We start from the raw sequence: 115,343 nt of genomic DNA, 5'->3' as shown, positions 1-115,343 counted from the left end.
CCGGCTGGCACATCGAGTGCGTCGCCATCGCGCTGGACCACCTGGGCATGGGCTTCGACATCCAGGGCGGCGGCTCCGACCTCGCCTTCCCGCACCACGAGATGGGCGCCTCGCACGCCCAGGCGCTGACCGGCGAGCACCCGTTCGCCAAGGCGTACGTCCACGCCGGCATGGTCGGCCTGGACGGCGAGAAGATGTCCAAGTCCCGGGGCAACCTGGTCTTCGTCTCGGCCGTGCGCCGCGACGGCGTGGACCCGGCGGCCATCCGCCTCGCCCTGCTCTCCCACCATTACCGCTCCGACTGGGAGTGGACCGACCAGGTGCTCGCCGACGCCGTCGAGCGTCTCGCACGCTGGCGGGCCGCCGTCTCGCGCCCCGACGGGCCGTCCGCCGACGCGCTCGTCGAGGAGGTCCGCGAGGCGCTCGCGGACGACCTGGACAGCCCCGCCGCACTGGCCGCGGTGGACCGCTGGGCCGCGCTCCAGGGCGCGGAGGGCGGTACCGACGAGGGTGCGCCCGGCCTCGTCTCCCGTACGGTCGACGCCCTCCTCGGAGTCGCGCTCTAAGAGGTTTCCCCGCCCGCGCGATGGCGCGAACCGGCCTCGGACTTCTCTACGAAGTTCGGGGCCGGTTCCTTTTTGTCCATGGTCATGTGCTCGAAGTTGCGCTAAAAGCTCACTATGCAAACATCAACGCGCATGAGAGCGGCAGTAGTTGCTGCGCTGCTCGGACTGTTCGCGGTTCTCTCGGGACCCGGCGGGGCCCACGCCGACGAGGCCCCGCCGGAGAGCACGGAGACCACCACGGTCGGGGACGTGACCGGATTCCGGGCGGACGGGGCGGTGTACCGGCTGACCGCCGGGCAGGCCGAGGCCCGGGTCAGCTTCGTCTCGAAGGAGACCTTCCGGATCGAGCTGGCCCCCGACGGCAAGTTCACCGACCCCACCGGCGACGACATCGTCCTGCCCCAGGGCGATCCGCCCCGCACCCGCTGGAAGGACCGCGGCGACCGCTACGAGCTGTCGACGGACGAGGTCACCCTGCGGGCCTACAAGAAGCCGCTGCGCTTCGCCCTGCACCGGGCCGACGGCAGCCGGATCTGGTCCGAGGCGAAGGGCCTGAGCTGGACCGGCGAGCAGACCGTCCAGACGCTGGCCCGGGGCTCCGCCGAGCAGTTCTACGGGGCCGGGATGCAGAACGGCCGCGGCAACACCTCCCACCGTGACAAGACCGTCGAGGTCGCCGTCGACTACAACTGGGACGACGGCGGCCACCCCAACTCCGTGCCGTTCTACCTCTCATCGGCCGGCTACGGCGTCTTCCGCAACACCTACGCCCCCAACACCTACGCGTTCACCGACCCGGTGACGACCGCTGCGAAAGAACAGCGCTTCGACGCCTACTACTTCGCGGGCACCGGGGCCGACGCCGCCAAGGACGTCATCGGGCAGTACACCGACCTCACCGGAAAGCCGTTCCTGCCGCCCGTCTACGGCATGGAGATCGGCGACGCCGACTGCTACCTCCACAACGCCAACCGGGGCGAGCGCCGCACCCTGGACGCGCTGAAGGTCGCCGACGGTTACGTCGAGAACGACATGCCGAACGGCTGGATGCTCGTCAACGACGGCTACGGCTGCGGCTACGAGGACCTGGAGGAGACCGCCCAGGGCCTGAAGGACCGCAACATGGAGCTCGGCCTGTGGACCGAGGACGGCATCGAGAACCTCGCCGCCCAGGTGAAGGCCGGGCAGCGGGTCGCCAAGCTGGACGTCGCCTGGGTCGGCGAGGGCTACAAGTTCGCCCTCGACGGCTGCAAGGACGCCTATCAGGGCATCGAGGACAACAGCGACGCCCGCGGCTTCACCTGGGCCCCGGAGAGCTGGGCGGGCGCGCAGCGCTGCGGAGTCCAGTGGTCCGGCGACCAGTCCGGCACCTGGGAGTACATCCGCTGGCAGATCCCGACCTACGCGGGCGCCACGATGTCCGGACTCGCCTACACCACCGGTGACGTCGACGGGATCTTCGGCGGCAGCGCCAAGACGTACACCCGCGACCTCCAGTGGAAGATGTTCCTCGGCACCACGATGACCATGGACGGCTGGGCCGCCACGGACAAGCAGCCCTTCCGCCACGGGGAGCCGTACACCTCGATCAACCGCGACTACCTCAAGCTCAAGGAGTCGCTGCTGCCCTACCAGTACTCCTACGCGCACGAGGCGACCAAGACCGGGGTCGGCATGGTCCGTCCGCTGGTCCTCGAATACCCGGACGACCCCAAGGCGTCGACGGAGGCCGCGAAGTACGAGTTCCTCTCCGGCGAGCACTTCCTCGTCGCGCCCGTCTACCAGGACACGACCGAGCGCAAGGACATCTACCTCCCCGAGGGCACCTGGATCGACTACTGGAGCGGCCGCACCTACGAGGGCCCCACCACCATCGACACCTACGGCGCCCCGCTCGACACCCTGCCGCTCTTCGTGAAGGCCGGCGCGGCCGTCCCGATGTGGCCCGGCATCCGCTCCTACCGCGACCGCACCGCCGACTCCCCGCTCGCCTGGGACGTCTACCCGCAGGGCAACACCTCCTTCACCCTGTACGAGGACGACGGCGTCACCCGTGAGCACCGCGACGGGAAGTACGCCACCCAGCGCGCCGACGTCCGGGCCCCGAAGCACGGCGCGGGCGACGTCTCCGTCACGATCAACGAAAGCCGGGGCGGCTTCACCGGCAAACAGACCGCCCGCCCCTACGAGTTCACCGTCCACACCGGCTCCGAGCCCCGCGCGGTGAAGCTGGACCGGACACTGCCCGAGCTGACCTCGAAGTCCGCGTACGACCAGGCCCGGCAGGGCTGGTGGTACGACCGTGACGACCGGGGCGGCGTCGTGCACGTGAAGACCGCGCCCCTGAGCACCGCGAAGAAGTTCACGGTGAAGCTGCTGGGCACCAGCGCGGTCGGCGGCAAGAAGGCCTCGGCGGCCGCCGCCCTCACCGTCCCCGCGGGCCAGGAGGCCGGAGCCGGAACGCCCGGCACGGTCCGGGTCGACGTGACCGTGGGCAGCACCGCCCTCACCGACACCACGGTCACCCTCCAGGCCCCCGACGGCTGGCGGACCGCCACCGCGAAGGTCCCGGGCCGCATCCCGGCGGGCGCCACCCGACGGGTCGAGGTGGCCCTCACCCCGGCGAAGGACGCCCAGGTGCGCGAGACCACGCTGACGGCCCTGGCCCGCTACCGGGCCGCCGGTGACGCCCGCACGAGCCGGCAGCGGCTCGCCGTCTCCGTACTGCCCCCGGCACCCGAGGGCGAGGCCTGGGCGAGCGATCTCGTCTGGCTCTCCGAGACCAACGGCTACGGCCCGGCCGAACGCGACCGCTCCAACGGGGAGTCGGGCGCGAGCGACGGCAGGACGCTGACCCTTGCCGGAAAGACGTACGAGAAGGGGATCGGCACCCACGCCGACTCCGACATCGCGCTCCATCTCGGCGGCCGGTGCACCGCGTTCACCGCCGACGTCGGCATCGACGACGAGATCGACGGCTACGGAGAGGTCGCGTTCTCCGTGGAGGGCGACGGCACGGTGCTGTGGACCTCGCCGAAGCTGACCGGCGCCTCGGCGACCGTGCCGGTGGACGTGAAGCTCGACGGCGTACGGCAGGTGAGACTGAAGGTCACCGACACCAACGGGTCCAAGACCGGGGACCACGGCGACTGGGCGGCGGCCAGGTTCCACTGCGCCTGAGCCGTGGACGCGCATGAACAGGGGCGCCGCACGGGATCATCTCCCGTGCGGCGCCCCGCTGTTCGTCATGCCGCCGTACCGCCGCGCGGTCACTCCTCCTCGGGAGCGCCCCCGGAGCCCTCGCCGGAGCCCTCGTCGGATTCGTTGCCCGACGCCTCGTCAGGACCCTTCTGGCCCTTGTCGTCGGAGGCCTTGCCCCGGCCGGACTCCGGACGCGGCGGCTTCGGCGGGCGGGTGCGGCCGCCGGCCGGGTCGCGCAGATACGGCACGTCCCCGCTCTCCGTCGCATGCCCGCCCGGCCCCTGCCCGGGACCGCCGTCCCGCCGCCGCAGATAGCGCTCGAACTCCCGGGCGATGGCCTCGCCGGACGCCTCGGGCAGCTCCGCGGTGTCCCGCGCCTCCTCCAGCGTCTGCACGTACTCCGCGACCTCGCTGTCCTCCGAGGCCAGCTGGTCCACCCCGAGCTGCCAGGCCCGCGCGTCCTCGGGCAGCTCGCCCAGCGGGATGCGCAGCCCGATCAGGTCCTCCAGGCGGTTCAGCAGGGCCAGCGTCGCCTTCGGGTTCGGCGGCTGCGACACATAGTGCGGGACCGCCGCCCACAGGCTGACCGCGGGCACCCCGGCATGGGTGCACGCCTCCTGGAGGACCCCGACGATGCCCGTGGGGCCCTCGTACCGGGTCTCCTCCAGGTCCATCGTCCGCGCCAGGTCCGCGTCCGAGGTGACCCCGCTCACCGGCACCGGCCGGGTGTGCGGGGTGTCACCGAGCAGCGCGCCCAGGATGACGACCATCTCGACGCCCAACTCATGGGCGAAGCCCAGGATCTCGTTGCAGAACGACCGCCAGCGCATCGACGGTTCGATGCCCCGCACCAGGACCAGGTCCCGGGGCTTCTCCCCGCCGATACGGACCACGGACAGCCGCGTCGTCGGCCAGGTGATCTTCCGCGTCCCGCCGTCCAGCCACACCGTGGGCCGGTTGACCTGGAAGTCGTAGTAGTCCTCGGCGTCCAGCGCCGCGAACACCTCGCCCTTCCACTCCCGGTCCAGATGACCGACCGCGGTGGAGGCGGCGTCCCCGGCGTCGTTCCAGCCTTCGAACGCGGCCACCATGACCGGGTCGATCAGCTCGGGCACCGACTCGAGCTCGATCACCCGGGCCTCCTTCCGATGTCTCCATACGTACGGAGCAACCTTACGGCTTCCGGGGCCCCCGGCCGCAGCCCTCTTGCACGGCCGGGTGAACCCTGCCACCAGGAGTGGATCATCGGCCGGATCAGTGCATCATGGCCCCCGCGTCACGGCGGCCGGCCGGATCCGTGTCATCGCCACAGGGTGGACGGCGCCTCCCGCCGAACCACGGGGGCGATCTCCTCCGCGAACCGCTGGAGCGTCTCCAACTGCTCCGGCCGGCTCAGCCCGAAGCCGTCCACGGTGATCGACTGGAGGTCGTGGCGGTAGACCTCGTGCCAGCCGAGGATCTTGTCGACGATCTGCTGCGGACTGCCGATCAGCTGCGGGCCGCCCTCGATCGCGTCCTCGATCGTGCGGAACGGGGTGTTGTACCCGGCCTTGCCCGCGAGATGCGGTTTGAAGGTCTGCCGCACCTTCGCCTCGTACAGCTCCTTGTACTGCGCGACGGCCGCCTGCGAACTGTCCGCGATGAGCAGCCCGCCGGAGCCCGCCGCCACCTTGGCGTCCGCCGGATCGTGCCCGTACGCCTCGAACCGCTCCCGGTAGTGCGCGATGAGCTTGGCGTACGCCTCACGCGGCTGGATGGCATTGGCCGTGAACAGCGGATCGCCGTGCTTGGCCGCCAGCTCGGGGGAGTTGAGGCTGGTCGCCGAACCGTGCCAGACACGCGGCAGCCCGTCGTACGGACGGGGCACCGTCGTCACGTTCTTCAACGGCGGCCGGAACTCGCCCTCCCAGTCGACGCCTTCCTCGGTCCACAGCCGGCGCAGCAGCTCGTACTTCTCCTTCTGGAGATCCCACTGCCGCTCCTCGTCGAGCCCGAACAGATCGAAGTGGCCCGCCTCCGCGCCCTTTCCGACGACCAGTTCGATACGGCCCCGGGAGATCTGGTCGAGCGTCGCGAAGTCCTCCGCCACCCGGACCGGGTCGAGGATCGCGACGACGGTCACCCCGGTGAGCAGCCGGACGGTGCTCGTACGGGCGGCTATCGCGCCCAGCACCACGCTCGGGCTGGAGGAGAGGAAGGCCCCGGCGTGCCGTTCGCCGACGGAGTACGCGTCGAAGCCGAGCCGCTCCGCCACCGAGGCCGTGTCGATCACCTCTTCGAACCGGTCGGCGGCGGAAGGAAGGTCACCGGTCAGCGGGTGCGCGTCGTGACCGATCAGGGAGAGCACGGAGAATCTCATGAACTCCACTGTGCTCGCGGCACATTGCACGCGTATGGCGGGAGTGTGGCGCGTGTGACGGGCGCCCGCGCACACGGACGGAGGCGGCCTCCGCGAGGAAGCCGCCTCCGTCTCCGTACCCGTGGGGGGTGGTCGCGGTCAGTCCCGGTCGGCCAGCAGCTTCTCGACGCCCTCGCGGACGTCGTCCGTCGCCAGCCCCCGGATCGTCAGCGTGGTCCGGCGGCGCAGCACGTCGTCCGCCGTCTCGGCCCACTCGTGGTCGCGGGCGTAGGCGACCTGCGCCCAGATCTCCGGGGCGTCCGGGTGGACGCGCTCGGCCAGCTCCGGGTTCTCGTTCGCCAGCCGGGCGATGTCGAAGGCGAGCGAACCGTAGTGCGTGGCCAGGTGCCGGGCGGTGTCCGGCGCCATCCGCGGGCCGGGGGCCGGGCCGTCGATCAGCAGCCGGTGCGCGACCGCGTTCGGGTTGGCGATACCGGGCAGCGGCAGCTTCCGCGGCAGCCGGTCCATCGGCTCCATGTCCTCGGCCAGCGGGTGCCCGGGCAGGGCGGCCAGCTTGTTCATGACCGTACGGCCGATGTGGCGGAAGGTCGTCCACTTGCCGCCCGCGACCGACAGCATTCCGCCGCGGCCCTCGGTGACGACCGTCTCGCGCTTGGCCTTGGAGGTGTCACCCGGACCGCCGGGCAGCACCCGCAGACCGGCGAAGGAGTACGTGATCAGATCGCGCGACAGCTGCTGGTCCCTGATCGAGAACGCCGCCTCGTCGAGGATCTGCGCGGTGTCCGCCTCGGTCACCGCGACGTCCGCCGGATCGCCCTCGTACTCCTCGTCCGTCGTGCCGAGGAGCAGCATGTCCTCCCACGGCAGCGCGAACGTGATGCGGTACTTGTCGATCGGGGTGGCCAGCGCCGCCCGCCACGGCCGGGTCCGCTTGAGGACCAGGTGGGCGCCCTTGGAGAGGCGGATGGAGGGGGCCGCGTTCGGGTCCTCCATCTTCCGCAGGTGGTCGACCCAGGGGCCGGTGGCGTTCAGGACGAGACGGGCGTCGACGCCGAACTCGGTGCCGTCGGTGCTGTCCTTCAGTTCGGCGCCGGTGACCCGGCCCCGGGTGAAGCGCAGGCCCGTGACGGCCGCGTGGTTGAGGACGACCGCACCCGCGTCGACGGCGGCGCGGACCGTCATCAGTGCCATGCGGGCGTCGTTCATCTGGTCGTCGCGGTAGACCGCGACGGCCTTCAGATCGTCGGTGCGCAGCTCGGGGACGTCGCGCTGGGCCTTGGCCGGGGAGATGACATGGCCGACGCCGTCGCCGAACGCGGAGAGCGCGGAGTAGGCGAAGACGCCCGCGCCGAGCTTGGCCGCGCCGTGCGGGCCGCCCTTGTAGACCGGCAGGTAGAAGGTGAGCGGGTTGGCCAGGTGCGGGGCCACCTCGCGGGAGACCGCGCGCCGCTCGAAGTGGTTCTCCGCGACCAGCTTGACCGCACCGGTCTGGAGGTAGCGCAGGCCGCCGTGGAGGAGCTTGGAGGAGGCGGAGGAGGTGGCGCCGGCGAAGTCGCCGGCGTCCACCAGAGCCACCCGCAGCCCGGACTGCGCGGCATGCCAGGCGGTGGAGATGCCCAGGATGCCGCCGCCGATGACCAGGAGGTCGTACGTGGCCCGGGACAGCTGGTCCCGGGTCTCGGCGCGGCTCGGCAGCGAGCCGGAGGCCGGGTGCGTTCCGAGGGCGGGAACGCTCTGCAGGGTGGTCATGGTGATGCTCCTCGTCAGCTTTCTTCGTCCTCGATCCAGCCCATGGTCCGTTCGACGGCCTTGAGCCAGCTCTTGTACTCGCGGGCACGGGTGTCCGCGTCCATGCGGGGGGTCCACTCGGCGGCCCGGCGCCAGTTGGCGCGCAGCGCGTCGGTGTCCGGCCAGAAGCCGACGGCGAGACCGGCGGCGTAGGCGGCGCCGAGGCAGGTGGTCTCGGCGACCATGGGGCGCACCACGGGCGCGTCCAGGAAGTCGGCGAGCGTCTGCATCAGCAGGTTGTTGGACGTCATGCCGCCGTCGACCTTCAGCGCGGTCAGCTCGACGCCGGAGTCCTTCGTCATGGCGTCGCTGATCTCGCGGGTCTGCCAGGCGGTGGCCTCCAGGACGGCACGGGCGATGTGCGCCTTGGTGACGTAACGGGTGAGGCCGGCGATGACGCCCCGGGCGTCGGGACGCCAGTAGGGGGCGAACAGACCGGAGAAGGCGGGCACGAAGTACGCGCCGCCGTTGTCCTCGACCGAGGAGGCCAGCGTCTCGATCTCGGCGGCCGACTTGATCAGGCCCATCTGGTCGCGCATCCACTGCACCAGCGAACCGGTGACCGCGATGGAACCCTCCAGCGCGTACACCGGGGGCTTGTCGCCGATCTGGTAGCCGACGGTGGTGAGCAGCCCGTTGTACGAGTTCACCGGGGTGCCACCGGTGTTCATCAGCATGAAGGTGCCGGTGCCGTACGTGGACTTGGCCTCGCCCTCGGCGAAACAGGTCTGGCCGAACAGCGCCGCCTGCTGGTCGCCGAGCGCGGAGGCGACGGGCACGCCGTCGAGGATGCCGCCCTTGGCGTTGCCGTACACCTCGGCGGAGGAGCGGATCTCCGGGAGGACCGCGGCCGGGATGCCGATGGAGGCGAGGATCTTCTCGTCCCAGGCCATCGTGTGCAGGTTCATCAGGAGGGTGCGCGAGGCGTTGGTGACGTCGGTGACGTGGACGCCGCCATCGGTGCCGCCGGTGAGGTTCCAGATGACCCAGGAGTCCATGGTGCCGAAGAGGATGTCGCCGCGCTCGGCGCGCTCGCGCAGCCCCTCGACGTTGTCCAGCAGCCAGCGGACCTTGGGCCCGGCGAAGTACGAGGCGAGCGGCAGCCCGGTCTCACGGCGGAACCGGTCCTGGCCCACGTTGCGGCCGAGCTCCTTGCAGAGCGCGTCGGTGCGGGTGTCCTGCCAGACGAGGGCGTTGTGCACCGGCTCACCGGTGTTCTTGTCCCAGAGCAGGGTGGTCTCGCGCTGGTTGGTGATGCCGATCGCCTTGACGTCGGCGGAGGTGATGCCGGCCTTGACGATGGCCCCGGCGACGACCTCCTGGACGTTCTCCCAGATCTCGGTCGCGTCGTGCTCGACCCAGCCCGGCTTCGGGAAGATCTGCTCGTGCTCCTTCTGGTCGACGGAGACGATCCGGCCGTCCTTGTCGAAGACGATGCAACGGCTGGAGGTGGTGCCCTGGTCGATGGCCGCGATGAACGGCCCGGTGCCGTGGGTGCCGGTGGTGTGTGCGTCGGTCACGGTGTGCTCCCGGAAGTCTGTGAGGTGGTGGAGGGGCGGCTAGGCGAAGGCGAGGTTGTAGAGCCCGCCGGCGAGTGCGCCGCCGACGAGCGGACCCACGATGGGTACCCACGCGTAGCCCCAGTCCGAACCACCCTTGTTGGGCAGCGGCAGCAGGGAGTGCACGATGCGCGGACCGAGGTCGCGGACCGGGTTGATCGCGTAGCCGGTCGGGCCGCCGAGCGAGAGGCCGATGCCGACGACGACCAGGGCGGTGATCAGCGCGCCGAGCACGCCGATGCCGTTGCCCCCGTCGTTGAGGCCCTGGGTCAGGATCGCCAGGACCAGCACGGCCGTCGCGATGATCTCGGTGATGACGTTCTGGACGCCGTTGCGGATCTCCGGACCGGTGGAGAAGATCCCGAGCACCGGGCCGGCCTTCGGGGCGGCGGTCTGGTCGACCATGCCCTCGTCGGTGGACTTGGTCCCGACGATCTCCGGGTCGGTCAGGTGGGCGTGGAACTGCCCGTAGTACACCGCCCAGACCAGCACGGCGCCGATCATCGCGCCGAGCAGCTGCGAGGCGAGGTAGAGGGGCACGTCGCCCCACTCCGTGCCGCCCTCGATGGCCAGGCCGACCGTGACCGCGGGGTTGAGGTGGGCGCCCGATACGCCGCCGGCGAGATAAGCGCCGGTCAGTACGGCGAAGCCCCACCCGAAGGTGATGGCGAGCCAGCCCGCGTTCCGGGCCTTCGAGCTCTTCAGCGTGACGGCGGCACAGACACCGCCGCCGAGCAGGATGAGTACGGCGGTACCTATGGTCTCGCCGATGAAAATGTCGGAGCTGGACACCCGCGACTCCTTTGTCCTTCGTCCAGGGGAGAGCGGATCACCGGTCCCGCCGGTGTTCCGCGCCCCAGATGGGTATCCACGAAGCGTGGGCAGCCCACCTGTAAGGGCTTGACCGGCCCTTGGCACTGTCACACCCTAACGCGTATTGCCGTTAGGTGTTCGACAATGCCGACCGTTGAACGGCAGTGTTTCCCCCGAGTGAAGGAAGCGTCAAGGGTTCTGTGGTGCACGACTCGGTGCGCGACGGGATCGTTACCGGCCGGACCCGGACGTCCCGGGCGCGGCGGTGCTGGGCGCGGGCCTGCCAGGTCTGGGCGCGGGTGTGTCGCCCCCTGCCGGCGTGCGGACCGTGCGGTCGGACGGAAGAGCGGCGCGGCCGGTCAGAAGCGGCCGGCGCCCAGGTCCCGGGAGACCGCACGGGCACAGTCGCGTACGGCCGCGATCAGCTCGGGCCGCAGCGTGCCGCCCGGGGCCACCCGCTCCACCGCCCCGGTCACGGCGACCGCCCCCACCGGCATCCTGCGCCGGTCGTGCACGGGTGCGGCCACGGCGGCCACGCCCTCCCAGGTCTCCTCCGCGTCGGCGGCCCAGCCCTGTGCGCGGATCAGGTCGAGCATCGCCTCGAACTCGTCGGCTGCGGTGACGGTGCGCCCGGTGAAGGAGCGGCGCTCCGCCTCCATGACCTCGCTGTGGGCCACCGGGTCGTACGCGGACAGCACCTTGCCCAGCGCCGTGGAGTGCAGCGGCTGCATGGCCCCGACCTCCAGCACCTGGCGGCTGTCGTCGGGCCGGAAGACGTGGTGGACGATCAGCACGCCGTGCTGGTGCAGCACCCCGAGGTGGACGCTCTCGCCGCTGGAGCGGGCCAGGTCGTCCGTCCAGACCAGGGCGCGCGCCCGCAGCTCGTGGACGTCCAGATAGCTGTTGCCGAGGCGCAGCAGCTCCGCGCCCAGCTGGTAGCGCCCGGACGCCGCGTCCTGCTCGACGAAGCCCTCCAGCTGCAGGGTGCGCAGAATGCCGTGCGCGGTGCCCTTGGCCAGCCCCAGCGAGGAGGCGATGTCGGAGAGCCCGAGCCGGCGCTCGCCGCCCGCCAGCAGACGCAGCATCGCGGCCGCCCGCTCCAGCGACTGGATGTTCTTGGCCATCGCGCCGTACTCCTCCACCTCGGTTCGACAATGCTGAACACTATCGGTCGATGCCGACCTGCGCCGGACTCCGGGGGAAAGTGTCCGCCACCGGACCGCACCCGCCGTACCCCGCACAGCATGCAGTCCGCGTCATGGACGTACTGACAGCGCCGGCCGACGTCGGGCTACGCTGGCGAGGTGCGCCTTCCCCAAGAAGGACGCAAAGCCGACAGCCGTCGCATCCCTGGGAGATCATCCATGGCCTCGTTGCCGACACCCGCCGCCGACAGCCGGACCCGCGCAGACGCCCTCCGAGAGGCACTCGCCACACGTGTGGTGGTGGCCGACGGCGCGATGGGCACCATGCTCCAGGCACAGGACCCCACGCTGGAGGACTTCGAGAATCTCGAAGGCTGCAACGAGATCCTCAACATCACCCGGCCCGACATCGTGCGCTCCGTCCACGAGGAGTACTTCGCGGTCGGCGTCGACTGCGTGGAGACGAACACCTTCGGCGCGAACCACTCCGCCGCCAACGAGTACGAGATCGCCGACCGGATCTACGAGCTGTCGGAGTCCGGCGCCCGGATCGCCCGCGAGGTGGCGGACGAGTTCGGTGCGAAGGACGGCCGCCAGCGCTGGGTCCTCGGCTCGATCGGCCCCGGCACCAAGCTGCCCTCACTCGGCCACATCACGTACGACATCCTGCGCGACGGTTACCAGAAGAACGCGGAGGGGCTGCTCGCCGGTGGCTCCGACGCGCTGATCGTCGAGACCACCCAGGACCTCCTGCAGACGAAGTCGAGCATCATCGGGGCCCGCCGGGCGATGGACGCCCTGGGCCTCCAGGTGCCGCTGATCTGCTCCCTCGCCTTCGAGACCACCGGCGTCATGCTCCTGGGCTCCGAGATCGGCGCGGCCCTGACCGCCCTGGAGCCGCTCGGCATCGACCTGATCGGGTTGAACTGCTCGACGGGTCCGGACGAGATGAGCGAGCACCTGCGCTATCTCGCCCGTCATTCCCGTACGCCGTTGATGTGCATGCCGAACGCCGGCCTGCCGGTCCTCACCAAGGACGGTGCGCACTTCCCGCTCGGCCCTGACGGACTCGCGGACTCCCAGGAGCACTTCGTCCGGGACTACGGCCTTTCGTTGATCGGCGGTTGCTGCGGTACGACGCCGGCGCATCTGAAGGCCGTCGTCGACCGCGCCCGCGAGCTGACGCCGACCGAGCGTGACCCGCGCCCGGAGCCCGGTGCCGCCTCGCTGTACCAGCACATCCCCTTCCGTCAGGACACCGCGTACCTGGCGATCGGGGAGCGGACCAACGCGAACGGTTCGAAGAAGTTCCGTGAGGCGATGTTGGAGGCGCGCTGGGACGACTGTGTGGAGATGGCTCGCGATCAGATCCGTGAGGGCGCGCACATGCTCGACCTCTGCGTCGACTACGTGGGCCGTGACGGCGTCGCCGACATGGCGGAGCTGGCCGGCCGTTTCGCGACCGCCTCCACCCTCCCGATCGTGCTGGACTCCACCGAACTGCCCGTCCTGCGCGCCGGGTTGGAGAAGCTCGGCGGCCGGGCGGTGCTGAACTCGGTGAACTACGAGGATGGTGACGGCCCCGAGTCCCGTTTCGCGCAGGTCAGTGCCCTGGCTGCTGAGCACGGTGCGGCGTTGATCGCGTTGACGATCGATGAGGAGGGGCAGGCCCGCACCGTCGAGCACAAGGTCGCCATCGCCGAGCGGCTGATCGAGGACCTCACCACCAACTGGGGCATCCGCGAGTCCGACATCCTCATCGACACCCTCACCTTCACGATCTGCACCGGGCAGGAGGAGTCCCGGGGCGACGGCATCGCGACGATCGGGGCGATCCGCGAGCTGAAGCAGCGCCACCCGGATGTCCAGACGACGCTGGGCCTCTCGAACATTTCCTTCGGTCTGAACCCGGCGGCCCGGGTGGTGCTGAACTCCGTGTTCCTGGACGAGTGTGTGAAGGCGGGCCTGGATTCCGCGATCGTGCACGCTTCGAAGATTCTGCCGATCGCCCGGCTGGAGGAGGAGCAGGTCAAGGTCGCTCTCGACCTGATCTACGACCGCCGCGCCGAGGGTTACGACCCTCTCCAGCGGCTGATGGAGCTGTTCGAGGGCGTCAACATGAAGTCGATGAAGGCGGGCAAGGCCGAGGAGCTGATGGCCCTCCCGCTGGACGAACGGCTCCAGCGGCGGATCATCGACGGTGAGAAGAACGGCCTGGAAGCCGACCTGGATGAGGCCCTCCAGACCACCCCCGCCCTCGACATCGTGAACAACACCCTCCTGGAGGGCATGAAGGTGGTCGGGGAGCTGTTCGGTTCCGGCCAGATGCAGTTGCCGTTCGTTCTCCAGTCGGCCGAGGTCATGAAGAGTGCGGTGGCTCATCTGGAGCCGCACATGGAGAAGAGCGACGACGAGGGCAAGGGCACGATCGTGCTGGCCACCGTCCGCGGTGACGTCCATGACATCGGCAAGAACCTCGTCGACATCATTCTCTCCAACAACGGCTACAACGTCGTCAACCTCGGCATCAAGCAGCCCGTCTCCGCGATCCTCGAGGCCGCCGAGGAGCACCGGGCCGATGTGATCGGCATGTCGGGTCTCCTGGTCAAGTCGACCGTGATCATGAAGGAGAACCTCCAGGAACTCAACCAGCGCAAGATGGCCGCCGACTTCCCCGTCATCCTCGGCGGCGCCGCCCTCACCCGCGCCTACGTCGAACAGGACCTCCACGAGATCTACGAGGGCGAAGTCCGCTACGCCCGCGACGCTTTCGAGGGCCTGCGGCTGATGGACGCGCTGATCGGCGTCAAGCGCGGCGTTCCGGGCGCGGCCCTGCCCGAGCTGAAACAACGCCGCGTGCCGAAGAAGGATGTCGCTGCGGTGCTGAGGTGCGTTCAAGGGCCGCAGGTTCCGGGCGACGTGCGGAGCGTCGGTCCGGTCGACCACTCCAGTCGCCCGCAGCCGCCGTCGTCTACGGCTACTTCCCCTGCGTGTCCAAGGGCGACGACCTGGTCCTCCTGCACGAGGACGGCTCCGAGCGCACCCGCTTCACCTTCCCGCGCCAGCGCCGTGGCCGCCGGCTGTGCCTCGCGGACTTCTTCCGCCCGGAGGAGTCCGGCGAGACGGACGTCATCGGTCTGCAGATCGTGACTGTCGGGTCGCGGATCGGTGAGGCGACCGCAGAGCTGTTCGCCGCCAACTCCTACCGCGACTACCTGGAACTGCACGGCCTGTCCGTCCAGCTCGCCGAGGCCCTGGCCGAGTACTGGCACGCCCGGGTCCGCAGCGAGCTCGGTTTCGGTGGTGAGGACCCGGCGGACGTCGAGGACATGTTCGCGCTGAAGTACCGCGGCGCACGGTTCTCGCTCGGTTACGGGGCGTGCCCGGATCTGGAGGACCGGGCCAAGATCGCCGACCTCCTCCAGCCGGAACGCATCGGCGTCCACCTCTCCGAAGAGTTCCAGCTCCACCCGGAACAGTCCACCGACGCCATCGTCATCCACCACCCCGAGGCCAAGTACTTCAACGCCCGATAGGGCGGACTTCGCCCCGTGGTCACGCGCCTTTCGCGCACCGCGACGGGACACGTCGTACACTGGTCGGTCCAGTGCAGGCCGGTCGCCCTCCCGCTTTCGGGAATGGCGGCCGGCCTTCTCGTCCCTTACGGAAGGTGTGCCGGATGACCAGTACGGTCCCCGCGTCCTTGACCCGCACGGCCGAAGGCGCCGCCCTGCAGGCGGTCCTTCTCGACATGGACGGAACCCTGGTCGATACCGAGGGCTTCTGGTGGGACGTCGAGAAAGAGGTCTTCGCCGGTCTCGGGCACCGGCTGGACGAGTCCTGGCGGGACGTGGTCGTCGGCGGTCCGATGACCCGCAGTGCCGGCTACCTCATCGACGTCACCGGCGCCGACATCCGGCTGGACGAGCTGACCGTGCTGCTCAACGACGGATTCGAGAGCCGTATCGCGCGCGGTGTGCCCCTGATGCCCGGGGCCGAGCGGCTGCTCGCCGAGCTGGGCGCCTACGAGGTGCCCACCGCGCTCGTCTCGGCCTCGCACCGCCGGATCATCGACCGGGTACTGGACTCGGTGGGCCGCCACCACTTCGCGCTCACGGTCGCCGGGGACGAGGTCGCCCGCACCAAGCCCCACCCCGAGCCGTATCTCACCGCCGCCGCGGGCTTCGGCGCCGACCCCTGGCGCTGCGCCGTCATCGAGGACACCGCCACCGGTGTGGCCGCCGCCGAGGCCGCGGGATGCCGGGTCGTCGCCGTGCCGTCCGTCGCCCCCATCGCGCCCGCGGCCGGACGCGTGGTCGTCGGCTCCCTCGAAGAGGTCGACCTCGCCTTCCTCCGCAAACTCATCACCGGAGCGGGCGGAACGGGCTGACCTAGGGCCTGTCCGGCGGACCAGGCGTCCGTTTGTGAACGAACAGCGGATTTTCTGCTTCCACCCGTGTGCGTTCCGACAACGTTCCATGGATGTGGATCAGTAACGAGGTGCATATGTGAAGAGGGTGAACGCGTGACCTTCCTCACCAGCATGCCTTCCGGGGCCCACCGGGATCGGGTGAGCTGTCCGTAATCGTGTTCGTATGTCGCCCGCCGTGGTCGCCGGGGGAGCGTGAGCCGCCCGCCACGCGGTCGGAGCGGCCACCGGCGGCTACTAACTTTGATTCCTCACCTGCCGGGATGAGGGAGAACGTCCAGATGAACCGCAAGACCCTGGTGCTGCCGGCCGTCGTCGGCCTGCTCGCCCCCGTGCTCGCCGCCTGCGGCAGCGCGGACAGCGGCGCCGGTGGCAACGGAGCCATCGTCGTCGGCACCACGGACCAGGTCGTGGCCTCCAAGGAGAACCCCGCGCCGCTCGACCCGGCCATCGGCTACGAAGCGGGCGTCTGGAACGTCCTGCGGCAGACCGTGCAGACCCTGACCGCAGTGCCCAACGGCGGCGGCGAGCCGGTGCCCGAGGCCGCCCGCAGCTGCACCTTCACCGACACCGCGAACGAGAGCTACCGCTGCACCCTGCGCGCGGGCCTCACCTTCGCCGACGGGACGCCCGTCACCGCCGAGGACGTGAAGCACTCCATCCAGCGCGTCATCGACATCGACGCGGACAGCGGGCCGGTCGGTCTGCTCGCCAACATCGACATGATCGAGACCAAGGGCGACGACCAGGTGATCTTCCACCTGAACACGCCCGACGCGACCTTCCCGTACAAGCTCGCCACCCCCGCCGCAGGCATCGTCCCGAAGGCGCAGTACCCGGCGAAGGAGGCGCGCACCGGATTCCAGGTCGACGGCTCCGGCCCGTACACCATGAAGCCGCAGGTCGAGGACGGCCGGGTGGTCAAGATCTCCTTCACCAAGAACCCCTCGTACAAGGGCGAGCTGAAGGTGCTCAACGACAAGGTCGAGATGGACCTCTTCCCCGACGCCGAGGCCATGGGCAAGGCGCTCGACGAGAAGAAGATCGACATGATGACCCGGGCGATGTCGCCCGAGCAGGCCCACGACATGCTCGTGAAGCCGAAGGAGGGCATCGAGCTCACCGAGATGCCCGGCCTGGCCATCAGCTACCTCGGGTTCAACACCAAGGACCCCGTGGTCAACAAGTCCGTCCGGCAGGCCATGGCGCAGATCATCGACCGGGGCGAGATCGCGGGCAAGGTGTACGGCACCACCGCCGAACCGCTCTACTCGCTGATCCCCTCCAGCATCGCCGGGCACACCAACGCCTTCTTCAACAAGTACGGCGAACCCAGCACCGCCAAGGCCGCGACGATCCTCCGCGACGCCGGGATCAAGACGCCGGTGAAGTTCACCCTGCACTACACCAACGACCACTACGGCTCGGCCACCGCCGAGGAGTTCAAGGCGCTCCAGCAGCAGCTGAACAGCTCCGGCCTCTTCGACGTCTCCGTCAAGGGCGAGGAGTGGTCGAAGTACCGCCCCGAGCAGAAGCGCGGCGACTACGCGGCCTACGGCATGGGCTGGTTCCCCGACTTCCCGGACCCGGACAACTACACCGCGCCCTTCCTGGACGCGAACAACTTCCTCAACTCGCCCTACCGCTCGCGCGAGGCGCAGAAGGTCCTCATCCCGCAGTCCCGCCGCGAGGCCGACCGCACCGCCGCCGCCGTCACCTACGAGAAGCTCCAGGACATCGTCGCCACCGATGTGCCGGTCCTTCCGATCTGGCAGGGCAAGCAGTACGTCGCCTCCCGCGACGGCATCGCCGGGGTGGAGCGCTCCGTCAGCGCCACCTCCGAGCTCCAGCTCTGGGAGCTCAACCGGCCCAGCGTCTGAGACCCGGCCGGAAAGCCGTCCGGCCCGCCCTCCTGGAAACAGGACGGACGGGCCGGACGGCTTCGTCGTACGGGGACTTCGTCGTGGGGGCCGCTACTGCGCGCCGGGGCGCACCAGCCCGCTCTCGTACGCGTACACAGCGGCCTGCACCCGGTCGCGCAGGCCCAGCTTCGTGAGCACATGGCCCACATGCGTCTTGACCGTCGTCTCGCTGACGAACAGATCCGCCGCGATCTCCGCGTTGGACAGCCCTCGCGCCACCAGCTTCAGCACCTCGACCTCACGGTCCGTCAATGTGTGCAGGGCGTCCGGCACCGGGTCCTCGCCGGACGGCAGATGGTCCGCGTACTTGTCGAGCAGCCGGCGCGTGATGCTCGGCGCGAGCATCGCCTCGCCCGCCGCCACCACCCGGATCGCCTGCACCAGCTCGGCCGCCGGAGCGTCCTTCAGCAGGAAGCCGCTCGCCCCCGCACGCAGCGCCTCCACCACGTACTCGTCGAGATCGAAGGTGGTCAGCACCAGCACCTTCGCCGGGCCGTCCTTCCCGGGGCCGGTGATCTGACGGGTCGCCTCCACCCCGTCCATCCGCGGCATCCGGATGTCCATCAGCACCACATCGGGCTGCAGCGCCCGCACCTGATCGATGGCCTGCAGACCGTCACCGGCCTCACCGACCACCGCCAGATCGCCTTCGGCCTCCAGAATCATCCGGAAACCGGTGCGCAGCAGAGGCTGGTCATCGACCAGAAGGACGCGGATCGCCACAGGAACACTCCTTAAGGGCCCTCAAGGGCCACGGCTCGGCCGGCCTCGGCCCGGACCGGTCCCATTCTGCCCTGGCCATCCTCACCCGGGTCCGCCGGGCGGACGGACAGCGGATAGACCGGGGGAGTCCCGCCGAATTCCGGACACACCGCCCGGTGGTCGCACCAGCCGCACAGCTTCGTCGGCCGGGGCCGCCAGTCACCGGTCTCCGTCGCCAGCGCGATCGCGTCCCACAGCGCCAGCAGCTTGCGCTCCACCCGCTCCAGGTCCGCGATCACCGGGTCGTACGTCATGACGTCCCCGCTGCCCAGATAGACCAGCTGGAGCCGGCGCGGCACGACGCCCTTCAGCCGCCAGATCACCAGCGCGTAGAACGTCATCTGGAACAGCGGCCCGTCGGAATACTCCGGCCGAGGCGCCTTGCCCGTCTTGTAGTCGACGATCCGGACCTCACCGCTCGGCGCGACGTCCACCCGGTCGATCACCCCGCGCAGCCGCAGCCCCGACTCCAGCTCCGTCTCCACGAACAGCTCGCGCTCCGCCGGCTCGAGACGCGTCGGGTCCTCCAGCGAGAACCACCGCTCCACCAGCTGCTCCGCCTCGCCCAGCCAGCGCGTCAGCCGCTCGCCCTCGCTGTCCTCCGCGAACAGCTCGCCCAGCTCCGGCCTCGACTCCAGCAGCCGGTCCCACTGGCCGGGGATCAGCGCCCGCGCCCGCGGCGCCGTACGGTCGGCCGCCGGGGCGTCGAAGAGCCGCTCCAGCACCGCATGGACCAGTGTGCCGCGGGTAGCCGCCTCGCTGGGCTTCTCCGGCAGCCTGTCGATGACCCGGAAGCGGTAGAGCAAGGGGCACTGCATGAAATCGCTCGCCCGCGACGGCGACAGGGACGAAGGCGGCCGGGGCGGCCGCGGCACGGAAGTCATGTCTCCAGACCCTACGGCCCGCCACTGACAGTCAGCGGCATACCATCGACGGCAGACCCTCGCACACTGCATGATCGTGGCAAAGGCCACTCACCGAACCGAAGGGACCCCGTGGACGAGAGCGGCGACAGCGGGCGGCCGCAGCCCGGCGCAGGGGGAACGGCCCCCGGCACCGACCCCGACAACGGCAAGCCGAAACGCCCCGCGGAACCCGGCGGCGGCCTGCTCATGGGCCGTCCCTTCGGCGTGCCCGTCTACGTCGCCCCCAGCTGGTTCGTCGTCGCCGCACTGATCACCTGGGTGTTCGGCGGGCAGCTCGACCGCGTGCTGCCCGAGCTCGGCGCCGCCCGCTATCTCGTCGCGCTGTTCTTCGCCATCGCCTTCTACGCCTCCGTACTCGTCCACGAACTGGCCCACACGGTCGCCGCGCTGCGCTACAAGCTCCCGGTCCGTCGCATCCAGCTCCAGTTCTTCGGCGGCGTCTCGGAGATCGAGAAGGAGAGCGAGACACCCGGCCGCGAGTTCGTCCTCGCCTTCGTCGGACCGCTCCTGTCCCTGGTCCTCGGCGGTGTCTTCTACGGCGCGATGCAGTTCGTCGAGCCCGGCACGGTCCCCGGCGTCCTGCTCGCGGGCCTGATGATCTCCAACCTCATCGTGGCCGCGTTCAACCTGCTGCCCGGCCTGCCCCTGGACGGCGGCCGGATGCTCCGCGCCGTCGTCTGGAAGATCACCGGCAAGCCCATGAGCGGCACCATCGCCGCCGCCTGGGTCGGCCGCGGCCTCGCCGTCGTCGTCCTCGTCGGACTGCCGCTGCTCACCCACACCGGAGCGCTCGGCGGCTCCGCCCAGGACATCGGCGGCGTCGAGACCGTCATGGACGCGCTGCTCGCCGCGATCCTCGCCGCCATCATCTGGACCGGCGCCGGGAACAGCCTGCGGATGGCCCGCCTCCGCGAGCACCTGCCCGACCTCCGGGCCCGCACCCTGACCCGCCGCGCCGTCCCCGTCGAGTCCGCCACCCCGCTCTCCGAGGCGCTGCGCCGGGCCAACGAGGCAGGCGCCCGCGCGCTGGTCGTCGTCGACGGACAGGGCAACCCCAAGGGCGTCGTCCGCGAGGCCGCCATCGTCGGTGTCCCCGAACACCGCCGCCCCTGGGTCGCCGTCAGCGGCCTCGCCCAGGACCTCACCGACGGCATGAAGGTCCCCGCGGAACTGGCCGGCGAAGCCCTCCTGGACCGGCTCAAGGCCACCCCCGCCACCGAGTACCTGGTGGTCGAGGAGACCGGCCAGATCTACGGAGTCCTCTCCACCGCCGACGTGGAGCGCGCCTTCGTCAAGGCCATGGCCCGCCCCGAAGCCTGACAGCCCTGTCCCGGCGGGGGAGCAGCGGCAGGAGGGCCCGGAATCACCGGTAGGCTGGTCGCATGTCTGAACCGACCGGTGCCGCCCGCCGACGCGGGCCCTTCAAGGTCGGGGACCAGGTACAGCTCACCGACCCCAAGGGCCGCCACTACACCTTCACGCTCGAAGCCGGAAAGAACTTCCACACCCACAAGGGTTCTTTCCCGCACGACGAGCTGATCGGTGCTCCCGAGGGCAGTGTTGTCCGCACCACGGGAAACGTCGCCTATCTCGCGCTGCGCCCCCTGCTCCCCGACTACGTCCTGTCCATGCCCCGCGGCGCCGCCGTGGTCTACCCCAAGGACGCGGGGCAGATCCTGGCCTTCGCCGACATCTTCCCCGGCGCCCGCGTCGTGGAGGCCGGGGTCGGCTCCGGCTCGCTCAGTACCTTCCTGCTGCGCGCCATCGGTGAGCAGGGCATGCTGCACTCCTACGAGCGCCGCGAGGACTTCGCCGAGATCGCCCAGCAGAACGTCGAGCGCTACTTCGGCTCGCCGCACCCCGCCTGGCAGCTGACCGTCGGCGACCTCCAGGACAACCTCTCCGACACCGACGTCGACCGCGTCGTGCTGGACATGCTCGCCCCCTGGGAGTGCCTGGAGGCCGTCTCCAAGGCCCTGGTGCCCGGCGGCATCCTCTGCGCCTACGTGGCCACCACCACCCAGCTCTCGCGCACCGTCGAGTCCATCCGCGAGATCGGCTGCTTCGCCGAACCGCAGCCCTGGGAGTCGATGATCCGCAACTGGCACGTGGAAGGCCTCGCCGTCCGCCCCGACCACCGGATGATCGGCCACACCGGCTTCCTGGTCACCGCCCGCCGCCTCGCGGACGGCGTCGAGCCGCCGCTGCGCCGCCGCCGCCCGTCCAAGGGCGCCTACGGCGAGGACTACGAGGGACCGGGCAGCCAGAGCCGCGGAGGCTCCGCCGCCGACCGCGGCTGACCCGGACAACGCACCGGCGCCGCCGTGCGGTTCCCCGACCGACCGGGGAACTGCGCGGCGGCGCCTTTTCGTTGAGACCTCATTCGTCGATACCCCGCCGTTCCGCCCGGGTGTGAGGTGTGGCACGATGCTGGCCACCCCTCGGGGGTGTTCCCACCCCCTCACCGGGCTTCCAGGAACCATCAGGAGACATACCGCGTGCAGACCCCCGCGCTCCCGGAGCTCGCCCACACCGCCGCCAAGCCGGTGCACTGGCTCGCCACGGCCGCGGCGATGGCGGGCGTCGTCGCCCTGGCCGGGCTGCTCCAGCCCCGTACGGCCACCGCGACCGCCACGGCCCCCGAGCAGCGGACCACCACGCAGCACGGCGCTCCCGTGCCCGCCCCGGACCCGGCCGGGGTGGACTTCCCGCTGGAGTGCGGCGGCGCCGGGACGACGGTCGCGAAACAGGCCCCCGGGGACCTCGACGGCGACGGGCGGCCGGAAACCGTCGCCGTGGTGCACTGCGCCGCCGGATCGGGCACCCCGCCCGGCGGCATCTACGTCCTGACACAGGCGAGCGGGGCCGCACCCCGGGTCGTGGCGACCCTGGTGGACCCCGCTGACAAGAAGACGGTCGGGGACTTCGCCGTACGGAACGGCGTCGTCTCGGCGACCCTCCTCGGCTACTCCTCGCTGGAGGTGCCCCGCTGCTGCCCCGACCAGGAGGAACAGGCCTCCTGGCGGTGGAAGGGCAACGCGTTCGTCCGCACCTCCGGAGACCTCGCCCGCAGCGTCTGAGCGCCGCCGCGCGGCACGGCTCCCGCCGTCCGGGCGATGGGCCCCGGCCGACTAGTCGGCGTCCGGCCCGTACACCTCGACGCTGTCCTTGACGCGCCGCACGTGGATGCAGTCCCCAGGGCACTCCTTGGCCGAATCCACGACGTCCTGGAGGAGCGGCAGCGGCACCGGAGTGGTCGCCCCGGGGTCCTGCAGCAGCTCGTCGTCGGAGCTCTTCACATACGCCAGGCCGTCGATGTCCAGCTCGAAGACGTCGGGGGCGTACTGCACACAGATGCCGTCGCCCGTACAGAGGTCCTGGTCGATCCAGACCTCCAGGTCCTGCGTGCCACTGTCGCCCGGCGAGTCCTGCTGCACGGTCATGTGTCCTGCCGTTCCTGCGTATCCGAACCAAATGGAGCCAAGCCCTGACGGGTGTTGAACAGTTCGACGATACAACCGGCGGCTTTCCGGTGGCGAAGGGTGGGTATTCCCTTGACGTGAGGGAGAGCGCAAGGGTGAAGATCGGACACACCCCGCAGTCTTTGTGATCTAGGGGTTTCAATCACCACCCACCCAGGTAGGGTCAGGAAGCGTCCAGCTCCCCATGGAGGAGGTGAGGACCGTGGCAGCCCACGACGACGACATCAACCGCGGCATCCGGCCCGCGCGAGGGTCCGAGGACCCAGCCGGCCAGGTTGCCTATCTCGAGCAGGAAATCGCCGTCCTGCGACGTAAGCTCGCCGACTCTCCGCGTCACACGAGGATTCTCGAAGAGCGGATCGTCGAGTTGCAGACGAACCTGGCAGGCGTGTCCGCACAGAACGAGCGGCTCGCCAACACGCTCCGTGAGGCGCGTGACCAGATCGTGGCCCTCAAGGAAGAGGTCGACCGGCTCGCGCAGCCGCCGGCCGGCTTCGGCGTCTTCCTGCAGGCCAACGAGGACGGCACCTGCGACATCTTCACCGGGGGCCGCAAGCTCCGGGTGAACGTCAGCCCCAGTGTCGAGCTCGAGGACCTCCGGCGTGGCCAGGAGGTCATGCTCAACGAAGCGCTCAACGTGGTCGAGGCCATGGAGTTCGAGCGGGCCGGGGACATCGTCACCCTCAAGGAGATTCTCGAGGACGGCGAGCGTGCCCTGGTGGTCGGGCACACCGACGAGGAGCGGGTGGTGCGGCTCGCCGAGCCGCTGCTGGACATCACCATCCGCGCCGGCGACGCCCTGCTCCTGGACTCCAGGTCGGGTTACGTCTACGAGGTGGTGCCCAAGAGCGAGGTCGAGGAACTCGTCCTCGAAGAGGTCCCGGACATCGACTACGACAAGATCGGCGGCCTGGGCGACCAGATCGAGCTGATCCGCGACGCGGTCGAGCTTCCGTATCTGCACCCCGACCTCTTCAAGGAACACGAGCTGCGCCCGCCGAAGGGCATCCTGCTCTACGGACCGCCCGGCTGTGGCAAGACGCTCATCGCCAAGGCCGTCGCCAATTCGCTCGCCAAGAAGGTCGCCGAGGTCACCGGGCAGCCCGCGGGGAAGAGCTACTTCCTCAATATCAAGGGCCCCGAGCTCCTCAACAAGTACGTCGGCGAGACCGAGCGGCACATCCGCCTGGTCTTCCAGCGTGCCCGGGAGAAGGCGAGCGAGGGTACCCCCGTCATCGTCTTCTTCGACGAGATGGAATCCCTCTTCCGCACCCGCGGCAGCGGCGTCAGCTCGGACGTGGAGAACACCATCGTCCCGCAGCTGCTCGCCGAGATCGACGGGGTGGAGGGCCTGGAGAACGTCATCGTCATCGGCGCCTCCAACCGCGAGGACATGATCGACCCCGCCATCCTGCGCCCCGGCCGTCTCGATGTGAAGATCAAGATCGAGCGTCCGGACGCCGAGGCGGCGAAGGACATCTTCGCGAAGTACCTCACCCCGTCGCTCCCGCTGCACGCGGACGACCTCTCCGAGCACACCGGCTCGCGGGAGGCCGCCGCCCACGCCATGATCCAGTCGGTCGTGGAGCGGATGTACACGGAGTCCGAGGAGAACCGCTTCCTCGAGGTGACGTACGCCAACGGCGACAAGGAAGTCCTGTACTTCAAGGACTTCAACTCCGGCGCGATGATTCAGAACATCGTCGACCGGGCAAAGAAAATGGCCATCAAGGCATTCCTGGAACAGGGCCAGAAGGGGCTGCGGGTGGCTCATCTCCTGCAGGCCTGCGTGGACGAGTTCAAGGAGAACGAGGACCTGCCGAACACCACCAACCCGGACGACTGGGCCAGGATTTCCGGTAAGAAGGGTGAGCGGATCGTCTTCATCCGCACACTCGTCACCGGAAAGCAGGGCGCGGACACCGGACGCTCCATCGATACGGTGGCCAATACCGGCCAGTACCTGTAATACACGGACCGGCTGCGGAAGTCCTCAGGGACTCCGCAGCCGGTCGCATTCCCCCGTTCCGGCCATGCCGGAGCAATGTCGTAATGGAGCTCCCCACCGGCGCAGAGGCGCTCTAGGCTCTGCGGTACCGCCGAGTCGCGCAGTGCGGTGACGGGCACCGCACACGCACCGGACTCAGCAGCGGTACTTGAGCGTCGCTCCCGGACGGGACCGACGCCGGGCAAGGAGGGCCGCATGACCGTACGGCGAGTAATGGGCATCGAGACGGAGTACGGGATCTCCGTCCCCGGCCACCCCAACGCCAATGCCATGCTCACCTCGTCCCAGATCGTGAACGCCTACGCGGCGGCGATGCACCGGGCGCGACGCGCCCGCTGGGACTTCGAGGAGGAGAACCCGCTGCGTGACGCGCGAGGCTTCGACCTCGCCCGGGAGACCGCCGACTCCAGCCAGCTCACCGACGAGGACATCGGCCTGGCCAATGTCATCCTCACCAACGGCGCCCGGCTGTACGTCGACCACGCGCACCCCGAATACAGCTCCCCGGAGATCACCAATCCGCGTGACGCGGTGCTCTGGGACAAGGCCGGCGAACGGATCATGGCGGAGGCCGCCGAGCGGGCGGCCGCCATCCCCGGCGCCCAGCCGATCCACCTCTACAAGAACAACACCGACAACAAGGGCGCCTCCTACGGCACGCACGAGAACTACCTCATGCAGCGGGAGACGCCGTTCTCGGACATCGTGCGCCATCTGACGCCGTTCTTCGTCTCACGCCAGGTCGTCACGGGCGCGGGCCGGGTCGGCATCGGCCAGGACGGCCACGAGCACGGCTTCCAGATCAGTCAGCGCGCCGACTACTTCGAGGTCGAGGTCGGTCTGGAGACCACGCTGAAGCGCCCCATCATCAACACCCGGGACGAGCCCCACTCCGACGCGGAGAAGTACCGCCGGCTCCATGTGATCATCGGCGATGCCAACCTCTCGGAGATCTCCACCTATCTCAAGCTCGGCACCACGTCCCTGGTGCTCTCCATGATCGAGGACGCCTTCATCAACGTCGACCTCGCGGTCGACCAGCCCGTACGCACCCTGCACCAGGTCTCCCACGACCCGGATCTGCGGCAGCTGATCACGCTCCGCAGCGGCCGGACACTCACCGCGGTCCAGTTGCAGATGGAGTACTTCGAGCTGGCCCGCAAATACGTCGACGAGCGGTACGGCGCGGACGCCGACGAACAGACCAAGGACATCCTGACCCGCTGGGAGGACACGCTCAACCGGCTGGAGACGGATCCGATGAGCCTGTCGGGCGAGCTGGACTGGATCGCCAAGCGGGAGCTCATGGAGGGCTACCGCCGCCGCGATTCGCTGGACTGGGACGCCCCCCGGCTGCATCTGGTGGACCTCCAGTACGCGGACGTACGGCCCGACAAGGGCCTCTACAACCGTCTGGCGGCCCGCGGGAAGATGAAGCGCCTCCTGGACGAGGACGACGTCACCAGGGCCCGTGCGAAGCCTCCGGAGGACACCAGGGCCTACTTCCGGGGCCGCTGCCTGGAGCAGTACGCCGACGACGTGGCGGCGGCCTCCTGGGACTCGGTGATCTTCGACCTGCCCGACCGCGACTCCCTGCAGCGGGTGCCCACCCTGGAGCCGCTGCGCGGGACGAAGGAACACGTCAAGGACCTGCTGGACCGCTGCCGTACGGCGGAAGAGCTGGTCCGGACGCTGTCGGGCGGCTGAAAGGCCTCCGGGCTGGGAATCAATCACCCGAGGCCCGGACGTTGAACAACTACCGGGCCAAATGTCGGACCCCGTGGGTAGGGTCTGATCAAGAGCTTCGATTGCTTCGAACCGAGCGGGGTGAGCTACATGGCGACCAAGGACACCGGCGGCGGACAGCAGAAGGCGACGCGTTCCACCGAGGAGGTCGAGGAGCAGGCGCAGGACGCGCAGGCGTCCGAGGACCTCGCGGAACGCCAGGAGAAGCTGAGCGACGATGTCGACTCGGTTCTGGACGAGATCGACGACGTCCTCGAAGAGAACGCCGAGGACTTCGTCCGTTCCTTCGTTCAAAAGGGTGGGCAGTAGTTCACCGGTGTGAACGTCGGATAGGGGGCGGGGTGGCGGCGTCCGTCGTCACCCCGCCCGCCGGCCGGGCCTGCTCGGCGGGCCGCCGGATCGGTGCGGATAACCCCCGCCGAACATGTGGATCACTCCCGCCGGGCGGGTAGGGTCCGTGGCGTAGTACTTGCTTCAACGGCAATTCGGCCATCGGCAAGTTGGGGGATGATCCTGACTTTCTTGCGCAGGGCCATCGCATACCTGGAGGGAAACGCGTGGAAGCCAACACTCGTAGCACCGGGCGTCTACCAGCTGCCTTCCTGACGCCGGGTTCGTCCTCGTTCATGGACTTCCTGTCCGACCAGTCGCCCGAGATGCTCCCGGGCAACCGGAGCCTTCCGCCGCTCCAGGGGGCCATCGAGGCGCCGCACGGGACGACCATCGTCTCGGCGTCCTTCCCGGGCGGTGTGGTCCTGGCCGGTGACCGGCGCGCCACCATGGGCAACATGATCGCGCAGCGCGACATCGAGAAGGTCTTCCCGGCCGACGAGTACTCGGCGGTGGGCATCGCCGGCACCGCCGGACTGGCCGTGGAGATGGTCAAGCTGTTCCAGCTGGAGCTGGAGCACTTCGAGAAGGTCGAGGGCGCGCAGCTCTCCCTGGAGGGCAAGGCCAACCGGCTCTCCACCATGATCCGCAGCAACCTCGCCATGGCCATGCAGGGCCTCGCCGTGGTGCCCCTCTTCGCGGGTTACGACGTCGACCGCGACAAGGGCCGCATCTTCTCCTACGACGTCACCGGCGGCCGCTCCGAGGAGACCGGCTACGCCGCCACCGGTTCCGGGTCGATCTTCGCCCGCAACGCCATGAAGAAGCTCTACCGCGAGGACCTGACGCAGGACCAGGCCCTCACCCTGGTCGTACAGGCGCTGTACGACGCGGCGGACGACGACTCGGCGACCGGCGGCCCGGACGTGGCCCGCCGCATCTACCCGATCCTCACCGTCATCACCGACGAGGGTTTCCGGAGGCTGACCGACCAGGAGTCCGGCGAGATCGCGCGCTCCGTCCTGGAACGCCGACTCGAGCAGCCCGACGGCCCGCGCGCCGCGCTGCTCTGATCCGGGCCCCGAGCCTCCCCAGACGCACTCGTCACTGACAGAAAGGGACGGATAACCGGTGTCGACGCCGTTCTATGTCTCACCCCAGCAGGCCATGGCCGACCGGGCGGAATACGCCCGCAAGGGCATCGCCCGTGGTCGCAGCCTCGTCGTGCTGCAGTATGCCGACGGCATTGTGTTCGTCGGCGAGAACCCGTCCCGTGCGCTGCACAAGTTCAGCGAGATCTATGACCGGATCGGCTTCGCGGCCGCCGGCAAGTACAACGAGTACGAGAACCTCCGCATCGGCGGCGTGCGCTACGCCGATCTGCGCGGATACACCTACGACCGCGACGATGTGACGGCCCGTGGGCTGGCCAACGTCTACGCCCAGACGCTCGGCACCATCTTCTCCAGTGCGGCCGAGAAGCCGTACGAGGTGGAGCTGGTGGTCGCCGAGGTCGGCAGCGAGGCCGAGGGCGACCAGATCTACCGGCTGCCGCACGACGGTTCGATCGTGGACGAGCACGGCTCGGTCGCGGTCGGCGGCAACGCCGAGCAGATCAGCAGCTTCCTCGACCAGCGCCACCGCGACGGCATGACCCTCGCCGAGGCGCTCAAGCTGGCCGTCCAGGCGCTCTCGCGGGAGCCGGGCGGCGGCGAGCGGGAGATCCCCGCGGAGCGGCTGGAGGTCGCGGTCCTGGACCGCACCCGCCCCCAGCAGCGCAAGTTCAAGCGGATCGTCGGCCGTCAGCTGGCCCGGCTGCTGGAGACGGAAGCCGCGGCCAGCACGCCCACGGACGCCCCGTCCGACGCCGAGGACGGCGACTCCACCGATAAGGACACCGGCAGCGCGTCCGGCTCCACGGAGGAGACGGAGAAGTAGGCAGCACCTCAGGTGCCCCCGGGTTCCGGCCCGGGGGCACCGTCATGTCCGGTCGGCGGGCGGCGGCGCCGTGGAGCCGCGTACGACGAGGCGGACCGGCAGACCCCCGGGCCGGGCGGGGCGGCCGTCCAGCACGGCGAGCAGCGCCTCCATGCCCCGCTCGCCGACCTGCTCGGCCGGCAGCCGCACCGTGGTCAGCTCCGGTTCCAGCGCGGTGGCCAGCGCCAGATCGTCGAATCCGGTGACCGACAGCTCGTCCGGCACCCGCAGCCCGAGTCTGCGGGCCGCCTTGCAGGCGCCGGCGGCCAGGATGTCGTCGTCGCAGACGATCGCGGTGGGCCGCTCCCCGGTGGCCGCCAGCGCCTGTTCCACCGCCTCGCGCCCCGCCCGTACGTCCAGCGGGGCCCGTACGGTGCGTACCGTCGCGTCCCCCGCCGCGCCCAGCGCGCCCAGCGCGTCCTGCAGCGCCCCGGCGCGCACGGCGAAAGTCCAGGTGTCCACGGCGGACGCCAGATGCAGGAAGCGGCGGTGACCGAGGCCCAGCAGATGGTCCGTCACCTGCCGCATCCCGTCCGCGATGTCGAGGTTCACATGGGCGGCGGGCCCGGTGTCCGACGGGTCGCTGTCCAGCATCACCAGCGGCAGATCCGCCCCGTGCAGCGCGCCCAGCGCTTCGGCGGCCATCGAGGACGCGATGACGCCGTCGAGCGCCGCGCGGGCCGAGGCGAACGGGTCCCGGGCCGGTCCCGTGCCGTCGGGCGAGGGGTAGAGCACCACGCCGAAGTCGTGCTCGGCGGCGAGTGCCGCGGCCCCGGCGTACACCCGGGCGAAGAACTCGTTGGTGAGCGCCGGAACCACCAGCAGCGCCGTCCTGGTGCTGCCGAGCCGCAGACTGCGGGCCGCCAGATTGGGCCGGTAGCCGAGCTCCGCCGCCGCGTCCCGGACCCGCTGGGCGGTGACTTCCGACACCCGGCCGGGCCACTTCCCGCCGAGCACCAGCGAGACCGTCGCCTGGGAGACGCCCGCCGCACGGGCCACGTCACGGCTGGTGGGCCGGGCGGGGACGGGCTGCTGCGCGCTGGTCACTCGTGCCTCCGTGCGGGATGTTCCGTAACGCCGCGAGGTGGACCCGCGAACTGCGCACATGGTACGTATGAGCCTCGACGTTATACGTAACACCTCGGCGGGCCGCGCGGCCCGCCGAGGCGGAGAGGGGCGGGAATGGCCGCGGGATATCTGGACATCCTCCGGGCGCGGCATGCCGCCCGGCTGCTGACGGGCACCCTGGTGGGGCGGCTGCCCAACGGCACCGCGCACATCGCGATCGTGCTGTTCACCCGGGCCGAGGGCGGCAGCTACACCCTGGCCGGCGCGCTCGCCGCCGCGTACGGTCTGGCCACCGCCGTCGGGCAGCCGCTGCTCGGCCGCGCGGTGGACCTGTACGGGCAGCCGCGCGTCCAGCTCCCGGCCGCCGTGCTCTCCGCGCTCGGCATGGCCCTGCTGGCCCTCACCGGCCTCGGCTCGCTCCCGCTGGCCTACCTCGCCGTCATCATCGCCGGAGTCGCCACACCGCCCCTGGAGGGCGGCCTGCGGGCCCTGTGGCCCAGCGTCCTCAAGGGCGAGGGGCAGGTGCACCGGGCCTACGCCATGGACGCCGTCGCGCAGGAGATCATGTTCACCGTCGGACCGCTCCTGGTGACGCTGCTCGTCTCGCTCTGGTCCCCGGCCGCCGCCCTGCTCGTCATCAACGCCATCGGCGTCCTCGGCGCGCTCTCGGTCGTCCTCTCCGAGCCCTCGCGCACCTGGCGCTCCGCACCCCGCGAGGCGCACTGGCTCGGCGCGCTGCGCTCGCCCGGACTCCTCGCCCTGCTCGGCGCGTTCTTCTTCGTCGGACTCGCCCTCGGCTCCATCACGGTGGCCGGAGTGGCCTACGCGGACGACCACGGCCGGGAGTCGGTGTACGGCTGGCTGATGGCCGCGCTCGGCCTCGGTGCGCTGATCGGCGGCCTGGTCTACGGGGCGCGGCAGTGGGCCGGTGCGCCGGAGAAGCGGCTGCGGGTCATCGTCGGGCTGCTGGCGCTGGGCTATCTGCCGCTGACGCTCACCCCTTCCGTGCCCGTCATGACCGCCTTCGCGGCCCTCGCCGGAGTGTTCCTCGCGCCGGCCATCGCCTGCTCCTTCATCGTGGTCGACCGGCACGCCCCGCGGGGCACGGTGACCGAGGCGTTCTCCTGGCTCGTCACCACGTTCGGCGTAGGCGCGGCGGCCGGTACGGCCGTCGCCGGACCGGCCGTCGAACTCGGCTCGACCGCCTGGAGCTTCGCCGTGGCGGGGGCCGGGGGAGTGGCCGCCCTGGTGGTCCTCCTGGCCACCGGGAGGGTACTGGCGGCTCCCGCCCGTACGGCCGCCGTCGTGACGGGATCGGAAAATGATCGAAACGGTGCCGTCGAACCCGGTTTCAGCTCGGGCCATAAGGCGTAATGTTCAGTCATGGACCGCCGCATTTTCGGGCTGGAGAACGAGTACGGCGTCACGTGCACGTTCAGGGGACAGCGCCGACTGTCACCTGACGAAGTGGCGCGCTACCTCTTCCGCCGTGTTGTGTCATGGGGCCGCAGCAGCAACGTCTTTCTGCGGAACGGCGCCCGCCTCTACCTCGACGTGGGATCGCATCCGGAATATGCAACCCCCGAATGCGACAACGTGACCGAACTGGTCACGCACGACAAGGCGGGCGAGCGCATTCTCGAAGGCCTGCTCGTCGACGCCGAACGCCGCCTGCACGAGGAGGGAATCGCGGGCGACGTCTATCTCTTCAAGAACAACACCGACTCGGCGGGAAACTCCTACGGCTGCCACGAGAACTACCTCGTGGCCCGGCACGGAGAATTCTCCCGGCTCGCGGACATCCTCATTCCGTTCCTCGTCACCAGGCAGCTGATCTGCGGCGCGGGCAAGGTGCTCCAGACCCCGCGCGGCGCGGTCTACTGCGTCAGCCAGCGTGCCGAACACATCTGGGAGGGCGTCAGCTCCGCGACCACCCGCTCCCGGCCGATCATCAACACCCGCGACGAACCCCACGCCGACGCCGAGCGGTACCGCCGCCTCCACGTCATCGTCGGTGACTCCAACATGTCCGAGACGACCATGCTGCTCAAGGTCGGCGCCACCGACCTGGTGCTCCGCATGATCGAGGCGGGCACGGTGATGCGCGACCTGACCCTGGAGAACCCGATCCGGGCGATCCGCGAGGTCAGCCACGACCTCACCGGGCAGCGCAAGGTGCGCCTGGCCAGCGGCCGGGAGGCCTCGGCCATCGAGGTGCAGCGGGAGTACTACGAGAAGGCCGTGGACTTCGTCGAGCGCCGGGGCATCCGCACCGGCACCGTCGACCAGGTCCTGGAGCTGTGGGGCCGCACCCTGGACGCGATCGAGGCCGAGGACCTCGACCGGATCGACACCGAGATCGACTGGGTCATGAAGTACAAGCTCATCGAGCGGTACCGGGCCAAGCACAACATGACCATGTCGAACCCGCGGGTCGCCCAGATAGACCTCGCCTACCACGACATCCACCGCCGCCGTGGCCTCTTCTACCTCCTGGAGCGCAAGGGGCAGACCGCCCGCATCTGCAACGACCTCAAGATCTTCGAGGGCAAGTCGGTGCCCCCGCAGACCACCCGGGCACGGCTGCGCGGCGACTTCATCCGCCGGGCCCAGGAGCAGCGGCGGGACTTCACCGTCGACTGGGTCCACCTCAAGCTCAACGACCAGGCGCAGCGCACGGTGCTGTGCAAGGACCCGTTCCGCTCCGTGGACGAGCGGGTGGAGAAGCTGATCGCCGGCATGTGACCAAGGGCGACCCGCATCACGGCCCCGGCCCCCAGGACCCACCGGTCCTGGGGGCCGGGGCCGTCCGTGCGAGGTCCGGCTCCAACCGAATCGGAGGGCCTAGAGTGTTACGGGACCGAATCACCGTGCCCCCTGAGATCTGAGGAACCAGTGCGCCGAATTGCCGGCCTTCTTCTCGCCCCCCTCCTGCTGCTGTCGGCAGTGGCGTGCGGCAGCGACGACAAGGCCTCCGACTCCGCCTCGTCCAAGAACGGCGTCCCCGCGATCACCGCGGGCGCCAAGGTCGGAGAGAAGCCCACCCTCTCCAAGGGCGAGGGCGACCCGCCCAAGGAGCTGAAGACCGAGGTCATCAGCGAGGGCGACGGCGCGAAGCTCAAGAACGGCGACGCGATCCAGGTCAACTACCTCGGCCAGGCCTGGGACTCGACCAAGCCGTTCGACAACAGCTTCGACCGCAAGCAGCCCTTCGACCTGACGCTCGGCGCCGGAATGGTCATCCAGGGCTGGGACAAGGGCCTGGTCGGCCAGAAGGTCGGCAGCCGCGTCGAGCTGGTCATCCCGCCGGAGCTCGGCTACGGCGAGCAGGGCCAGGGCGACATCAAGCCCAACGCCACCCTGGTGTTCGTCGTCGACATCCTGAAGGCCACCCAGATCCCGGCCTCCGCCAAGGGCACCGAAGTGGCCCAGGACAACATCGACCTGCCCAAGGTCGGCGTGAAGACCGACGGCAAGGCTCCGACGGTCACCATCCCCGCGAGCGACCCGCCGAAGAAGCTCGTCTCCAACTACGTCCTGGAGTCCGACGGCGAGGTCGTCAAGGAGTCCGACAGCGTCGTCGTGAACTACGTCGGCATGATCTGGAAGGGCGCCAAGGAGTTCGACAACACGTACACCACGGGCAAGACCCAGACCTTCCCGCTGTCCCAGGTCACCCTCAAGGGCCTGAAGAGCGGTCTGATCGACAAGAAGGTCGGCAGCCGCGTGCTGCTCGTCATCCCGCCGGACCAGGCCTTCGGTGACCAGCAGCAGCAGGCCATCCCGAAGAACTCCACCCTGGTCTTCGCCGTGGACATCCTGGCCAAGGTGTAAGACTGTCCCGGTTGCCCAGTTCATCAGTAAGAGGAGCAGTTCAGTGAGCATCGAGAAGCCCGAGGTCGACTTCCCGGGCGGCGAGCCGCCGGCCGATCTGGAGATCAAGGACATCTGGGAGGGCGACGGCGCGGTGGCCCAGGCCGGCCAGAACGTCTCCGTCCACTACGTGGGCGTGTCCTTCTCCACCGGCGAGGAGTTCGACAGCTCCTGGAACCGCGGCACCCCGCTGCAGTTCCGGCTCGGCGGCGGCCAGGTCATCGCCGGCTGGGACCAGGGCGTGCAGGGCATGAAGGTCGGCGGCCGTCGCCAGCTGACCATCCCCGCGCACCTCGCCTACGGCGACCGCGGCGCCGGCGGCAAGATCGCCCCCGGTGAGACGCTGATCTTCGTCTGCGACCTCGTCGCGGTCTGATCCGTTCCGGTTCCACGCAGGAGGGCCCCCGCCGCACGGCGGGGGCCCTCCTCGCTGTCCGGCGGCGCGTTCCGCCGCTCCGCGGTCCGCGGCCCGGCTTTGGTCCCGACCTCCCGGGGCGGTACGGTCGACGGTCGTAGCGACAAGAGAAAGGGCGTCGATGGCGATTGCCAAGGCCGAGCGGTTGATGAACCTCGCGCTGTGCCTGCTGGGGACCCGGCGCCCGCTCAGCAAGCGCGAACTCCGCGGATCCATCGAGGCCTACCTCGAAGCGGGTTCCGACGACTCCTTCAACCGGATGTTCGAGCGCGACAAGGACGATCTGCGCGAACTCGGCCTCGTCATCGAGACCGTGGAGAACCTCGACGGCGACACCGGCTACCTGGCCCGCCGCGACAGCAACCGGCTGCCCCCCATCACCCTGGACGCCGAGGAGGCCGCCGCCCTCGGTCTCGCCGCCAAGGTCTGGCAGCAGGCCCGCCTCGCCGGAGCCGCCAGCGGCGCCCTGCAGAAGCTGCGCGCCGCCGGAATGCCCGAGGCCGAGGACGACTACGAGGTGCACAGCGCCCTCGAACCCCGCATCCCCGTCCACGAGGCCGCCTTCGAGCCCCTGATGCTCGCCTGCCGCGACCGCCGCCCCGTCACCTTCGACTACCGCAAGGCCAACTCCGCCCGCGCCGAACAGCGCCAGGTCGAACCCTGGACCCTCGAATGCTGGCGCGGCCACTGGTATCTGGCCGGCTGGGACCGTGAGCGCGGCGCCGAACGCGTCTTCCGGCTCTCCCGCATCACCGGCAAGGTCCGCTCCCGTGCCGGAGCCTTCAGCGCCGAGGTGCCCGACGCGGTCACCGTCCGCGAGACCGTCGAGAGCTGGGCCGGCGAGACCGCGACCCGGACCGCCCGGATCAGGCTCCGCGCCGGAGCCGGCTACCCGCTGCGGTCGCGCGCGAGCGCCGTCCGGGAACGCGGCGACGGCTGGGACGAGCTGGAGATCCCGTACGGACACGGCCTCGACGCCTGGCTCGTCGAGTTCGGCCCGGACGTCGTCGTGGAGGAACCCGCCGATCTGCGGGCCGATGTGGTGGACCGGCTCCGCGCCGTGGCCAAGGACTAGGGGCAGGGAAAAAACGATGGCCACGAACGCGATCGACCAGACCCGCCGGATGCTCTCCCTGGTGACGTATCTGCGCGAGCGCCCCGGCGCCCACGTCCAGGACGTGGCCCGGGCCTTCGGGATCACCGAGGACGAGCTGATCTCGGACCTCGACGTCCTGCCGATGTGCGGCACCAGCTTCCGCGGCGGCGACCTCCTCGACATCGACACCGACGGCGACCGCATCTGGTGGCACAACCCGGACGACGTCGCCGAGCCGCTCCGGCTCGCCGCCGACGAGGCCACCGCGCTGCTCGTCGCCGCCCGTGCCGTCGCCACCCTGCCCGGACTGCGCGAGAGCGACCGGGACGCCCTCGTCCGCGCCACCGCCAAGCTGGAGACGGCCGCCGGCGAGTCCGGCGCGGCCAGCTCCCGGCTCTCGGTGACCTTCGAGGCCGAGGGCGGCGTCTTCGCCGACGTCGACCGGGCCATCTCCGAGCGCCGCCGGCTCTGGCTGCGCTACTACTCGCCCGCCCGCGACGAACTCACCGAGCGCGAGGTCGACCCGATCCGGCTCTTCGCCGTCGGCCACACCTACATGGAGGGCTGGTGCCGGCTCTCCGAGGCCCGCCGGACCTTCCGGCTGGACCGGGTCGCCGAGATCCGCCTCCTCGACGCCCCCGCCGCCCCGCCCGAGCTGGAGCTGCGCGACCTCTCCGCCGGGCTGGTCCAGCCCGCCGCCGAGGACCCGGAGGTCGTGATCGAGGTCGGCACCGGCGGGCGCTGGGTCGCCGAGTACTACCCGCACGACTCCGCCGAGGAACTCCCCGACGGCGGCCTGCGGATCACCCTGCGCACCCCCGACCCGGCCTCGCTGCGCCGGCTCGCCCTGCGGCTCGGCGGTGACGGCCGCATCGTCACCCCGCCGGAGCTCGCGGACAGCGCCCGCGCGGCCGCCCGCGAGGCGCTCGCCGCCTACGAGACCGCGGTCTGAGGGCCCGGGAGAGGGAGACGACGATGAACCGGACGACCCTGTTCCCGGCCACCACCGGAGTCCGCCCGGAGGCGCTGTCCGCCACCGGGATACGCCCGGCGCCCCGGCCGGGCACCAGCACCGGTCCCGTACCCGTACCGGTGCCCGCCGCCGTGCGCTTCCGGGCCGCCTGCCCCGACTGCCGCGGGCGCTTCGAGCTGGCCGCCGCCGCACTGCGCCTGGCGATCGGCGCCACCCGCCGCACCACCTTCTACACCTTCACCTGCCCCGAGTGCGGCGCCTCGGTCCGTAAACCGGCCGGGGAGCGCATCATCGAACTGCTCACCGGCGGCGGCGTACGGACCCTGCGTCTGCACACCGCCCTGTAGCTCCCGCCCCCGGGGCCGCCCGACCACGGCGCCCGCGGGAAGCCCGTAGGAAGAGGCACCGCCGTATGTTCTGGCCCATGCTCGCCATCGCCCTCGGATTCCTGGGCATCGCCGTGCTCAGTGTCCTCGGCATCAAGGTCTTCGTCGAGGCCCGGCGTCTCGGCCGCCAGGTCACGGTGACCACCGAGCGGATCAACCGGGCGTCGGAGGACCTGGAACGGGCCGCCACCCGCCTCGCGGCCACCGGTGACGGCCTGCGATAACGGTCCCGGGGGCCTGATGTTCGACCGCACCGGGGGGTACGCTGCATGGGTCGGCCCAGGCAGGGAGGTGCGGGCCGCAAGCCGGAGTACGCACGGGCATTGCCTCGCGTTTACTCCCGCGGGTTACGATCGCTGCCAAGCGCAATGATCGGACGTATGCCCGGTCGAACGGGTAGCGAGCCCACCTCCAGCCGCCTCAGTGAGAAGGAAGTCGCACATGATCGGCAATCTGAAGCCCCTCGAGATCGTTCTGATCATCGCTGTCATCCTGCTGCTCTTCGGTGCCAAGAAGCTTCCCGACATGGCGCGTTCGCTCGGCAAGTCGGCCCGCATCCTCAAGAGCGAGGCCAAGGCCATGAAGAAGGACGACGCGGCGACCGCGACGCCCACCACGGAGACCGTCGACGACACGGTCCCCCCGCAGTCCACCACCGCGCGCACCATCCAGGCCGCCCCGGGAGACGTCACCAGCTCCCGCCCGGTCAACGAGGCCAAGCCCACCACCCAGAGCTGACGCTGACGCGCTCCGCCGACAGCCGCCGCACGAGACGAGGGAAGTGGGTTGCTCAAGTCTGCCCGCAAGCAGGAGAAGGACGACGAAGGGCGGATGCCCCTCCTCGATCACCTGCGTGAGCTGCGTAACCGGCTGCTGAAGGCCGTGCTCGCGATCATCGTGGTGATGATCGTGGCGGCGTTCTACCAGAAGGAGATCTACGAGTTCCTTCTGGCTCCGATCCAGGAGTCCGTCGGCTGCAAGAACGGCGTGGTCACCACCGTCGACGGCAAGTCCTGCGCGCTGCTGAAGACGGACACCCTGATCGGACCGTTCACCAACGCGCTCAAGGTCGCGCTGATGTCCGGTGTGCTGCTGGCGACCCCGGTCTGGCTCTACCAGCTCTGGGCGTTCGTCGCCCCGGGTCTGCACAAGGGCGAGAAGCGTTACGCCTATGCCTTCGCGGTCGTCGGCGCACCGCTCTTCGCCGGCGGCGCCTACCTCGCCTACGCGATCCTGCCGCAGACCGCCGAGATCATGCTCGGGTTCAGCCCCGACGACGTGCAGAACCAGATCGGGCTCGACAGCTATCTGGACCTGCTCGTCCGCATGGTGATCGTCTTCGGGCTCGCCTTCGAGCTGCCCCTGCTGCTCATCGCGCTGAACATGACGGGCATCGTCTCCGGGAAGCGGATGCTCACCTGGTGGCGCGGCATGATCGTCGGCCTCACCGCCTTCGCGGCCATCGCCACCCCCGGCGGCGAGCCCATCTCGATGCTGCTGCTGGCCGGTCCGCTCGCGCTCCTCTACTTCATCGCCGTCGGCTTCTCGCTGCTGAACGACAAGCGCCGCAACCGCAACAACCCCGACGCCGAGCTCAGTGACGACGAGGCCTCGGATCTCGATCTGACGCCCGAGCCCGTCGACGGTGTGGAGCCTGTCGCGGCCCCGCGCCGGGCGCTTCCGGAGCAGGCATCCGGTGAGGCGGACGGACCCGGATCACAGCGGCTCAACGGTTACGACGACATCACCTGACCTTGTAGGGTCCGGAAGGGTGACCAGCGAGATCACCCTCTTCGTCAATCCCACCGCAGGACGCGGCCGGGGCGCGCACGCCGCGCAGCCGGCCGCTTCCGCGTTGCGGGACGCCGGATTCTCCGTCCGTACGGTGCTGGGCGAGGATGCCGACGACGCCCTGCGCCGGGCCCGCGAGGCCGTCGCGGCGGGGACCGGGGCGCTGATAGCCGTGGGCGGGGACGGGCTGATGTCCCTCGCCCTTCAGGCCGTCGCGGGGACGATTACGCCGCTGGGCGTCGTCGCCGTCGGCACCGGCAACGACTTCGCCCGCGCGCTGGGGCTGCCGATCCGCGACCCGGCCGCCGCCGGACGGCTTGCGGCGCGGGCGCTCAAGGAGGGCGGCCACCGCGACATCGACCTCGGCCGGGTCGGGGACCGCTGGTTCGGCTCCGTCCTCGCCTCCGGGTTCGACTCCCGGGTCAACGACCGGGGCAACCGGATGCGCTTCGTCGGCGGACGGTTCAAGTACGACCTCGCGATCCTCGCCGAACTGGCCGCCTTCAGGCCGATCCCGTACCGGATCCGGCTCGACGGGGGAGAGGCCCGCGAGATCGAGGCCACGCTCATCGCGGTGGGCAACGGGACCACGTACGGCGGGGGCATGCGGATCTGCGCCGACGCCGAGATGGACGACGGGCTCTTCGACGTGACCGTGGTGGGGGAGTGCACCCGCACCACGCTGCTCAAGGTCTTCCCGAAGGTCTACCGGGGCACGCATCTGAGCCACCCCGCCGTCACCGTGCACCGGGTCTCCTCGATCGAGCTGGCGGCGGCCGGGGTCACGGCGTACGCGGACGGCGAACCGCTGGGCGCGCTGCCGCTCACCGCCACCTGCGTGCCGGGCGCCGTGCGGGTGCTCACCGGCCGCTGAGCGGGGTGCCGGGCCGGGTGCCGGGCGAGGGGCGGATCCAAGGGCATTTAAAGATCGCGCTGAGTGTCAGAGGTGGCGGGTAGGCTCGTAGCCAAGATGACAGAGGACCTCTCACCAGCTGAGCGATACCAGGCATCCCGGGCCCGCGCGGCCGAGATGGCGACGGCCCTCGGGCCTTTCCGGGAGATGTACGAGTTCGGCCTCGACCCCTTCCAGATCGAGGCCTGTCAGGCCCTTGAGGCGGGCAAGGGGGTGTTGGTCGCGGCCCCGACGGGGTCGGGCAAGACGATCGTCGGCGAGTTCGCCGTGCACCTGGCCCTGGAGCAGGGCCGCAAGTGCTTCTACACCACGCCGATCAAGGCGCTCTCCAACCAGAAGTTCGCCGATCTCGTCAAGCGGTACGGCGCGGACAAGGTCGGTCTGCTGACCGGCGACAACAGCGTCAACTCCGAGGCGCCGGTGGTCGTGATGACCACCGAGGTCCTGCGGAACATGCTGTACGCGGGCTCCCAGTCGCTCTCCGGGCTCGGCTATGTGGTCATGGACGAGGTGCACTACCTCTCCGACCGTTTCCGGGGCGCGGTGTGGGAGGAAGTGATCATCCACCTGCCGGAGTCGGTGACGCTGGTCTCCCTGTCGGCGACCGTCTCCAACGCGGAGGAGTTCGGCGACTGGCTGGACACCGTGCGCGGCGACACCGAGGTGATCGTCTCCGAGCACCGTCCGGTGCCGCTCTGGCAGCACGTGATGGCCGGCCGCAAGATGTACGACCTCTTCGAGGAGGCGACCGACCACGGCGGCCGGGGCGCCGGACGCCGCGAGGTCAACCCGGACCTGGTCCGCCTCGCCCGGCAGGAGAGCCAGAACACCTACAACCCGCGCGACCGCCGCCGGGGCAAGATGGTGCGCGAGGCCGACCGCGAGCGCGAGCGGCGCCAGCGCAGCCGGATCTGGACGCCGGGCCGCCCCGAGGTCATCGACCGGCTGGACAACGAGGGCCTGCTGCCCGCCATCACCTTCATCTTCAGCCGGGCCGGCTGCGAGGCCGCCGTACAGCAGTGCCTGTACGCCGGACTCCGCCTCAACGACGAGGACAAACGCCGGCTGGTCCGCGAGATCGTCGAGGAGCGCACCGCCTCCATCCCCGGCGAGGACCTGCACGTCCTGGGCTACTACGAATGGCTCGAAGGGCTGGAGCGGGGCATCGCCGCGCACCACGCGGGCATGCTCCCGACCTTCAAGGAGGTCGTCGAGGAGCTGTTCGTCAAGGGGCTGGTGAAGGCCGTCTTCGCCACCGAGACCCTTGCGCTCGGCATCAACATGCCCGCGCGCTCCGTGGTGTTGGAGAAGCTCGTCAAGTGGAACGGCGAGCAGCACGCCGACATCACCCCCGGCGAGTACACCCAGCTCACCGGCCGGGCCGGGCGTCGCGGCATCGACGTCGAGGGCCATGCGGTGGTCCTGTGGCAGCGCGGCATGGACCCGACGGCGCTGGCCGGCCTCGCCGGGACGCGTACGTATCCGCTGCGCTCCAGCTTCCGCCCCTCGTACAACATGGCGGTCAACCTGGTGCAGCAGTTCGGGCGGCACCGCTCGCGGGAGCTGCTGGAGACCTCGTTCGCCCAGTTCCAGGCCGACAAGTCGGTCGTCGGGATCTCGCGGCAGGTCCAGCGCAACGAGGAGGGCCTGGAGGGCTACAAGGAGGGCATGACCTGCCACCTCGGCGACTTCGAGGAGTACGCGCGGCTGCGCCGCGACCTCAAGGACCGGGAGACGGAGCTGGCCAAGCAGGGGGCGGCGCAGCGGCGGGCGGCGGCGGCCTCCTCGCTGGAGAAGCTGAAGTCCGGCGACATCATCCATGTGCCGACGGGGAAGTTCGCGGGTCTGGCGCTGGTGCTGGACCCGGGCCTGCCCGCCGGGCGGGCCAACGGGCACCGCGGGTTCGACCACCACGACGGGCCGCGTCCGCTGGTGCTGACCGCCGAGCGGCAGGTCAAGCGGCTGGCCTCGATGGACTTCCCGGTGCCGGTCGAGGCGCTGGACCGGATGCGCGTCCCGAAGTCGTTCAACGCGCGCTCGCCGCAGTCCCGGCGCGATCTGGCCTCCGCGCTGCGGTCCAAGGCCGGGCACATCGTGCCCGACCGGCACCGCAAGGGGCGGGCGCCGGCCGCCGACGACCGGGAGATCGCCCGGCTGCGGACCGAGCTGCGCGCCCACCCGTGCCACGGGTGCGACGAGCGGGAGGACCACGCGCGGTGGGCCGAGCGCTACCACCGGCTGCAGCGGGACACCCGGCAGCTGGAGAAGCGGATCGAGGGGCGGACGAACACGATCGCCCGGACCTTCGACCGGATCGTCGCGCTCCTGACCGAGATGGACTATCTCCGGGGCAACGAGGTCACGGAGAACGGGCGGCGGCTGGCCCGGCTGTACGGGGAGCTGGACCTGCTCGCCAGCGAGTGTCTGCGGGAGGGGGTCTGGGAAGGCCTCAACCCCGCCGAACTGGCGGCCTGTGTCTCGGCGTTGGTGTACGAGGCGCGGCAGGCCGATGACGCGGTGGCTCCGAAGCTGCCGTCCGGGCCGGCCAAGGCCGCCATGGGCGAGATGGTGCGGATCTGGGGGCGGCTGGATGCCCTGGAGGAGGACTTCAAGATCAACCAGACGGAGGGGGTCGGACAGCGCGAGCCCGATCTCGGCTTCGCCTGGGCGGTCTACATGTGGGCCTCCGGCCGGACGCTGGACGAGGTGCTGCGCGAGGCGGAGATGCCGGCGGGGGACTTCGTACGGTGGTGCAAGCAGGTGATCGACGTGCTGGGGCAGGTGGCCGCGGCGGCTCCTCGGGATGCGGGGGCGGGGGCTTCCGGGGTGGCGAGGAATGCGCGTAAGGCGGTGGATGCGGTGTTGCGGGGGGTGGTGGCCTACAGCTCGGTCGGGTGACCGGGGGTGGGGCTGGGCGCCATTGTCCTCAAGCGCCGGACGGGCTGGTTTCGGGGCTCCGCCCCGGACCCCGCTCCTCAAACGCCGGAGGGGCTGACATGCGGGCCCCGCTCCTCAAGCGCCGGAGGGGCTGGAAAGCGGGCCCCGCTCCTCAAACGCCGGAAGGGCTGGAAAGCGGAACCCGCTCCTCAAACGCCGGAAGGGCTGAAATGCGGGCCCCGCTCCTCAAACGCCGGACGGGCTGGATGGGGCCCGGGGCTGGAAGAGGGGCGGGGGTTGTCGGGGTTGGTCGTCGGTGTCGTGGTCAGGTCTTGCGGCTCTTGGCCGCGGCTCCTGCGCAGACCATGCCCAGCAGGACCGCCAGTCCGCCGACGATGATGTTGTTGATCACGACCCCGGCGTCGGGGCTGCTGCCCACCACCCAGGTCGACACGATGATCCACGCGCCGATCGCGCAGAGCGCCCAGCTCAGGCCGGACATGCGCTCGGGCATCACGGTGAAGCCGAGGGCCAGGACCGCGATGGCGATGCCCATCACCAGGTTGTGCGTCACCAGGGCCGGCTGGCTGGCCGTGAAGTGCAGCACCCACGGGGAAACGGCGCAGTAGAGACCGACGAGGAACACCGGCGCGTCCACCAGCGCCACATCACGGCCGCCCATCACGCGGTCGTAGCGCGCACGCATCTCGGAGGCATCGGGGTGGCCCGATATGTCGTGCCTCGCGTGTGAGACGTTGCTCATGAGATTTCGTCTCCTTCGTTCCTGAGGGCCCCACCGCCGTGCGGATGGATGCGGCGGGCACCCTTTCCTCCATAGTGCTCTTATCTTGCGCTTATGTGTACATTTCGGGCGATGTTCTCGGAGGGGATTCCTCAGGTGGTGCGGGGGCCCTCGGCGTCCAGCCGGGCGGCCAGGGTCCGGAGGTCCTCCGTGGTCAGGCGGCGGCCGCCGTAGCCGGGCAGCGGTACGTGCAGGATCTCGGTCCAGCGGTCCGGGACCGAGCCGATGCCGTACACCGCTCCCGCCAGGCCGCCCGTCACGGCCGCCACCGTGTCGGTGTCCCCGCCCACGTCGACGGCGGACGCCAACGCCCGCTCGAAGGTGTCCGTCGTGCGCAGCGCCCAGAGCGCGGTGCCCAGACAGGGCCACACCGCACCGTTGAACTCGGTCGCCAGACCCGGGTGCCAGTCGGGCGCCAGCACCATCGCCCAGCGGGCCCGATGGCCGGGGTGCACCTGGGCCAACGCCCCGGGTACGGCGGCGAACGGGTCGTCGCCCGCCAGGGCCACGCGGACCAGCTCATGCAAGACCGCGGTGCCCTCCCAGGCCGCCCGGTCGCCGTGGGTCAGCGCCGCGATCCGGCGGGCCGCCGCCATCGTCGCCGGACGCCCGGCGTGCGCGAAGTACACCGCCGATGTGGTCGCCCGCATCAGTGAACCGTTGCCGGCGGCCCGCCCGTTGAGCTGGGAGTGCAGCGCCGCCGCCAGATCCCACGGTTCGCCGTTGGTCAGCACGTCCTCGGTCTGCAGGCCGATGTCCTTGGGCTCGCCCGCCGCCCACCGCTGGAATCTGCCGAACATGTCCGGCAGGTCCGGGCCGCCCCGTTCCAGCAGCGATTCCCCGACCAGCACGGCCATCTGCGTGTCGTCCGTCGCCTCGCCCGGATCCCAGCCGCCGCCTCCGCACAGCGTTCCGACGCCGTCCGGGAAGCGGGCGGTGTACACCCCGGCCGGGCCGAATTCGAACGGGGCGCCGAGCGCGTCCCCGGCGGCGGAGCCGATCACGGCTCCGGCCACGCGGTCGCCACGGCCCATGAGCTCACGGTGCGTCATCCGGTCAGGCTACGGTCGGCTCCCACGCACGACGAGGGGCGGGGAGCCGCGGTGTGCGCGGCTTCCCGCCCCTCGTCCGTGGGGGGAGACAGGGGGTTACTTCGGGGGCATCAGGACCGTGTCGACGATGTAGACCGTCGCGTTGGCGGTCGGGACGTTGCCGCAGACGACCTTCGAGGAGTCGTTCACGGTGTACTCGGTGCCCGAGCCGGCCGTGGTCAGCTTGCTCTTCTCCAGTGTGTCGAAGGAGCCCTTCTCCAGCTGCTGCGGCGTCAGCTTCTCGCCCACCACGTGGTACGTGAGCACCTTGGTGAGCTCGGCCTTGTTCGCCAGCAGCGCGTCCAGGTCGGCCTTCGGGATCTTCGCGAAGGCGTCGTTGGTCGGGGCGAACACCGTGATGTTCTCCGCGTTGTTGAGCGTGTCGACCAGGCCCGCCTGCTTCACGGCGGCCACCAGCGTCGACAGCTCCTCGTTGTTCGAGGCGGCCGTGGCGACCGGGTCCTTCGCCATGCCGTCGAACGAGCCCGCGCCTTCCTTGGGCACCGACGAACAGGCCGGGCCGAACGGCTCGTCCATGGTCGCCGAGTCATCGGCCGACGGGCTCGCCGGAGCGGACGCGCTGGGCGTCGAGCCTGCCGCCGAGTCCTTGGAGGAGTCGTCCGACGAGCAGGCCGTCAGCGTCAGCGGCAGCACGGCTGCTGCGGACACGGCTACGGCTGCGCGGCGGAAGAGGAGCGTGTTCATGGCGTTCTCCTGGATCGAAGGTGATGTGCGAAGCGGGGGGTGGTGGAGAGGGCGGGCCGGTCGCGCGGGGGTGCGGGCGGTCAGGCGCCCGGGCGTCTCGCCACGCGCCGAGCGGGACCGCCGGGGCTGGAGTGCCCCGGCCGTCCGCGCATCGTTCCGGTCTGTTCTCACACCAGGGGTTCGGCGCCGGACCGGCGGCGGATTGGTCCCGGGCGCTCATTCACTCGTTCGGAGGAGAGCCGGAGATCGACCAATCCGCGCGGCCACCGGCCACGAATGGAGGGTGAGGAGCGCTCCAGCACCGCTCCGACCAGTGCGGAAGGACCGGAGGGAGCCGGCATGGCAGGGGAACGACGGCGGACGGCCGTGGTGGGGTCCGGAGTGGCGGGACTGACCGCCGCCCACGTTCTCCGCGACGCTCATGAGGTGACGCTGTACGAAGCGGACGACCGCGTCGGAGGCCACGCCCACACCCACGATCTGGGCGCGTCCGACGGCCGGGTGCACCGCGTCGACTCCGGGTTCATCGTGCACAACCGGCGGACGTACCCCCAGCTGCTGAGGCTCTTCGACGAGCTCGGGGTCGCCACGCAGGAGTCCGAGATGTCGATGTCCGTACAGTGCGAGGGGTGCGGCCTGGAGTACGCCGGAGCGCGTGGGCCCGCCGGGCTCTTCGCACAGCCGCGTTCGGCCGTGCGCGGTCCCTATCTGCGGATGCTCGCCGAGGTGCCGCGCTTCCACCGTGCGGCCCGGGCCCTGCTGGCGCTGCCGGAGAGCGGTGCGAGCGCGATGACGCTGGGGGAGTTCGCCCGGCGCGGGCGGTTCTCACCGTACTTCCACGCCCACTTCCTCACCCCGATGGTCTCCGCCGTCTGGTCCTGTGATCCGGTCACCGCTCTGCGCTATCCCGCGCGCTACCTGTTCCGGTTCCTCGATCACCACGGCATGCTCACCGTCGGCGGCTCGCCGGTCTGGCGCACCGTCACCGGCGGCTCGCGCAGTTACGTCGACCGCGTCGTCAAGCAGCTCACCGCCGTGCACACCGCGACCCCGGTGCGCGCCGTCACCCGGCACGCGGACGGCGTCGAGGTCACCACCGAGGACGGCACCACCACCCCGTACGACTCCGTCGTCATCGCCACCCACCCCGACCAGGCGCTGCGGCTGCTCGCCGATCCGACCGACGCAGAGCGCGGCACGCTCGGCGCGTTCCGGTACTCCCGCAACCCGACCCTGCTGCACACGGACACCGCCCTGCTGCCGCGCGCCCGGGGCGCCAGGGCCTCCTGGAACTACCTGATGCCCTCGTGCGCCGCCGACGCCGACCGCGTCACCGTCAGCTACGACATGAACCGGCTCCAGCGGCTCGACGCCCCGGACACCTTCGTGGTCACGCTGAACGGCGCCGACCGGGTCGACCCGGACACCGTGCGCGCCAGCATGGTCTACGAACACCCCGTCTACACCCCGGAGTCGGTCGCCGCCCAGGCCCGGCTGCCCGCCCTGTCCGGTCCCGTCACCGCCTACGCGGGGGCGTACCACGGCTGGGGGTTCCACGAGGACGGCTGCCGTTCGGGCGTCGAGGCCGCGGCGGCCCTGGGGGTGGCCTGGTGAGCGCCCTCTATCCGTGCACCATCACGCACGTACGGACCCGGCCGACGAAGTACGCGTTCCGGCACCGGACCTATCTGTGGCTGATCGACCCCGACCGGCCGCCCGAGCTGCCGCGCGCCCTGCGGCCGCTGGCCCGGTTCGACGCCCGCGACCACTTCGGCGGCACCGCGCCCACCATCCGGGCCGGTCTGGAGCGCTTCCTGCGGGCCCGGGGCGTGGAGCTGGGCGAGGACGGCACGGTCACCATGCTCACCCAGGCCCGGGTCTTCGGATACGTCTTCAACCCGATCACCGTCTACTGGTGCCACCGCGCCGACGGCAGCCCGCTCTGCGTCGTCGCCGAGGTGCACAACACGTACGGCGGACGCCACGGCTATCTGCTGCGTCCCGATGAGGACCACCGCGCGGTGACCGGCAAGGAGTTCTACGTCTCGCCGTTCTTCCCCGTGGACGGCGGCTACCGGATGCGGCTGCCCGAGCCCGGGGCCCGGCTCGACCTGAGCGTCCATCTGGAGCGCGACGGCGGCCGCCCGTTCACCGCGACCGTACGCGGAGAACGCCGCCCGGCGACCCCTGGCCGGCTCCTGCGCCTCGCCCTGCGCCACCCCCTCTCCACCGTCCTCGTCTCCGCCGCGATCCGCCTGCACGGCATCCGGCTGTATCTCCGCGGGCTCCCCGTGCAGCCCCGTCCCCCGCACCGCACTCAGGAAGGCATGCAGTGACCGCTCCCACCTCTGCGCCGCCGGCAGCACACATCCCCGGGACCGACCCGGAACGCTGGCCCGACGTCGTCGCCCTGCCCCGGGTCTCCCGCGCCCGGACGGCCGTCGCCGAACGCATCGTCCGCCGGGCGCTCGCCCGGCTTCCGCTGCGCGCCCGGCTCGCGGGCCGGGGCGACATCGGCCTCGGCGGGCCGCTCATGGACATCCGCGACCCCGACGCCTTCTTCCGGCGGATCGGCGCGAGCGGACTCATCGGCTTCGGCGAGTCGTACATGGCGGGGGAGTGGGACGCGCCGGACCTGGTCGGTGTGCTGACCGTGCTCGCCGACCACGCGGCCGACCTCGTCCCCCGGCCGCTGCAACGCCTGCGCTCCCTCTGGGCGCTGCGCAGGCCCGCCGCGCAGCTGAACACCCCCGAGGGCTCCCGGGACAACATCAGCCACCACTACGACCTGTCCAACGAACTCTTCGCCCTCTTCCTCGACGAGACGCTCTCCTACTCCTCCGCCGTCTTCCGCGGCTTCCCCGCCGAGCACGAGCTGCTGCCCGCCGCCCAGCACCGCAAGATCGACCGGCTGCTCGACGCCGCCGGGGTCACCGAGGGCACCCGCCTCCTGGAGATCGGCACCGGCTGGGGCGAACTGGCCGTCCGCGCGGCCGCCCGCGGCGCCCGGGTCACCACCGTCACCCTCTCCGCCGAACAGCGCGAACTGGCCCGTACCCGCATCCGCGAGGCCGGGTTCGAGGACCGCGTCGAGGTACGGCTGAGCGACTACCGCCAGGTCACCGGCGACTACGACGCCATCGTCAGCGTCGAGATGGTCGAGGCGGTCGGCGAGGAGTTCTGGCCGGTCTACTTCGAGACCCTGGACCGGCTGCTCGCCCCCGGCGGCCGGATCGCCCTCCAGGCCATCACCATGCCCGACGACCGGCTGCGCGCCAGCCGCTCCACCTACACCTGGATCCAGAAGTACATCTTCCCCGGCGGGCTGCTGCCCTCCACCGAGGCCATGGAGCGGATCACCACCGACCGCACGAGCCTGCGCACCACCCAGCGCATCAGGTTCGGCGCGCACTACGCCGAGACGCTCCGGCTGTGGCGCGAGCGGTTCACCGAGCGGGCCGCCGAGGTCGACGCGCTCGGCTTCGACGCCGTCTTCCGCCGGATGTGGACCTTCTATCTCGCCTACTCCGAAGCGGGATTCCGCTCCGGCTATCTCGATGTGCAGCAACTGCTGCTGACCCGCGAGGAGACCGCGTGACCACGACCGCAGCCAAGCCCCCCGCCCGGCGCACCCCGACCGGGGCCGCCCAGCGCGTCGAACCGCTGATCGAGCGGTTCCTCGGCGGTCCGCTGCCGGTCCGGGTACGGATGTGGGACGGCAGCGAGACCGGACCCCGCGACGCCCCCACCGTCCAGGTGCGGACCCGCAGAGCCCTGCGCCGCCTGCTGTGGGAACCGGGCGAACTCGGTCTCGCCGAGGCCTACATCACCGGCGACATCGACCTGGACGCCGACCTCGGCGACGGGCTGCGCGCCATGCGCCGCGCCGCCCGTGAACGCGGCCTCGCCGCACCGGCGCCCGCCCTCGCCGACCGCGTCAGAGCCGCCGGCCTCGCCCTGCGCCTCGGCGCGGTCGGCCCCCGGCCGCCGGTGCCCGCCGCCCGCGCCGGACTGCGCGGGGCCCTGCACAGCAAGGCCCGCGACCGGGCGGCGATCAGCCACCACTACGACCTGTCCAACGCCTTCTACGCCCTGCTCCTCGACGCGACGATGGCGTACTCCTGCGGCTACTGGACCAGCGACGCCCCCGGATACGGCCCGGCCGACGCCCAGCGCGACAAGCTGGAGCTGATCTGCCGCAAGCTCGGACTGCGGCCCGGCGCACGGCTGCTGGACGTCGGCTGCGGCTGGGGTTCGCTGACCCTGTACGCGGCGGAACGCCACGGCGTCCGGGTCACCGCCGTCACCCTCGCCGCCGAACAGGCCGCGTACGTACGGGAGCAGGTCGCGGCCCGCGGGCTCGGCGACCTCGTCGAGGTGCTGAACATCGACTACCGGGACATCGCGGAGCGGCCGGAGACCCGGGGCGCGTACGACGCCGTGTCCACCGTCGAGATGGGCGAGCACGTCGGCGACGCGGAGTACCCGGCGTTCACCCGGATCCTGCACGATGCCCTCCGGCCGCGCGGACGGGCCCTGGTCCAGCAGATGTCCCGGGGCACGACCGCCCCGGGCGGCGGCGCGTTCATCGAGTCCTACATCGCTCCCGACATGCACATGCGGCCGCTCGGCGAGACCGTCGCCCTGCTGGAGGGAGCGGGGCTCGAGGTGCGTGACGTCGAGTCGCTGCGCGAGCACTACGTGTGGACGGTGGAGGCCTGGCGGCGGACGCTGGAGGAGCGCTGGGCGGAGTTCGTCGCCCTGGTCGGGGAGGAGACCGCGCGGGTGTGGCGGCTCTATCTCGTCGGCGGAGCGCTCGCGTTCGAGGAGCGGCGGATGGGCGTCGACCAGATCCTGACCGTACGGCCCGATCCGGTCGGTTCCGCCGCGATGCCGGCCACCCGGCGGGGCTGGTACGCGCAGGAGGACCCGGGGGCGGACCGGTGAGCGGCTTCGCCTGGGCCGCGTTCGCGAACGGGCTCGCGGGCGCGGCCGTCGCCGCCCTCGGCGTCATGCTCGTCACCTTCGCCGTCGCCCTGAACAAGGGCGTGCACCGGATCGTCGACATCGCCTGGGGCCTCGGCTTCGCCGCCGTCGCCCTGGTCTCCTACGCCCTTTCGGCGGGCGTCGGCGACGACGGCCGCCGGCTCCTGGTCACCGCGCTGACGGTGATCTGGGGGGTGCGCCTCGCCGTCCACATCGGGCGGCGCGGGAAGGGCCACGGCGAGGACCCGCGCTACGCGAAGATGCTGGCCAAGGCCCCCGGCAACCCCCAGCTGTACGCCCTGCGCAAGGTGTATCTCCTCCAGGGCGCGCTGGTCTGGCTCGTCTCGCTGCCGGTGCAGGCCGCCCAGTACCTCACCGCGCCGCTCGCGTGGTGGGCCTGGGCCGGGGTGCTGCTGTGGGCGGTCGGGCTGGCCTTCGAGGCGATCGGCGACGCCCAGCTCGCCCGGTTCAAGGCCGACCCCGCCAACCAGGGGAAGATCATGGACCGGGGGCTGTGGTCCTGGACCCGCCATCCGAACTACTTCGGCGACTTCTGCGTCTGGTGGGGCCTCTTCCTCTTCGTCTGCCAGGCCCCGGCCGCCGCTGCCGCCACCGTCGTCGCCCCGCTGGTGATGAGCTTCCTGCTCACCCAGGGCAGCGGCGCGGCCCTGCTGGAGCGCCACATGGCCGGCCGGCCCGGCTTCGACGCGTACGTGGCGCGGACGAGCGGCTTCTTCCCCCGGCCGCCGCGCCGGGTGTGAGAACCCGGAAGGGCCTGTTCCGCAGCCGCGCGGAACAGGCCCTTCTGGTTACGCGTACGGTCAGTCCAGGCCGCGCGCGCGTTCGAAGCGGGCCCGTGCCTCGGCCAGGTCCACCACCGGTTCGGGATAGTCGACGCCCGCCCGGTCCAGGCCCTCCAGCTTCCAGGGCTCGTGGATCGCGGCCCCCTCCAGCTCCGCCAGCTCCGGCACCCAGCGGCGTACGTAGTCGCCGCGCGGATCGAAGCGTTTGCCCTGGATCACCGGGTTGAGCACCCGGTTGGGCCGGGTGTCCGTGCCGGTGCCCGCCACCCACTGCCAGTTGAGCTGGTTGTTCGCCACATCGCCGTCCACCAGCAGGTCCAGGAAGTGCCGGGCGCCCACCCGCCAGTCCACGTACAGCGTCTTGGTGAGGAAGCTCGCGGCCAGCATCCGGCCCCGGTTGTGCATCCAGCCCTCGTGCGCGAGCTGCCGCATCGCCGCGTCCACCAGCGGGTAGCCCGTCCGCCCGGACTTCCAGGCGTCGATCTCGTCCTCGTCGGCGCGCCAGCGGTCGTGGCGCGGCCGGTAGTCGGACCAGGAGGCGTCCGGGCGGGCCGCGAGGACCTGGTGGTGGAAGTCGCGCCAGGCCAGCTGCCGGACGAACGCCTCGCCGCCGGGCCCGCCCTTCTCCCGCGCGCGGTGGACCAGTTCGGCGGCGGAGACCGTACCGAAGTGCAGATGAGGGGAGAGGCGGGACGTCGCGTCGCCGGCCAGATCGTCATGGCCGTCCTCGTAGCCGGCCATCGGCCCGTGCAGCCAGGACGTCACCAGCTTGCGGCCCGCTTCCTCGCCGCCCCGGGCCAGACCGGGGGAGAGGTTCTTGACGGTGTCGCGTTCCGGGAGCGGGTCGCCCGTCACGCCGTCCGGCACCCGGACCGTACGCGGAGCGGTCAGTGTGCCCCGTACTCCCTCCGCCTCCCAACGGCGGAAGTACGGGGTGAACACCGCGAAGTGGTCCTTGCCGCCCGTCGGGACCACCCGGCCCGGAGCGAGCGCGGTGACCACCGCGTCATGGATGCGCAGCTCGCGGCCGGTGCCCGCCAGGGCCTCCCGGATCCGCTCCTCGCGCCCTGCCGCGTACCCGCTGACCCCGGCGGCGATGTGCACGGAGGCCGCCCCGGACTCCTCGGCCACCCGTCTCACCTCGCGGGCCGGCTCGCCCCGGCGGACGACCAGCCGGCCGCCCCGGTGGCGGAGTCCGGCGTCCAGGTCCGCCAGGCAGTCGGCGAGGAACGCCAGCCGGTTGGGCGCGTCGAACCCGGCGCGGTGGACGGCGTCGTCCCGCACGAACAGCGGGACGGCCTCGTCCGCTTCGCGCAGGGCGGCCCGCAGCACCGGGTTGTCGTGCAGACGCAGATCGGAGGTGAACAGCACCACCGCGACACTCATGTGAAGCGTGCTCCTTGCGTTGTTCGTGGCCCGGAGGCCGGGCGTGCCGGGCGGTCACGCGGTCGGGAAGTCCATCAGCGCCACCGGCGACGAGGTCGGTTCGGCGGACCCGCCCGCGGGCTCGACCGTGATGCCCATCCCGGACGCCCGGTCCACCGGTCCGTCCAGCAGCACCGCGTCGTCGCTCGCCCTCGGGTCCATCAGACCGGCCGAACGCATCGTGCCCTCGTCGTTGAACCAGAGCTGGTAGACCTTGCCGCTCGGCGGCCGTTCCATACCCGAGGCCAGGAACACCGCACGGTTCTGGCTCTGCGAGACGACGACGGTGCCGCGCGCCCCGCCGGTCAGCTCGCCCGACGAGGTCTTCGCGTCCGGGGCCGAAAGCACCTGTGCCAGCCGCTCGTTCTGCCGCTGCGCCTGGTTCGCCTCCTGCCGCGCGTCCTGCGCCAGCCGGTTCTGCCAGACCGCGACCCCGCCGAAGGCGGCGGCCGCGGCGACACAGGCGGCGAGCGCGTAGGCGTACCACCGCTTGGCGCGACCGCCGCCACCGGTCCGCTCACGTCTGCCGTGCGTCGCCGGAGTCTCCTGCCGTACGGTCGTGATCTCCCGCAGCACCCTCGCGCGCAGCTCGCGCGGCGGGGTCTCGGCGACGGCGAGGCCGAGCCGGGCGGCGGTGGCCGACAGCTCCCGCACCTCCTGGGCGCACGCCTCGCAGTCCGCCAGATGCCGCTCGAACTCCTGCCGTTCGGAATCCGGCAGCGCGTGCAGGGCATAGGCCCCGGTCAGCGTGTGCAGCTCGGCCGTGCTCATGCGCTCACCCCCAGGCAGTCGCGCAGCCGGATGAGGCCGTCGCGCAGTCGTGTCTTGATGGTGCCGAGCGGAACGGCGAGGAGTTCGGAGACCTCACGGTAGGTCAGGCCCCGGTAGTAGGCCAGGGTCACCGACTCCCGCTGCAGCTCGGACAGGGTGCGCATGCAGCGCCGTACCTGTTCCCGCTCCAGCCGGGTCTCGACCTGTTCGGACACCTCGTCGAAGGCGGGCGTCCGGTCCAGCAGCGCCGCCTTGTGCTCCCGGGCGGCGGCGGACTGGGCCGAGCGGACCCGGTCGACGGCCCGGTGATGGGCCAGCGTCAGCACCCAGTTCATCGCGCTGCCCCGGGAGGCCTGGAAGCGGGGCGCGGTCCGCCACACCTCCACCAGGACCTCCTGGGCCACCTCCTCCGACTGGGCCGGATCGCGGAGCACACTGCGCACCAGGCCGAGCACGGGCCCGCTCACCGCGTCGTACACCGCGGCGAACGCGTCCTGGTCGCCTCGCGCGACCCGCACCAGGAGCTCCTGGAGATCGGGACCGGGCGAGGGCACCCCACTGATGTGTACGGCTTCCTTCACGCGGGTTCCTCCCGGGGCGATCGTCGATTCCGGCAGTGATTCGGAGCCGACGGCCGTACGGATTGGTCGGATGCGCGCGATCTTTCCAGACCGGGCCCCGGGAGGAGGCGCGACTCAGCCGGCGGGCGTCCCGCGCCGCCGCAGCCGGACGGCCCGGACGGCGAGGAAGATCAGCAGCCCGAACGGCGACAGCAGGATCGTCAGGACCAGCAGCGGCCCCATCAGCCACGGCGAGAGCCCCAGCTTCCGGCTCTGGAGATACATCCACTGCCCCAGCAGCAGATCCCAGGCGATCACCTGCGCCCAGATGGCGCCCGCTCCGCCGGCCAGCGCCGTCAGATCGCGGAAGGCGTCGATGTCCGGGCTGCTCACCGCCGTCCAGAGTTCCGGGAACACCGGTACGGCCAGGACGACGTAGACGGCGAGCACCGGCAGCACGGTCAGCGGCGAGGCGACGACGCGGGCGGTGCCGGACCAGGCCGGGGCGAAGATCATCAGCAGCCAGAAGGGTGCGGCCAGATAGAACGTGATCGCGAAGAGTGCGCCGGTCATGCGACGGGCTCCTTGTCGTCGTGGGCGGTGCGGACCGGGAGTTCGCCGGCTGCCGGGCGCAGTGCGGCCCAGGCGCCGCCCGCCACCGCGGCGAGGATCGCTCCGGCGGCGGCCAGTGTGATCCCGTCCGGGTGGATCAGCGGCTGGCCCCGGAGCGCCTGCCAGGTGATGAGCGCGACGAGCCCCGCGTAACCGGCTACGGCGACCCGGACGAGGCGCAGCCGCACCCCGGCGTCGCGCAGCGGGGCGAAGCGGGGCGCGAGCAGGACCAGCGCGATCAGCAGGAGCGGTATCAGCTGGAGGGCGTGCATGCCCACGAAGTGCGGGGCCCGCAGATCGCCGCCGGTCGTCGACCAGCCGGTCAGGGCCATGGCCGGGCCGCCGTCCGGTACGCCCACGGAGTGCGCGCCGATCGCATCGGAGGCGTCGAGATTCCCGACCGCCTGCTGGCTCTCGCTCGGCAGCGTCATCAGAAAACCGAGAGCCGCGCCGGCCAGGGCGATCAGCAGTCCGCCCCGGACGGCCAGGGCCTCCGCACGGTCGGCGATGCGGGTACGCAGCAGCAGGACGGCGATCACCAGGGTGGCCGCCCACAGGACGACGATGGTCATGCCCATCGTGTTCCACAGCGCCGAGTCGAAGGCGGTCGCGGTGTTGAAGTGGCTGCGCTTCCCCCGGACGACCTGCACGGTGATGATCACCATCTCGACCAGGCTCGTCAGCACGACCACGTGCCCCGCCCACCGGCCGATCCGCCGCCCGCGGGTGAGGAGCGTCAGCATCCAGGCCAGCGTCAGGCAGTACGCGACGAAGGACACGCTGAACTTGAACGGCTTCGCCCAGATCGGCGCCCCCACCAGAACCCGGTCGTCGACCACGAGGCCGACGGCGGAGACGACGGCGAGAGCGGCCATCGCGGCGGAGAAGACGACTAATGGGCGATGCCAGGAACGCCATGACGGCATGGGAGACCCCCTGTGGTGATGCGCGGCGGTGATGCGATCAATATGGATAGCCGCGCTGTCCGCTATCCGATAGGTGGACTATCTATGATGGGTGCGGTTTCTGGCAAGGGCGGAAGGACGAACACGCGGTGCGCATCGGTGAATTGAGTCGCAGGTCCGGGGTTCCGGTGCCGACGATCAAGTACTACCTACGGGAAGGCCTGCTGGCCGCAGGGGAGTTGACCAGCCCGAACCAGGCGCATTACGGGCCCGGGCACGAGCGCAGACTGCGGCTGATCCGGGCGCTGCTGGATGTCGGCGGCCTCTCGCTCGCCGCCATCGGCGAGGTCCTGGGAGCCATGGACGACCCCGAGCAGCCGGTGCACAAGGTGCTCGGCGTCGCGGCGGACGGCGTCACACCGACCGGCGGGGAGCAGGCGGGGCCCGAACTGGAGGAGGCGCGCGAGGAGGTGGCCGAGCTGCTGCGGCGGCGCGACTGGCAGGCCGACGAGCAGAGCCCCGCCGCCGAATCGCTGGCGCAGGTGCTGGCCGCGCTGCGCAGGGCCGGGCACGGCGCGTACATCGACCTGCTGGACGTCTACGCGGACGCCGCCGAGCCGGTCGCCCGCGCCGACCTCGACTACGTACAGCGGCGGGTGGCCCGTGAGGACCTGGTCGAGAGCGTCGTCGTGGGGACGGTCCTCGGCGAGGCGATGTTCGGCGCGCTGCGCAGGCTGGCGCACATCGACACGTCGTTCCGGCGCTTCGAGTCCCCGCAGTACCTCTCGGGCGACCGGGCGGCCCGCCCGGAGGGCGACGCTCCGCCGGAGGGCTGACACCCGCGCGCGGAACCCGTACGCGCGGACCCCGCCCGCCGCGGGGTGCGGCGGACGGGGTCCGGTGGTGCTGCTCGCCGGGCGGTCGCTCCGGGTGCGGCCGGCCCGGTGGGGCGGGCGGCCTCAGGCGGCGGTCGTGCCGCTCTCCTGCTCGCGCTCCACCTGCTCGTTCCACTCGCGCTTCACGGCGCGCCAGGCGTCGTCGTTCTGGCCGAGACGCCAGTAGCCCGAGATCGACAGCTGCGACAGCGGGATCTCCCGCTCCACACGCAGATACCGGCGGATCTCCTTCACGAAGCCCGCCTCCCCGTGCACGAAGGCCTGGACCCGGCCCGCGGGGAAGTCCAGCCCCTTCACGGCGGCCGTCAGCAGCTCGCCGACCGGCCGGTCGCCGCGGTGCAGCCAGGTCACGGCCACTCCGTCGGGCGTCACGATCTTCTGCTCCTCCGAGGCGTCCGGCACCTCGACGAAGGTGTGCACCACCGCGCCCGTCGGCATCTGCTCCAGCGCCGCGGCGACGGCTGGCAGCGCGCTCTCGTCGCCGACCAGCAGATGCCAGTCCGCCGAGGCGTCCGGTCCGTAACCGCCGCCGGGGCCGAGGAAGGTCACCTGCTCGCCGACCTGCGCCCGCTGCGCCCATGGCCCCGCGAGGCCCTCGTCACCGTGCACGACGAAGTCGACGGCCATCTCCCGGGCGACCGGGTCCCACGAACGCACCGTGTACGTCCGGGTGGTGGGCCACAGCTCGCGCGGGTACTCCTCGCGGATGGCGGCCATGTCGAACGGGTGCCCGTAGTCCGCGCCCTCGGGTGCGAAGCACAGTTTGATGTAGTGGTCGGTGAAGCCGGAGAGGGTGAAGTCCGCGAGCCCTTCGCCGCCGAGGACCACCCGCACCATGTGCGGGGTGATCTGCTCGGTGCGCACGACCTGCGCCCCCTGGGCCTTGGGTCCCTGCCGGGCCGGCCGCTCTGCCACGAGGTACTCCCTGGTTCGAAGACTTAGGTATACCTAAGCTAACACTTCGTCCGGCGTGTCAGCGCTGAAGGACGGTCAGCAGCCGCTGAAGCGCTCCGCCCAGCCCCCACTGCTCCGCCAGCGCCTCCAGCGCGGCCGGATCGTGCGGCTCGCGCGGCAGCGTCGCGTCGAAGTCCGGCAGCGGTACGTCCCCGGCCACCCGGACCACCTTCGGCGCGACGGCCACATAGGCGCGCGACTCGTCCAGCCGCTTGCGCTGCGACGGGGTCAGCTTCGCCTTCGGGTCGTCCACCGCCGCCATGATCCCGTCGAGGTCGCCGTACGCGTCCAGCAGCTTCGCCGCCGTCTTCTCGCCGATGCCGGGGACGCCCGGGAGCCCGTCGCTCGGGTCGCCGCGGAGCAGCGCCAGGTCGACGTAGCCCGCGCCGTCCACGCCGTACTTCTCGCGCAGCCACGCCTCGTCGGTCACCTGGAGCGTGCCGACGCCCTTGAGCGGGTAGAGCACGCGCACCCGGCGGGCGTCGTCGACCAGCTGATACAGGTCGCGGTCGCCGGTGACGATGTCCACCGGGCCCTTCGCGCGTGCGGTGAGCGTGCCGATGATGTCGTCCGCCTCGTACGGCGTGACGCCGACCCGGGCGATGCCGAGCGCCGCCAGCACGTCCTCGATGATCGGGACCTGCGGGGACAGGGTGTCGGGGACCTCCTCCTCGTCCGTCTGTCCGGCGGGCGTCTCCTCGGCGACCCGGTGCGCCTTGTACGTCGGGATCAGGTCGACCCGCCACTGCGGACGCCAGTCGTTGTCCCAGCAGGCGACCAGCTCGTCCGGCCGGTGGTCGAGCACCAGGCGGCCGATGAAGTCGAGGAGGCCGCGCACGGCGTTCACGGGCGTCCCGTCCGGCGCGCGCACCGAGTCGGGCACGCCGAAGTAGGCGCGAAAGTACAGGGAGGCGGTGTCGAGGAGCATCAGGCGTCGCGTCACAGACCCGATGATGCCCCACCGCGCCCACAGTCGCTCCGAGTAACCGCTTGCTTCCGCTTCGTCGCAGGTCAGTGACGTGGGTCACGGTCGTGTTTGGGTTGTGTAAGTGGGGGCAGGCGCGCCACCGGAGCGGACCACGTCGCATTTTCAACCAATGCATGTGCCACGCGGACAGAACCCGCACTGCTCCACGGTCTGCCGGAGGGGGTGGCAGACCGTTTTTCGGTTCAACGCGTGAGGTGTATGTGTCCAGGCTGCAAGCCGAGCACTTGTACAAAGTCTTCGGCAGACGACCCGATGAAGCCGTGCGGAAGCTCGAGAACGGCTCCGACCGCGACGCGTTGCGCGCCGACGGAACGACCGCCGCGGTGATCGACGCCTCGTTCACCGTGGAACCGGGCCAGATCTTCGTCGTCATGGGGTTGTCCGGCTCGGGCAAGTCCACCCTGCTCCGCATGTTGAACGGACTGCTGGAGCCGACCGCGGGCCGCGTGCTGTTCGACGGCCAGGACCTCACCGCCCTGAGCCCCCGCGACCTGCGGCACGTCCGCTCCACCAAGATCAGCATGGTGTTCCAGCACTTCGCGCTCTTCCCCCACCGGAGCGTCCTGGAGAACGCCGCGTACGGCCTGGAGGTGCAGGGCGTCTCGCGCGAGGAGCGCGAGGTGCGCGCCGCCGAGGCGCTGCGGCTCACCGGCCTCGAAGGCTGGGAGAAGTCCTGGCCCGACGAGCTGTCCGGCGGTATGCAGCAGCGCGTGGGCCTCGCCCGCGCCCTGGCCACCGACGCCGACCTGCTGCTCATGGACGAGTCCTTCAGCGCGCTCGACCCGCTGATCCGCCGTGACATGCAGGACCAGCTCCTGGAGCTCCAGAAGCGGCTGAAGAAGACCATCGTCTTCATCACCCACGACCTCAACGAGGCCATGCGCCTCGGCGACCGGATCGCCGTGATGCGCGACGGGGAGATCGTCCAGCTCGGCACCGCCGAGGACATCCTCGTCACCCCGGCCAACGACTACGTCGCCTCCTTCACCCAGGACGTCGACCGCTCCCGGGTGCTCACCGCGAGCGCGATCATGGCCGAGCCGCACACCGTGATGGGCAGCAAGGCCGCGGACGGCAAGGAACTGCGCACCCCGCAGGACGTGCTCGCCGCCGCCCCCGCCACGGTCTCCGAGGCCACGCCGATCATCGACCTGTTCACACCCTGCTCGCAGAGCACGAACCCGGTCGCCGTGACCGACGCCAAGGGCAAGCTCGTCGGCGTCGTCCCCGGCTCCCGGCTGCTCGCCGTCCTCGGCGAGCCGATGACCCCGGCCGAGGCCCCCCGCGACACCGAGCCCGCAGCCGCGGCCGGCGCCGACGTGAAGAAGGTGGCCGGTGTTTAGGCTTCCCCTCGGCGAATGGGTCGACTCCGCGGTCGACTGGCTGCAGACCCATCTCGCCTGGCTCTTCGACGCCATCAGCTCGCTCGTCAGCGGCATGTTCGACGGCATAGCCGCCGTCCTGTCCGCCCCCGCGCCGCTGCTCTTCGCGGGCATCGTCGCCGTCATCGCCTGGTGGCTGCGCGGCCTGCCCGCGGCCCTGCTCACCTTCGTCGGATTCGCCCTCATCGATTCCGTCGAGCTGTGGGACGAGGCGATGGACACCCTCACCCTGGTGCTCGTCGCGACGCTGGTCACCCTGGTCATCGCCGTACCGCTGGGCATCTGGGCCTCCCGGTCCCGGACGGTCAGCGCGATCACCCGGCCGGTCCTGGACTTCATGCAGACCATGCCCGCCATGGTCTATCTGATCCCCGGCGTCATCTTCTTCGGCGTCGGCGTGGTCCCCGGCATCATCGCCACCATCATCTTCGCGCTGCCCCCGGGCGTCCGGATGACCGAACTCGGCATCCGCCAGGTCGACGGCGAACTCGTCGAGGCGGCCGAGGCCTTCGGCACCACCTCGCGCAACACTCTGCTGCGCGTCCAGCTGCCGCTCGCCCTGCCCACGATCATGGCCGGAATCAACCAGGTCATCATGCTCGGCCTCTCCATGGTCGTCATCGCGGGCATGGTCGGCGGCGGCGGCCTCGGCGGCTCCGTCTACCGCGCCATCGGCAACGTCGACGTCGGCCTCGGCTTCGAGGCGGGCATCTCCATCGTCATCCTCGCCATGTACCTGGACCGGATGACCGGCGCGCTCGGCACCGAGGTCTCCCCGCTGGGCCGCCGCGCGGTCGCCAAGGCGCAGGCCATGGCCGAGGGCTGGAAGATCTGGACCTACCGCCCGCAGCCCCGCATCGCGGCCGTCGGCATCGTCGTCCTCGCGCTCGTCGCGGGCAGCATGAGCCTCTTCGGGGGCGGCTCCAAGGACGACACCGCGGGCAAGAACGCGCGGATCGGCGACGGCAAGAAGATCAGCATCGGCTACATCCCGTGGGACGAGGGCATCGCCTCCACCTTCCTCTGGAAGGAGATGCTGGAGCAGCGCGGCTTCGAGGTCGACGTCAAGCAGTACGAGGCCGGCGCGCTGTACACCGGTATGGCCAACGGGCAGATCGACTTCCAGACCGACTCCTGGCTGCCGGTCACCCACGCCAGCTACTGGAAGAAGTACCAGGACGACCTGGAGGACATGGGCTCCTGGTTCGGCCCCACCTCGCTGGAGCTGGCCGTCCCGTCCTACATGAAGGACGTCACGTCCATGGAGGACCTGAAGGGCCGGGCCTCCGAGTTCAAGGGCCGCATCGTCGGCATCGAGCCGAGCGCCGGCGAGACCGCGCTGCTCAAGGACAAGCTCCTGCCGGGCTACGGCCTCGACAAGGAGTACAAGCTCATCGACGGCTCCACGCCGTCCATGCTGGCCGAGCTGAAGCGCGCGTACGCCAAGAAGGAACCGATCGTCGTTCCGCTCTGGTCGCCGCACTGGGCCTACAACCAGTACGACCTCACCAAGCTCAAGGACCCCAAGGGTCTCTGGGGCAAGGGCGACGGCATCCACACCCTGGCGCGCAAGGGCTTCTCCCAGGAGAACCCCGAGGTCGGCACCTGGCTGAAGAACTTCAAGATGACCGAGGACCAGCTCACCAGCCTGGAAGCCGAGATCCAGAAGTCCGGCTCGGGCAAGGAGCAGGAAGCCGTCCGCACCTGGCTGAAGGCCAACCCGGGCGTCGCCGACAAGTGGTCCCCGGTCCCGAAGGACGCCAAGGCCGACGGCGGCAAGGACGAGCGCGACCGCGCGCTGGAGGTCGCCTGGTTCCCCTGGGAGGAGGACATCGCCGCCACGTACCTGTGGAAGGCGGTCCTGGAGGAGCGCGGCTACAAGATCAACCTCAAGCAGTTCGAGGTCGGCCCGATGTACGCGGCGATGTCGCGCGGCCAGATCGACGTGCAGTTCGACGGCTGGCTCCCGTACACCCAGAAGAATTACTGGGACAAGTACGGCGACAAGCTGACGGACATCGGCTCCTGGTACGGGCCCACCTCCATCGAGGTGGCCGTCCCCGACTACGTCAAGGACGTCAAGACCCTCGACGACCTCAAGGGCAAGGGCTCCGACTTCAAGGGCCGGATCGTCGGCATCGAGCCCGGCACCGCCACCATGGAGAACCTCAAGACGAACGTGCTGCCGAGTTACGGCCTGGACAAGGAGTACGAGGTCCTTGACTCCTCCACGCCCGGCATGCTCGCCGAGCTGAAGCGCGCGTACGCCAAGAAGGAGCCCATCGCGGTCCTGCTGTGGACCCCGCACTGGGCGTACAACGAGTACGGCATGACCAAGCTGAAGGACCCGAAGAAGGCGTTCGGTGACGGCGACCGGCTGCACACCATCGCCTCCAAGGAGTTCCCGAAGCAGTACCCGCAGCTCACGAAGTGGTTCAAGGACTTCAAGCTCACCGAGGAGCAGCTCGGCGGACTGGAGAACGAGATCCAGAAGCGCGGCGCGGGTCACGAGGAGGAAGCCGTGAAGGCCTGGATGGACGAGAACCCGGGCATCGCGGACACCATGGCACCCCAGTAGGGGCTCCACGGGCACGAAAGCACAGGTCGAAAGGGGTGGCCCCCGCCGTCGGGCGGGGCCACCCCTTCCGGCTGCCCGGAGGTCGTTTACCGGACGTCGTGCGCAACCATGTGCGTAAGGTGCTGGCAACCGGGAGGATGGCGGGGGCGGGAGGGAGCTGGGACATGGACGACAAGGACACACCGCGGGTGGGCGCCGCCGTCCGCCGACGGCGCAGAACCCTGGGGCTCACCCTGGCCGCGGTCGCCGAGCGCAGCGGCCTCTCCGTGCCCTTCCTCAGCCAGATCGAGAACGAACGGGCCCGCCCCAGCGCCCGCTCCCTCGACCGGGTCGCCGAAGCGCTGGAGACCACCACCAAGAAGCTCCACGCCGCCGCCGACTCCGCGCGCGCCGTGGACGTCGTCCGGGCCGAGGAGGGCGAGGGCGTACGCCGGCTGGTGCGCGGCCGGCATCAGCTCAGCGCCCTGGAGTTCACCGGCGAGCCGGACCTCGGGCGCGAGTTCCAGCACCGCAACGACGAACTGATGTACGTCGTCGCGGGCGCGGTCGACGTCGAGGCCGAGGGCCAGGTGCACCGGCTGGAGAGCGGCGACACCCTGTTCCTCTCCGGCGGGGTCCGCCACCGCTGGCGCGCCACCGTGCCCGCCACCCGGCTGCTCGTCGTCTCGGTGGCCGAACACATCGACGCCACCTTCGACTCGCGCCGCTGAACGCCTGGAGTGCCCGTGCGCGTCGTCTCCCTGGTCCCCTCGCTCACCGAGGCCGTCGCCGCCACCGCGCCCGGACTGCTCGTCGGCGTCACCGACTGGTGCACCCACCCGGCGGACCTCGCCGCCGCCCGGATCGGCGGCACCAAGAACCCGGACGTGGCCGCGATCACCGCCCTCGCCCCCGACCTCGTGATCGCCAACGAGGAGGAGAACCGCGCCCCCGACCTCGCCGCGCTCCGGGCCGCCGGCATCGACGTCCTGGTCACCGAGGTCCGCACCCTGGACCAGGCCTTCGCCGAGCTCCACCGCGTCCTCGTCGACTGCTGCGGGCTCACCCGGCCCCGCTGGCTGGACGAGGCCGAGGCCGCCTGGGCCGCCCTGCCCGCGCCCGCCGGAAGCCCGCGCCCCGCCGCCGTACCGATCTGGCGCCGGCCCTGGATGGTGCTCGGCCGCGACACCTTCGCCGGGGACCTCCTCGCCCGCCTCGGCGTCCGCAACGTGTACGCAGACCACCCCGAGCGCTACCCGCGCGTCCCCGTCGACGAGCTGAACGCCTCCGGGGCCGAGCTGATCGTGCTGCCCGACGAGCCCTACCGCTTCACCGCGGACGACGGGCCCGAGGCCTTCCCCGCCCTGCCCGCCGCACTCGTCGACGGGCGGCTGCTCACCTGGTACGGGCCGTCGCTGACCGAGGCGGCACGGGCGCTGCCGTCAGCGCTCCGCTGACCACCCCGAGCGCCGTCCGCGCCCCGGCCGCCGCCCACGCCACCACCAGGAACACGTACAGAGCCACCGCCAGCCAGGTCAGAGCGTCCAGACCGGTGTGCCGCGCCAGACCCGCCGCGCCCGTCACACACGTACCGACGGGGAAGGTGAACGCCCACCACGTCATCGCGAACCCCATCCCGTGCCGCGCGGCCCGCACCACCATCGCGGCCGCCAGCGCCAGCCACAGCAGCGCGAAACCCATCACCGGCACCCCGTACAGCACGGCGAACGCGCCGAACGCGGAGGCGTAAGGAGCCCCGACCGCCCCCGGGGCGCCATCGGCCAGCTGGTTCACGGCGGTCGTCGACTGCCCGAGCGGCCCCAGCACCAGAAACAGCGTCGGGGTCAGCGCGAGCGGCAGCGGACCGTGGTGGACCAGCCGCGAGAAGACCAGCGGCAGCACCACCAGGGTGGCCAGCAACGACAGACCGAACATCGCGTAGCAGGCGAGCAGCAGCGCCTCACGCCCCTGCCCGGCCCCCAGGTGCGGCACCAGCAGCGCGCCCTGCGAGGCGGACACCATCGGCGCGACCAGCGGCAGCAGCCAGACCGGCGACGCGGTCCCGGGCGCGGGGCGGTGGCGGACGACCATCAGATACGGCACCACCACGGCCGCGACCAGACCCACCGCCGTACCCGCCACGAACAGCACCACGTCCACCGCGAGCGCCGCCCGCGCACCCACCACGTCCACGCCCACCGTCAGCGTGGCCCCGCCGACGGCCATCAGAGCCATCGACAGACAGCCGTAGAACGGGGCGACGGCCGGGTCCAGCAGATGGGTACGGGCCTGGTCTCGATGGCAGAGCCAGTGCCCGGCCCGCGCGGTGAGCACGGCCACCAGCAGCACGGCCGACAGCGCCCACACGACGGTGCACGCGGCGCGCAGACCCGGAACGTCCACCGGCAGCACCGCGCCGGCGCTCGCGACGATCGCGGTGCCCATGACGCTCGCGTACCAGTTCGGGCCGATGTGCCGCAGGGACGGCAGCCGCCGTACGCCCGGCCGGTCGTCCGCCCCCCGCGGGGGAAGAGCGACGGGAAGGGGCGGTACGGCGGTCCGGGTCTGCGGAAAGATGGCCATGCCACGATTCTTGGCGGCGGGGCCACCGCCCACCAGGGACCCCGTTCCTATGAGGTCATAAGCTGGCTTGATGACCGGCGACGACGTGCACACACCCCGCATCCCCCTCGCGCACCGGGTCCCCGACCTGGGGGCGCTGGAGCTGCTGCTCGCCGTCGCCCGGCACGGCAGCCTCGGCCGGGCCGCCAAGGACGTCGGCATCACCCAGCCCGCCGCCTCCAGCCGCGTCCGGTCCATGGAACGACAGCTCGGCGTCGCCCTGCTGGACCGCTCCCCGCGCGGCTCCCGGCTCACCGACGCGGGAGCGCTGGTCACCGACTGGGCGCGCCGGGTCGTCGAGGCGGCCGAGGCCTTCGACGCGGGCACCCAGGCGCTGCGCGACCGCCGCGACTCCCGGCTGCGGGTCGCCGCCAGCATGACGATCGCCGAATACCTGCTGCCGGGCTGGCTGATCGCCCTGCGCGCCGAACGGCCGGACACCGCGGTCTCGCTGCTCGTCGGCAACTCCGCCGCCGTCGCCCGCCGACTGGTCACCGGCGAGGCCGACCTCGGCTTCGTCGAGGGCCTGTCGATACCGGAAGGCCTCGACGGCACCGTCATCGCCCACGACCGCCTCGTCGTCGTGGTCGCCCCCGGCCACCCCTGGGCCCGCCGCCGCACCCCGCTGCTGCCCGGCGAACTCGCCGCCACCCCGCTGATCCTGCGCGAACACGGCTCCGGCACCCGCCAGGTCCTGGACGCCGCGCTCGCCGTGCACGGCGGACTGGCCCAGCCCCTGCTGGAGCTCTCCTCCACCACGGCGGCCAAGGGCGCGGCGGAGAGCGGCGCGGGCCCCTGCGTCCTGAGCGAACTCGCCCTCGGCGAGGAGCTGTCCTCCCGCCGCCTCGTCAAGGTCCCCGTCGCGGGCGTACGGCTGCGCCGCCAGTTGCGCGCCGTCTGGCCCGGCGGCCACCGCCCCACCGGCCCGGCCCGCGATCTGCTGTCCCTGACCGGCCGGGACGCCTGACCCGGAGAAGGCCGGGAACCCCCGCGACCGGGCCGGAGCCGGACTCTAGAGTGTGGGCATGAGCTACGCGACGCCGCCCGGCTGGTATCCGGACACGGGCGCACCCGGCACCGAGCGCTGGTGGGACGGCACGGCCTGGACCGCGCACACCCGCCCGCTCGCCGCCCCCGCCGCCCCGGAGGGCTTCGGCCCGCCGTCGCTTCCGCTCCCGCACCAGCGCGACCCGCACGACGGATCCGGCGGCGGCAGCCGTACGAAGGTCCTGGCGATCACGCTCTCCGGGGTGCTGGTCCTCGGCGCGGCCGTCACCGGCGCGATCCTGCTGGGCCGCGACGACAGCGGTACGCCCGCGGCCCCGACGACGACCACCTCGACCCCGGCCCCCGTCACCAGCCCCACCGCCACCGCCACGACCTCCGCCGAGCCCGAGCCGGACGCGGACCCGTCCGTCCTCGTCGACCAGCTCAACGGGGTCACGCTGCCGGTGCCCGAGGGCTGGGAGAAGCCGGAGAGCACCACCGAGGACGTCCCCACCCTCCGCACCGAACAGTCCTACGACTGCCCCGGAGCCGCCTCGTTCTGCTACCACGGCACGGTCACCACCCATACGGCCAGGAGCGCGGAGACCGACCCCAAGGCCCTGGCCGAGGCCGACATCGTCACCGCGGCCGACAAGGCCTACGAGGAGGACGCCATCGGCCGCCGCCTCCACGGCGGCATCACCTCCCACAAGGTGCTCAGGGCGCAGGAGCTGTCCGTCGCCGGCCGCACCGGCTATCTGGTGCGCTGGCAGGTCACCACCGGCAAGGGGCCCGGCGGATACGTGCAGTCCGTCGTCTTCCCCTCGTCGGTGGGCGCCGAGATCCCGGTGATCGTCCGGTTCGCCTTCGACGCCGGGGTCGACGACCTGCCGCTCTCGCTGATGGACACGATCACCAAGGGCATCCGTCCGCTCGGCGACAGCGCGACGAGCGGCGGCGTGGGCGCATCCGTCGGCCCCTGACCGCCGCCGGGGCCGCCGGGGGAGCGGCGGTCAGAGGAAGGTCTGCCCCTCGCCCCGGTACGTCGGAACGCTCGCCGTGACCCGGTCGCCCTCGATCAGGTGCAGCGCGTCGAAGCGCTCGCACAGCTCCCCGGCCTTGGCGTGCCGGAACCAGACCTTGTCGCCGATCAGCAGGTCGTCGGCGGGCGAGCCCAGCAGCGGCGTCTGCACCTCGCCCGCGCCCTCCTGCACGTCGTAGCGCAGTCCCTCCGGCAGATACGGCACCGGCGAGCGGTCCGCACCGGCCGCGCCGGACGCCGGATAGCCGCCCCCGAGCACCGTCACCACGCCCACGCCGGGCCGGCGCACCACGGGCTGGGCGAACAGGGCGGCCGGGCGGCCGGTGAACGACGTGTAGTTGTCGAACAGCCGGGGCACGTACAGCCCCGAACCGGCCGCGATCTCCGTCACCGCGGCCTCGGCGGCGGTGTGCTGCACACTGCCGGTGCCACCGCCGTTCACGAACTCCAGATCCGGCACGACCGCCCGGACGGCCCGCACGACCTCGGCCCGGCGCACCGCCAGCTCCTTGCGGGCGGCCGACTGCATCAGCCGGATCGCCCGGGACCGCAGCGGCCGCCCCGCCAGCGCGTCGCCGACCCCGGCGACATGCCCCTCGTACGCCATCAGCCCCACCAGCCGGAAGCCCGGCCTGCGGGCCACCGAACGGGCCAGCTCGGCGAGTTGCGCGGGGGAGCGGAGCGGCGAGCGCAGCGCCCCGATCCGCACCCGGCCGCCCAGCATCCGCAGCGAGGTGTCCAGCTCCAGGCAGACCCGGATCTCCTCCTGCCCGCCCGCCCGGGAGGCGTCGATCAGCTCCAGCTGGGCGTGGTCGTCGACCATCACGGTCACGGCCCCGGCCAGCTTCGGATCGGCGGCCAGCTCGGCGAACGCGCTCCGGTCGGCCGACGGATAGGCGAGCAGTACGTCGTCGAACCCGGCCCGGGCCAGCCACAGCGACTCCGCCAGCGTGTACGACATGATCCCGGCGAACCCGGGCCGCGCGAGCACCCGCTCCAGCAGCGCCCGGCACCGCACGGACTTACTGGCCACCCGGATGGGCTTCCCGCCCGCCCGCCGCACCAGGTCGTCGGCGTTGGCGTCGAACGCGTCCAGATCGACGATCGCGATCGGGGCGTCGAGATGGGCGGTGGCCCGGTTGTACCGGGTCCGGTCAGCGGCACGGGCAGTCATGGCCGCAGCTTGCCAGAGAGCCGCTACGGCTGGGTAGGGGGACGGGACGATCAGGACAGATCCTCCGCCGACCGGGGCATCCTGTTCCCCGCCGCCCGCCCGCAGCCCGTAGAGTGACCTGCACGCGAGCACCAACGGGCCTGTCAGCGGCGGTGATCCGTGGTCGGTACGAGGACGTGTGAGCAGGGGGCCGGATGAGTACCGAAGCACAGCCCGCCCCTGTGCCGCCCCGCCCGACAACCCCTCCGACGGCCCCACCCGCGCCCTCTCCGAACGCCTCCGTCCCCGCGCCCGCGGCCCCCGCTTCGGCACCTCCGGCGCAGCACGCGTCAGCACCGGCCTCCGCGCCTGCGGGGCGCGCTTCGGCACCGGCGACGCCCGCCTCTGCGTCTCCGGCCCCCGCGACCGCGCCCCCGACCCGCCCGGCGGCCACGGCCCCGCGGGGCGCGGCCGTTCCGTCGGCCCCCTCACCGGCTCCAGCCCCGGCCCGGCAGACCCCGCCGGCTCCGCAGGGCTCGCCGACCCGTCCGGGAGCTTCGGCTGCTTCCGCCCCGGGCGCCGTGCAGGCCCCACAGGCCTCACCGTCCCGCCCGGCCCAGCAGGCCCCTCCGGCCCGTTCCGCCGCCCCGGCCCCGCAGGGCCCGCCGGCCCACTTCACCCTGCAGGCCAGGACCGCCCCGTCGGCCCCGCGAGCCCCGCAGGCCCCACCGGCAACCTCCGCCCCGCAGGCCCCGCCCGGACTGCGGCCCATGCCCGCAGCCGCACCCGTACCGCCACCCACAAGCCCCGCACACCCAGCGCCGCCCACCGCGAGTCCGACGCCGCCCGTCACCCGGCGCAGGCCCGTCGGGGCCGTCGACCTGACGCCCGCGCCGGGAGCCGTTCCGCCGCCCCCCGGCGGCTACCGGGCGCCGGTCCGCTACGGCTGTCCGGAGACGCCCGCCGAGACCACCACCCGGCTGCGGCCGGTCCGGCCCCGGCAGCGGTGGCGTACCGTCACGGCCGCCGCCTGCGTCGTGCTCGGGCTCGGGCTGATCGGCGGGGCGGCCACCGGGGCCTGGCTGACCGGCGACTCCTCGGCCGAGACCACCCGGAACCCGTACACCGCCGCCCGCGACGCCTGGCACAGCGTCCCCGTCGACACGCTGTTCCCGCGCACCCTCCAGGGCAGGGGCGCGGGCCCCGGCTCCACCCACCGCACCTGGACCCGGCTCGCCGTCGCCGCCGACAGCACCTGCACCGCCGGACTCGACCCGCTGCTCCTGACCACGCTCCGGTCCGTCGGCTGCGAACGGCTGGTGCGCGCCACCTACACCGACGCCACCCGCTCCGCCGTCACCACCGTGTCCCTGGTCTTCACCGAGGCCGACGCGCCGGGCATGCAGGCCCTGCGCACCCGGTTCACCGAGCAGAAGCTCGGCGCGCGCAAGGACCTCATGCCGCGTACGTACGCCCCCGAGGGCACCCCCGCGGCCGCCTTCGGCGACCAGCAGCGCGCCAGCTGGACGGTCAACCCGCTCACCGAGATCCCGGTCGTCGTCCTCGCCGTCTCCGGCTTCGCGGACGGCCGCCCCGTCGCCGAACCGCAGCCCGCCCCCGACGCCATGGCGCCGGGCGCGACGACGGACGTCGCCCAGGCCGGGCTCGGCCACGAGGCGAAGGGCATCGCGGACCGGGTGGAGCGCGGACTGCGCACAGCCGTCGCCGAACTCACGGAGCGGCCCGGATGACCCGACGACCCCACCGCGTCCTCGCCGCGGTCTGCGCCGCCGCCGTCCTGGTCCTCACCCCCGCCGCACCGGCCCGGGCGGACGCCATCCGCGACCAGCAGTGGGCCCTGAAGGCCCTGCACACGGACCGGGCCTGGCAGACCACCCGGGGCCAGGGCGTCACCGTCGCCGTCCTGGACACCGGGGTCGACGACGCCCACCCCGACCTCACGGGCCAGGTGCTCCCCGGCAAGGACCTCGTGGGCTTCGGCGCGGCCCGGGGCGACTCCTCCTGGGCCCTGCACGGCACCGCGATGGCCGGCATCATCGCCGGACGCGGCAACGGCCCCGGCCGCACCGACGGCATCCTCGGCATCGCCCCCGAGGCCCGGATCCTGCCGGTCCGGGTGATCCTGGAGTCCAAGGACCCGGCCCGCGCCAAGGCCCGCAAGTCGCGCGGAACCGCCCTCGCCGACGGCATCCGCTGGGCCGCCGACAACGGCGCGGACGTCATCAACCTCTCGCTCGGCGACGACAGCAAGTCCGCCCACCCCGACCCCGGCGAGGACGAGGCCATCCAGTACGCCCTGTCCAAGGGCATCCCCGTGGTCGCATCGGCGGGCAACGGCGGCGAGAAGGGGGACCGGATCTCCTACCCCGCCGCGTACCCCGGAGTGATCGCGGTCGCCGCCGTCGACGAGTACGGCACCCACGCCTCGTTCTCCACCCGCCGCTGGTACGCTACCGTCAGCGCCCCCGGCGTCGACATCGTGGTCGCCAACCCGGACGGGCACTACTACATCGAGTGGGGCACCTCGGCCGCCGCCGCGTTCGTCTCCGGCGCGGTCGCCCTGGTCCGTGCCGCCCACCCCGGTCTCGGCCCGGCCCAGATCAAGAAGCTGCTCGCCGACACCGCCCGCGACGCCCCCGCCCAGGGCCGCGACGACGCCCGCGGCTACGGCATCGTCGACCCGGCGGAGGCCATCGAGGCGGGCTCCCGGCTGCGCCCGGCCGCCGCGGGCGACCTGGACGCCAAGGCCGCCCCGGCCGGACATCGCGGGCGGTACTTCGGCGACGGCCCGGACCCGGCGCCGGTCGCCGACGGAACGGTCAACTGGGCGGCTCCGCTCGCCGGCGGCCTCGGCGCGGTGCTGCTGGCGGCCGCCGTCGTCCTGTGGCGCGGCCGGAACGCCTCCGGCCGCCGCTGAGCCCGGCCGGACCACGGCCTCACGGCCTCACCGCCCCGCCCCGGGCAGGGCTTCCGCCCGGTCGCGCGCGCCCGGCTCCGGCTCCCCGGCGGGTCCGTCACCTCGCGGCGCGGCGGCCCCCCGGTGCACCACGACCACCGCCACCAGGCCGAGGGCCAGACCGAGCGCGGTCCGCGGCCCGAACGGCTCCCCGAACATCAGGGCGCCCCAGACCGCTGTGACCGGGGCCATCAGGAACATGAGCGTGTTGACCGCGGTGACGCCCGAGCGCCGCAGGATCAGCCAGTACAGCCCGTACCCGCCGAAGGTGGACAGCACCACCAGCCAGCCGACCGCGCCCCAGAACGCGAGCTCGGCGGGCGGCAGCGCGGTCCCGGTACCGACGGCGAGCGCGGTGAAGATCACGGTGCTGGCGGCGCAGTGGACGGTCAGCGACACCGAGGGAGCCACCCGGGTGGCGGAACGGCTCTCCAGGAAGGTGGCGGCCACCAGCGCCAGCATGCCGACGAACGGCAGGGCGTAGGCCCACCAGGCCACCCCGGCGGCGGCCGAGGCGTCGGCCAGCGTGACCACGGCGACCCCGCTCACCCCCAGGCACAGACCGAGCCACTGCCGGGCGGTGACGTACTGGCGCAGCAGCGGTCCGGCCAGCGCCCCCGCTACCAGCGGCTGGACCCCGTCGATCAGGGCCGTGGTGCCCGTGGAGACCCCGAGCTGGATCGCGTAGTAGACGGTCAGCAGATAGCCGCTCTGCGACAGCGCGCCGATCACGCTCTGCCGGGCCACGTCCCGTACCCCCAGCCCCCGCCAGGAGGCCCGTGCCACGGTCACCGCGACCGCGACCAGGACGACCGTCAGCGGCAGGAACCGCCACATCAGGATCGTGAGCGCGGACGCGCTCCCGGCGCCGAGCTTCGCCCCGATGAACCCGGAACTCCAGCACAGCACGAAGGCGACCGGAAGCAGGACGTTCATGACGTACGCACCTCGCTAAACAGATCGGTATACCTGCTCTCGACTATACAGATCGGTATACTCGTCGCCATGGGTACGGGCAGAGAAGTGAGTACGGGCTCGTCGGACGGGCCGCGGCGGGTCGCCATGACGCCCGCCGCGCGACGGGCCCTCGCGGCCGCCGAGCGGCTGTTCTACGAGCGGGGCATCCATGCCGTCGGGGTGGACCTGATCGCCGCCGAGGCCGGGGTGACCAAGAAGACGCTCTACGACCGCTTCGGCTCCAAGGAGCAGATCGTCGTGGAGTACCTCGCCGACCGCGACGAACGCTGGCGTGCCTTCCTCGCCGAGCGCCTCGACGCCGTCCCGGCCCCCCGGGCCACCCCGGCCGCGCGGATCCTGGCCGTCTTCGACGCCTCGCGCGCCTGGATGGCGGACCACGGCTCCAAGGGGTGCAGCATGGTCAACGCCCACGCCGAGATCAGCGACCCGGCCCACCCGGCGCACGCGGTGATCACCGGGCAGAAGCGGTGGATGCTGGAGCTCTTCACCGGGCTCGCCCGGGACGCCGGCGGCATCGACCCCGACGCCGCCGACCGGCTGGGCCGGACGCTCATGCTGCTGCACGAAGGGGCCCTGGTCGCCCACGGGCTGAAGGTCTTCCCCGACCCGCTCGCCCACGCCCGCGACGAGGCGCGCGCCCTGCTGGCCGGGGCGACCGGGAGCTGAGCCCCCGCCGGCCACCCGCCACCTGCGGGCAGGCGGCGAGGGGTCAGGCACTACCCTCGTCCCGTGGAGCTCAAGAACATCCCGGACCCCGGTTTCTCCGACGACGACGGCTCGGCGTCCCCCGCCCTGACCAGGGCCCTGGACGCCTGGTCCCGGGACCGCGGCGCCGTCGGCCCGGTCCTCGCGGCACTTCAGGGCGCCCGGCTCCTGGTCCCCGTCGTCGCCGTCCTCGGCGAGGTCGAGGAGGACGAGAACGGCCTCCGGCGCGAGAAGACCAGCGACATGGCCGTGCCCACCCTCCGGGCCGGCGACCGGCGCGCGCTGCCCGCCTTCACCTCGACCGCCTCGCTGGCGCTCTGGGACCCGGAGGCGCGCCCCGTCGCCGTACCGCTGCACCAGGCGCTCCAGGCCGCCGCCCACGAGAAGGCCGACACCGTCGTGCTGGACCTCGCCGGGCCCGTCGCCTTCGAGCTGAGCGGCCAGGCGCTGCTGGCCCTCGCCGAGAACCGCGCCTCCACCGACCCGCTCCAGGACCCCGCCGTCATCGAGGCCGTACGGGAGACCGTGGCCGCCGACCCCGCCGTGGTCCGCGCCCACCTCGGGCCCGGCAGCGCGGACGGCACCCTCGCCCTGGTGCTCGCCCCGGACGCGGTGCCCGCCGAGGCGGCCCGCCGCATCGCCGGTGCGCTGGCGGTCAGCGAGGTGCTGCGGGCCCGGCTGGTGAACGGCCTGGACCTGGCCCTCCTCCCCGCCGGCACGGCCACCCCGGGCGAGCCCCTCTTCGTCCGCTGACGCGTCCGGGGCGGGCGGGGTCCGGCCTTCCCGGCCCGACGAGCGCGAAGCGCCCACCGCCGTGAGAATGATCGGGAATCCGGAGAAATCCGGCCGATCGACCGAGCTCGCGAGGTGGTTGCATGAAGACGCGGATCGTGGCGTCAGAGTTCCTCGGCACCCTGCTGCTGGTGTTCTTCGCCGTGGGGTCCGCGGTGGTCGCCGTCGAATACCTCGGCACGGTGGGCATCGCCCTCACCTTCGGCTTCACCCTCCTCGCGCTCGCCTACGCGCTCGGCCCGATCTCCGGCTGCCATGTCAACCCCGCGGTGACGCTGGGCATGCTGATGGCCGGCCGGATCGACCTCCGTGCGGCCGTCGAGCGCTGGGTGGCCCAGATCCTCGGCGCGATCGTCGGCGCGGCCCTGCTGTTCCTGCTGGCCAAGCAGATCCCGGGCCTGGAGACCAGCGGCGAGTTCGGCACCAACGGCTACGACGACCGGTCGGCCGTCGGCATCAACATCGGCGGCGCGTTCCTCGCCGAGGTGGTGCTCACCTTCCTGCTCGTCTACGTCGTCCTCGCGGTGACCCACAAAGTGGCGGTCACCGGCTTCGACGGACTGCCCATCGGCCTGGCGCTCGCCGCGATCCACCTGGTGGGCATCCCGCTGACCGGCACCTCGGTCAACCCGGCGCGCAGCCTGGGCCCGGCGCTCTTCGCTGGCGGCGCGGCCCTCTCCCAGCTCTGGCTGTTCCTCATCGCGCCCCTGGTCGGCGGAGCGATCGCCGCCTACGCCCACCGGCTCACCCACCCCTTCCCCAACGTGCTGCCCGAAGAGCCCGAAGAGACCGACGCCGTGGTCTGAGGACCCTTCCGGCCCGCACACGCGCGGGAGCCCGCCGCCCCACGGGGGGACGGCGGGCTCCTCGGCGTACGGGGGAGGGGCGGCGGCTAGCCGTAGACCGGGCCGGTGTACTTCTCGCCGGGACCCTTGCCGGGCTCGTCCGGCACCAGCGAGGCCTCGCGGAAGGCGAGCTGGAGCGACTTCAGGCCGTCGCGCAGCGGCGAGGCGTGGAAGGTGCTGATCTCCGTGGTGCTCGCGTCCAGCAGCCCGGCCAGGGCGTGGACCAGCTTGCGGGCCTCGTCGAGGTCCTTGTGGTCCTCGCCCTCCTCCGTGAGGCCGAGCTTCACGGCGGCTGCGCTCATCAGGTTGACGGCGACCGTCACGATCACCTCGACCGCGGGGACCTCCGCGATGTCGCGGGCCATGTCGTCGAAGCCGGGGTTCTCACTGCTGGGGGTCGCGTCACTCATGCCCCACACGATAAGGCCAGGCCACCGCCTCCCCGCGCGCGGGGAGGCGGCCGGAGGGCCGGAGCGGACGCAGGATTAGCGCACCAGGGACCGGGCTGCTAACCTTGTGTAACGACCGGCCGGACACCTATGTGCCCGGCCCACAAGTGGAGGCTCCGATCTCCCACCTGGCCGTCCTCACCGGACGGCGGGTCACCGGTCAGGCGGTCCCCATCGTTCCGTACGGACGATGGAGCCGCCCGATGCGCCCCGCGGCTGACCGCGGCGGTGCTCCGGTAGTTCCTGGAGCCTCGCCTGTGTCCCGTCCGGGGCATTTTTGTGCTTCCGGCTCGGTTGGTCTTGACGTTACAAGACGTTACGCGGCTGTCCGCCAGGCGGTCGCGTGGTGCTACCGAGGAGGATCCATCAGCGCCGAGCCCCGCATCAACGACCGGATTCGCGTTCCCGAGGTCCGACTTGTCGGTCCCAGTGGCGAGCAGGTCGGGATTGTTCCGCTTGCCAAGGCCCTGGAACTCGCACAGGAGTATGACCTCGACCTGGTCGAGGTGGCGGCGACAGCCCGTCCGCCCGTGTGCAAGCTCATGGACTACGGGAAGTTCAAGTACGAGTCGGCCATGAAGGCCCGTGAGGCGCGCAAGAACCAGGCGCACACGGTCATCAAGGAGATGAAGCTCCGGCCGAAGATCGACCCGCACGACTATGACACCAAGAAGGGTCACGTCGTCCGGTTCCTCAAGCAGGGCGACAAGGTCAAGATCACGATCATGTTCCGTGGTCGTGAGCAGTCCCGCCCCGAACTGGGCTTCCGACTGCTTCAGCGTCTCGCTTCGGACGTCGAGGACCTGGGCTTCATCGAGTCCAACCCGAAGCAGGACGGCCGGAACATGATCATGGTTCTGGGCCCGCACAAGAAGAAGACCGAAGCCATGGCCGAGGCCCGCGAGGCCCAGGCCGCCCGCAAGGCGGAGCGTCAGGGCACGACCGACGCACCGTCCGAGGACGAGACCGCTGAGGCTCCGGCCGCAGCGGCCGAGGCTCCGGCCGAGACACCTTCCGAGGCGTGACCTTCGGGGGTCGCCATCCAGGCGCCCCCGGGTCATCCCGGAATCCCATAGAGATCTGACGCCCCTGCAGTCCGGTGCCCCGCACCGTGAGGGGCGCCACTGACGAGGAGAGAACGGCGCGATGCCGAAGAACAAGACGCACAGCGGTGCCAGCAAGCGCTTCAAGATCACCGGCTCCGGCAAGGTGCTCCGCGAGAGGGCCGGCAAGCGCCACCTGCTCGAGCACAAGTCGTCCAAGAAGACCCGCTCGCTGACCGGCACGGTCGTCGTGGCTCCGGCCGACGCCAAGAAGATCAAGAAGCTTCTCGGCAAGTGAGGCTCGGCCTCCGGCTCGCCCCGGAGGCACGACCTCGATCACACCGGGACCAATTCGTTTCCGGGCCGTGTGAAGACACCCACGGCCCCGCTACAAGGAGTTAACAAGTGGCACGCGTCAAGCGGGCAGTCAACGCCCACAAGAAGCGCCGGGCAATCCTCGAAGCCGCCAGCGGCTACCGCGGTCAGCGCTCGCGTCTGTACCGCAAGGCCAAGGAGCAGGTCACCCACTCCCTGGTCTACAACTACAACGACCGCAAGAAGCGCAAGGGCGACTTCCGTCAGCTGTGGATCCAGCGCATCAACGCCGCTGCCCGCCAGAACGGCATGACGTACAACCGCCTCATCCAGGGTCTGAAGGCCGCCAACATCGAGGTGGACCGCAAGATCCTGGCCGAGCTCGCGGTCAACGACGCGAACGCGTTCGCCGCCCTCGTCGAGGTCGCTCAGAAGGCCCTCCCGAGCGACGTCAACGCCCCGAAGGCCGCCTGATCCAGGCCCCGCCTTCCAGGCAGTACGTGAACCGGACCCGCAGGCGCCCGCCGCCTGCGGGTCCGGTGCGTTGCCGCTGACCCCCACCGCCGTACGCAGAGAGGCCTCCCGCCGACCATGGGCACCCCCGAACTGATCTCCCCGCGCTCCCCGCGTGTCGCCGCCGCCCGCCGGCTGGCCCGCCGCAACTTCCGCGGCAAGGAGCGCAGGTTCATCGCCGAGGGGCCCCAGGCCGTCCGCGAGGCAGCCGCACACCGGGGCGGCGACGGGCAGCCGACCCTCATCGAGCTGTTCGCCACCCCCGAGGCCGCCGACCGATACGCCGACATCGTCGAGGCCGCCCACGCGGCGGGGGCCCGGGTGCACCTGGCCGGGGACGACGTCCTCGCCGACGTCTCGCAGACCGTCACCCCGCAGGGCCTCATCGGCGTCTGCCGCTTCCTGGACACCCCGTTCCAGGAGATCCTCGACGCCGAGCCCACCCTGGTGGCCGTTCTGGCCAACGTCCGCGACCCCGGGAACGCCGGTACGGTACTGCGCTGCGCGGACGCGGCGGGCGCGGACGCGGTGATCCTGACCGACGCCTCGGTCGACCTCTACAACCCCAAGTCCGTACGCGCCTCGGTCGGATCGCTCTACCACCTGCCCGTCGCCGTCGGCGTCCCCGTCGAACAGGCCGTGCAGGGCCTGCGGGACGCCGGGGTGCGCATCCTCGCCGCCGACGGCGCGGGCGCCGACGACCTGGACGACGAGCTGGACGCCGGCACCATGGGCACCCCCACCGCCTGGGTCTTCGGCAACGAGGCCTGGGGACTCCCCGAGGAGACCCGGGCGCTCGCCGACGCCGTCGTCCGCGTCCCCATCCACGGCAAGGCCGAGAGCCTCAACCTCGCCACCGCCGCCGCCGTCTGCCTGTACGCCTCCGCCCGCGCGCAGCGGCCGCGGCGCGCCCCCGACGCGTAAGAGGCTGTCGGACGGCCTCGGGCCGGACAGCGGACCGAGGTCACCCGACAGCCTCCGACACCGCGCCGCCCTCACGGCCCGTCAGCACACGATCCCGGCCATTCCCGCGCCCCTGCCACCGGCGCACTCCTCTCCGCGCCCCCACAGGGTGTCGCCGGTTCACCAGCGCCTAGTAGGGTGACGAACTCGGGGGCCCACTGCACCGGTTCGAGAGGTGGGGATACGGGAAGATGGCTGTCGGCATGAGCTCGCCGCGACCGGCGCACAGCACCGCACGACGTGCTGCGGGCGAGGAGCCGGACGGCCTCGGCGCCGGCGTCGACCCGGACGACCTTCCCGACGGTCTCGTCGTCGCCGACGAGAGCGGGCACGTCATCTGCTTCAACGCCGCCGCCGCCCGCATCACCGCCACCCCGCGCGCCGAGGCGATCGGCCGCCCCCTGGAGGCCGCCCTCCCGCTGGAGGATCTCAAGGGCAAGCGCTGGTGGGCGCTGACCGACCCGTACGGCGGACTCGCCACCCGGGGCGGCCAGCCCGAGCGCAACCTGCTGCTGCCCGGCGGCCGTGAGGTGCTGGTCTCCGCCCGTTACGTGCGCGAGCGGCCGACCGGTCCGGTGCGCCGGGTGGTCGTGTCCCTGCGCGGTACCGAGGCCCGCCGGCGTACCGAACGCAGCCACGCCGAGCTGATCGCCACCGTCGCCCACGAGCTGCGCTCCCCGCTGACCTCCGTCAAGGGGTTCACCGCCACCCTGCTCGCCAAGTGGGAGAGGTTCACCGACGACCAGAAGCGGCTGATGCTGGAGACCGTCGACGCCGACGCGGGCCGGGTGACCCGGCTCATCGCCGAACTGCTCGACATCTCCCGCATCGACTCCGGACGCCTGGAGCTGCGCCGCCAGCCCGTCGACGTCTCCGCCGCCGTGGCCCGGCACATCCAGGCGCTCATCACGGGCGGCCAGGCCCCCGAGCGCTTCCTCGTCCGCACCCGGGGACCGCTGCCCGACCTGTGGGCCGACCCGGACAAGGTCGACCAGGTCCTCGGGAACCTCCTGGAAAACGCGGTGCGCCACGGCGAGGGAACCGTCACCATTGAGATCGCCCCCGCACCCGCGCCGGGTGCGTGCGACGAGATGGGAACGGCTGTCACCGTGAGCGACGAAGGTCCTGGCATCCCCGAGGAGTCGATGGGCCGTGTCTTCACCCGCTTCTGGCGGGGGAGCAAGCGCGGCGGCACGGGCCTGGGCCTCTACATCGTCAAGGGCATCGTCGAGGCCCACGGCGGCACGATCACCGTCGACCGGGGGCCCGGCGGCGGGGCCGAGTTCCGATTTATTCTGCCCGTGAGCATGCCCGCCTACCTGGTGTGAGCGGCCCACGGGCGCCCCGACCGTCCTGCGGCCTTTAGACTCGACCTTTGGCACCTTTGCGTCCTCCGGTCGTCGAGCGGGGTCGCGCCACCAGCCAATCGGAAGCACGGGAAGAGATGTCGGCACCGAACAAGTCGTACGACCCAGTCGAGGTCGAGGCACTGAAACCGGAAGAGATCGAGCGCCTGCGGGACGAGGCGTTCGCCGCCTTCGCCGCCGCCGGTGACCTCGACGCGCTCGCCCAGGCGAAGACCGCGCACACCGGAGGTACCTCGCCGCTGTCCCTCGCCAACCGCGAGATCGGCGCCCTGCCCCCGCAGGCCAAGGCCGAGGCGGGCAAGCGCGTGGGCCAGGCCCGCGGCGCCGTCTCCAAGGCGCTCGCCGCCCGCCAGGCGGAGCTGGAGGCCGAGCGGGACGCCCGGGTGCTCGTCGAGGAGGCCGTGGACGTCACGCTGCCCTACGACCGCACCCCGGCCGGCGCCCGCCACCCCCTGACGACCATCATGGAGCGCGTCGCCGACGTCTTCGTGGCCATGGGCTACGAGATCGCCGAGGGCCCCGAGGTCGAGGCGGAGTGGTTCAACTTCGACGCCCTGAACTTCGTGCCCGACCACCCGGCCCGCCAGATGCAGGACACCTTCTTCGTCCAGGGCACCACGCCCGACGGCAAGGCGACCGAGGGCGACGAGTCCGGTGTCGTGCTGCGTACGCACACCTCCCCGGTCCAGGCCCGCTCGCTCCTGGAGCGCAAGCCCCCCGTCTACGTGGTCTGCCCCGGCCGGGTCTACCGCACCGACGAGCTGGACGCCACGCACACCCCGGTCTTCCACCAGATCGAGCTGCTCGCCGTCGACGAGGGCCTGACCATGGCCGACCTCAAGGGCACCCTCGACCACATGGTCCAGGCGCTCTTCGGTCCGGACATGAAGACCCGGCTGCGGCCGAACTTCTTCCCGTTCACCGAGCCGTCCGCCGAGATGGACATGGTCTGCTACGTCTGCCGCGGCGAGTCCGTCGGCAACCCGGACCGCCCCTGCCGCACCTGCGGCAGCGAGGGCTGGATCGAGCTCGGCGGCTGCGGCATGGTCAACCCCAAGGTGCTCACCGCCTGCGGCGTCGACCCCCGGAAGTACAGCGGATTCGCCTTCGGGTTCGGCATCGAACGGATGCTGATGTTCCGCCACAACGTCGAAGACATGCGAGACATGGTCGAGGGTGACGTCCGGTTCACCCGGCCGTTCGGGATGGAGATCTGATGCGCGTCCCGCTTTCCTGGCTGCGGGAGTACGTCGACCTGCCGGAGACGGAGACCGGCCGTGACGTACAGGCCAAGCTCGTCTCCGTCGGCCTCGAGGTCGAGACCGTCGAGCAGATCGGCGCGGGCCTCAAGGGCCCCCTGGTCGTCGGACAGGTCCTGACCATCGAGGAGCTGGAGGGGTTCAAGAAGCCCATCCGCTTCTGCACGGTCGACGTCGGCACCGCCAACGGCACCGGCGAACCGCAGGAGATCGTCTGCGGCGCCCGTAACTTCTCCGTCGGCGACAAGGTCGTCGTGGTCCTCCCGGGCGCCGTCCTGCCCGGCGACTTCGCCATCGCCGCCCGCAAGACGTACGGCAAGACCTCGCACGGCATGATCTGCTCCACCGACGAGCTCGGCATGGGCGACGACGGCACCCACGGCATCATCGTGCTGCCGCCGGAGCACGAGGTCGGCACCGACGCGATCGAGCTGCTCCAGCTCGTCGACGAGGTCCTCGACATCGCGGTCACCCCGGACCGGGGCTACTGCCTTTCGATGCGCGGTGTCGCCCGCGAGACCGCGACCGCCTACGGGCTGCCGCTGCGCGACCCGGCGCTGCTGGACGTGCCCGCGCCGAACGCGTACGGCTACCCGGTCCAGATCTCCGACCCGATCGGCTGCGACCGCTTCACCGCGCGCACCGTCACCGGTCTCCAGCCCGAGGCCCGCTCCCCGATCTGGATGCAGCGCCGCCTGCAGAAGGCCGGGATGCGGCCGATCTCGCTGGCCGTCGACATCACCAACTACGTGATGCTGGAGCTCGGCCAGCCGCTGCACGCCTACGACCGCACCCGGGTCGACGGGCCGATCGGCGTGCGCCGCGCCACCCAGGGCGAGAAGCTCACCACCCTGGACGGCACCGTGCGCGTGCTGGACGCCGAGGACCTGGTCATCACCGACAACCGCGGGCCGATCGGCCTCGCGGGCGTCATGGGCGGCGCCAACACCGAGATCGCCGACGCGGACGGCGAGCACGCGCTGACCACCGAGGTCGTCATCGAGGCCGCGCACTTCGACGCGATCTCGATCGCCCGCACCGCGCGCCGCCACAAGCTGTCCTCCGAGGCGTCCAAGCGCTTCGAGCGCGGCGTCGACCCGCAGGCCGCCGCGGCAGCGGCGCAGCGCACGGTCGACCTGCTGGTGCTCCTCGCGGGCGGTACCGCCGAGGCCGGGGTCACCGAGATCACCTCGCCCCACGCGCCGCGCACCATCGCGATGCCGGCGAACCACCCTGACCGGGTGGCCGGTGTGGAGTACGGCCGCGAGACCGTCGTCCGCCGCCTCCAGGAGGTCGGCTGCGACGTCTACGGGCAGGACGAGCTGATCGTCACCGTCCCGTCCTGGCGGCCCGACCTCAACGAGCCGAACGACCTCGCCGAAGAGGTCATCCGGCTGGAGGGCTACGAGAACCTGCCCTCCACCCTGCCCACGCCCCCCTCCGGGCGCGGTCTCACCGACCGCCAGCGGCTGCACCGCCGCATCGGCCGGGCGCTGGCCGGGGCCGGTTACGTCGAGGCGCTGAACTACCCGTTCATCGGCGACGCGGTCCTCGACCAGCTCGGCCTGGAGGCGGACGACGCCCGCCGCCGTACGGTCAAGCTGGTCAACCCGATCTCCGACGAGGAGCCGGCGCTGCGCACCACGCTGCTGCCGGGCCTCCTCGGCGCACTGCGGCGCAACGACGGCCGCGGCAGCCACGACCTGGCGCTCTTCGAGACCGGTCTGGTCTTCCGGCCGACCGGTGAGGAGACCGCCGCCGTACGGCTGCCCGTCGACCGCCGGCCCACCGACGAGGAGATCGCCGGCCTGAACGCGGCCCTGCCGCGTCAGCCGCGCCGCGCCGCCGTCGTCCTCGCGGGCGCCCGCGAGCAGTCCGGCTGGTGGGGCAAGGGCACCCCGGCGACCTGGGCGGACGCCGTCGAGGCGGCCCGCTCCATCGCCGCGGAGGCCGGTGTCGAGGTCATCGTCCGCGCCGACCAGCACGCCCCGTGGCACCCGGGCCGCTGCGCCGCGCTGTACGTCAGCGTGAACGGCGAGGAGACCCTCTTCGGACATGCGGGCGAACTGCACCCGCGCGTGATCAAGGCGCTCCACCTGCCCGAGCGGACCTGTGCCGCCGAGGTCGAGCTGGACGTCCTGGAACAGGCCGTCGACGGAGCGCTCCAGGCGCCCCGGATCTCCACCTTCCCGGTGGCGACCCAGGACGTCGCGCTCGTCGTCGCCGGGGACGTTCCGGCCGCCGACGTGGAGCGGGCGCTGCGCGAGGGCGCGGGTGAACTCCTCGAATCGCTGCGGCTGTTCGACGTCTTCACCGGCGAGCAGATCGGCGGGGGCAACAAGTCCCTGGCGTACGCGCTGCGCTTCCGTGCCGCCGACCGCACGCTGACCGTCGAGGAGGCCTCGGCCGCCCGCGACAGCGCGGTGGCCCTGGCCGCCGAGCGTACGGGCGCGGTGCTGCGCGGGGCGTAACACCCCGGGGCGTTGAGAAGGGGCGTATCCGGCCACCGGATACGCCCCTTCTCCGTCCCGCCGATCGACGGAGGGACCACACGCCGGATCCGGGGCGGGAACCGGGAGGAACGCGGTTCCGGCCGCCGTTCCGCAGCCACCCTCCTTCGTCGTCGGTCAGTGGGCCGTGCGGTCCGGGCGCCGTCCGCGCTGCCTCGGAGTGTCGGGCAGGTCAGCAGTGCGGACGGCGCGGGTGCGGGTCGAGGGCTGTTACGAGGGGGAGCCGACGACCCGGCCGCCTCTTGCGAGGGAGCTCATTCAATCGAGCCCGGGATCCGCGCGGCAGAGCGCACAGCAGGAGGGTTCGGGCATTCCGTTCACACCCCGTGTGAATCGTGCTCCACTAGGCTCATTGCGACACGCACCTGGGGGGACGATGGAGCCCAATGTCCTGCTCGAAGCTCTGGTCGAGGAGGCCGGCATGTCCCGCGCGGGCCTCGCCGGTCACGTCAACCGGGCGGGCCTGGCCCGCGGTCTGAGCCTGCGGTACGAACACACGGCGGTCTCCCGCTGGCTCAAGGGCCAGCGCCCGCGCGGCCAGGTGCCCGACCTGATCTGCGAGGTGCTGGCCGGCCGGCTGGGGCGGCCGGTCGGGCTCGACGACATCGGAATGGGCGCGTCTGCCGTGCCGGGCGCGGACACCGGATCCGAGGCCGTCTCCCTCTCCGGCTTCGTCGAGCGGGCCACCGCCCTGTGGCGCTCCGACGAACAGCGCCGCCCGGACCTGGCCACCGTGCCCGCCGTCACCGGCACCCCGGCGGTGATGCCGGTCTGGGAGTGGGAGAACCCGCCGGAGGACACCGATGTCTCACGGCCGGGACCGGGCCGGGTGAGCGCGGCCGACATAGCGATGCTCAAGGCGGCCCGCGACCACTACGAGCAGATGTACCGCAAGACGGGCGGCGTCGCGACCAGGTCCCGGATCGTCCGCTTCCTCAACGCGGAGGCCGCGCCGCTGCTGCGCGGCGGCTACAGCGACGCCCTCGGCCGGAGCCTGCACCGGGCGACCGCCGGGCTGGTGGCGGTGGCCGGCATCTGTGCCTACGACTCCGACGCGCACGGACTCGCCCAGCGCTACTTCCACCAGGCGCTGCGGCTCGCCAAGTCCAGCGGGGACCGGGGGCTCGGCGGCTATGTGATCGCCCTGCTGGTCACCCAGTCGCTGTTCCTCGGCGACTACCGCCGTTCCATCGCCTTCGCCGAGGCCGCGCTACGGGCCGCCGGAGCCCACATCACCCCCGCGCTCGCCGCCGATCTGCACGCCATGCAGGCCAAGGCATACGCCCGGCTCGGTGACGCGGCGAGCGCCCGGGCCTGCATCGGGCGGGCCGAGGCCCAGGCGGGCCGGATCCACACCGGCCGGGAGCCGGACGAGACGGGGTACGTCCAGCCGGGCCTGGTCGACGTCCAGGTGGCGGAGGCGCTGATCGGTCTCGGGGATCTGCCGGCCGCCCGGGAGCACGCGGCCTCCGCGGTGCGCGCCCCGGCGCACGACCGGGGGCGCGTACACCGTCTCGCGATGCTGAGCCATATCGAGCTGCTGCAGGGCGAACCCGACCGCGCGGCCGGTACAGCTGCCGAAATGGCGACACGGGCCCGGGGCATGGAGTCCCAGCGGCTGCGCGACCGGCTGCGGCAGGTCCGCGGCGAGTTGGCCGCGAGCGGCTGCGCCGACGCCGTCGAGACCACCGATCTCATCGACGAGGCGCTCCGCGTGCCTCTGTGAGCTCCACCGACGCCCCGCCCTTCGTTCACCACCGCGGCCGAGCCTGCTGGCATGTTGACCCCAACATGTCGAAAGGTGGCACAACCGTGCAGTGGACGAACTTAAGCGAACAGAATGTGTATCAGAACCCGTGGTTCCGGGTGAATCTGGCGGACGTCCAGCTCCCCGACGGCAGCCGTCTCGACCACTTCGTCATCCGGCTGCGACCCGTCGCGGCCGCCACCGTCGTCAACGAGGCGAACGAAGTGCTGCTGCTCTGGCGGCACCGGTTCATCACCGACAGCTGGGGGTGGGAGCTGGCCGCGGGCGTCGTCGAGGACGGCGAGGACATCGCGGCGGCGGCGGCCCGCGAGATGGAGGAGGAGACCGGCTGGCGCCCCGGCGAACTGCGCCCGCTGCTCACCGTGGAACCGTCGAACGGCCTCACCGACGCCCGGCACCACCTCTACTGGTCCGACGAGGCGCACTGGACGGGGCAGCCCACGGACGCCTTCGAGTCCTCACGCCGGGAGTGGATACCGCTCAAGGTGGTCCCGGACATGATCGCCCGGGGCGAGGTGCCCGCCGCGAACATGGCGGCCGCCCTGCTGATGCTGCACCACCTGAGACTGGGCTGACCCCGGCCCGTACGCGCGTCCCGTACGCGAGCCTTGTACGCGCGAGGAGCCGGCCCCGGGGCGACCGGGACCGGCTCCTCGACGTGCCGCGTGCGTCAGGCGTACAGGCCGGGGGCGTCAGCCGTACGGGTAGAACCCCGACCCCGTCTTGCGGCCGAGGCGGCCCGCGTCGACCATGCGCTGGAGCAGCGGGGGAGCGGCGTACAGCGGCTCCTTGTACTCGCGTACAACTGGTCGGCGCTGGGCGCCCTGGTCGGTGGTCGGTGGTCGGTGGTCGGGGAAAGATTACCTACCCAAGCGTCGAGGACCGCCTGACCGCGCTCGGTTCGACGGCGTCCTTCTGGAGTAGGCGACCAAGGGACGGTTCAGCCGCGGTCGGTGTTCTTGGGCGGCCTGCCCCGGAAGTCGCGCCCGGGCGTTCGTCCTCACCTTGGACATGGCCTTCGTACCAGCTGCGGACGCCCGCGTGGAGGATCGCCTTCTCCGCCCTGGCTTCGCCGGTGGATCACGGCCCGGCTCCTTTCATGCTCAAGGGGACGGGACATTCTGTCGCCGGAGGCCGGTGACACTCCCACTCGACGGTCTCGGCGGGACGTACAGGAGGTGCCCATGCCCATGAGGCGGAGGGACGGGGCACTTGGACCTGCGAGAACCGGCCCACCCGCATACTTGTTCTGCCTTACGGTGCCATCAGCCGACCAGGACGAGGGGGGAACCCGTGGGACAGCCGAGGACGATGCTCGCTCAACGAATATCCGAGCAACGGGCGGGGGTTGGCGATCCACGGGCGTTGGTGGGTGAGATGCGGCGCACGGTTCTTCTGGTTCCATCGGCGGAGCCCGGCCTGTGGAGTGCCCGATCGGGCGGTGTTCGGTGGATCTGCGCGTTCACGGACGAGACGGCGCTGGCCCGTTTCGCTGTTCATCGCGGGCCCGGGTGATCGTCTGATGGATTACGTCGCGCTGCTCGGGGCGCGGATCGTGGATGAGATCGTGCCGACTCTGGACGAACCCGCCGGACTCGCGGTGGACATCGCCGACGAGGACGGTGCGATGTTCTTCCCGCCGGTCATCGGCGTCGTCCCGGACGGCGTCGCTGTCGATTCCGGCGCGGGGCAGGAGGGGGGACGGCCGTGAGCACGGACGGATCGGACCTCGCTTTCGATCAGACGTCGGTGGCGAAGTTCACGCAGGGCGTGGGCGCGACCATCGACCAACTCGGCGAACTCGGTGGCGCCACCGGGTCGGTGATGGGCAAGGGGTTCTCGGGTCTGGCCATGACGGGCATGGAGGCAGGGCATCGAGGGCTGTCGGTGGATTTCGAGGATTTCTGCGAACGGTGGGAGTGGGGAGTACGCGCCCTGGTGAGCGACGCGAGCGCGCTCGCGGACCGTCTCGGGCTGGCGGCGGGCACGCAGTGGGAGCACGACCAGTACGTTGAGGGTTCCTTCAAGGTCGGCGTCAGCGCAGCGATGGGCGGTAGCCCACACGCCAGCGAGGAGGACATCTCCCAGCAGGGCTGGGGCGACATCTTGACTCCCGACTACCTGGACCCGGACTGGAGTGCCGAGTCGTTCGAGAAGGCCGGCCAGGACGTGGAGCAGACCTGGAAGGACACCGGCCGCACCGTTCTCACCGAGGGACAGGGCGGTCGGGAGGCGGAGAGGCTCAAGACCGAGCTCGGCCTCAGCGAGGGGCAGTGGGACCGGGCACTGGACGACGCGTTCGGGCCGTCGCCCGAGGAACGCGCCCAGCAGGCACCGCAACAGGGCGACGCGAACGCAGGCGGGGACGACTGAGGATGGGCGTCGAGGATTTCATCAGGGACATCACGCCCGACTCGGTCGAGGACGTGGTTGAGGACGGTGTGGAGTGGGCCGGCAACCGGGTCGAGGGCGCCGGGAACTGGACGGCGGACCGGCTGGACGACGTGGGCTGGGAATCCGGTTCGGACTGGGTGCGGGAGCAGTCGCGCTCGCTTGCGAACCGGATGGGCGCCGATGTCGACGAAATGGACCTCGGGCAGACCGAGGACAAGACCAAGCTGGTGTACGGAAGCCCCAGCAAGCTCCATGCCACGGCGGAACAACTTCGCTCCTTTCAGAAGGCGTTGGACGACGCCGGGGGCGGGTTGAAGGGCCTCGACTCCTCGCGGCTGAAGGGCGAGACGGCCAATGCCCTGCGCACGGCGGTGAGTACCCAGCCGCCGAAGTGGTTCACCGGTGCCGATGCCTTCGAGAAGGCTGCTGCCGCGCTGGAGGCGTTCGCCTACACCGTCACCTGGGCACAGAACCAGGCGCAGACGGCTATCGACATGTGGAAGGAAGGCGTCAAAGCCTCCCAGGGCGCGGCCGACGGACACCGCAAGCGGATCGACGACTACAACAAGGCCGTGAACCGCTACAACGCGCAGGCCCCCGAGGAGCGCAACCCCGGCACTCTGCCACCCTGCCCAGCGCCGACGTTCGACGACCCCGGCAAATCGATCATGCAGGACGCGCAGGAACTCCTCGCCCAGGCCCGCGAACAGCGGAACGCTGCTGCGGAGACCGCCCGCAGCGCCGTCCGCGCAGCCCGCGACAAAGCCCCTGAGAAGCCCACGTACGCCCAACAGGTGGCCGGCGGTCTGCAGGAACTGCAGATCATCAACGACCACGTCCGCGGCGGCGTCATCAAGGGCACCGCAGGGCTGCTGAACTTCGTCCGGGGGATCAACCCGCTGGACCCGTACAACATCACTCACCCCGCTGAGTACGCCACCAGCCTCAACAGTCTGGCCGCCGGTCTGGTCGTCACCGCCAACGACCCGGTCGGCACCGGCAAGCAGATGATCAGCGACTTCATGAAGGACCCCGCGGAAGGGTTCGGCCGGCTGCTGCCCGACGCGGCACTGACCGCGGCCACTGGCGGTGGCGGCGCCGTCGCCAAGGGTGTCCGCCTCGCCGCGGATGGCGAATGGTCCCGACGGGCGCCGCGTCGTCGCCAACACCGATCCGGTCGACCTCGCATCGACGTTCCTCAGACCGAGACCTGCTGGTCTTCACCCGCCGCACCGCCGGTTCCTCGGCCCCTCTTGGACCTCCACCGTCGACGAGCGCCTGGAGATCGACGCTGTCGGCGTCGTCCACGTCACCGCCGACGGCCTCCTGATTGCCTATCCGCACCCCGCCCCAGGCGCTCCGACCGAACCGGAGTCCGGGACCGCCCGCACACTGCTGGCCCGTGACGTGACCGGTGATTACACCGTCACCGATCCCGGCACGGGCTTGGTCTGTCACTTCACCGCCCCGGCCGACAGCGAACCGGGCGGCGACGGTGATGCCTGGCTGGACCGGGTCGAGGACCGCCACGGCAACTGGTGGGCCGTGGAACGTACCGAAACCGGCACCCCGCTTGCCCTGACCTGCTCCGCCGGCCGCCGTGTCTCTGTCGCGGTGAGCGACGGTCGGGTCACGGCCCTGGCCCTGGCGGGAGCGGGAGACAACGGGGCGGACCTGCCTCTGATGCGCTACGGCTACGAGGACGGAAACCTCACCACCGTAGTCAAACCGTCCGGCGCCACCACCACCTTCGTCCACGACGACCGCCGCCGCGTCACCGCCTGGATCGACTCCAACAACAGCCGCTACGACTACACATACGACGACCGAGACCGCGTCATCGAGGAGGGCGGTCAGGCCGGCCACATCCAGATCACCCTCACCTACACCGGACCCGATCCGGACACCGGACTTCGCACCACCACCCTCACCACGGCCGGCGGACACACGACCCGGCACCGGATCGATCGCCACTGCCGAGTGGTGGCTACCACCGATCCGCTCGGCCACACCACCCGCTTCACCTACGACAACCGCGGCAACACCCTGACCCGCACCGATCCGCTGGGCCGCACCACCGCCTTCACCCACGACGAGGACGGCCGCCTGCTCGCCGTCACCCGTCCAGACGGGAGCGAACTACGCACCGTGCGGGACCCGTCGGGTGCATCCACGGAATTCCGCGGGCCGGACGGCGCTCGCTGGCTCCAGGAATTCGACGAGCACGGCAGCCGAACCGCAGTCACCGACCCGGCCGGCGCCACCACCCGGTACACCTACGACGGCCGGGGCAGGCTGACCACCGTCACCGACGCCCTCGGCGCCACCACCACCGTGCGCTGCGACGCCGCGGGGCTGCCGGTGGCAGTGACCGACCCGGCCGGCGGCACCACCCGCCTGGAGCGCGATGCTCTGGGCCGGATCGTGCGCACCGTCGACCCGATGGGCAGCGTGACCCGGGTCGTCCTGGACGAGGACGGCAATCTCGCCCGCCGTGTCGCCCCGGACGGTGCCGCCGAGTCGTGGACGTACGACGGCGAGGGCAACGCGCTCACCCACACCGGCCTGGCCGGCGGCATATCCCGCTTCGAGTACACACACTTCGACCTGCTTACCACCCGCACCGGACACGACGGCAGCCGCCACACGTTCGAGCACGACGCGGATCTGCGGTTGATCCGGGTCACCGGCCCACACGGCACCTGGTCCTATACGTACGACGCCGCCGGCCGGCTCGCTTCCGAGACCGACTTCGACGGCCGCACTCTCACCTACCGGTACGACGCCGCCGGGCAGCTCACCGCCCGGTCCGACAGCCTCGGCCGGACCGTGTCCTACATCTACGACCAGCTCGGCCAAGCGGTCCGCAAGGACGTGGCGGGCAAGGTGACCACCTACGCGTACGACCGGGCCGGACGCCTGCTGCACGCGGCCGGACCGGACAGCGAGATCGTCTACGCGTACGACCGGCGTGGCCGGACCAGGACCGAACTCGTAGACGGCCGCGCCATGAACTACGCCTACGACACCCTGGGCCGCCGGGCACGCCGCATCACCCCCACCGGTGCGATCACCGAGTACGGCTACGACGCCGCCGGCCGTGCCGCCCGGATAACCAGCGGCGGACGCGAGATAGCCTTCACCCACGACGCGGCCGGCCGGGAACTCGAGCGCGTCTTCGGTGGATCCCTCACTCTGGCCTCCGCCTGGGACGAGGCCGGAAGGATCTGCGCGCAGCACCTGACTGTCGAGGGCCGCGCCCTCAACCGCCGGCAATACGCCCACCGCGCCGACGGCTACCTCACCTCCGTGACCGACGATCTTTCAGGCTCCCGAACCTTCGACCTGGACGCGTCCGGACGGGTCACCGGGGTCCACGCCGAGGGGTGGACCGAGCGTTACGCCTACGACGCCGCCGGCAACCAGACGGCGGCCTCCTGGCCCGATTCACACCCCGGCCACGACGCCACCGGCCCCCGCTCCTACACCGGAACCTCCGTCACCAGGGCCGGCAAAGTCCGCTTCGAACACGACGCCCTCGGCCGCGTGAACTTGCGCCAAAGAACCCGTCTGTCACGCAAGCCCGACACCTGGCGCTATGAATGGGACGCGGAGGATCGTCTCGCCGCCGTGGTCACACCCGACGGCACCCGCTGGCGCTACCTCTACGACCCCTTGGGCCGCCGCACGGCAAAACAGCGCCTCGCTGACGACGGCGAGAGCGTCGCAGAGGAGGTCCGCTTCTCCTGGGACGGCACGACCCTGTGCGAACAGACCGTCCACACACAGGGCCAGCCACACATGGTCGCCCTCACCTGGGACCACCGCGGCCTGGTCCCGCTGTCCCAGACGGAACGCCTCCTCACCCCGGACACTCGGCAGGAGGAGATCGACCGCCGGTTCTTCGCCATAGCCACTGACCTCGTGGGAACGCCCACCGAACTGGTCGACGAGTCCGGCGAGATCGCCTGGCGTGCCAGAAGCACCCTCTGGGGCACCACTGCTTGGGCCCGCTCCAGTACGGCTTACACCCCGCTACGTTTCCCCGGCCAGTACTACGACCCAGAGACCGGTCTCCACTACAACCTCTTCCGCCACTACGACCCGGAGACCGGTCGCTACACCTCCCCGGACCCGCTCGGCCTCGGCCCCGCGCCGAATCCGGTCGCCTATGTGCACAATCCGTTCACCGTCTGCGACCCCCTCGGGCTGTCGCCGTACTCGCGGTTCAAAGGCCTGGGCTGGCTGACGGACAACCAGCTCATACGTCCGTCGTTCCGGTACCAGCGCCTTGTCACCGACCAGAGCTACGAGCAGCAGTGGATATTGCCGGACGGCCGGGAGGTCCACGTCGACGGCGGTCCGCAGGACGGCTGGATCACGGAGGCGAAGTGGACCGGCGGCGACAACATCGGTGAATGGGACAGCTCCCCTTACAACCCCGATTTCGATTTCTACAACGAGAGTCGGATCACAACGCAGGCGGACAAACTGCTCGCCCTTAACGAGGATCTAGGAGGCAAGGGAGTCCGCTATATGGTGTCCAATGAATGGGGTGCCGCACATGTGAACGAAGTGCTGTCCAAGGCCTTCCCCGAGGCCTACGCCAGTGGGCAGCTGAAGGTGTATCACGTGCCTGGCAACGGTATGAGTGGAATGAGTTCATGGCTGAAGTAATCGCAATGCTGGAAGAGCTGAAGGACATCACCCCGGTGGCCGCCGGGAGTGCGGCGGCGTGCTTCGGGGCCCAGGAGTGGACGCCCAGAGGTAAGCCACGCGACGGCGTGGAGACGTCGTGGCACAAGGACGGCGTCCGGGGCTGGATCCAGACGTTCCGCACTGGTGCGGTCCGCGTCTCGTTCGCCGTCTGGATCCGCGACGTCGACGAATCGGGCTACTTCGACGACCTGGATGCCGTCTACGAGCAGGGGAAGCAGGTGCTGGCCGACTTCCTCCCCGAGATCGAAGAGTCCCCGCTCGCCGGCCACCTCGTCGAGGCCGAGCAGACGGAGGCGGACCGGGACGAGTTCATCGCGGTGAAGAAGTGGGCCCTTGGAGCCCGGACCCTGACCGCCGGTGTGATCCAGCAGGACACCGATCTTCCGGTGATGGTCGTGGTGGCGCTGGAGGAGCGCGGTGCTGCTTGACTCAGCCCGTACGCCAGGGCGCCCGCGTCTCCATCCGATGCCAGTCAGTGAGGGCGAAGGGGAGGCGCGGACCCCTCTGGACGTGCCGACACGGGACAACATGAGCGCCTCTAGCTAGTGCCTTCTGACCAGGCGAAACGACATCTGGCGGCACTCCCGCGCACTGTGTGTCAGGATCGCTCGCGTACTCGTAATGCGTAGGTCTCGGGTTCGAATCCCGAAGGCGGCTCAGAAGAACCCCAGGTCAGGCTCCTGACCTGGGGTTTTTGTATTCGTGAGTCTTGAAAGCCGGGCTAATCGCACACCTGTGACCTACGCATTGCATGCCTAGGTCACAGGTGGAGCTGCCCTGGCCCTACGCGTGTGGCGATCCTCTGACCTGGCCTTTTCGTGCCTGGGAATAGTGAGTCGGGGGCGTGCAGTGGGGCGCGGTGGACAATCGGTGGACAGGCGTGCCTGATGCCCCGTCAGGGGATTCTGCTGTCGTCCTGGTGAAGGTGGTGTGAGACCTTCTCCGATGTTGGACGATCGGCAGAATCGAGACTGTTGAGTCCTCACAAACCTGTAGGGATCCGCTTCGGAGGCAGTGAGACAGGGTCGCTGGTTTGACAGCCCCTCACGAACCGGCGTGATCAGGATGCCGAGCGGTGTGGCGTTCCTCAGCGTCGTGTATCGGCTGGGGGCACGGTGAAGGTGGCGGGGCCTGGCGTCGGCTTCGCGGCGTTGATCTGTGTGTAGGTGTCGATCCATGGGGCTCGGTCGCCGTCGGTGGCGGTGTCTTCGGCCGGGTGGTCCAGGGGCAGATGGAGGCGGGCGTTGCTGATCTGGATCTTTTGCTTGGAGGGGGTGTCGAGCCAGTCGCCGGTTCGTACCGAGCCGATTTCCACGGCGAGGCGGTGGCCGGCTCGCAGGGTCCAGTCGGTCGACTTCAGGCTGATGTTCAGGTGGTCCTGGTCCAGGCGGGAGACTCGCTCGTCGAATGCGACGGCGTTTCCGTCGGGGCCTACGTCGTGCAGCTTGACCATGACGTTGCCTTCACCCCTGGCCGTCAGGGTGATCCTGGGTGTGCCGGTGACTCGGGTGGCTGCCTTGAGAGGTTCGGACCAGATGAAGAAGCTTCCGGCATTACGACCGGTTTCCTCTTCCGGTGGTGTGGGCTGTGAGCCTGCTCCGCTGTCCAGGTACGAGCCGTTGCCGAGTCGGAGGTTCGCGGAGCGGTTCGCTGTGGGCCAGGACTTCTCGGCGCGCCAGTTGCCGAGGTTGTCCTGGACGGCGTAGTTCGGGTATGTGACCTTGGGATCTATGTCCTTGAGGTGTTCGTCGAAGAAGGACATTGTCTCCTTGAACCAGGTCGCGCGGCCCATCGCGAACTTCCCTTCCTGCGTGCGGTCGTTGCCGCGTACGTGGTCCCAGGGGCCGATCCAGGCGCGCTGCGGGCCGCGGTGGTTGTGGAGGAACTCCTCCATTCCCACGGGGAGGGTGTTGGTTTCGGTGGTGCCCTGGGTGAACAGGAGCGGGGTGTCGGTGTCCTTCGCCTTCGTGGCTGGGCTGCGGTCTTTCCAGTACGGGTCTTCCGGGTCGCCGATGGTGGGGCCGAAGGAGTTGAGTGCCAGGCACTCGGGGTGCTTCGTCTCGTACGCGGCGTTGGTCCGGTATCGCTTGTCCTCGTCCGGCAACTGGGCCAGGCTGGCGATGCGGTTGTAGCTGGTGGGTAGTTGCACGCTGTTCGGGCGGGGTACACCGTTGGAGTGCAGGTGCTCATACAGGTCCCAGATGGGCTCCTGGGCGACGACTGCTTTCAGCGCGTCGTTCTTCGCGTTGTTGCCGAGGAGGCCGGTGTAGGCGTCGAAGGACTTGCCGTACATTCCCACCGCTCCGGTGGACCAGGGCTGTTTCGAGCTCCAGTCGATCGCGGCCTTGACGTCGGCCTGGTCCCCGGGGCCGCCGAGGTCGAGGCATCCAGTGGAGCCGCCGAAGCCGCGGGTGTCCACCATGACAAAGGCGTACCCCTTGTCGAGCAGGGCGGTGCCTTCCAGCAGGTCCTGGAAGCGCCCCGAGGGGCCGGCGTGCTCTTCCTTCACCTCCATCTGCCCGGAGTGGCCGAAGTACGCGCCGGCCGACATGACGACGGGCACCTTCGTGCCCTCGGGAAGGTTTTCGGGAAGCAGAACATCGGCGTGCAGCTCGGTCCCGGAGCCGTCCGAGGAGGGGAAGTAGTGCTGGGTCCAGCGCGCCCCCTCCGGCACCCGTTCATTCTCCTCATGGGTCACCGAACGGGTGGCCGTGGCAACAACTGTTTTCTCTGCTCGGTTGCCGTCGGTCACCCGGCCCGGCGTGGCGACGGCTGCCCCCGTGAGGGCGCCGGTCACGGCGCAGGCCGTGATCAGTGCTGCGGCGGTTGCGGCTGATCGTTTCCTCATGAAGTACTCCTGGCTTCTGGTGCGGGCAGACGCGGAAGGGCGGCACTCACACGCGTAGGTCACCCCTGCAAGGAATCGGCCGACCACCATCCTGTCACTTAGTGACAATGTCACTAAGTGACGAGTGTGGCAAGTGGGTCCCGCCATCCTGGCTCGCCGCGTGGCCGCGTGGCCACGCGGCGAGGGGCTCGGTCGACTTCGGGTCCGCGGCAGTGTGCTGTGAAGTCGTTCGGGCGCACTTCCCGGGGTGCGGTCGTCGCACCTGACCGGTTTCGCGGCGAGATCCACCTGTCGGTCCACTCGGGCTGCGAATCGGGGCCGGGCAATGCTGGAGCTGTGCCGCGAGAGACTGGCGAAAAACGTCACTTAGTGCCAATGTGGCGCAAGGTGAAAATTATGGGAACGGGTGGTGAAGAGATGGCCGAGGAAGAGGCCACGGCCAGGCGCGGCCGCGGTGGGATGAGCGAGCAGCGTCGTCGTCGTGTACGTCTGGAGATCTCGCGGGAGGCTGCACGTCTGTTCTGGGCGCAGGGCGTCGACGGGACGAGCGGTGACCAGATCGCTGAGGCGGTGGGCTTGTCGACCCGCACCATCTGGCGCCATTTTCGCAGCAAGGAGAGCTGTGCAGAGCCGATCATCGCGCAGAGCGTGGAGTGGGAACTGGCCACTCTGCGCAGTTGGCCGCTGCACCGCTCGCTGGAGGAGCACTTTGCCACGGAGGCGAAGCGGCTGGTCAGCGAGATCGACACGCAGGAGCAGGCCGATGCCGGGCTGGGCGTGAAGATGATGCGACTGGGTGATACCGAGCCGGCCCTGCGTACGGCCTGGCTGATGGCATGCGATCAAGTCGAACACGAACTGGCCGCAGTCATCGCGACCCGGCTCGGACGTGAGCACGACGACCTGCAGGTACGTCTGCACGCCGCGGCTGCTTCTGCCGCCCTACGAGTCCTCAACGAGTACGTGGGAGCAGGCCTTCTGGACGGCACTGATCCCCGGAAGCTCGGTGACGAGAATTTCGCCTTCATCGCCGATGCCGTCCGCACGGCCACCGGTGGCGCCGTGGGTGACCCGGTCCACGTCGCCGAGGTACCCGCCGAGTCGGCGCCCGAAGGTGTCGCCGTGCAGCGTACTGAGGGCGGGGTGGAGGTCTGCGAACTCACCCAGAAGGAGCTGTAGAGCGTGGACGGCGTCGAGCCCCCCTCGCCGAGGGCGCCGGGCCGGAGGGAGGGGAGTTGGGCAAGGAGTCGTCCGTGTGGTCCGTCGATCTCGAGGGGGGGCGAGGTGTACCGGACCCACGTCAGCAGCCTCCGACGCACCCCGCCCCTCCTGGCTGGCCGATCCTTGCAACTGCCCACCCACAGGTGTGGAGGGCTGAGGGCGAACGGGGGGCATGAGCCGTGTGCTCCTGGGTGGCGAGCGGACGCGGCCCGGCCTCTTGGTGATGCCACGTCAGCCTCGAACGGATACCGACAGGCTGCGTGATCGTTCATGCTCCGGAGGTGCAGCCCCGAGCCTGTTCATAACCCAGTTCCAGCAGGGCGGCACGCAGCTTTACCGCTGCTCCGGTCAGCGCCGACGGGTCTTCCTCCTGCTTGGCCTTGCTGAAATCGAAGTCGGTCATGTCCCAGACCGGCGCGACGTGTATATGCAGATGCGGTACCTCGAAGCCCGCAACGACGAGCCCGGCGCGCGGAGCGTTCCAGGCCCGCTGCACCCCCTGCCCCACGGCTTGGGCCACCTCGAAGCAACGCGTCAGGAGGGGCCCGTCGATGTCCGTCCACCGATCGACCTCACGTCGTGGCACCACAAGGGTGTGGCCAGGCCGCAACGGAGCTATGGAGAGGAAAGCGACGATTTCCGGATCTTGCCAGACGAAGAGTCCGGGCAACTCCCCAGTGATGATGCGAGAGAACACAGTAGTCATACGTGCAATATTCCTCAGGAGCGTCAGGGTGTGGGCAGCGGGGCACGGATCAGGCAGCGACGGCCGCGGCCCTTGGCCGTCGTTGCCTGACACGACCGCTCGACCAGCGTCACTGGCTTGACTCCATGGAACCGGACGCTCGACTAACCGAACGCCGGAGTGCGGAACAATGATGCTCGGCAAGGGCAGTACCTGTGACGCCGAACGCGCCGGCTCGTTCGCCGACTGGATGAAAGGGCCTGCGACGGTCGGTTGCTCGACGAAGCTCATCCGTTCAAGAGCATGGCAGATTAGTGCAGTGCGCAGCGCCCGTGCTGCGAGCCGGGCAGGCAGGACCACGACGTGATCGAGTCCGCTGAGTAGCTCCTCCGTCCGGAACCGTGGCGGCGACCTCGAGGGGCCGGTCCGATGAACGAGCGCCACGCGGGCGGCTCGATCCATAGCAAGCGCGGGTCGTCGTCGGCTGCGGCGTGCGGACCCTTCGTCGCAGTCACTCGGCCTGGGTTCTCCGTTCAGCCGGACATCAGCAGGCGACGTCGTAGGTGGGTTGCCGACGGCGCGCGCCAGCTTGCGCTGTCTGTCTCCCCTGGTCGCTGCCCCTCATCGCCGTCCGTAGCGCGCGCACGACCCCTCGGGCCTAGGCTCCCACCGAACCGCGCGAGCACTGCCATCGAGGCCTCGCGCCCTCTCCAGGCGGGCGACGGCGAGCAGCCGTGCGCACCCGGCGGCCAGCCCTGATGACGAGCGACTCACTGTGCGAGATCTCGCGGGGTTGTGGCGTGGGTTACATCAGGCAGGGTGGCGACGACTGGCGTTTAATGGCAATGTGTCACTTAGTGACGTCAACGCAAGCTGCTGACGCTTAAATTGACCCAGAGGTGTGGATCGCTATGCAGGACACGAGTTCCCGGGAGGCGGCTGTCGCGCGGGAGGCAGGTCGGGGGAAAGAGACGGTGCTCGAACAGGCGGGCGGAGTCAAAGGTGTCGTCTACTCGGCGCTGCCCGCTTTGGTGTTCGTCGTCGCCAACGGCGTCGGCGGACTCAAGGTCGGCATCCTGGCCGCTCTCCTGGTCGCCGGCGGCATCGCGGCGCAGCGGCTGGTGCGCAGGGAGTCGATCCAGCCGGCGCTGGGCGGCGTGTTCGGCGTAGCCGTCGCAGCCGGCGTCTCCTGGTATACGGGGTCCGCCAAGGACTTCTTCCTCATCGGCATCTGGGCGAGCCTGGCCGGCGCCGTCGCCTTTGTTGTCTCTGTGGTGGTGCGCTGGCCTCTGGCGGGACTGATCTGGAACGCGACGACCGGTAAGGGTGTTGTCTGGCGTGCGGACGGGCGTTCGCGGCTCTATTACGACATCGCCACCCTGGTGCTGGCTGTCATCTTCGGTGCTCGATTCGCCGTTCAGCAGTACCTCTACCAGGCCGACGAGGTCGGCTCGCTGGGTTTCGCCAAGATCGCCATGGGCTACCCGCTCCTCGCCCTCGGAGTCCTGGTCGTCGCCTGGGCCGCCCGGGCTTCCGACAAGCGGCTGAAGGTGGCGGGACTGCTGCCTGCCAAGCGCACCTGACTCGGCACTTCCGATCTCCATCCGCTCCGGACGGGCTGCGCGCAGCCCGTCCGGAGGCGTGTGTACTCGCATCGGTCACGGCGACGTCCGATTCGGCGGACGCGCTTTCTATGGGCCGGTGCTTCATGCCGTCGCTGCGATCATGTGCGGCCACGCACTGCATGCGCCCGCACGGCCTGGCTGAGGGGCTGCGGTCAGGGGGGAAGGCGAATTGGTCGAGTGTTTACCGGCCGCCTTGACCCGCCTGCCGGCGGCATCAGGGTGCGGGTGCACCCGCGGCCGCCTCGGCGCCTTACAGGAGGTCGACCATGAGGAAATCAGCGGCGGCCCGATTGCCCGGGTGGGTGCGCTGGCCGGACCGATGGCAGGGGCCCTCGGTGGCGATGAGACGGAGGTCATGCGGGAGTGGGAACCTTGCCAGGAACTGCTCGCGCCTGGGGTGTGTGAAGGCTGCGACAGTCGGCTTCTTGGCCTGGAATGCGGCCGGGCTGACCGGATTCGCGGCCCTGGGTGCGGCCCTGTTCGGCGCACAGCATGCTTGGCTGCCGGTCGTCGCATGGTCGGCCGTCGCCCTCTTTGCCCCGTCCGACCCGGACGGGCTCGCCGGCTGGCCCCTGGCCCCGCCCGACGCTGCGCCCGCCAGTTGCCCCGCTGTATTGATGGCCGTCGGCATGCATCACCGCCCATGCGCTGGTCGGCCCTCGGAGATGACCTGTCGCCGCCCGTGTGGCACCCGGGCGAACTCGGCCCGATCTCTGGGTGCCGGCTGCCACCGTCCACCGGATCCTGGCCCGGGACGACCTGAACCTCCGGCCCGACCGGCCCGCCGGAGAGTCGATACGGCATCCATGCCGTGCAGGCTCACCGTCTCCCGGTATCTGGCCGACTGTCCGCAGCGACAGTTGACACAACCTGTCACTTAGTGACACTGTCACTAAGTGACAGCTGTGGCTGCGGGAAGGCGGCGACTCAAGGTTGCGTACCCGCTCAGGTTCCTTGCCACCGCCGGGGTTCTGCCGTTGCTGTCCGGCGTAACAACGGGAAGGACTGATATGGCATTGCCGACGATCATCAGCGTTGAGGAGTTCTTCGCGCCTCCAAGGCGTTCGAGGGCCTCTATCTCGCCGGATGGCACAAAGATTGCTTATCTGGCTCCTTGGGAGAACCGTCTGAACCTGTGGGTCGGGAGTGTCGAAGCGCCGGAGGAGGCGCGGCGGGTCACCTCTGAGGACCGCAACCTGCTGAGCTATCACTGGACGGATGATCCGCGGTGGCTGCTCTATACCCGGGATCAGGGCGGCGACGAGAACAGTCACCTGTACCGAGTCGATCTCGACGTCCCGGACGCAGCGGCTGTCGACCTGACGCCGTTTCCCGGTGCGCGCATCACAGATCTGAAGCTTCCTACCTCTCGGCCGGGGAAGGCGGTGTTCTCCTCCAACAGCCGGAATCCCGCTGTGTTCGACCTCTTCGAGTTGGATATCGCCACCGGTGACCTGCGGATGCTCGCGGAGAACACCGCGGGCGCGGCCGTCACTCTCTTCTACGGCGGCAGTGCGGGCCCCCTCACCAGCGAGGTCAGCGAACGAGGCGACCTACGGCTCTCACGGTGGGACGAGTCCACGCAGACCTCGTGCCACCTGGCGTGGTTCGAGGGTGGGGACTATCCGCTGGGCGTCTATCCGTTGGAGGTCACTCCTGACGGAAGTGGTGTGCTCCATGGCTCGTACCAGGACTCGGACAGGCTTCGTGTGGTCCGGCTGGACACGGTGACTGGTGAAGAGACTGTGGTTGACTCTCACCCGCGCTACGACCTGGACACTCGGGCCCGCGTGTTTCCCTCGCTGCCCTCCCCTCTGATCTTCAGTCGGCGTACCGGTGAACTCATCGGGGTTCGATATCTCGGGGAACGACAGGTGATCAAGGCGCTGGACCCGCACTTCGCCGAGGTCTTGGAAAACCTGGAGAAACTGTCCGCCGGCGACCTGGCCGACATCTCGTCAGACGAGACCGGGCAGCGGTGGGTCGTCAGCTTCACCCACGACCGCGATCCTGGGGCCGCGTACTACTACGACCATTCCTCAGGCGAGAGCCGGCTCCTGTTCCGTCCCCGTGGTCACCTGGATCCCGAGCAACTGGCGTCTATGACACCGGTGACGATCACCTCTCGGGAGCACCTGAGCTTTGGAGCCGCACCGACCTCTGCACGGCGGTGGGACCCAGCTGGGGTCTGGTCCAGCTGTTGGCCAATCGGGGCTACGCGGTCCTGCAGGTGAACTTCCGCAGCTCCACGGGGTACGGCAAATCGTTCATGAAGGCCGGTATCGGGGAGCTGGCCGGCAAGATGCACGATGACCTGATCGACGGGGTCGACTGGGCCGTTGCCCAGGGATACGCGGACCCGGACCGGGTGGCCATCCTCGGCGGCTCCTACGGAGGCTACGCAGCGCTGGTGGGCGCCGCTTTCACCCCCGACGTCTTCGCCGCCGCCGTGGACATCTTCGGGGTCTCCGACCTTGCGAACTTCCTGCGCAATCAGCCGGAGTTCGTCCGGCCGGCCCTTGCCGCCAACTGGTTCCGCTGGGTCGGCGACCCTGCGGATCCGCACCAGGAAGCCGACATGCTGACCCGCTCACCGATCAGCCGGGTGGACCAGATCCGCACACCGCTGCTCATCGCCCAGGGCGCCAACGACGCGAGAGTGGCGCAGGCGGAATCCGACAACATGGTCCATGCCCTCCGGGCGCGTGGAGCCCTCGTCGAGTACATCCTCATGGGGGACGAGGGGCACTCCATCGAGAACCCGGAGAACTTGACCGCCGTCTACCGCGCGGTGGAGCGGTTCCTGGGCGAACACCTCGGACCCGGCAGGGACGGATAGCCACTGCGGCCCACTTCCACCGGGCCCCGGGTCAGGAACGGGAAACAGGGGCTCCGACGGCGCTGGCCAGCGTGCGGACCGCGTGGTCTACGGCGGCCCCGGTGGAAGGCTGTTCGGAGTCGTGGACGAAGGCGGTGGCTCCGCGCTGGCTGCCGACGTAGTCGATGAGACCGTGCGTGAGTTGTGTGCGCAGCGCCATCTCGTAGCCGTGCCGCTCGTATGCGCCGGCGTCGGCGCCTGCTATCGGTAGCAGGTGCGTCGTGAGTCGCTGGAGCTTGGGCAGTACTCCTCCTGTGGCGGCGTACTCGAAGGCCCAGCCGTTGACGAAGACCCGGTCGATCCACCCTTTCAGGAGGGCTGGTACGGACCACCAGTACACAGGGAAAACGAGAACGAGGTCGGTCGCCCAATCCAGGCGCTGCTGCTCGCGAACCACGTCGGGTGGGTGGCCGCCGCCCTCCTGGTAGGCGCGACGGTCCGCCGAGGTGAACCGGGGGTCGAAGCCCTCCTGGTGCAGGTCTGCGGCCTCGACGGCGCCGGGGCGCAGGGCTGTGCTGAGACGTTCCGCGATGTAGTGGGTGAGGGAGCCGGGGTCGGGGTGCGCGGTGACAAGAAGGGTGCGAGAGGTCTCGTCTGTGCTCATGGCGGTACGTCCTTAGGTGTGGGCCGGGTTTCGGAGGTCTTCGCGGGTGTGGGTGTGCGGGGATGCGGTCCGTGAGCGGCCGGGGTGTGGTCGGCGCCTCACTGCGGGGCATTCCAGACGCCGGCAGCGGCCGCGCGGACGACGTACTCCTCGAGGGTTCGCGGCGCGCGTTCCAGCACGGTGGTGAGGTCGCCGGTCGTCTCGGAGACCGAGCCGCCCGCCATCAACGCGAACATTTCGGCGACCTCGTCGGCCTCGTGCCGGCTTACGCCTTGCCCGACGAGCTCCGCCACGTACGCGTCACAGGTGATCTGCCGGTAGGTGAGCGTCCGTCCGGATGCCCGCGCGATCAGCTCGACGGCCTCGGCGAACCTGACGGGGCGGGGCCCGCTCAGCTCGTAGACCTGCCGCACGTGCCGGTCACGCTCGGTCAGTGCCGCGACTGCAGCGTCCGCAATGTCCTCCACGTCGACGAAGGGCTCGGGAACGTCCCCGGCCGGCAGCGCCAGTTCGCCGGCGAGCAGCGGTGCGTGGAATACGTCCTCGCCGAAGTTCTGGGCGAAGTTGGACGCTCGCAGCACGGTCCACTCCAGAGGCGCACCGCGGACGGCCTCCTCGGCGGAGACCATGTTGCGCCCGAACATGGAGCCGCCCCAGCCGTCCGCACCGCGGCCGGAGAGGAGCACCAGCCGTCGCACCCCGGCGGCCGCTGCCCGCGCCGCGAATGCGTGCACCGGGCCCGGCACCGGCGGGGGCACCACGTAGGCCGCGTAGATGCCGTGCAGGACGGCGTCCCAGCCAGCCGGCTGGGACCAGTCGAAGTGGACCTGGCTGGACCGGGAGGCCGCGCGCACCGGGATGCCGCGAAGTCGCAGCCGGGCTGCGACACGGCGCCCCGTCCGGCCGGTCGCGCCAACCACAAGACAAGTGTGTGTGTTCATGGCTCCACTCAACACGGGCCGCCCGGACGTTCCCATGGGTGAAGAGCCGCCTTGCCTTTGTAATCGTCTACTCTGGTGGGGTGGACATCACCAGCGAGCTGTTTCGAGGCGTGAGAGCGCACGGCTCACTGTTCGGTAGTTCGACGCTGTCCCCACCTTGGTCCCTGCACTTCGTGGACGGGCCCCCACTGACTCTGTGCACCGTTCTCACAGGCACCGGCTGGATCGTTTTGGACGGCCATCCGCCCGAACGGCTCGGCCCCCACGACACGGTCGTGGTGCGCGGCCCCGCGACCTTCACCTTCGTCGACGACCCGGCAACCACTGCCGAGCCCCTCGTCTGCAGTGAGGAGTGCGCCGCCCCCGAGCAGGGCGGCACCCGCCATCGGCTCGGCTGGCACGAACCCGGCGAGGACGGGGAGGGGCACGGCACAACGACCCTGGTCATCGGCGCCTACCCGATGAGCGGCGAGATTGGCCGCCGGCTGCTGGACAGCTTGCCCGTCGTGCTGCGCGTACCCGCCGGCGGCGACGGCGACCCGGTGCTCGATCATCTCGCCGCCGAGGTCTCCCGCGACGAACCGGGCCAGCAGGTGGTGCTCGACCGGCTCCTGGACTGGATGCTGGTGTGCACGCTGCGCACCTGGCTCGACGAGCCAGGTCGGCGTCCCCCGGCCTGGTGGTCCGCGCAGAAGGACCCGGTGGTCGGCGAGGCCCTGCGCCTGCTGCACGCCGAACCGGCCGCGCCCTGGACGGTGGCCGCACTGGCCCGCCGTGCCGGAGTGTCCCGCTCGACACTGGCCAAGCGGTTCACCGAGCTGCTCGGCGAAGCGCCGCTGGCCTACCTCACCCACTGGCGCATGACACTCGCCGCGGACCTTCTGGCCGAGCAGCCCTCCGCTACCGTCGCGTCCATTGCCCGCACCGTCGGCTACACGGACCCGTTCGCGTTCAGCGTGGCCTTCAAACGGACCCGCGGCGTCACACCCAGCACCTACCGCCGGACCACCGAAGCACGCTGACGCACCCATGTGCCGGACGCCGGACTCACGCAAGAAGTCCGCGACCGGCGAGCTGGGCGTTTGCGCCCCCGCACCGCACGTGGGCCATGACCGGCAGGGCGTGTCAGCTCGCCGAAGTAGTGAGCCCCTCTGCTCGATACCTTTGCTCGGTGTGGTGTTCGACAGCCGCGCGGGAGCGCTGTTCCGGCTCTGCGTGGGAACGGACTCCCTGTGGGAGGGCCGCCGGCCTTGTCCGAGGTGCCGGAGTCGTCTGTGGTCACATCCCGCCGGCGATCCGCATCACCGTGCCGGTCGCGTAGGAGGCGTCGTCCGAGAGCAGCCAGGCGACCGCTCCGGCGATCTCCTCGGGCTGGCCGGCGCGGCCCATGGGGACGAGTGCCGCGATCTTGGCGGGCCGCTGCGGGTCGGCGTGGAAATCGGTCCAGATCGTGCCCGGTGCCACGCAGTTGACCCGGATCCCGTCGGCCGCCACTTCCTTGGACAGTCCCACCGTCATGGCGTCCACGGCGGCCTTGGCCGCAGCGTAATGGACGTAGGTCCCCGGGCTGCCCAGGGTCGCGGCTGCGGAGGAGACGTTCACGATAGCCCCGCCCGCCGCCATGTCCCTGATGGCCCGACGGGCACAAAGCAGGTATCCGAGAACGTTGACTCCCAGGGCCTGTCGCATCCCCTCAGGGTCGGCGTCGGCCAGTGCTCCCACCGGCCCGCTCACGCCGGCGTTGTTCACCAGCCCGGTGACCGGCCCCAGGTACTCGGCAGCAATATCGAACAAACGGTCCACCTCTGCCGCGTCGGCGGTGTCGACCGCGACTGCCACAGCCGCCCGGCCCAGCGCACGCACCCTTTCGGCCACGCCCTCCGCGGCCTCGGCGTCCGACCGGTAGCCCACGGCCATATCGTGCCCCTCGGCCGCCAGCCGCAGGCAGATCGCCGCGCCGATGCCCCGACTGCCGCCGGTGACCACAGTCACTCGCTGGTCCACTTGTCCCACCTTGTCCGGCCCTCCGAGTAGGGACCGATGAATGATCGATCAAATAGTCACTCTACTCACGCGTCTCCTGTGCCGATCCATGCCACCGGAGCGGAGGGCCCGCGGTTCGTGCGGGCGGGCGGGATTTCCGCGGCCGCCCTACGGGTCGCACCGCTGCCGGCTTCCGTGATCGCCGCGCAGCGCGCGACGCGGGCCGCGCAGCAGGAGACTCTGGCGGCGGTCACCCGTGAGCGGGATGCCAAGATCGGTGAGGCCCTCGCCCTGGAACGGGCGGCGATGGCGCGCGAACTGCACGACATCGTCGGCCACCGTCTGTCCGGAATTTCACTGATGGCCTCGGTCGTCGCTCGGCAGACCGCCTCGGCACCGGGCGAGGCCCGCTGCGGAGCGTTGGAGATCCGCAAGCAGAGCAACGCGATCCTGGATGACCTGCGTCGTCTGGTGGGACTGCTCCGCGGTGTTGGTCACCAAGACGAGGGCGTCAAATCCCTCGACACTCTTTCCGGTCTGATCGAGACGGCCCGTCCCACCGGAGCCTGTGTCGACTTCGATCCGCGGAGCGGCGAACGACGGGACGCCTCCTCCCTGGGTGGTTGATGCCCTTGCTGCGAAGCGCCTATGCACTGGGCGCTTGTGCAACACGGACAAGCGCGGACGGCTGAGTGGCTGGGCGGCCTCCGCGGTGCCGACGGGCCAGAGGGTGGTCGTCACGGGGGTGAGCGCCGAGGTGCAGCGGTGGACAGCCGGTGGACAGATGCCTTTGGACGCGGCAGCACGAGGCAGCACGCCCCAACACGGTGCACCTTCTCTGATCAGCTCAGATGTCTCCAGGCCGCATCACGCTGCACCGGTCAACATGATCGCTTTCGGTCTCGTAATGCGTAGGTCCCAGGTCCGAGTTGCCAGGGACTTTTCAGGGACTTTCAGCTCTGTCGGAGGGACATCCGAGGGAGTTTTCGCAGTACAAGAACGGAAGGCTGCGACAGCGCTGAAAGGCCCAGGGCTTCGGGCCCGCGCATCCGCGCCGTCGCTCCGCAACGCTCCGGCATGGCGTCGGGTCGGCAGGAGGAGACGAGGCTCTTCGGGACGTACACGGTCCTGAACTGGAGGAACGTGCCCCGGCGGGCCTGCCGACGTGAGCGACGGCCCGCCCGGGGGGACGGTCAGTAGGCGTAGAACCCCGACCCCGTCTTGCGGCCGAGGCGCCCCGCGTCGACCATGCGCTGGAGCAGCGGGGGAGCGGCGTACAGGGGCTCCTTGTACTCCGCGTACATCGAGTCCGCGACCGAGGCCACGGTGTCCAGGCCGATCAGGTCCGCGAGCTTCAGCGGCCCCATCGGGTGGGCGCAGCCCATCTCCATGCCGTTGTCGATGTCCTCGCGGCTGGCGATGCCCGACTCGAACATCCGGATCGCGGAGAGGAGGTACGGGATCAGCAGCGCGTTCACGACGAAGCCGGACCGGTCCTGGGCGCGGATCGGGTGCTTGCCGAGCACGTCCTGCACGACGGCCTCGGCGCGCTTGATGGTCTCGTCCGACGTGGTCAGCGCCGGGATCAGCTCGACGAGCTTCTGCACCGGGGCCGGGTTGAAGAAGTGGATGCCGATGACCCGGTCCGGACGCGAGGTGGCGACGGCCAGCTTCACCAGCGGGATCGAGGAGGTGTTGGAGGCCAGGATCGCGTCCTGCCGGGTCACCACCTGGTCCAGCACCTGGAAGATCTCGGTCTTGACCTGCTCGTTCTCCACGACGGCCTCGATGACGAGATCGCGGTCGGCGAACTCCCCGAGATCGGTCGTGAAGCTCAGCCGGCCGAGGGTCTCGTCCCGCTCCTCCGCCGTGATCTTGCCGCGTTCGGCGGCCTTCGAGAGGGAGTTGTGCAGGCGGGTGCGGCCGATCTCCAGCGCTTCGCCGGTGGTCTCGGCGACCTTCACTTCGAGGCCGGCGCGCGCGCACACCTCCGCGATACCTGCGCCCATCTGGCCACAGCCCACCACCCCGACGCGTGCAATGTCGGCCATAGAGTCCGTCACCTCGTGCCTTTCGCTGTTCTCCGTATCGCAGGGTCCCGTGTGATTCCGGTGCCCGCCTCGACCCCACGACGTTACTCCGAATGCCGACGCGGACGTCCCGCGGGTCACGGAGGCTACGGGTGGGAAGGATGCGGTTACGTAGAGCTATCGGAGTCGGGTGCGGGACAGGGCGAGAGAGGTGGACCAGGATGCGGCGTACGGGTATGGCCAGGAGAGCCTTCGTGCTGAGTGCGGCCGGACTGCTGGCGGCGATGACGACGGCCGGTGACGCGGTGGCCTCCACGGCGGGGGGAACCTCTCGGGCGGGGGGAACCGCTCCGGCCGGGGGCAGGAAGGGCGGCGGGCGGCCGGAGGCTGCGGCGGGGCAGGTGCGCGGCATGTGGATCGCCACCGTCGCCAACATCGACTGGCCCTCGAAGCCGGGCCTCACGGCGGTGCGGCAGGAGGCCGAGCTGTTCGCGTATCTGGACCGGGCGGTCGAGCTGCGGCTCAACGCGGTGATGCTCCAGGTCCGGCCGACCGCCGACGCCCTGTGGCCCTCGCCGTACGAGCCGTGGGCCGACTGTCTCACCGGGAGGCAGGGCGAGGACCCTGGCTGGGACCCGCTCGGCACGGCGGTGCGCGCGGCGCACGACCGGAGCCTGGAGCTGCACGCCTGGTTCAACCCGTACCGGGTGGCGAACCACACGGACCCCACCCGCCTCGTCGCCTCCCACCCGGCCCGGCTGAACCCCGGCTGGACCGTGCCGTACGGCGGGAAGCTCTACTACAACCCCGGGCTGCCGGAGGTCCGCCGGTTCGTCCAGGACGCGATGCTGGACGCCGTGCGTCGCTACGACATCGACGCGGTGCACTGGGACGACTACTTCTACCCCTATCCGGTGGCCGGGCAGACCTTCGACGACGACGCCGCGTTCGAGCGGTACGGCGGCGGCTTCGCCGACCGGGCGGCCTGGCGGCGCGACAACATCGACCGGCTCGTGCGCGAGACGGGGCAGCGGATCCGGCGGATCAAGCCGCACGTCCGCTTCGGCATCAGCCCCTTCGCGGTCTGGCGCAACAAGGTGACCGACCCGCTGGGTTCGGACACCCGGGCGGGCGTGCAGACCTACGACGACCTGCACGCCGACACCCGCAAGTGGGTCCGCGAGGGCTGGATCGACTACATCTGCCCGCAGATCTACTGGCACATCGGCCAGACCGCCGCCGACTACGCCAAGGTCCTCGCCTGGTGGAGCGGGACCGTACGGGGCACGGGCGTCGATCTGTACGTGGGCGAGGCGCTGTACAAGGCGGGCGACCCCGCCCAGGCGGCCCCCTGGCAGGACCCGGCGGAGCTGTCCCGCCACCTCACCCTCGCCCGGGGGTACGAGGAGGTGGGCGGCCATGTGTTCTTCTCGGGGAAGAGCGTGCTGGCGGACCGGATCGGCGCGATGCGGCGCGTGGTGGCCGACCACTACACGGACCGGGTCCGGCTCTACCCGGACCGGGGCCGCGCCCACCCGCACCACGGCCGCCCTTCGGGGCGAGGCCGGGGCTGAGGGTCGCGGGGTCGGGATCCGGTGTGCGGGTCCCGGCCCGGTGCGCTCCTACCGCGGCTGTCCGTCCTTCGGTGCGTCCCGGTGCTGGACGACGCTGTCGGGACCGGGTGACATCAGGTGTTCGTGGCCGTCGTCGAAGCGGATCCGGTACGGGGGAGAGCCCCCGTCACCGAGCACTTCGATGATCTCGGCGACCCGGTCGTGCTGTCCCACGGTCCTGCCGTGCACCAGCAGCCGGTCGCCCGTGTGTGCCTCCATCGGGAGCGACCTCCTCACAGGGGGAGACGGTGTCCGTGTCGACGCTTCACGGTGTCCGTGTCGACAAGTCTATGACCGTACGGTCCGGGATTCCCGTCCTGCGCGGCGGCCGGCCCGCTGGGTGGCGGCGATGCACACGAGCACGGCCACCGCCGCGACCGGGGCCGCCGCCGAGATCTCCTCGCCGAGCAGGAGGAAGGACCACACGAGCGTCAGCAGCGGCTGGGCGAGCTGGAGCTGACTGGCCCGGGCGACCCCGATCGCCGCCATGCCCCGGTACCAGACGTACAGCCCGAGGAAGGTCGACCCGGCGGCGACCCAGACCAGGCCGATGACACCGTGGGCGTTCAGGTGCACGGGTTCGAGCGGCAGGGCGACCAGGCTGCCCGCCACCGCGAGCGGCAGGCACAGGACCAGGGCCCAGCCGACCACCTGCCATCCCGGCATCTCCCGGGCCAGCCGGCCGCCCTCGGTGTACCCGGCCGCGCACACGAGCAGCGCGCCGAACAGATACAGGTCGCCGGAGGCGAGCGCCCCGCCGCTCTGCTGCACGGTGAAGGCGATCACCACGGCCGCCCCGGCGAGGGCCGCGACCCAGAACGTGCGCGACGGCCGCTCCCCGGTGCGCAGCGCCCCGAGCGCCGCCGTGGTCAGCGGCAGCAGGCCCACGACCACGGCCGCGTGCGAGGTGGTGGAGGTCTGCAGGGCCAGCGTCGTCAGCAGCGGGAAGCCCACCACCACCCCGCCCCCGACGACCGCGAGCCCGGCCCAGTGCCGCCGCTCGGGCGGCGGCACCCGCCCGGCCAGCAGCATCGCGCCCGCGATCAGGGCGGCGAGCACACTGCGCAGGGCGACCAGCGACCAGGGGCCGAAGCTCTCCAGGCCCCAGGCCGTGCCCGGGAAGGTGAGCGAGAACGCCACGACGCCGAGCCCGGCGAGCACAGTGCCGCCCCGGCCGGCCGAGGGCCCCGGCGCGGTCGGGCGGCTCGCGGACGCGCTCCCGGTCGCGTCCCGGGCGCTGCTCCGGATCGCGGTCCGGGCCGTGTTCGCCGGGCTCGCCGCGTTCGGCGTGGTCGCGGAAGCGGTACGAGGAGTGGTGGCCGGCTCGGCGACCGCTATCGATGAAGGCGGGGTAGCGCTATCCTGTGCTCTCATGCAAGAGCGTAGCAGCGTCGCCGAACTGGTCACTTCCCTGCGGGCCGAGCTCAACCGCTACTCACCCGGTGGAAAGCTGCCGTCCAGTCGTGCACTCGTCGAACGGTTCCGGGTCAGCCCCGTCACCGTCTCCCGCGCCATCGCCCAGCTCGCCGCCGAGGGGCTCGTCACGACCCGCCCCGGCTCCGGCGCCTTCCGCGCGCACCCCCGCACCGAACTGCCCGCCCCGGGCGACACGTCCTGGCAGGAGGTGTCGCTGAGCGGCGACGGCGGGCCCGAGGTGGTGCCGCGCACCGTCGACGCCTCCGGAGTCCTGGTCACCCTCGCCGCACCGCCGCCCGGTGTCATCGAGTTCAACGGCGGCTACCTCCACACCTCGCTCCAGCCCGAGCGGGCGCTCTCCGCGGCCCTGGCCCGCGCGGGCCGCCGACCGGGCGCCTGGGGCCGCCCCCCGACGGACGGGCTGCCCGAACTGCGGTCCTGGTTCGCCCGCGAGATCGGCCCCGCCGTCTCCGCCGCCGACGTCCTGATCACCGCGGGCGGCCAGAGCGCCCTGGCCACCGCCCTGCGCGCGCTCGCCCCGCCCGGCGCCCCGGTCCTCGTGGAGTCGCCCACCTACCCCGGGATGCTCGCCGCCGCCCGCGCCACCGGACTGCGCCCCGTCCCGGTGCCGATGGACGCCGACGGAGTCCGCCCCGAACTGCTCGCCGACGCGTTCCGGGCCACCGGCGCCCGGGTCTTCGTCACCCAGCCGCTCTTCCAGAACCCCACCGGGGCCACCCTCGCGCCCGCCCGCCGCCCCGAGGTGCTGGCCATCGCCCGTGCGGCCGGGGCGTTCGTCGTCGAGGACGACTTCGCCCGCCGGCTCGTCCACGACGACGCCGGACCGCTCCCCGTACCGCTGGCCGCCGACGATCCCGACGGCGTCGTGGTCCACGTCTGCTCGCTGACCAAGGTCACCTCGCCCAGCCTCCGGGTCGGCGCCCTGGCCGCCCGGGGCCCGGTGCTGGAACGACTGCGGGCCATCCAGGTCGTCGACAGCTTCTTCGTGCCCCGCCCGCTCCAGGAAGCCGCCCTGGAACTCGTCGGCTCCCCGTCCTGGGGCCGCCACCTGGCCGCCGTCGCCACGGAGCTGGGGCACCGCCGTACGACCATGGCGGCGGCCATCGCCGGCGAGCTGCCGGAACTCACGCTGCCGCACCTCCCGGCGGGCGGCGGCAGCCTCTGGCTCCGGCTCCCGGGCGGCGGCGCGGGAGCGGGCGCCGACGAGCCGGCCGTCGTCTCGGCCGCGCTGCGCGCCTCGGTCGCCGTCGCCCCCGGCCGCCCCTACTTCTGCGCCGAACCCCCGGCCGGACACATCCGTCTGAGCTTCGCCGGGGTCTCCGGAGCAGCCGAGATCGCGGAGGGCGTCCGCCGCCTCCGTACCGCTTTCGACGGCCTCCCGGACAGCTGAACGCGGCGCCCGGCACCCAGGCCCTCTTGACACCGGCGCTCGACCGGCCGGCTGGCACGATGCAGCCCGCCACACGCTCCCGTCGCCGCCGCCCTGCTACTGCTCGCCCAGCGCAGCGCGACGCCCTCGGCTTCGCGCCGATGGCTCAACCAGCCCTGCGCGACTCGACGACGACCGTGGCTCTGGCTCGCCGACCCGCGCAGCGCCCCGCACGGCGGCGAGTCGATGCTCGGCTTCATCGGGCGGGTGGGCGGCTGGCTGGACACCCGCCCGGCCGACGACGGCCTCGTCGTCGTCCCGCCGCCGCCGCCGAACGCCCCGCCCTCCGCGCGAACCGACGTCCGCCCGCTGCTCACGCTGACCGGCCCCGCGCAGCCGCTGGAGGCCACCGCGGGTCGCCCGTCGCCGCCGGCCGCCCGCTGCCCGGCCCGCCGTTCCTCCCTCCGGTCGTCCGCCCTTCCCTCCGGTCCGACCAGTCGGTACGTTGCGGGGGCATCCGGTTCCGGTGTCCGCCGCCGGAGCCGCGTCCACCACGAGGGAGGCCCCGTGTCGCAGATCCACGGCCACTGCGACGACCGGTTCGCCGGGGTCCGGGACGCCTTCGAGGAGAACTTCACCGACCGCGGCGAACTGGGCGCAGCGGTGACCGTCCTGGTCGACGGCGCACCGGTGGTCGACCTGTGGGGCGGCTGGGCCGACGCCGCCCGCACCCGCCCCTGGGAGCGGGACACCGTGGTCAACGTCTGGTCCACCGGCAAGGGCCCGACCGCGCTCTGCGCCCATGTCCTGGCCGACCGGGGCCTGCTCGACCCAGGGCCTCTCGTTCGGATCATGTCGGGCTCGCGGGGTCCGGCACGCGCATCTGCGGCGTTGTCGTCAATCACCAACTTCCCCAAGCTCTCGACTTCGCTCGAGCAGGGGAGGCCCCATCGGCGTTGCCTCAATCCTCCGCCTTGCAGCTGCACGCACCGGACCCCGCTCCCTGATCCGACCTGATCCAAACGAAAGGCCCTGGACGCCCCGGTCGCCGCCTACTGGCCGGAGTTCGCCGTGAACGGCAAGGAGTCCGTCCTCGTACGCCACCTCCTCTCGCACCGCTCCGGAGTGGCCGGGCCCGACACCCCGCTCACCCTGGAGGAGCTGTACGACTGGGAGACGGCCTGCGCCCGGCTCGCCGCCACCGCACCCTGGTGGGAGCCGGGAACCCGATCCGGCTACCACGCGATCAGTTACGGATTCCTCGTCGGCGAAGTGGTCCGCCGGATCACCGGGCTGCGGCCCGGGGCGTTCCTCCGGCAGGAGATCACCGGCCCGCTCGGCATCGACTTCACCTTCGGCCTCCCGGAGAGCGAGACCCACCGGCTCGCCGAACTCGTCCAGGAACGCTCCGACCGGGCCGCCCAGGCGGCCCTCCTGGAGCGGATGACCCCGGTCGCCGTCGCCTCCCTGCTCAACCCGCCCGCGTCGGCGAAGGACAGGGGGCCTGCCGCGACCTCGTCCTCGGCGACGGCTTCGACCACGAGACGGAGCTCGGCCTCGGCCTCTGGCTGAGCGGTGCGAACCGCTCGTACGGCCCCGACCCGAGGGCGCTGGGCCACGACGGCGCGGGCGGTTCCTGCGGGCTGGCCGACCCGGATGCCTCCATCGCCCTCGGCTATGTCATGAACCGGATGGGCTCCCGGCTCGCCGACGACCCGCGCAAGACAGCCCTGGTGAAGGCCGTGTACGCGGCCCATCGGGGGGCCGCCGGAGGGTGAGCGGATCCCGGACGTCCGACGTGCCGACCCAACCCGGGTTTCACCTGCGGTTGCCAGGAATGTGAGGATGTCACCATGACAACCAAGGTCTACTTCGACATCACCATCAACGACGCCCCCGAGGGTCGGATCACGTTCAACCTGTTCGACGACGTCGTCCCCAAGACGACGGAGAACTTCCGCGCGCTCGCCACCGGCGAGAAGGGCTTCGGCTACGCCGGCTCGTCCTTCCACCGCGTCATCACGGACTTCATGCTCCAGGGCGGTGACTTCACCCGCGGTGACGGCACCGGCGGCAAGAGCATCTACGGCGAGAAGTTCGCCGACGAGAACTTCAAGCTCAAGCACGACCGTGTCGGCCTGCTCTCGATGGCCAACGCCGGCCCGAACACCAACGGTTCGCAGTTCTTCATCACCACGGTGCTCACCCCGTGGCTGGACGGCAAGCACGTGGTCTTCGGCGAGGTCGCCGACGAGGACAGCATGAAGCTCGTCCGCAAGATCGAGGCGCTCGGCTCCGGCAGCGGCCGCACCAGCGCCAAGGTCACCATCGCCGAGTCCGGCGTCCTCTGACCGACCCGGTCGTCCGACGGGCCCGTGGCAGGGCCGTTCCCCCGACGTACGCGTCGGCGGAACGGCCGGCCGCGGGCCCGCGGCATGTTCCGGCCGTTTCCGTGGTGTCCGCCCCCGCGATCGGGCAGTATTTGAGATGTCCACGACGGGGGGAACGACGATGCGACGCACCGAAGCCGCACGGGAGCTCGGCGGATTCGTCCGCGAACACCGCACCGACGGCGGCAGACGGCTACGACTGGCCGGCGCCCTGCTGGTCACGGGCGTCGTCGGCCTCGCCTTCGGGGTGCCCGTGACCATCGCCTCCATCGGCACCACCGACGGCGCGCCCGAACTGGCGGGTCTGCTGCTCGGGGTGGGGCTGGTCGGGCTAAGTCTCGGCGTCTGGCGCCTCATGCAGGCCCTGCGCACCCGGGAGCAGTCCTTCGACGTCCACGAGCGGGGGCTGACCCACCGGCTCGCGGGCACCGCCACCCTGATTCCCTGGACGGACATCGAGGGGATCGGGTCCGCCTCGGCCGAGGACGGGCGCCCGCTGGCCGAGGCCCGGGGGATGGGCTTCCGCTTCGCCATCGAACTACGGAACGAGCGGAAGATCCGGGTGGACACGTTCACCGAGGACGCACGGGAACTGGCCGAGACGATTCACCGCGCGGTCAGCCTCGGCGAGTTTCCGCGGGGCCGGGGCCGGAGGCCCTGACAGCGGGCCGCCCTGACAGCGCGCCGGGGACCTACTGCTGATCGCCGGACTGAGCGGCCCGCTCGGCGTTGCGCTCCTTGATGCGAGCGGCTTCCTTACGCACCTCGGCCTGGGTGGCGCGCTCCTTCTGGAGCCACTCGGGCATCTCGTCCTTGAGCGCGTCGATCTGCTCGGTGGTGAGCGGCTCGGTGACCCCGCCGCGGGCGAGCCCCGCGATGGAGATGCCGAGCTTCGACGCGACGACCGGGCGGGGGTGCGGACCGGTGCGGCGCAGCTCCACCAGCCAGGCGGGCGGGTCGGTCTGGAGGGCGTTGAGCTCGGTGCGGGAGACGGCACCCTCCTGGAAATCGGCGGGGGTGGCCTGGAGGTACACACCCAGCTTCTTCGCCGCCGTGGCGGGCTTCATGGTCTGGGCGGTCTTGTGCGACGTCATGGGTCCAGGGTATCGACCATGGGACATACCTCCGACCACCTGCCGGTAGCCTGGTTCCGTGACAGGCTCGGACATCCCCTCATCCTTCAGGCTCGCGTACGTTCCCGGCGTGACGCCCACCAAGTGGGTGAGGGTCTGGCACGAGCGGCTGCCCGACACCTCCCTGGAGCTCGTCCAGGCCACCGCCGCCGAAGCGCCGGACCTGCTGGCGGGCCGTGACGCCGACGCCGGTCTCGTACGGCTCCCGGTCGACCGGAACGTCCTGAGCGCGATCCCGCTCTACACCGAGACGACCGTCGTCGTGATCCCCAAGGACCATGTCGTGACCGCCGCCGAAGAGGTGGCGCTCGCCGAGCTGGCCGACGAGATCGTGCTGCATCCGCTGGACGACGTACTCGACTGGGAGACCCTGCCCGGCCGCCCCGCCGTCGAGCGCCCGGCGACCACGGCGGACGCGATCGAGCTGGTGGCGGCGGGCATCGGCGTCCTCCTCGTCCCGCAGTCCCTGGCCCGCCTCCACCACCGCAAGGACCTCACCTACCGCCCGGTCCCGGACGCCCCCGAGTCGCGCGTCGCCCTGTCCTGGCCCCAGGCGGAGGAAACCCCCGACCTGGTGGAGGAGTTCATCGGGATCGTCCGGGGGCGCACCGTCAACAGCACCCGCGGCCGCGCGGCCGCCCCGGCGAAGGCCAAGGAAAAAGCCACGGACAAGGCCAAGGCCAGGAGCAAGCGGGCCGGCGGCGGATCGGGCAGCGGATCGGGCGGTGCCCGGAACAAGCCCGCGGCGGGCAGGAAGCCGCAGTCGGGCGGCCGGGCCGGCGGCCAGAGCGGCAAGCGCGGAAAGCCGCGGGGCCGGTAGCGCGTCCGGATCCGCACCGTAACGCCACCCCACGGCGGTCGACTCGTTGACCGGGCAACCGCCGTATGCAGGGGAGCGTCCGTCCGATGCCGAACATCCGCCGACCGATGCCGAACTCCGGCAGCCTGTCGCAGAGCACCCGCGGCCTGTTGCCGGGCACCCGCAGCCCTTCGCCGGGCACGCGCACATCGTCGCCGGGCACCCGCAGGCCATGGCCAGGCGTGCGCAGCACCCGGAGCCTCGGCCTCGTCGGGATGGTGCTCATCGCCGTGGCCTTCGCCGGACTCCAGCTGACGGCGGTCACCGGACGCGCCTCGCCCGACACGAAGAACTACCTCTCCTACGCCCTGAGTCTGAGCGGCGAGAGCCGCGAGGAAGCGGGCCGCCGGGCCATCGGCTACTCCTGCGCCAGCGGGCAGCACGGGCCCCTGGACTCCATCCCCTGGACCAGCCGGAAGGCCGCGGGCGAGTCGGAGGAGCAGTGCGTGCGCCGGCTCACCGACTCGGTCGCGTACTGGTCCCG

At 71.0% G+C, this 115,343-nt stretch carries 97 protein-coding genes and 7 pseudogenes (2 of these 104 running past the window's edge); 70 read left to right on the top strand and 34 right to left on the bottom strand.

Annotated features, from left to right (window positions below; genetic code table 11):
- Together mshC and KV381_RS05980 are read left to right on the top strand one after the other, a co-directional pair.
- On the top strand, positions 1–566 hold the 3' portion of the coding sequence (gene mshC / locus KV381_RS05985) for a cysteine--1-D-myo-inosityl 2-amino-2-deoxy-alpha-D-glucopyranoside ligase (RefSeq protein ID WP_086778022.1). Its footprint begins 664 nt before the window's first position; only the last 566 of its 1,230 coding nucleotides appear in the window; its start codon lies beyond the left edge, outside the window; its stop codon occupies positions 564–566.
- Positions 567–680: 114 nt separating this feature from the next.
- On the top strand, positions 681–3,746 hold the full coding sequence (locus KV381_RS05980) for an NPCBM/NEW2 domain-containing protein (protein WP_218784808.1): 3,066 nt from the start codon (positions 681–683) through the stop codon (positions 3,744–3,746).
- A gap of 89 nt (positions 3,747–3,835) precedes the next feature.
- Here KV381_RS05980 and KV381_RS05975 read toward each other — a convergent pair whose 3' ends face one another.
- The 6 genes from KV381_RS05975 to KV381_RS05950 all read right to left on the bottom strand — a co-directional run bounded on the left by KV381_RS05975 (position 3,836) and on the right by KV381_RS05950 (position 11,410).
- Entirely contained in the window at positions 3,836–4,900 is a 1,065-nt protein-coding gene (locus KV381_RS05975) for a PAC2 family protein (protein ID WP_103538410.1), read from the bottom strand.
- 167 nt (positions 4,901–5,067) lie between these two features.
- Positions 5,068–6,126 (bottom strand): LLM class flavin-dependent oxidoreductase, encoded by a 1,059-nt coding sequence (locus tag KV381_RS05970; protein ID WP_098026191.1) that lies wholly within the window; start codon positions 6,124–6,126, stop codon positions 5,068–5,070.
- Between the two features lie 138 nt (positions 6,127–6,264).
- A complete protein-coding gene (locus KV381_RS05965; protein ID WP_030085568.1) occupies positions 6,265–7,875 on the bottom strand; it encodes a glycerol-3-phosphate dehydrogenase/oxidase in 1,611 nt (536 codons plus the stop codon).
- 14 nt (positions 7,876–7,889) lie between these two features.
- On the bottom strand, positions 7,890–9,434 hold the full coding sequence (gene glpK, locus KV381_RS05960) for a glycerol kinase GlpK (RefSeq protein WP_006123395.1): 1,545 nt from the start codon (positions 9,432–9,434) through the stop codon (positions 7,890–7,892).
- A 39-nt stretch (positions 9,435–9,473) separates the two neighbouring features.
- A complete protein-coding gene (locus KV381_RS05955) occupies positions 9,474–10,265 on the bottom strand; it encodes an MIP/aquaporin family protein (protein WP_030085564.1) in 792 nt (263 codons plus the stop codon).
- Between the two features lie 380 nt (positions 10,266–10,645).
- Complete coding sequence (locus KV381_RS05950; RefSeq protein WP_030085562.1) at positions 10,646–11,410, bottom strand: IclR family transcriptional regulator; 765 nt, start codon at positions 11,408–11,410, stop codon at positions 10,646–10,648.
- Between the two features lie 240 nt (positions 11,411–11,650).
- On the opposite strand from KV381_RS05950, the pseudogene metH reads away from it, so the two are divergent.
- The 3 genes and pseudogenes from metH to KV381_RS05935 all read left to right on the top strand — a co-directional run bounded on the left by metH (position 11,651) and on the right by KV381_RS05935 (position 17,740).
- Positions 11,651–14,967: pseudogene (metH, locus tag KV381_RS05945) on the top strand (methionine synthase).
- Between the two features lie 143 nt (positions 14,968–15,110).
- Entirely contained in the window at positions 15,111–15,821 is a 711-nt protein-coding gene (locus tag KV381_RS05940) for an HAD family phosphatase (protein WP_030088230.1), read from the top strand.
- Positions 15,822–16,141: 320 nt separating this feature from the next.
- Positions 16,142–17,740 carry an ABC transporter substrate-binding protein gene (locus KV381_RS05935; protein WP_030088233.1) on the top strand — a complete coding sequence of 533 codons (1,599 nt, stop codon included), beginning with the start codon at positions 16,142–16,144 and terminating at the stop codon, positions 17,738–17,740.
- A gap of 93 nt (positions 17,741–17,833) precedes the next feature.
- Here KV381_RS05935 and KV381_RS05930 read toward each other — a convergent pair whose 3' ends face one another.
- Together KV381_RS05930 and KV381_RS05925 are read right to left on the bottom strand one after the other, a co-directional pair.
- Complete coding sequence (locus KV381_RS05930; protein WP_003970158.1) at positions 17,834–18,505, bottom strand: response regulator transcription factor; 672 nt, start codon at positions 18,503–18,505, stop codon at positions 17,834–17,836.
- Positions 18,506–18,516: 11 nt separating this feature from the next.
- Entirely contained in the window at positions 18,517–19,362 is an 846-nt protein-coding gene (locus KV381_RS05925) for a PD-(D/E)XK nuclease family protein (protein WP_230543912.1), read from the bottom strand.
- Between the two features lie 177 nt (positions 19,363–19,539).
- Here KV381_RS05925 and KV381_RS05920 point away from each other — a divergent pair, with 177 nt between their 5' ends.
- The 3 genes from KV381_RS05920 (at position 19,540) to KV381_RS05910 (ending at position 22,550) form a co-directional block, all read left to right on the top strand.
- Positions 19,540–20,790, top strand: coding sequence for a site-2 protease family protein (locus KV381_RS05920; protein WP_030088237.1), 1,251 nt, complete (start codon positions 19,540–19,542; stop codon positions 20,788–20,790).
- A gap of 62 nt (positions 20,791–20,852) precedes the next feature.
- Positions 20,853–21,770: a tRNA (adenine-N1)-methyltransferase gene (locus tag KV381_RS05915; RefSeq protein WP_003970161.1), complete on the top strand. Its 918-nt coding sequence runs from the start codon at positions 20,853–20,855 to the stop codon at positions 21,768–21,770.
- A gap of 198 nt (positions 21,771–21,968) precedes the next feature.
- Positions 21,969–22,550: a hypothetical protein gene (locus KV381_RS05910; protein WP_030088240.1), complete on the top strand. Its 582-nt coding sequence runs from the start codon at positions 21,969–21,971 to the stop codon at positions 22,548–22,550.
- Positions 22,551–22,601: 51 nt separating this feature from the next.
- Here KV381_RS05910 and KV381_RS05905 read toward each other — a convergent pair whose 3' ends face one another.
- Positions 22,602–22,913, bottom strand: a complete 312-nt coding sequence (locus KV381_RS05905; RefSeq protein WP_030088242.1) for a ferredoxin — start codon at positions 22,911–22,913, stop codon at positions 22,602–22,604.
- A 241-nt stretch (positions 22,914–23,154) separates the two neighbouring features.
- Between KV381_RS05905 and arc the strand changes: the two genes are divergently transcribed.
- From arc to prcA, 6 genes and pseudogenes are all read left to right on the top strand, one after another.
- Entirely contained in the window at positions 23,155–24,921 is a 1,767-nt protein-coding gene (arc, locus tag KV381_RS05900; RefSeq protein WP_030632382.1) for a proteasome ATPase, read from the top strand.
- A gap of 234 nt (positions 24,922–25,155) precedes the next feature.
- Entirely contained in the window at positions 25,156–26,667 is a 1,512-nt protein-coding gene (gene dop, locus KV381_RS05895) for a depupylase/deamidase Dop (RefSeq protein WP_030632380.1), read from the top strand.
- 129 nt (positions 26,668–26,796) lie between these two features.
- A complete protein-coding gene (locus KV381_RS05890) occupies positions 26,797–27,015 on the top strand; it encodes a ubiquitin-like protein Pup (protein WP_003970166.1) in 219 nt (72 codons plus the stop codon).
- A 105-nt stretch (positions 27,016–27,120) separates the two neighbouring features.
- Positions 27,121–27,312: pseudogene (locus KV381_RS36345) on the top strand (endonuclease domain-containing protein); the annotation flags it as partial.
- Positions 27,264–28,109: a proteasome subunit beta gene (gene prcB, locus KV381_RS05885; RefSeq protein ID WP_030088248.1), complete on the top strand. Its 846-nt coding sequence runs from the start codon at positions 27,264–27,266 to the stop codon at positions 28,107–28,109. The pseudogene KV381_RS36345 and the gene prcB, both read left to right, overlap by 49 nt.
- A 58-nt stretch (positions 28,110–28,167) precedes the next feature.
- Positions 28,168–28,974 carry a proteasome subunit alpha gene (gene prcA, locus KV381_RS05880; protein ID WP_030088250.1) on the top strand — a complete coding sequence of 269 codons (807 nt, stop codon included), beginning with the start codon at positions 28,168–28,170 and terminating at the stop codon, positions 28,972–28,974.
- Between the two features lie 42 nt (positions 28,975–29,016).
- On the opposite strand, the gene KV381_RS05875 is transcribed toward prcA, so the two are convergent.
- Positions 29,017–30,060: a LacI family DNA-binding transcriptional regulator gene (locus KV381_RS05875; protein WP_218784805.1), complete on the bottom strand. Its 1,044-nt coding sequence runs from the start codon at positions 30,058–30,060 to the stop codon at positions 29,017–29,019.
- A 135-nt stretch (positions 30,061–30,195) separates the two neighbouring features.
- Here KV381_RS05875 and KV381_RS05870 point away from each other — a divergent pair, with 135 nt between their 5' ends.
- The 12 genes from KV381_RS05870 to KV381_RS05815 all read left to right on the top strand — a co-directional run bounded on the left by KV381_RS05870 (position 30,196) and on the right by KV381_RS05815 (position 42,426).
- Entirely contained in the window at positions 30,196–31,455 is a 1,260-nt protein-coding gene (locus tag KV381_RS05870; protein WP_030088254.1) for an MFS transporter, read from the top strand.
- 9 nt (positions 31,456–31,464) lie between these two features.
- Positions 31,465–32,826 (top strand): Pup--protein ligase, encoded by a 1,362-nt coding sequence (pafA, locus tag KV381_RS05865; protein ID WP_026290808.1) that lies wholly within the window; start codon positions 31,465–31,467, stop codon positions 32,824–32,826.
- A gap of 150 nt (positions 32,827–32,976) precedes the next feature.
- Positions 32,977–33,915 carry an FKBP-type peptidyl-prolyl cis-trans isomerase gene (locus tag KV381_RS05860; protein WP_218784803.1) on the top strand — a complete coding sequence of 313 codons (939 nt, stop codon included), beginning with the start codon at positions 32,977–32,979 and terminating at the stop codon, positions 33,913–33,915.
- 43 nt (positions 33,916–33,958) lie between these two features.
- Entirely contained in the window at positions 33,959–34,330 is a 372-nt protein-coding gene (locus tag KV381_RS05855) for an FKBP-type peptidyl-prolyl cis-trans isomerase (protein ID WP_030088262.1), read from the top strand.
- 160 nt (positions 34,331–34,490) lie between these two features.
- A complete protein-coding gene (locus KV381_RS05850; RefSeq protein ID WP_218784801.1) occupies positions 34,491–35,444 on the top strand; it encodes a YafY family protein in 954 nt (317 codons plus the stop codon).
- Positions 35,445–35,460: 16 nt separating this feature from the next.
- Positions 35,461–36,417 carry a YafY family protein gene (locus tag KV381_RS05845; RefSeq protein ID WP_030632368.1) on the top strand — a complete coding sequence of 319 codons (957 nt, stop codon included), beginning with the start codon at positions 35,461–35,463 and terminating at the stop codon, positions 36,415–36,417.
- Positions 36,418–36,440: 23 nt separating this feature from the next.
- On the top strand, positions 36,441–36,785 hold the full coding sequence (locus tag KV381_RS05840; protein ID WP_193464088.1) for a hypothetical protein: 345 nt from the start codon (positions 36,441–36,443) through the stop codon (positions 36,783–36,785).
- A gap of 65 nt (positions 36,786–36,850) precedes the next feature.
- On the top strand, positions 36,851–37,048 hold the full coding sequence (locus tag KV381_RS05835; RefSeq protein ID WP_218784796.1) for a hypothetical protein: 198 nt from the start codon (positions 36,851–36,853) through the stop codon (positions 37,046–37,048).
- Between the two features lie 217 nt (positions 37,049–37,265).
- The gene (gene tatA / locus KV381_RS05830) at positions 37,266–37,562 is read left to right on the top strand and encodes a Sec-independent protein translocase subunit TatA (RefSeq protein ID WP_030088270.1); all 297 of its coding nucleotides are present in this window, start codon (positions 37,266–37,268) and stop codon (positions 37,560–37,562) included.
- 48 nt (positions 37,563–37,610) lie between these two features.
- A complete protein-coding gene (gene tatC, locus KV381_RS05825; protein ID WP_103538415.1) occupies positions 37,611–38,576 on the top strand; it encodes a twin-arginine translocase subunit TatC in 966 nt (321 codons plus the stop codon).
- Positions 38,577–38,595: 19 nt separating this feature from the next.
- The gene (locus KV381_RS05820) at positions 38,596–39,489 is read left to right on the top strand and encodes a diacylglycerol kinase (RefSeq protein WP_218784794.1); all 894 of its coding nucleotides are present in this window, start codon (positions 38,596–38,598) and stop codon (positions 39,487–39,489) included.
- A gap of 96 nt (positions 39,490–39,585) precedes the next feature.
- A complete protein-coding gene (locus tag KV381_RS05815; RefSeq protein WP_030088276.1) occupies positions 39,586–42,426 on the top strand; it encodes an RNA helicase in 2,841 nt (946 codons plus the stop codon).
- A gap of 304 nt (positions 42,427–42,730) precedes the next feature.
- Here KV381_RS05815 and KV381_RS05810 read toward each other — a convergent pair whose 3' ends face one another.
- From KV381_RS05810 to KV381_RS05800, 3 genes are all read right to left on the bottom strand, one after another.
- Positions 42,731–43,168, bottom strand: coding sequence for an SPW repeat protein (locus KV381_RS05810; protein WP_086780108.1), 438 nt, complete (start codon positions 43,166–43,168; stop codon positions 42,731–42,733).
- 131 nt (positions 43,169–43,299) lie between these two features.
- Positions 43,300–44,259 carry an ADP-ribosylglycohydrolase family protein gene (locus tag KV381_RS05805; protein ID WP_256995019.1) on the bottom strand — a complete coding sequence of 320 codons (960 nt, stop codon included), beginning with the start codon at positions 44,257–44,259 and terminating at the stop codon, positions 43,300–43,302.
- Positions 44,260–44,355: 96 nt separating this feature from the next.
- Positions 44,356–45,003 (bottom strand): fasciclin domain-containing protein, encoded by a 648-nt coding sequence (locus KV381_RS05800; RefSeq protein WP_098025118.1) that lies wholly within the window; start codon positions 45,001–45,003, stop codon positions 44,356–44,358.
- A gap of 339 nt (positions 45,004–45,342) precedes the next feature.
- Here KV381_RS05800 and KV381_RS05795 point away from each other — a divergent pair, with 339 nt between their 5' ends.
- The 5 genes from KV381_RS05795 to KV381_RS05775 are packed head-to-tail and all read left to right on the top strand — an operon-like array spanning position 45,343 to position 50,750.
- On the top strand, positions 45,343–46,617 hold the full coding sequence (locus KV381_RS05795) for an NAD(P)/FAD-dependent oxidoreductase (RefSeq protein ID WP_030088284.1): 1,275 nt from the start codon (positions 45,343–45,345) through the stop codon (positions 46,615–46,617).
- Positions 46,614–47,339: a DUF1365 domain-containing protein gene (locus tag KV381_RS05790; protein WP_218784792.1), complete on the top strand. Its 726-nt coding sequence runs from the start codon at positions 46,614–46,616 to the stop codon at positions 47,337–47,339. The genes KV381_RS05795 and KV381_RS05790 overlap by 4 nt, the downstream gene beginning before the upstream one ends.
- The gene (locus KV381_RS05785; protein ID WP_218784790.1) at positions 47,336–48,601 is read left to right on the top strand and encodes a cyclopropane-fatty-acyl-phospholipid synthase family protein; all 1,266 of its coding nucleotides are present in this window, start codon (positions 47,336–47,338) and stop codon (positions 48,599–48,601) included. Before KV381_RS05790 ends, KV381_RS05785 begins: the two co-directional genes overlap by 4 nt.
- Positions 48,598–49,950 carry a cyclopropane-fatty-acyl-phospholipid synthase family protein gene (locus KV381_RS05780; protein WP_218784788.1) on the top strand — a complete coding sequence of 451 codons (1,353 nt, stop codon included), beginning with the start codon at positions 48,598–48,600 and terminating at the stop codon, positions 49,948–49,950. Before KV381_RS05785 ends, KV381_RS05780 begins: the two co-directional genes overlap by 4 nt.
- The gene (locus tag KV381_RS05775) at positions 49,947–50,750 is read left to right on the top strand and encodes a DUF1295 domain-containing protein (protein ID WP_030088292.1); all 804 of its coding nucleotides are present in this window, start codon (positions 49,947–49,949) and stop codon (positions 50,748–50,750) included. The genes KV381_RS05780 and KV381_RS05775 overlap by 4 nt, the downstream gene beginning before the upstream one ends.
- A 60-nt stretch (positions 50,751–50,810) precedes the next feature.
- Here the strand turns inward: KV381_RS05775 and KV381_RS05770 are convergent, their stop codons facing one another.
- The 5 genes from KV381_RS05770 to KV381_RS05750 all read right to left on the bottom strand — a co-directional run bounded on the left by KV381_RS05770 (position 50,811) and on the right by KV381_RS05750 (position 55,035).
- On the bottom strand, positions 50,811–52,178 hold the full coding sequence (locus KV381_RS05770) for a deoxyribodipyrimidine photo-lyase (RefSeq protein WP_218784786.1): 1,368 nt from the start codon (positions 52,176–52,178) through the stop codon (positions 50,811–50,813).
- Between the two features lie 54 nt (positions 52,179–52,232).
- Positions 52,233–52,988: an anti-sigma factor domain-containing protein gene (locus KV381_RS05765; protein ID WP_193464085.1), complete on the bottom strand. Its 756-nt coding sequence runs from the start codon at positions 52,986–52,988 to the stop codon at positions 52,233–52,235.
- A complete protein-coding gene (locus KV381_RS05760) occupies positions 52,985–53,569 on the bottom strand; it encodes a sigma-70 family RNA polymerase sigma factor (RefSeq protein WP_030632341.1) in 585 nt (194 codons plus the stop codon). The genes KV381_RS05765 and KV381_RS05760 overlap by 4 nt, the downstream gene beginning before the upstream one ends.
- 114 nt (positions 53,570–53,683) lie before the next feature.
- Complete coding sequence (locus KV381_RS05755) at positions 53,684–54,121, bottom strand: ABA4-like family protein (protein ID WP_030632338.1); 438 nt, start codon at positions 54,119–54,121, stop codon at positions 53,684–53,686.
- Positions 54,118–55,035, bottom strand: coding sequence for a hypothetical protein (locus KV381_RS05750; RefSeq protein WP_218784784.1), 918 nt, complete (start codon positions 55,033–55,035; stop codon positions 54,118–54,120). Before KV381_RS05750 ends, KV381_RS05755 begins: the two co-directional genes overlap by 4 nt.
- Positions 55,036–55,253: 218 nt before the next feature.
- On the opposite strand from KV381_RS05750, the gene KV381_RS05745 reads away from it, so the two are divergent.
- Positions 55,254–55,901, top strand: a complete 648-nt coding sequence (locus tag KV381_RS05745) for a MerR family transcriptional regulator (RefSeq protein WP_230543910.1) — start codon at positions 55,254–55,256, stop codon at positions 55,899–55,901.
- Positions 55,902–56,024: 123 nt separating this feature from the next.
- Here KV381_RS05745 and KV381_RS05740 read toward each other — a convergent pair whose 3' ends face one another.
- Together KV381_RS05740 and KV381_RS05735 are read right to left on the bottom strand one after the other, a co-directional pair.
- Positions 56,025–56,876 (bottom strand): siderophore-interacting protein, encoded by an 852-nt coding sequence (locus tag KV381_RS05740; protein WP_086779544.1) that lies wholly within the window; start codon positions 56,874–56,876, stop codon positions 56,025–56,027.
- Between the two features lie 58 nt (positions 56,877–56,934).
- Entirely contained in the window at positions 56,935–57,843 is a 909-nt protein-coding gene (locus KV381_RS05735) for a 5'-3' exonuclease (protein ID WP_086779543.1), read from the bottom strand.
- A gap of 320 nt (positions 57,844–58,163) precedes the next feature.
- Between KV381_RS05735 and KV381_RS05730 the strand changes: the two genes are divergently transcribed.
- The 4 genes from KV381_RS05730 to KV381_RS05715 all read left to right on the top strand — a co-directional run bounded on the left by KV381_RS05730 (position 58,164) and on the right by KV381_RS05715 (position 63,299).
- Entirely contained in the window at positions 58,164–59,246 is a 1,083-nt protein-coding gene (locus KV381_RS05730) for a glycine betaine/L-proline ABC transporter ATP-binding protein (protein WP_030088307.1), read from the top strand.
- The gene (locus KV381_RS05725) at positions 59,239–61,863 is read left to right on the top strand and encodes an ABC transporter permease/substrate binding protein (RefSeq protein WP_030088309.1); all 2,625 of its coding nucleotides are present in this window, start codon (positions 59,239–59,241) and stop codon (positions 61,861–61,863) included. Before KV381_RS05730 ends, KV381_RS05725 begins: the two co-directional genes overlap by 8 nt.
- 164 nt (positions 61,864–62,027) lie before the next feature.
- Positions 62,028–62,573, top strand: coding sequence for a helix-turn-helix domain-containing protein (locus tag KV381_RS05720; RefSeq protein WP_030088311.1), 546 nt, complete (start codon positions 62,028–62,030; stop codon positions 62,571–62,573).
- Positions 62,574–62,588: 15 nt separating this feature from the next.
- On the top strand, positions 62,589–63,299 hold the full coding sequence (locus KV381_RS05715) for a helical backbone metal receptor (protein WP_030088313.1): 711 nt from the start codon (positions 62,589–62,591) through the stop codon (positions 63,297–63,299).
- On the opposite strand, the gene KV381_RS05710 is transcribed toward KV381_RS05715, so the two are convergent.
- Entirely contained in the window at positions 63,238–64,425 is a 1,188-nt protein-coding gene (locus KV381_RS05710) for a TDT family transporter (RefSeq protein WP_218784782.1), read from the bottom strand. The genes KV381_RS05715 and KV381_RS05710 overlap by 62 nt on opposite strands.
- A gap of 70 nt (positions 64,426–64,495) precedes the next feature.
- Here KV381_RS05710 and KV381_RS05705 point away from each other — a divergent pair, with 70 nt between their 5' ends.
- The gene (locus KV381_RS05705) at positions 64,496–65,431 is read left to right on the top strand and encodes a LysR family transcriptional regulator (protein ID WP_103537439.1); all 936 of its coding nucleotides are present in this window, start codon (positions 64,496–64,498) and stop codon (positions 65,429–65,431) included.
- A gap of 58 nt (positions 65,432–65,489) precedes the next feature.
- Positions 65,490–66,434: a DUF2510 domain-containing protein gene (locus KV381_RS05700; RefSeq protein ID WP_193464082.1), complete on the top strand. Its 945-nt coding sequence runs from the start codon at positions 65,490–65,492 to the stop codon at positions 66,432–66,434.
- Between the two features lie 30 nt (positions 66,435–66,464).
- On the opposite strand, the gene KV381_RS05695 is transcribed toward KV381_RS05700, so the two are convergent.
- Positions 66,465–67,667: an amino acid deaminase/aldolase gene (locus KV381_RS05695; protein WP_103537441.1), complete on the bottom strand. Its 1,203-nt coding sequence runs from the start codon at positions 67,665–67,667 to the stop codon at positions 66,465–66,467.
- A gap of 749 nt (positions 67,668–68,416) precedes the next feature.
- Between KV381_RS05695 and KV381_RS05690 the strand changes: the two genes are divergently transcribed.
- Positions 68,417–69,397: a hypothetical protein gene (locus KV381_RS05690; protein WP_256995018.1), complete on the top strand. Its 981-nt coding sequence runs from the start codon at positions 68,417–68,419 to the stop codon at positions 69,395–69,397.
- On the top strand, positions 69,394–70,584 hold the full coding sequence (mycP, locus tag KV381_RS05685; RefSeq protein WP_030088322.1) for a type VII secretion-associated serine protease mycosin: 1,191 nt from the start codon (positions 69,394–69,396) through the stop codon (positions 70,582–70,584). Before KV381_RS05690 ends, mycP begins: the two co-directional genes overlap by 4 nt.
- A 27-nt stretch (positions 70,585–70,611) precedes the next feature.
- Here mycP and KV381_RS05680 read toward each other — a convergent pair whose 3' ends face one another.
- Complete coding sequence (locus KV381_RS05680; RefSeq protein WP_030088324.1) at positions 70,612–71,559, bottom strand: DMT family transporter; 948 nt, start codon at positions 71,557–71,559, stop codon at positions 70,612–70,614.
- A gap of 126 nt (positions 71,560–71,685) precedes the next feature.
- On the opposite strand from KV381_RS05680, the gene KV381_RS05675 reads away from it, so the two are divergent.
- The 3 genes from KV381_RS05675 (at position 71,686) to KV381_RS05665 (ending at position 73,904) form a co-directional block, all read left to right on the top strand.
- Positions 71,686–72,267 carry a TetR/AcrR family transcriptional regulator gene (locus KV381_RS05675; protein ID WP_032791138.1) on the top strand — a complete coding sequence of 194 codons (582 nt, stop codon included), beginning with the start codon at positions 71,686–71,688 and terminating at the stop codon, positions 72,265–72,267.
- Between the two features lie 63 nt (positions 72,268–72,330).
- Entirely contained in the window at positions 72,331–73,059 is a 729-nt protein-coding gene (locus tag KV381_RS05670; RefSeq protein WP_030088328.1) for an SseB family protein, read from the top strand.
- A gap of 122 nt (positions 73,060–73,181) precedes the next feature.
- Entirely contained in the window at positions 73,182–73,904 is a 723-nt protein-coding gene (locus KV381_RS05665) for an MIP family channel protein (RefSeq protein ID WP_030088330.1), read from the top strand.
- 86 nt (positions 73,905–73,990) lie between these two features.
- On the opposite strand, the gene KV381_RS05660 is transcribed toward KV381_RS05665, so the two are convergent.
- Complete coding sequence (locus KV381_RS05660; protein ID WP_030088332.1) at positions 73,991–74,353, bottom strand: DUF1844 domain-containing protein; 363 nt, start codon at positions 74,351–74,353, stop codon at positions 73,991–73,993.
- 404 nt (positions 74,354–74,757) lie between these two features.
- On the opposite strand from KV381_RS05660, the gene infC reads away from it, so the two are divergent.
- The 9 genes from infC to KV381_RS05615 all read left to right on the top strand — a co-directional run bounded on the left by infC (position 74,758) and on the right by KV381_RS05615 (position 84,705).
- Positions 74,758–75,417 (top strand): translation initiation factor IF-3, encoded by a 660-nt coding sequence (infC, locus tag KV381_RS05655; protein WP_078611302.1) that lies wholly within the window; start codon positions 74,758–74,760, stop codon positions 75,415–75,417.
- A gap of 121 nt (positions 75,418–75,538) precedes the next feature.
- Entirely contained in the window at positions 75,539–75,733 is a 195-nt protein-coding gene (gene rpmI / locus KV381_RS05650) for a 50S ribosomal protein L35 (protein ID WP_003970213.1), read from the top strand.
- 107 nt (positions 75,734–75,840) lie between these two features.
- On the top strand, positions 75,841–76,224 hold the full coding sequence (gene rplT, locus KV381_RS05645) for a 50S ribosomal protein L20 (protein ID WP_003970214.1): 384 nt from the start codon (positions 75,841–75,843) through the stop codon (positions 76,222–76,224).
- Between the two features lie 117 nt (positions 76,225–76,341).
- Positions 76,342–77,187 carry an RNA methyltransferase gene (locus KV381_RS05640; protein WP_030088339.1) on the top strand — a complete coding sequence of 282 codons (846 nt, stop codon included), beginning with the start codon at positions 76,342–76,344 and terminating at the stop codon, positions 77,185–77,187.
- Positions 77,188–77,417: 230 nt separating this feature from the next.
- Positions 77,418–78,554, top strand: a complete 1,137-nt coding sequence (locus tag KV381_RS05635) for a PAS domain-containing sensor histidine kinase (protein WP_030088341.1) — start codon at positions 77,418–77,420, stop codon at positions 78,552–78,554.
- Between the two features lie 116 nt (positions 78,555–78,670).
- On the top strand, positions 78,671–79,810 hold the full coding sequence (gene pheS, locus KV381_RS05630) for a phenylalanine--tRNA ligase subunit alpha (RefSeq protein WP_030088343.1): 1,140 nt from the start codon (positions 78,671–78,673) through the stop codon (positions 79,808–79,810).
- A complete protein-coding gene (gene pheT, locus KV381_RS05625) occupies positions 79,810–82,323 on the top strand; it encodes a phenylalanine--tRNA ligase subunit beta (protein ID WP_030088344.1) in 2,514 nt (837 codons plus the stop codon). Before pheS ends, pheT begins: the two co-directional genes overlap by 1 nt.
- A gap of 415 nt (positions 82,324–82,738) precedes the next feature.
- The gene (locus KV381_RS05620) at positions 82,739–84,088 is read left to right on the top strand and encodes a hypothetical protein (RefSeq protein ID WP_030088346.1); all 1,350 of its coding nucleotides are present in this window, start codon (positions 82,739–82,741) and stop codon (positions 84,086–84,088) included.
- 86 nt (positions 84,089–84,174) lie between these two features.
- A complete protein-coding gene (locus KV381_RS05615) occupies positions 84,175–84,705 on the top strand; it encodes an NUDIX domain-containing protein (RefSeq protein WP_030088348.1) in 531 nt (176 codons plus the stop codon).
- Between the two features lie 117 nt (positions 84,706–84,822).
- Here the strand turns inward: KV381_RS05615 and KV381_RS05610 are convergent.
- Positions 84,823–84,927 (bottom strand): annotated as a pseudogene (locus KV381_RS05610) (3-hydroxyacyl-CoA dehydrogenase family protein); the annotation flags it as partial.
- 580 nt (positions 84,928–85,507) lie between these two features.
- On the opposite strand from KV381_RS05610, the pseudogene KV381_RS05605 reads away from it, so the two are divergent.
- The 4 genes and pseudogenes from KV381_RS05605 (at position 85,508) to KV381_RS05590 (ending at position 91,671) form a co-directional block, all read left to right on the top strand.
- Positions 85,508–85,841: pseudogene (locus KV381_RS05605) on the top strand (SseB family protein).
- Positions 85,838–86,503: a hypothetical protein gene (locus KV381_RS05600; RefSeq protein ID WP_030088350.1), complete on the top strand. Its 666-nt coding sequence runs from the start codon at positions 85,838–85,840 to the stop codon at positions 86,501–86,503. Before KV381_RS05605 ends, KV381_RS05600 begins: the two are co-directional and overlap by 4 nt.
- Positions 86,504–86,505: 2 nt before the next feature.
- A pseudogene (locus KV381_RS05595) lies at positions 86,506–91,201 on the top strand (putative T7SS-secreted protein).
- Entirely contained in the window at positions 91,189–91,671 is a 483-nt protein-coding gene (locus tag KV381_RS05590) for a hypothetical protein (RefSeq protein ID WP_030088354.1), read from the top strand. Before KV381_RS05595 ends, KV381_RS05590 begins: the two are co-directional and overlap by 13 nt.
- A gap of 659 nt (positions 91,672–92,330) precedes the next feature.
- Here KV381_RS05590 and KV381_RS05585 read toward each other — a convergent pair.
- Complete coding sequence (locus KV381_RS05585) at positions 92,331–94,091, bottom strand: CocE/NonD family hydrolase (RefSeq protein WP_030088356.1); 1,761 nt, start codon at positions 94,089–94,091, stop codon at positions 92,331–92,333.
- Positions 94,092–94,508: 417 nt separating this feature from the next.
- Between KV381_RS05585 and KV381_RS05580 the strand changes: the two genes are divergently transcribed.
- Positions 94,509–95,270, top strand: coding sequence for a TetR/AcrR family transcriptional regulator (locus KV381_RS05580; protein ID WP_049978650.1), 762 nt, complete (start codon positions 94,509–94,511; stop codon positions 95,268–95,270).
- A 310-nt stretch (positions 95,271–95,580) separates the two neighbouring features.
- Here the strand turns inward: KV381_RS05580 and KV381_RS05575 are convergent, their stop codons facing one another.
- A complete protein-coding gene (locus KV381_RS05575; RefSeq protein WP_003949692.1) occupies positions 95,581–96,018 on the bottom strand; it encodes an HIT family protein in 438 nt (145 codons plus the stop codon).
- Positions 96,019–96,908: 890 nt separating this feature from the next.
- Here KV381_RS05575 and KV381_RS05570 point away from each other — a divergent pair.
- The 3 genes from KV381_RS05570 (at position 96,909) to KV381_RS36335 (ending at position 100,461) form a co-directional block, all read left to right on the top strand.
- On the top strand, positions 96,909–97,580 hold the full coding sequence (locus KV381_RS05570) for a DUF3159 domain-containing protein (protein ID WP_008405917.1): 672 nt from the start codon (positions 96,909–96,911) through the stop codon (positions 97,578–97,580).
- A 938-nt stretch (positions 97,581–98,518) separates the two neighbouring features.
- Positions 98,519–99,856, top strand: a complete 1,338-nt coding sequence (locus KV381_RS36340; protein WP_256995017.1) for a hypothetical protein — start codon at positions 98,519–98,521, stop codon at positions 99,854–99,856.
- Positions 99,793–100,461: an alpha/beta hydrolase family protein gene (locus KV381_RS36335; RefSeq protein WP_373460986.1), complete on the top strand. Its 669-nt coding sequence runs from the start codon at positions 99,793–99,795 to the stop codon at positions 100,459–100,461. Before KV381_RS36340 ends, KV381_RS36335 begins: the two co-directional genes overlap by 64 nt.
- Before the next feature lie 31 nt (positions 100,462–100,492).
- On the opposite strand, the gene KV381_RS05560 is transcribed toward KV381_RS36335, so the two are convergent.
- Both KV381_RS05560 and KV381_RS05555 read right to left on the bottom strand, forming a co-directional pair.
- A complete protein-coding gene (locus KV381_RS05560; protein WP_003949695.1) occupies positions 100,493–101,104 on the bottom strand; it encodes an NAD(P)H-dependent oxidoreductase in 612 nt (203 codons plus the stop codon).
- Between the two features lie 98 nt (positions 101,105–101,202).
- Positions 101,203–102,045, bottom strand: a complete 843-nt coding sequence (locus KV381_RS05555) for an NAD(P)H-binding protein (protein WP_003949696.1) — start codon at positions 102,043–102,045, stop codon at positions 101,203–101,205.
- Between the two features lie 80 nt (positions 102,046–102,125).
- Between KV381_RS05555 and KV381_RS05550 the strand changes: the two genes are divergently transcribed.
- The gene (locus tag KV381_RS05550; protein ID WP_030632294.1) at positions 102,126–103,067 is read left to right on the top strand and encodes an AraC family transcriptional regulator; all 942 of its coding nucleotides are present in this window, start codon (positions 102,126–102,128) and stop codon (positions 103,065–103,067) included.
- Positions 103,068–103,323: 256 nt separating this feature from the next.
- On the opposite strand, the gene KV381_RS05545 is transcribed toward KV381_RS05550, so the two are convergent.
- Positions 103,324–104,049 carry an SDR family oxidoreductase gene (locus KV381_RS05545; RefSeq protein ID WP_030632291.1) on the bottom strand — a complete coding sequence of 242 codons (726 nt, stop codon included), beginning with the start codon at positions 104,047–104,049 and terminating at the stop codon, positions 103,324–103,326.
- A 78-nt stretch (positions 104,050–104,127) separates the two neighbouring features.
- Between KV381_RS05545 and KV381_RS05540 the strand changes: the two genes are divergently transcribed.
- Positions 104,128–104,655 (top strand): histidine kinase, encoded by a 528-nt coding sequence (locus KV381_RS05540; protein WP_230543908.1) that lies wholly within the window; start codon positions 104,128–104,130, stop codon positions 104,653–104,655.
- A 566-nt stretch (positions 104,656–105,221) separates the two neighbouring features.
- Here the strand turns inward: KV381_RS05540 and KV381_RS05535 are convergent.
- Positions 105,222–106,079: a 3-hydroxybutyryl-CoA dehydrogenase gene (locus tag KV381_RS05535; protein WP_030088375.1), complete on the bottom strand. Its 858-nt coding sequence runs from the start codon at positions 106,077–106,079 to the stop codon at positions 105,222–105,224.
- A gap of 233 nt (positions 106,080–106,312) precedes the next feature.
- Between KV381_RS05535 and KV381_RS05530 the strand changes: the two genes are divergently transcribed.
- A complete protein-coding gene (locus tag KV381_RS05530) occupies positions 106,313–107,632 on the top strand; it encodes a glycoside hydrolase family 10 protein (RefSeq protein WP_032791140.1) in 1,320 nt (439 codons plus the stop codon).
- A 48-nt stretch (positions 107,633–107,680) separates the two neighbouring features.
- On the opposite strand, the gene KV381_RS05525 is transcribed toward KV381_RS05530, so the two are convergent.
- A complete protein-coding gene (locus KV381_RS05525) occupies positions 107,681–107,890 on the bottom strand; it encodes a DUF1918 domain-containing protein (protein ID WP_030088378.1) in 210 nt (69 codons plus the stop codon).
- A gap of 69 nt (positions 107,891–107,959) precedes the next feature.
- On the bottom strand, positions 107,960–109,045 hold the full coding sequence (locus KV381_RS05520) for a DMT family transporter (protein ID WP_030632284.1): 1,086 nt from the start codon (positions 109,043–109,045) through the stop codon (positions 107,960–107,962).
- On the opposite strand from KV381_RS05520, the gene KV381_RS05515 reads away from it, so the two are divergent.
- The 5 genes and pseudogenes from KV381_RS05515 (at position 109,044) to KV381_RS05490 (ending at position 113,528) form a co-directional block, all read left to right on the top strand.
- A complete protein-coding gene (locus KV381_RS05515) occupies positions 109,044–110,498 on the top strand; it encodes a PLP-dependent aminotransferase family protein (protein ID WP_030632281.1) in 1,455 nt (484 codons plus the stop codon). The two genes, KV381_RS05520 and KV381_RS05515, sit on opposite strands and share 2 nt — an antisense overlap.
- A gap of 546 nt (positions 110,499–111,044) precedes the next feature.
- Positions 111,045–111,308, top strand: a pseudogene (locus KV381_RS05505) (serine hydrolase domain-containing protein); the annotation flags it as partial.
- A gap of 201 nt (positions 111,309–111,509) precedes the next feature.
- Positions 111,510–112,255: pseudogene (locus KV381_RS05500) on the top strand (serine hydrolase domain-containing protein); the annotation flags it as partial.
- A 75-nt stretch (positions 112,256–112,330) separates the two neighbouring features.
- Entirely contained in the window at positions 112,331–112,828 is a 498-nt protein-coding gene (locus KV381_RS05495) for a peptidylprolyl isomerase (RefSeq protein ID WP_030088386.1), read from the top strand.
- A 160-nt stretch (positions 112,829–112,988) separates the two neighbouring features.
- A complete protein-coding gene (locus tag KV381_RS05490; protein ID WP_030088388.1) occupies positions 112,989–113,528 on the top strand; it encodes a hypothetical protein in 540 nt (179 codons plus the stop codon).
- Between the two features lie 31 nt (positions 113,529–113,559).
- Here the strand turns inward: KV381_RS05490 and KV381_RS05485 are convergent, their stop codons facing one another.
- The gene (locus KV381_RS05485) at positions 113,560–113,961 is read right to left on the bottom strand and encodes a DUF5997 family protein (protein ID WP_030088390.1); all 402 of its coding nucleotides are present in this window, start codon (positions 113,959–113,961) and stop codon (positions 113,560–113,562) included.
- Between the two features lie 58 nt (positions 113,962–114,019).
- On the opposite strand from KV381_RS05485, the gene KV381_RS05480 reads away from it, so the two are divergent.
- Both KV381_RS05480 and KV381_RS05475 read left to right on the top strand, forming a co-directional pair.
- Positions 114,020–114,820 carry a LysR family substrate-binding domain-containing protein gene (locus KV381_RS05480; RefSeq protein WP_030632280.1) on the top strand — a complete coding sequence of 267 codons (801 nt, stop codon included), beginning with the start codon at positions 114,020–114,022 and terminating at the stop codon, positions 114,818–114,820.
- 254 nt (positions 114,821–115,074) lie between these two features.
- Positions 115,075–115,343, top strand: the 5' end (the start) of a protein-coding gene (locus KV381_RS05475) for a glycosyltransferase family 39 protein (RefSeq protein ID WP_032787547.1). It continues 1,033 nt past the right edge of the window; 269 of the gene's 1,302 nt are visible here — the first part of the coding sequence; it begins with the start codon at positions 115,075–115,077; its stop codon lies beyond the right edge, outside the window.

This window comes from Streptomyces sp. WY228 (genome assembly GCF_019287315.1).
GTDB lineage: Bacteria > Actinomycetota > Actinomycetes > Streptomycetales > Streptomycetaceae > Streptomyces > Streptomyces caviscabies.
Note: the sequence above shows the minus strand (reverse complement) of the source record. Positions and strands in the feature narration are given on the sequence as shown.

Bases quoted from the DNA above. Each gene is read 5' to 3' on its own strand.
- KV381_RS05980 (WP_218784808.1), top strand. From the start codon at position 681: ATGCAAACATCAACGCGCATGAGAGCGGCAGTAGTTGCTGCGCTGCTC.
- KV381_RS05970 (WP_098026191.1), bottom strand. From the start codon at position 6,126: ATGAGATTCTCCGTGCTCTCCCTGATCGGTCACGACGCGCACCCGCTG.
- KV381_RS05965 (WP_030085568.1), bottom strand. From the start codon at position 7,875: ATGACCACCCTGCAGAGCGTTCCCGCCCTCGGAACGCACCCGGCCTCC.
- KV381_RS05950 (WP_030085562.1), bottom strand. From the start codon at position 11,410: ATGGCCAAGAACATCCAGTCGCTGGAGCGGGCGGCCGCGATGCTGCGT.
- KV381_RS05940 (WP_030088230.1), top strand. From the start codon at position 15,111: ATGACCAGTACGGTCCCCGCGTCCTTGACCCGCACGGCCGAAGGCGCC.
- KV381_RS05935 (WP_030088233.1), top strand. From the start codon at position 16,142: ATGAACCGCAAGACCCTGGTGCTGCCGGCCGTCGTCGGCCTGCTCGCC.
- KV381_RS05925 (WP_230543912.1), bottom strand. From the start codon at position 19,362: ATGCAGTGCCCCTTGCTCTACCGCTTCCGGGTCATCGACAGGCTGCCG.
- KV381_RS05915 (WP_003970161.1), top strand. From the start codon at position 20,853: ATGTCTGAACCGACCGGTGCCGCCCGCCGACGCGGGCCCTTCAAGGTC.
- KV381_RS05905 (WP_030088242.1), bottom strand. From the start codon at position 22,913: ATGACCGTGCAGCAGGACTCGCCGGGCGACAGTGGCACGCAGGACCTG.
- dop (WP_030632380.1), top strand. From the start codon at position 25,156: ATGACCGTACGGCGAGTAATGGGCATCGAGACGGAGTACGGGATCTCC.
- KV381_RS05890 (WP_003970166.1), top strand. From the start codon at position 26,797: ATGGCGACCAAGGACACCGGCGGCGGACAGCAGAAGGCGACGCGTTCC.
- KV381_RS05870 (WP_030088254.1), top strand. From the start codon at position 30,196: ATGGCCGCGGGATATCTGGACATCCTCCGGGCGCGGCATGCCGCCCGG.
- pafA (WP_026290808.1), top strand. From the start codon at position 31,465: ATGGACCGCCGCATTTTCGGGCTGGAGAACGAGTACGGCGTCACGTGC.
- KV381_RS05850 (WP_218784801.1), top strand. From the start codon at position 34,491: ATGGCGATTGCCAAGGCCGAGCGGTTGATGAACCTCGCGCTGTGCCTG.
- KV381_RS05845 (WP_030632368.1), top strand. From the start codon at position 35,461: ATGGCCACGAACGCGATCGACCAGACCCGCCGGATGCTCTCCCTGGTG.
- KV381_RS05840 (WP_193464088.1), top strand. From the start codon at position 36,441: ATGAACCGGACGACCCTGTTCCCGGCCACCACCGGAGTCCGCCCGGAG.
- KV381_RS05835 (WP_218784796.1), top strand. From the start codon at position 36,851: ATGTTCTGGCCCATGCTCGCCATCGCCCTCGGATTCCTGGGCATCGCC.
- tatA (WP_030088270.1), top strand. From the start codon at position 37,266: ATGATCGGCAATCTGAAGCCCCTCGAGATCGTTCTGATCATCGCTGTC.
- KV381_RS05815 (WP_030088276.1), top strand. From the start codon at position 39,586: ATGACAGAGGACCTCTCACCAGCTGAGCGATACCAGGCATCCCGGGCC.
- KV381_RS05810 (WP_086780108.1), bottom strand. From the start codon at position 43,168: ATGAGCAACGTCTCACACGCGAGGCACGACATATCGGGCCACCCCGAT.
- KV381_RS05805 (WP_256995019.1), bottom strand. From the start codon at position 44,259: ATGACGCACCGTGAGCTCATGGGCCGTGGCGACCGCGTGGCCGGAGCC.
- KV381_RS05800 (WP_098025118.1), bottom strand. From the start codon at position 45,003: ATGAACACGCTCCTCTTCCGCCGCGCAGCCGTAGCCGTGTCCGCAGCA.
- KV381_RS05795 (WP_030088284.1), top strand. From the start codon at position 45,343: ATGGCAGGGGAACGACGGCGGACGGCCGTGGTGGGGTCCGGAGTGGCG.
- KV381_RS05770 (WP_218784786.1), bottom strand. From the start codon at position 52,178: ATGAGTGTCGCGGTGGTGCTGTTCACCTCCGATCTGCGTCTGCACGAC.
- KV381_RS05765 (WP_193464085.1), bottom strand. From the start codon at position 52,988: ATGAGCACGGCCGAGCTGCACACGCTGACCGGGGCCTATGCCCTGCAC.
- KV381_RS05755 (WP_030632338.1), bottom strand. From the start codon at position 54,121: ATGACCGGCGCACTCTTCGCGATCACGTTCTATCTGGCCGCACCCTTC.
- KV381_RS05750 (WP_218784784.1), bottom strand. From the start codon at position 55,035: ATGGCCGCTCTCGCCGTCGTCTCCGCCGTCGGCCTCGTGGTCGACGAC.
- KV381_RS05735 (WP_086779543.1), bottom strand. From the start codon at position 57,843: ATGCTCCTCGACACCGCCTCCCTGTACTTTCGCGCCTACTTCGGCGTG.
- KV381_RS05720 (WP_030088311.1), top strand. From the start codon at position 62,028: ATGGACGACAAGGACACACCGCGGGTGGGCGCCGCCGTCCGCCGACGG.
- KV381_RS05710 (WP_218784782.1), bottom strand. From the start codon at position 64,425: ATGGCCATCTTTCCGCAGACCCGGACCGCCGTACCGCCCCTTCCCGTC.
- KV381_RS05705 (WP_103537439.1), top strand. From the start codon at position 64,496: ATGACCGGCGACGACGTGCACACACCCCGCATCCCCCTCGCGCACCGG.
- KV381_RS05700 (WP_193464082.1), top strand. From the start codon at position 65,490: ATGAGCTACGCGACGCCGCCCGGCTGGTATCCGGACACGGGCGCACCC.
- KV381_RS05695 (WP_103537441.1), bottom strand. From the start codon at position 67,667: ATGACTGCCCGTGCCGCTGACCGGACCCGGTACAACCGGGCCACCGCC.
- KV381_RS05690 (WP_256995018.1), top strand. From the start codon at position 68,417: ATGCCCGCAGCCGCACCCGTACCGCCACCCACAAGCCCCGCACACCCA.
- mycP (WP_030088322.1), top strand. From the start codon at position 69,394: ATGACCCGACGACCCCACCGCGTCCTCGCCGCGGTCTGCGCCGCCGCC.
- KV381_RS05680 (WP_030088324.1), bottom strand. From the start codon at position 71,559: ATGAACGTCCTGCTTCCGGTCGCCTTCGTGCTGTGCTGGAGTTCCGGG.
- KV381_RS05675 (WP_032791138.1), top strand. From the start codon at position 71,686: ATGACGCCCGCCGCGCGACGGGCCCTCGCGGCCGCCGAGCGGCTGTTC.
- KV381_RS05665 (WP_030088330.1), top strand. From the start codon at position 73,182: ATGAAGACGCGGATCGTGGCGTCAGAGTTCCTCGGCACCCTGCTGCTG.
- KV381_RS05660 (WP_030088332.1), bottom strand. From the start codon at position 74,353: ATGAGTGACGCGACCCCCAGCAGTGAGAACCCCGGCTTCGACGACATG.
- rpmI (WP_003970213.1), top strand. From the start codon at position 75,539: ATGCCGAAGAACAAGACGCACAGCGGTGCCAGCAAGCGCTTCAAGATC.
- KV381_RS05640 (WP_030088339.1), top strand. From the start codon at position 76,342: ATGGGCACCCCCGAACTGATCTCCCCGCGCTCCCCGCGTGTCGCCGCC.
- KV381_RS05635 (WP_030088341.1), top strand. From the start codon at position 77,418: ATGGCTGTCGGCATGAGCTCGCCGCGACCGGCGCACAGCACCGCACGA.
- pheS (WP_030088343.1), top strand. From the start codon at position 78,671: ATGTCGGCACCGAACAAGTCGTACGACCCAGTCGAGGTCGAGGCACTG.
- pheT (WP_030088344.1), top strand. From the start codon at position 79,810: ATGCGCGTCCCGCTTTCCTGGCTGCGGGAGTACGTCGACCTGCCGGAG.
- KV381_RS05620 (WP_030088346.1), top strand. From the start codon at position 82,739: ATGGAGCCCAATGTCCTGCTCGAAGCTCTGGTCGAGGAGGCCGGCATG.
- KV381_RS05590 (WP_030088354.1), top strand. From the start codon at position 91,189: ATGGCTGAAGTAATCGCAATGCTGGAAGAGCTGAAGGACATCACCCCG.
- KV381_RS05585 (WP_030088356.1), bottom strand. From the start codon at position 94,091: ATGAGGAAACGATCAGCCGCAACCGCCGCAGCACTGATCACGGCCTGC.
- KV381_RS05580 (WP_049978650.1), top strand. From the start codon at position 94,509: ATGGCCGAGGAAGAGGCCACGGCCAGGCGCGGCCGCGGTGGGATGAGC.
- KV381_RS05575 (WP_003949692.1), bottom strand. From the start codon at position 96,018: ATGACTACTGTGTTCTCTCGCATCATCACTGGGGAGTTGCCCGGACTC.
- KV381_RS05570 (WP_008405917.1), top strand. From the start codon at position 96,909: ATGCAGGACACGAGTTCCCGGGAGGCGGCTGTCGCGCGGGAGGCAGGT.
- KV381_RS05560 (WP_003949695.1), bottom strand. From the start codon at position 101,104: ATGAGCACAGACGAGACCTCTCGCACCCTTCTTGTCACCGCGCACCCC.
- KV381_RS05555 (WP_003949696.1), bottom strand. From the start codon at position 102,045: ATGAACACACACACTTGTCTTGTGGTTGGCGCGACCGGCCGGACGGGG.
- KV381_RS05535 (WP_030088375.1), bottom strand. From the start codon at position 106,079: ATGGCCGACATTGCACGCGTCGGGGTGGTGGGCTGTGGCCAGATGGGC.
- KV381_RS05525 (WP_030088378.1), bottom strand. From the start codon at position 107,890: ATGGAGGCACACACGGGCGACCGGCTGCTGGTGCACGGCAGGACCGTG.
- KV381_RS05515 (WP_030632281.1), top strand. From the start codon at position 109,044: ATGCAAGAGCGTAGCAGCGTCGCCGAACTGGTCACTTCCCTGCGGGCC.
- KV381_RS05520 (WP_030632284.1), bottom strand. From the start codon at position 109,045: ATGAGAGCACAGGATAGCGCTACCCCGCCTTCATCGATAGCGGTCGCC.
- KV381_RS05495 (WP_030088386.1), top strand. From the start codon at position 112,331: ATGACAACCAAGGTCTACTTCGACATCACCATCAACGACGCCCCCGAG.
- KV381_RS05490 (WP_030088388.1), top strand. From the start codon at position 112,989: ATGCGACGCACCGAAGCCGCACGGGAGCTCGGCGGATTCGTCCGCGAA.
- KV381_RS05485 (WP_030088390.1), bottom strand. From the start codon at position 113,961: ATGACGTCGCACAAGACCGCCCAGACCATGAAGCCCGCCACGGCGGCG.